Origin of the sequence: Kribbella alba, assembly GCF_039529635.1 — a bacterium.
Lineage (GTDB): Bacteria > Actinomycetota > Actinomycetes > Propionibacteriales > Kribbellaceae > Kribbella > Kribbella alba.
Window position 1 is genome coordinate 513,750 of the sequence record NZ_BAAANE010000007.1, and the last position, 113,087, is coordinate 626,836.

The window sequence follows — 113,087 nt, forward strand, 5'->3', positions numbered from 1 at the left end:
CGGCCGGCAAGTCCGTCAAGGACTTCGGGGAGTTCCAGTCGATCGAGAGCAAGCCGGCCGGCGCGTCCTGGCAGAACCTGTACTGCGACACCAAGAACATGGTCGCGACGGGGCAGAACACCGCCTACCCCATCCAGACGGGCTCGGCGATCCCGTCGCTCAACGCCGTGTCGGTGCCCGGCTTCCCGCTCTTCGACACCAGCGTCCCGGACATCTACAAGTCCGAGATCTGGAAGCGTGACTTCGAGAAGAACGGGCCGGCGAACCTGAACATGTTCTGGCTGTCCAACGACCACACCGGTGGCCCGCCGAGCGGCGCCGCCCAGGTCGCCGACAACGACCTCGCCACCGGCAAGATCGTGGACGAGATCTCGCACAGCAAGTACTGGAAGGACTCGGCGATCTTCATCGTCGAGGACGACTCCCAGGCGGGTCTCGACCACGTCGACGGCCACCGGGCCCCGATTCAGATCATCAGCCCGTGGGCTCAGCACGGTGCCGTCGACAGCCGCTACTACACGCAGATCACGATGATCCGGACGATCGAGCAGATCCTCGGGATGAAGCCGATGAACCAGAAGGACACCGCGGCCACCCCGATGGCGACCGCGTTCACGACCAAGCCCGACTACACGCCGTTCACGTCGGTGCCGAACCGGACCTCGCTGACCGCGGGCCTGAGCACGCTGCCGTCCTGTGGCGCGGATGTTCCCGCGGCGCAGAACCCGACCGCCGCGCCCGCGCCGAAGGCGACGGTTCCGGCGGACCAGCAGGCGGTCGCGGCGAAGTGGGATGCCTGGAAGTCGCAGCAGCGGCTCACCGGTCCCAACGCCAAGGCGGACTTCGCGAACCCCGCGCAGATGAACCACTTCGACTGGTACCAGGCGCACGACTGGTCCACGCCGTACCCGGGGGAGAGCAAGATCTTCGCTCCGGCGGACGTGCCGGGTGCCGTCATCCCGTCAGCGGAGAACGACGGCTGACGTAGATCGATCACAGAGGAGGGCCCCTGGCCGGCTTCGCCGCCGGCCAGGGGCCCTGCCGTGGCTGCGGGCTACGGGTTCGTGGGGGCCGTTCCGGCGTCCGGCTGGGCGACGTGACAGGCCGCGTCGTGCCCGTCGCCGAGCCGGCGGAGGGTGGGCGTGACGTGGTGGCACTCGTCGACGACGAGCGGGCAACGCCAGCGGAACCGGCATCCGGGTGTCGGGTCGATGACCTTCGGAGGCTCTCCGGTATCGCCTTCGTTGCCGACGGTGAGCGGCGCGCGGGGATCGGGCACTGCTCCGAGCAACAGGTCGGTGTAGGGGTGCTTGGGGTTGGCCAGTACCGCCTCTGTCGGGCCGGACTCGACGATGTGACCGGCGTACATGATGAGCAGCCGGTCGGCGACGTAGCGCGCGCTTGCGATGTCGTGCGTGATGTAGAGGAACGACACGCCGGCGGATCTGCGCAGCTCCGCCATCAGATTGAGCAGGCCGATGCGGATCGACACGTCCAGCATCGAGACCGGCTCGTCGGCCAGGATCAGTTTGGGCTTGTGCGCCAAAGCCTGGGCGAAGCCGATGCGTTGCCGTTGACCGCCGCTGAGCTCGTAGGGGTAGCGGTGCATGATGTCGGCGGCTGGGGCCAGTCCGACCGCCTCGATGACTCGCTCGGCTTCGTCGTACCGCTGGGCACGCGTGAGGTCGCGGCGGTGCAGCTTCAGGCTGCGCAGGATGCCGTGAGAGACGCGGAAGGCGGGGTTGAGGGAGCTGAACGGGTCCTGGAACACCATCGGTACATCGCCGCGATAGACCAGCTGGTCCCGTCGCGATCGCATGCTCGACAGGGCACGGCCCTGGTAGTGGATCTCGCCGCTCGTCGGTCTGTAGACACCCGCGAGCAGGCGGGCGATGGTGCTCTTGCCGCTGCCGCTCTCTCCCGCGAGCGCCACGATCTCCTGCCGATCGACGGTGAGGTTGACGTCGTCGACGGCGTGCAGCATCTTGCCGGAGAACCCGCGGCCGACCCGGAAATGGCGGGTCAGGTCCTTCGTCTCGATCAGCGGTGCCGTCGGTGCGGCCGCCTCCGGGCCGGTCGAGGAGATCTTCTCGACGCTCAGATCGGTCACGACGTCGCCTCCCGTACGGCTTCCGCCGCTGGCGTGTAGCCGGGAGCGTGCAGCAGGCACCGTGCCTGCACTGGCCCGACTCGATAGAGCTCGGGCTCGACCCGGGGACAGTCGTCGAACGCCACTGGGCACCGCGGATGGAACCGGCAGCCGCTCGGTGGGTTGGCGAGGTCGGGCGGGCTCCCGGGAATCCCGATCAGCGGGAGCTTCGGTCCACGGATCGACGGGAACGCGTCGAGCAGGCCTTTGCTGTAAGGATGGGCCGGATCATCGAAGACCGCACGAGTGGCTCCCAGCTCAACCACCTGGCCGGCGTACATCACCATCAGCTGGTCGGAGAAGTGGCTGATCAGCGACATGTCATGAGTGACGAAGACGACCGCGAAGCCGAGCCGCTCCTGCAGTTCCTTGATCTGCAGCATCAGGGACCGTTGGGCGACGACGTCAAGGGCCGACGTCGGCTCGTCCATGATGATGAGGTCGGGCGTGAACAGCAGTGCCATCGCGATCATGGCCCGTTGCCGCATCCCGCCGCTGAGCTGGTGCGGGTAGCTGTTGAGGTGGATCGGATCGATGCCGACCAGTCGCAGGACCTCGGCCGGGCGATCGTCGGCCACCGGCTCGTCGTGCGCCACGATCGCGTCCCTGAACTGAGTGCCGATGCTGGTCACGGGGTTGAGGGCGTTCATCGCGCTCTGCATGACGACGGAGAAGTCACGCCAGCGCAACGCGGCGAGCTTCTTCTCGCTCATCGCGACCAGGTTCTGGCCCTGGAACCGCACGCTTCCGCTGGTGATGGCGGCTGGTGGGCTGAGCAGTTGGGCGATGGCGAACAACAGCGTCGACTTGCCGCAGCCGGACTCGCCGACCACACCGACGAACTCACCAGGATGGACGTCGAGATCCACCCCGTCGACCGCGACGACAGCACGTTCTCCTGTCTCGTACTCGACCGTGAGATCTCGGACCTCAAGAATGGGCTGACTTGGCACGTCGCCTCCGAACCGGCCGCAGCGCGGGGTTGCTGATCTCGTCGAACGCGTAGTTGAGCAAGGCAAAGGAAACACCGAGCAGCGCGACCGCCAGGCCCGGCGACAGCGCCCACGCGGGCAGGCCGTTCACCAGCGCCCCCTGGTTCTGCGCCCAGTACAGCATCGTGCCCCAGCTCAGCGAGTTGGGGTCGCCGAGCCCGAGGAACTGCAGGCCGGCGGCGGTCAGCACGGAGTACAGCGCGGCGCCGAGGAAGTTCGCGACGATCAGGGAGATCATCGTCGGCAGCACCTCGACCACGATGATGTACGACCGGCGTTCACCTCGCACGCGGGCCGACTCGAGGAAATCTCGGTTCCGCAGGGAGAGTGCCTGCGCGCGCATCTGCCGGGCGCCGTAGGCCCAGCCGGTGAGGATCAGCACGATGATGATCACGGTGAGGTTGCCCTTGCCGGCGTACGTCGCCAGCACGATGATCAGCGGGAATGTCGGCAGCACCAGGAACACATCGGTGAACATCGACAGCACGTCGTCGGCGACACCGCCGAGGTAGGCGGCCGAGACACCGATGACGACGGACAGGATCGTCGCGCCCAGACCGGCGACGACCGCGATGACCAGTGACTCCCGCGTGCTGTAGACGAGCTCGGCGTAGACGTCCTGGCCGAGGCCGGTGGTTCCGAGCCAATGCTTGGCCGAGGGATGCTGCAGAGGCAGGTCGCCGATCGTCCGTGGATCACCGTGAAGCCACGGGACGAAGAGGTGCGGGAAGGCGGCAAGCAGGCAGAACAGGGCAAGCAGAACCGCACCCAGCATGGCCTTGCGGTTGTGCAGGATGGCACGCCACAGGCCGCCCCGCGGGCGGCGGGCCGCGCTCGGTGCGGGTGCGGCGGTGCCGGCGACGATCGCGCTCATCGATCTACCCCTTCGTCCGGGCTCGCGGGTCGAGCAGGAACACCGCGAAGTCGCACAGCAGGACACAGATCAGCACGGCCAGCGTCACGAGCAGGAACAAGGCCTGCAGCAGTGGGTAGTCCGTGCTGACCGTGGCGTTGTAGAACATGTAACCCAGGCCGGGGTAGTTGAAGACGTATTCGACCAGGATGGTGCCGGAGATGACGAAGCCGAGCGACATCGCGAACCCGGAGAGATTGGGCAGGAACGCGTTCCGGCCCGCGTACCCGAACATGATCTTCCGGTCCGGGATGCCCTTGGCCCGGGCCATCCGGACGTAGTCCTCGGCCAGCGTCGTGAGCATGTTGTTGCGCATGGTCAGGATCCAGCCGCCGACCGCGGTGATCAGGATGGTGCTGGCCGGCAGGATGCCGTGCTTCAGGACGCTGAGGATGAACTCGGTGTTGAAGCCCGGCGTCAGCCCCTGCTCGTAGTTGAAGTCGTTGGGCAGGATCGGATTGTTGCCGATCGCAAAGAACGAGATCAGCAGCAGCGCCACCCAGAAGTAGGGGAGCGCCGAGGTGACGATGAAGACCGGCGGCACGATCCCGTCGATCAGCCCACCGCGCCGCCAGCCGGCGATCGTGCCGATCAAGGTACCCAGCACGAACGCCAGCACCGTGGCGATGCCGACCAGGCCGAGTGTCCAGGGCAACGCGTCGCCGATCAGCGTGGTCACCGGGACACCGAGGCTGCTGCCGATCGACACGCCCCAGTGCCCGGTCACCATCGCGTTCAGATACTCGAAGTACTGGAGCACGATGTTCTTGCCCGGGTCGAAGCCGAACTCGGCCAGGACGGTCCGCAACTGCTCCGGCGAGACCACCGAACCACCCTTGCTGAACCGCTCCCGCAGCGCCTCCTCGGGGCTGCCGGGCATCAGCCGCGGGATGAAGAAGTTCAGCGTCATCGCCGCCCAGAGAGTGACCACGAAGAACCCGAGACGACGTATCAGGTACCGCACGACCACCAGCTCCTCGTGCTCACTCTCACGGACGGCTCTCCTTTGTGACGGACTACTACTGCGCCGACTTCTACTGGGCCGATCTCTACTGGGCCGACTTCGAGTACAGGTTCGTCAGCACCTGCCCGACGTCGGGGATGTTGTACGGCGCCGGCTGGGCGTACGGGTTGTCCTGCGTCGGCCAGCCCTGGATGTCCTTGGTGTTGTACTGGTACCAGTCGACCGACTCGGTGGTCGGGATGACCGGCACGTCCTTGATCATGTACGACGAGATCTGCTTGATCAGCTTGACCTGCGTGTCCGGGTCGGCGCTCGCGTACTGGTCGAACAGCTTGTCCACCTCGGGTTTGAGGTAGCGCTCGTAGTTGCTGCTGGCCTGCTTGCCGATCGGCGCGGAGTTCTTCGAGTACAGCAGTTGCCGCAGCTCGTAGTACGGCGTGGGTCCGCCGGCCTGGCTTGAGTACGCCAGGTCGTAGTCGCCGTTGAAGAGCTTCTGGTTGTATGACTGCTGCTGCAGGTCGGAGATGGTCAGCTCGATCCCGACCGCGGCGAGCTGCTGCTTGACGACCGCGAGCGAGGCGTCCCAGTCGGTGTAGCCGGTGACCGTGATGATGCTGAGCTTGAGCGGGTTGGACGACGAGTACCCGGCGCTCTGGAGCAGTTGCTTGGCCTTGTCCGGGTTCGGCTTGTCGTAGCCGGCGGCCGTCAGCGCGTCCTTGTCGAAGTACTTGTCGAAGGTCGGCGTGACGACGCCGGTCTGGTTCGCGGCCGGCTGGTAGCCGCTCTCACCGATCTTCGAGATCTGCTCCCGGTCGAGCGCGTAGGCGATCGCCTGCCGGACGGCCAGGTTGCTGGTCGCCTTGTGCGCCGGATCGAGGTTCGGGATGATCGCGACGTTCGCGGTCGGCGGGAACCAGTAGTTGTTCTCAGGCGACTTGGACTTGTAGAAGTTGTCGATGTTCGGGATGTACTGACCACCCCACTGCGCCTTGCCGCTGGCCAGGTCGAGGTTGGCCGGATTGTTGTCCAGGTACGCCGGGTACTGGACCTTCTCCACGTACGGCTTGCCCGGCTGCCAGTAGCTGCCATTGGCAACGTACGAGATGTTGTTGCTGGTGCAGGTGGCGACCGTGAACGCCCCGGTGCCGACCGGTTTCGGATTCGCCCAGGTGGCCGGCTTGGACGCCGGCTCACCGGTGGACCAGATGTGCTTGGGGACGATGCCGACCTGGTTCGCGAAGTTGAAGAAGTACGGCTCGGCGGGCGCCTTGAACGCCAGCGTGACCTTGTCACCGCTCGCGGTGACGCTGGTCAGGCCCGCACCCGTCCACAGCGAGTACAGGTCGAGGGCCGGCTGTTGTTTCATCAGGTTGAAGGTGTAGACGACGTCGTCGGCCGTGAAGGGCTGCCCGTCGCTCCACTTGACGCCCGAGCGGATGGTGAAGACGATCGAGTCCTTCTTCGGCGACCAGCTGTAGGCCGTCGCCAGCATCGGCGTGGTGGCACCGTTCTTGAGCACGTTGACGAAGGTCAGCGGCTCGTAGACGAAGCCGAGCGCCTGCTGGTTGACCGCCGGGTTGAACGGGTTGAACTGGCACGGCCAGGTCTGCCCGCCCACGTTCGCGATCGTGACGGTGCCGCCCTTCTTGAAGGCTCCCGAGCCCTGACCGCTGCCGTTGCTCGTCGACGCGGCGGGATTGCCCGACGTCGGGTTGCCGATAGGTTTGTCGCCGCCGCCACAACCCGCTGCCAGTACGCCGACCGCTACTGCGAGGACGGCGACACGCTTGATGGCCCTCATCGTCTCTGCCTTTCGCTACTCGAAATCCAGGCCTTCGCCGTACGGCGGGTTGCCTGCGCGACTGGTTGCCAGGCCCGTGATCGTGACGAGCCGGTCATGCAAACGCCTCCTCACCAAGGACGGCGCCGGCGGCCTCGACACCAAGGGCGAGCGCCCCGACAAGCGGCGCGTCCGAAGGAAATCGGGCCACGATCAGTTCTGGCGGGAAGGGGACGGCCGTGTCGAGTGCCCGGCGCAGCTCAGGTGCGATCCGGGCCCACGAACGGACAAGCCCGCCGCCGACGACAATCCGGACCGGGTCGATGGCTATCGCCAGGTTGACGACATGCATCGCCAGTTCGCGGTTGAACTCGTCGGTGAGCAACGCGGCGTCCGGTTGGGTCTCCGCCAACGCGAAGACGTCGGCCGCGGTCACGGGCTGTCCCATCCGCGCGCTGCCGGTTGCCTGGAGAGCCTGACCACTCACGACGTCCTCCAGGATCGTGCGCTCCGCTGGTTCGATCCACACGTCCGCGGCGGTCCGCAGGTTGTAGCCGATCTCACCGGACGCCCCGCGTGCGCCGGAGATCACCCTGCCTCCGGCAACGATCGCCGCCGCCAAACCCGTGCCGAGATTGAGGTAGATGCCCGGATCGCAGCCGGCGAGCGCACCCCACCGCAGTTCGGCAGCGGCGGCAGCCTTCACATCGGTACCGAGCCGGACGGGCACGCCGGGGAAGGCGTCCCGTATCAACTGTCCGAAGGCGAGCTCGCCCCAGCCTGGAAAGGTCGGCGCGAGCTCGACCCGGTCGTCGTACGGTATGCCGAGGGTGGCGGCGCCCACCGCCGCGAGCTCCCGCTCGGGGGCGACGCCGGCCAGCAGGTCGCGCGCCGCGGCCAGGCCACGGGCCATTGCCGCTTCGGCTCCGGCATCGGCCAGGCTGTCGACGGTCGTGACGCCGAGACGTCGACCGGACAGATCGCCCACCGCAACGGCGATCTTCGTCCCGCCGAAGTCGAGTCCGAGGACGACCGGCGAACGAGTCATGGGCTGGCACCTCCTCGTGCCTACCGAATAGAATTAATCGGAAACTACGTTAACAATCACCGTCGGCACAAGGGCCACCGGTGACGGCGGTGTTAAGAGTTGGCAACTTGAGGAGATCGAGGTGACCGTTGTCGCCGGAGGTGCCTCCGCGGCCCGCCCGCGACTGATCCGTGCGATCAACGAGCAGGTCCTGCTTGATCACATCCGGCGGTCCGGACCGGTGTCCAGGACAGAACTCGCCAATCTCTCCGGCCTGTCGAAACCTACGGTCTCCTCGGCGCTGGGCAGCATCGAGCGGGCCGGGCTCGTCCACGCGTCCGGGCAGCGTACTGGCAGTCCCGGTCCAGCCGCGTTCCTGTACGAGGTACGGCCGGAAGCAGGATTCGTCCTCGGGCTGGACGTCGGCCGCGAGTTCCTGCGCGGTGCGGTTGCCGATCTGGCCGGCACGGTTCGCAGCCGGCTGAGCGTGCGTACGAAGGCCGTCGACGCGATGGCTCGCGTCCAGGAGTTGGCCGGCCTCGCGACGACGCTGTTGGGTGACGCCGGGATCAGAGCCTCGCAGCTCACCCAGACCGTGATCGGAAGTCCCGGTGTCTATGACCCGAAGCTCGACACCCTGACGTTGACCGGGCGGCTGTCCGGCTGGGACTCCCCAGCCGTGCTGCCGGCGCTGCGTGACGAGTTCGGGTCGACGTTGATGATCGAGAACGACGTCGATGCGGCCGCCTTGGCCGAACGGGTGCACGGTCACGGACGCGGCGTCGACAGCTTCGCGTTCGTGTCCGTCGGCACCGGTATCGGCATGGGCCTGGTACTCGACGGCAAGCTGCGGCACGGCTCCCACGGTGTGGCCGGCGAGATCAGCTACTTGCCTTTCGCCGAAGGCAGTGGCAGCGACGTCCGGGATGCCCGGAAGCGGGGCAGCTTCGACGCATCGGCCTCGGCCGCGGCCGTGGTGAGAGCCGCCAGACGAGCAGGCGTACGGGGTGCGTCCTCGGCCGAGAAGGTGTTCGCGGCCGCGGCGCGCGGCGATTCGGTCGCAGCCGGAATCGTCACCGAAGAGGCGCTGCTGGTGGCCAAGGCAGTGTGCACCGTCATCACGGTTGTCGACCCCGAGTTGATCGTGCTGGGTGGTGGCATCGGGCAGGCGCCGGGCTTCCTTGACGCTGTCGTCGACCAGTTGCGCCGGTTGGCGCCGGTCCTGCCGGAAGTGAAGGCGAGTGTGCTCGGCATCGACACCGTCGTGGCGGGTTGCATTGCCGCCGGCCTCGACCAGGCCTGGCAATACCTCGTAGGACAGATATCGCCCGGCGTGACCAGCTGAGGCGAGATCACTCGAGAGATGGAGCGGGACGTACGCCGCCATCGGCGGCCGCTGATTATTCGGTGGCGGCACGGCGGGGCTGCTGGTAGCGTCCTCGGTCTGCCTTTTCGGGTGGTTTCACTGCACTGCGTGAAGGATCGAATCGAACCGGATGGTTCTCCGGGGCGGGACCCTGTAGATCGCCGCAAGTCCGTCGTTTCGCATCCCTGCCAACACGAGTCGAGGCTCCTTCCCATGGTCGAATCCGCACTCCTCCCTGCACCGGAACTCGAGGCCGAACGGGCCTTCCTGGCCGAGGCCCACGCGGCGCTGGCCCGCATGCATGGCGATGTGCTGGTGCGAGAAGTCCCGGTGATCGGTGGCGAGGACAACGACGAACGCTTCACCAACGAGGCCAACACCCGCGCCCACCAGCAACGCGTGCTGGCCCTGGTCGACCTGCCTGATGTGCCGCTGTTCTTCGGGCTGCTCGACTACGAGCCCGGCACCATCGAGGGGATCGACCGGATTCACATCGGCCGTCGGCATGTTCACGACGGCAGCGGTGTACCGCTCGTCGTCGACTGGCGCGCGCGGGTGTCGGTTCCGTTCTATCGAGCGACCGCCGGCGATCGACAGCACGTCGTACTGCGGCGTCGCTACGGATTCTCCGATGCGGCCGAGCTGACCGGCTTCGAGGACGAGCCGCTGGTCGGAGCCGGCCCATCCGATCAGGCCGACGCGTTCCTGCGCGCCGAGATCGAACGCCCACGCACCGGGCCGATGCGCGACATCGTGGCCACGATCCAGCCGGAGCAGGACGACCTGGTCCGGGCGCCGCTGCACCCGAGCGTTTGCGTGCAAGGCGCGCCCGGTACCGGTAAGACGGCCGTCGGTCTGCACCGCGTGGCGTACCTGCTCTACACCGAACGGGAACGGCTCAGTCGTGGCGGTGTCGTGATCGTGGGGCCGAACCGGTCGTTCCTTTCGTACATCCGCAAAGTCCTGCCCGCGCTCGGTGAGGTCGACGTACGGCAGATCACCATTGACGAGCTGATCACCGAGCCGGCTACGGCGTCGGACGAACCGGACGTCGCGCGGCTCAAAAGTGATGCCCGGATGGCAGTCGTACTGCGACGTGCTCTGTGGTCATACGTGGGTACACCGACCGACGGAATCCTGTACAGCAAGGGTTCCCAGCGTTTCCGGGTGCATGACTACGAGGTCGGGGACATCGTGGCCGCGCTCCGCGAGTCGACCAGGTACGCGCCGGGGCGGAACGCCCTCGCACAGCGGATCGCGCACGCCGTACTGGTCCTGATGGAGCAGCGCGGCGATTCGCCGGACGACCGCGTGCAGAATGCCGTGGCCCGCTCGAAGCCCGTCAAGGCGATGCTCGACGCTGTGTGGCCGCGGGTCGTCGCCGAACAGGTGCTGCACCGGCTGTTCTCCGATGCCGACTTCCTGGCGCAGTCCGCGGGCGACGAGTTCACCGCGGACGAACGTACTGCGCTGTTGTGGTGCAAGCCCGCGCGTTCCTGGAAGTCGGCGAAGTGGTCCGCCGCCGACACCGTGTTGCTCGACGAGCTCGACGATCTGATCGAACGACGCACCGGCTCACTCGGCCATCTCGTACTGGACGAGGCGCAAGATCTGTCGGCCATGCAGTTGCGCGCCCTGGGCCGGCGTTGTCGCACCGGCTCGGTAACGGTCCTCGGCGACCTCGCCCAGGCAACGACACCGTGGGCAGCGGGCTCATGGGATCGGGTACTCGGTCACCTCGAGAAGGCGGACGCCGTCGTGGCCGAGCTCGATCGCGGCTTCCGCGTACCGGACCAGATCATCGACTTCGCGGCGAAATTGCTGCCACAGATCGCGCCCACGCTCGGCGTACCGCGCGGTGTTCGGACGGTCGCCGATGCGCTGACCATCGTCCAGACCGACGAGCGCTCCTTCACGGACACGCTCGTCGCTTCCTGCAGGGCCGCCCTCGCCGGCGAAGGTTCGGTCGCACTCGTCGCGGCCGACGATCAGATCTCACCCCTGCGCGACGCCCTTGTCGCCGCCGGTCTTCAGCCGGCGCTCCTCGGCGCCGCCGAGGACGCGATGGACACGGCGCGACTGGTCTGCGTTCCGGCGACGCTCGCGAAGGGCCTGGAGTTCGACGCAGTGGTGGTGGCTGAACCAGCACAGATCGTGGCGGCCGAACCACGTGGGCTGCAGCGGCTGTACGTAGTCCTCACCCGCGCCGTCAGCTGGCTCCAGATCGTCCACGCGGCACCCCTGCCCACCGCCCTCAACTCACCTGACACCATCACGCGGTCAGTCGATGCTCAGTAGCGGATCGCTGTCACCGGCAACCGGTCACCCCGGACGAACCCCCACAACTACGCGCTAACTAACCGGCTCCCCCCACAGAGCCCCGGTGCCGACCCACTTCCCGGCTCCCGATGCGCAGGGGGTCGGTGTCGGCCTACTTCCCGGCTCGACTCGCCGTGCCGCGGCCCTCTACCGGGCTCGACTCGCCTTGCCCCGGCCCACCTCCTGGGCTCCCCATGCGCAGGGGTCGGTGCCGACCCACTTCCCGGCTCGACCCGCCGTGCCCGGGCCCTCTTCCCGGCTTGACTCGCCGTGTCCCGGCCCGCGACTCGGCTCTCGATGCGCACGGGGTCGGTGTCGGCCTACTTCCCGGCTCGACCCGCCGTGTCCCGGCCCGCGACTCGGCTTCCGATGCGCAGGGGGTCGGTGCCGGCTCACTTCCCGGCTTGACTCGCCGTGCCCCGGCCCACTTCCCGGCTTGACCCGCCGCGCAGGACCGACTACCCGGCTCGACCCGCCCACCGCCGGGGGTGAATTCGGCGAGTCGATCCGGTAAGTCGGAGATTCACGGCGGGTCGATCCGGTAAGTGGGGCGGGGCACGGCGAGTCAAGCCGGGAAGTGGGCGCCGCGCGGCGGGTCGAGCCGGGGAGAGGAGAGACGTGGCGACGGCCTCCTGGTGAGGGCAGATGTCGGGACACTCCTAGCCTCGACGAACCAGTGTTGGCCCGCTGTCGACGAATCGGTGTTGGCCCGCTGTCGACCAAGCGTGAACAGGCGCCCGGTGACCGGTCAGGTGGTCAGCCGGGCGCCTGTTCGCGGGTCGCCTCAGCTCAGGGAAGCCAGCGCTTCGTTCCAGGTCTTCGACGGGCGCATCACGGCGGCGGCCTTGGCCGGGTCGGGTTGGTAGTAGCCGCCGAGGTCGACCGGGTTGCCCTGGACGGCGATCAGTTCCTCGACGATGGTCTGCTCGTTGGTGGCGAGGACCTCGGCCAGCGACGTGAAGGCCTTGGCCAGGTCGGTGTCGTCGGTCTGCTTGGCCAGCTCCTGCGCCCAGTAAAGGGACAGGTAGAAGTGGCTGCCGCGGTTGTCGATGCCGCCCACGCGACGGGTGGGGGACTTGTCCTCGTTGAGGAACGTCGCGGTCGCGCGGTCCAGGGTGTCGGCGAGGATCTGGGCGCGTGCGTTCCCGGCCGTCTGGGCCAGGTGTTCGAAGCTGGCGGCCAGGGCGAAGAACTCGCCGAGGCTGTCCCAGCGCAGGTAGTTCTCCTTCACCAGCTGCTGGACGTGCTTCGGCGCCGAGCCGCCCGCTCCGGTCTCGAACAGCCCGCCACCGGCCATCAGCGGGACGACCGACAGCATCTTCGCGCTGGTGCCCAGCTCCAGGATCGGGAACAGGTCGGTCAGGTAGTCACGCAGGACGTTGCCGGTGACGGAGATGGTGTTCTCACCCCGCCGGATCCGCTCCAGCGAGAATTTGATCGCATCCACCGGCGCCAGGATCTTCAGCTCCAGGCCCTCGGTGTCATGCTCGGTCAGGTACTCGTTGACCTTCGCGATCAGGTTCGCGTCGTGGGCGCGGGTCTCGTCCAGCCAGAACACCGCCGGGTCGCCGGTAGCCCGGGCGCGGGTGACGGCCAGCTTGACCCAGTCGCGGATCGGGGCGTCCTTGGTCTGGCAGGCGCGGAAGATGTCGCCCGCCGCGACCTCCTGCTCCAGTACTACGTTGCCGTCCGCGTCGACCAGCCGGACCGTGCCGGCTCCGGCCAGCTCGAACGTCTTGTCGTGGCTGCCGTACTCCTCGGCCTTCTGCGCCATCAGGCCGACGTTCGGGACGGAACCCATCGTCGCGGGGTCGAACGCGCCGTTCGCCCGGCAGTCGTCGATGACGACCTGGTAGATCCCGGCGTAGCTGCTGTCCGGCAGCACCGCGAGGGTGTCGTGCTCCTGGCCGTCCGGTCCCCACATGTGCCCGGAGGTACGGATCATCGCCGGCATCGAGGCGTCGACGATCACGTCGGACGGCACGTGCAGGTTGGTGATGCCCTTGTCGGAGTCGACCATCGCGAGCGCCGGGCCTGCGGCCAGCTCCGCGTCGAACGACGCCCTGATCGCATCGCCGTCAGGCAGCGCGGCCAGCCCGGTGAAGATCCCGCCGAGCCCGTCGTTCGGGGTCAGCCCGGCCGCGGCCAGGGTCTCGCCGTACTGGGCGAAGGTGTTCGGGAAGAACGCACGCACCGCGTGCCCGAACACGATCGGGTCGGACACCTTCATCATGGTGGCCTTCAGGTGGACCGAGAACAGCACGTCCTCGGCCTTCGCCCGAGCCACCTGGGCGGTGAGGAACTCGCGCAGCGCGGCGACGTGCATCACCGACGTGTCGACGACTTCGGCGGCCTGCACCGGGATCGACTCACGCAGTACCGTGGTCTCGCCGTCCGCGCCGACGAACTCGATCCGGAGCGTTCCGTCGGACTCGATCACGGCCGACTTCTCGGTGGAGCGGAAGTCGTTCTCGCCCATGGTGGCGACGTTCGTCTTCGACTCCGGCTTCCAGGCGCCCATCCGGTGCGGGTGGGTCTTGGCGTAGTTCTTCACCGAGGCGGGCGCGCGGCGGTCGGAGTTGCCCTCGCGCAGGACCGGGTTCACGGCGGAACCCTTGATCTTGTCGTACCGGGCGCGGATCTCCCGCTCGGAGTCGGTCTTCGGCTCGTCCGGGTACTCCGGCAGCGCGTAGCCCTGGCTGCGCAGCTCCGCGATCGCGGTCTTGAGTTGCGGGATCGAGGCGGAGACGTTCGGCAGCTTGATGATGTTCGCGGCGGGCGTCTTGGCCAGCTCCCCGAGCTCGGCGAGCGCGTCCGGGATCCGCTGGTCCTCGGTCAGGTGGTCGCCGAAGACGGCGATGATGCGCCCGGCCAGCGAGATGTCCCGGGTCTCCACGCCGACCCCGGCCTGCGCGGCGTACGCCTGGATCACCGGCAGGAACGAGTAGGTGGCCAGGGCCGGGGCCTCGTCCGTGTGCGTGTAGATGATGGTTGACTCAGTCACCGCGTACTCCGCTTCCTCTACTCCGTCGATGTCGCTCCCGGGCCATGCCGTGGAGGCATCCCCACCCTAAACGGCAGACCTGCCGCAGCAGGAACTGGTCCAGAGGCTTGGGACGAACTGGACAAGTGGTACTCCTCACGCGCGCAGATCTGCAGACCAGACGTGGAGGGCCGTGGCCAGGCGCCCTTAGGGTGGCAGAGTGGACAACGAGCCGAGTTGGCGTGAGAAGCGACGAGAGGCATCCGCCGTCCATGCTGCAGCCCTCGAACACCGTAAGGCCGCGGAGACCGCGCGAGCCCGCGCGCTGCTGGCCGAATTCGTCCGGAAGATGGAGGCAGCGGGCATCGCGCCTCGGCCGTTGCGGGCACCGGTCGTGGGATCGGGAGCGAGCTATCGGACCGACATCAGTGGCTGGTATCTCCGCCGCAACCAGTCACTCGGTGCGGACATCGACGGCAACTACTACATCCTTGGCACACCCGCCAGCCTGAAGGCCAGGCTGTTCGGCCTACGGATATCGCCGTCCGACCCGCCGCTCACGGTCGGCCTCGGCGCGCGCGATGGCGAATCCATCCCCCTCGAGCAGTTGCTCCGCCGCCGTCTCGAGGAGGCGACAACGACTGGACCTGACGAGAGCAAGAGGTAACCCGGACCGGCACCTCGTTCGGGTCTCGTCCGCTGCCCGGGACGCCGTGAACATGCTGCCGGTCACTGCGGCGATCTCGGCGCCGTCGTACTGGAGGTGCTCGACCGTGTCCTGGAGGCGGCGCAGATTCGCAAGGCCCATCTGGTCGAAATGTTGCCACCGCCGAGCGCCATTGCTGTCGCGGTATCCCGGCCACTGTCCGGGCGAGGTTCGGGAGGCCGGTGAACATGCCGTCCCGCACCGGGACACCGTCGCGTCCGACCGGCACCAGAGCGCCCGCACCGTCCTATTCCATCGACAGTCCGCGTTTCGCGACCGCATCCTCGGCGAGGCGCACGAGTCGGATCGCCTGGGTCATCGTCAGCGGCGTCAACACCGGATGTGGCCGATTCCCATCCGTCTCATTGCCCCGTCCGTAGCCTCCATAGCCACGTCCGCGGCCGTTCTTGTCATTCAGCACTCATCGAGCACCTCCTTGCCCAGAAACATATGGGCCTTCCGACGGACGGAACGGACGACTTCGCAACCTGTGGAAAACTCCTCGCAGCCCGCGGGGTGGTGACCTCGGTGACGGTTTCCGTGATGAAGGCGGCCCCGACGGCGCGGTAGTGGGCGTAGCCTCAACGTGCCCTCGACCTGCCACGGCGGCAACACGTGCGCAGCCGTCGTACTACACCGCTCACAAGCTTCGAAGTGCCACCCGGTCGGGATCTCCGTGAGCGGCTGCCTTCTGATCCGCAGGTGCCGCGTTCGAGACCATTACCATCCGTTGCCCCAGGCAACTGTCTTGCATAATGGCGGCCCGCCCGTCCATGCGGCGTCGCCTACTCAGAGGATCCCGAGCCCCACTGAACACCGAACGCGCGAAAGCCCCTCAGCTGACCACTCCGTCGGTGCGGGTTTCCCGGACAGTTCTGTCGCCCAGCTGTCCGGCCGCCTACTTCGCCACCCCCAGCGATCTGTTTGGCGCTGGAGGCCCGCCGCGGGGCAGTGGAGACCCGGGACGGGAATAGATGCGCGGTCATGTTGTTGATATGCATGCGCAGTCATGCAGTTCGCGGGCGCGCCGGACAGGAGGACGAGATGCAGTTCGGGGTTTTCACGGTCGGCGATATCGCGCCGGACCCGACGAACGGGTACACCTACAGTGAGGCGGAGCGGATCGACAACATGATCCGGGTCGCCCAGCGAGCCGATGAGGTCGGCCTCGACGTGTTCGCGCTGGGGGAGCACCACAACCCGCCGTTCGTGCCGTCGTCCCCGACCACGCTGCTCGGGTTCATCGCGGCGCAGACCAGGCGGATCATGCTTAGTACGTCGGTCACGCTGATGACCACCAACGACCCGGTGAAGATCGCCGAGGACTACGCGATGCTCCAGCACGTGGCCAAGGGCCGTCTGGACCTGATGGTCGGCCGCGGCAACACGGTGCCGGTCTACCCGTGGTTCGGCAAGGACATCCGCGAGGGCGTCGCGCTGGCGCTGGAGAACTACAACCTGTTGCACCGGTTGTGGCGTGAGGACGTGGTCGACTGGGAGGGGCGCTTCCGCACCCCGCTTCAGGGCTTCACCTCGACGCCCCGCCCGCTGGACGACGTACCGCCGTTCGTCTGGCACGGCTCGATCCGTACGCCGGAGATCGCCGAGCAGGCGGCCTACTACGGCAACGGCTTCTTCGCCAACCACATCCTGGCGCCGAACTTCCACTTCAAGCCACTGGTGGACCTCTACCGGCAGCGGTTCGAGCACTACGGTCACGGAACCGCGGCTCAGGCGATCGTGGGGCTGGGTGGCATGTCGTTCATCGCCAAGCGCTCCCAGGACGCGGTGAAGGCGTTCCGGCCGTACTTCGAGAACTACCCGGTGTTCCGCGGTTCGCGGCTCGAGGACCACATGTCCGCCACCCCGCTGACGGTCGGCAGTCCCGAGGAGGTCATCGACAAGGTGCTCACCTTCCAGGAAGGCTTCGGCGACTACCAGCGGCAACTGTTCGCGGTCGACGGCCTTGCCCTGCCGGTCGACGTGGCACTCGAGCAGGTTGAGCTGCTCGGCACCGAGGTGGTACCCGTGTTGCGGAAGGAGATGGAGTCGCGTCGCGCGCCTGGCGTCCCCGACGCTCCGACCCACGAGTCTCTGGTGTTGGCGAAGTACGGCGACACCCAGCCGCGTCAGCCCCGGCCCAACCCGAACCGAGGCGACAACCTGTCTGGCACCTCGCCGTACCAGGACAGTGCCCCGGACGTCGAGGCGCACTTCCCGGCGGGGTTCTGATGGAGAGCACGACCCGGCTCGCGAACGTGGCCTGGGAGGCGATGTTCCGCGCCCAGGCCACCCTGGCCCGCGAGTTCGAGCGCGACGGCGAGTGGGGTGACCTGCTGCCCCGCGAGTACGGCGTCCTGTACGCGCTCTCCAGGGCGCCGGAGGGTCTGCGGATCATCGACCTCTGTGACGATGCCCTGCTGACCCAGGCCGGCGTGTCCCGGTTGGTCATCCGGCTCGAACGGCGCGGGCTGGTGGAACGAAGCGATGACCCGCATGACGGCCGGGCGTCCCGCATCCGCCTCAGCGCCGAGGGTGCCGACGTACAGCGCCGCGTGGGTCGGGCCCACGCGCGACAAGTCGCGAGCGCGATGACGCGTGCTCTCGATACCAGCGAACTCCAGACCTTGCGAGACCTCTGTCTAGCCCTGACCGAGGCTGCCTCCGATCCGGCGGCCATGCTGCCCGAAAGGAACTCGAAATGAACGACATCGCAGCCGGCTTGGCAACGCCCGGCCTCACCGTCGCCGTCATCAGCGCCGGTGTCAGCGACCCGTCCTCGACCCGTCTGCTCGCGGACCGGATCGCCCAGAAGACCGTGGACACTCTGCTCGCGTCGGGCGCACACGCCACCATCGCGGTCATCGACCTCGCGCCCATCGCCGTGGAGATCGCCCGGTCCATCGTCTCCGGGTTCCCGCACGAGAAGGTCCAGGCCGCGATCGACCGGCTCGCCTCGGCCGACGCGATCATCGCCAGTACGCCGGTGTACAAAGCCGCGGTCAGCGGACTCTTCAAGTCGTTCGTCGACCTCATCGACAACGACCTGCTGGTGGCCAAACCCGTCGTCCTCGCCGCGACCGGTGGCACGGCCCGGCACGCCATGGTCGTCGACGACCAACTCCGGCCGCTCTTCGCCTTCCTCCGGGCCATCCCCATGCCGACGTCGCTGTACGCCGCGCCGGAAGACTGGGGCTCGACGGAGCTCGGCAAGCGGATCACCCGCGCCGCGAACGAACTGACAATGCTCGTGCTCAGCGGTGCGCCTCGCCAGATCGCCGACAACAACTGGTCCGGCTATCAGCACCAGTTCGCCGGCAACGCTACCCGCGCCGAGCGATCCGCCGCCGACATCGACTTCACCACCGACCTCATGCGCCTCGCCACCGGAGGCCGCCTCGACTGACACATCAGAGGCGGTGGCGACGTGCTTGTGGCTCGTCGATCTCCCCAGCCCGTGATGCATCGTTCAGAGGGGGAGTACGCCAACTTCTCGGTGTTCGACGTCGACACCGTGGACGAGTGGCACGACCTGCTCGCGAACCGTCCGTTGTTTCCCTATCTCAAAGGTGAAGGTCACGCCATTGGCGACTCAACCGAGCGTCTCTTATGAACTGAGGGTGCGGGAGATGCCGATGCCGCTGCGGGCGTCGCGGCCGTACTTGGCGATCTCGGCGGCCAGGTCCAGGCGTGCGACGCCTGCCTTCTGACGGTCCTCGTCGGTGAGCAGATCCGCCGGGATGATCCAGACGATCTCGAACTCCAGCCCGCTGGGATCCTTGCCGTACAGCGACTTGGTCGTGCCGTGGTCCGAGGCTCCGGCCAGCGCACCCGCGTCGCTCAAGGTCTTCGACAGATCCTCGAGGTCGCCGAGGGTGTCCACTTCCCAGGCGAGGTGGTAGAGCCCGACGGTTGTCCGTCCAGCGCCAGACGGCCCGGCCTGAGTCCCGATCTCGAACAACCCCAGGTCGTGGTCGTTGGTCGACCCCGGCGCCCGCAGGAACGCCGCCCCGTGGAACGAGTCCCCGCCCTCGATGTACCCGAACCCGAGCACGTCCTGGTAGAAGGCCACACTCTCGGCCAGATCGCGCACATACAGCACAGCATGGTTCAACCGGAAGATCGCCATGACCCAACTCCTAATCCTCGCTCCACAACACAATAGTTGAAGAGTCAACTGAACGATAGGGCGAAGATCCCAATCAGCGGTGGCTGCTGGGCGGGACTGCCATCGGCGCGGCGATCAGCGGATCACCCTCGAGGCAGCCGGCCAAGTCGTGCAACGAGACCGGCGCAGGCGCCGGGGTCCTCCGCGCATTCGGTTAATTAACCGCGTCAAGAATCTCGCGCTCGGATCTTGACATCTTCTTCGGGAGGTATCAGGGTTCCAATATCCTATCCGATCTGCGGTTGTTGCCCGGGGGCCTCATGGCAAAGACCGCGGCCCGTCGGTGATGGATCGGGCTCGGCGGTCACTTGCGTTGTGACGCGCCGCCTCATCATGCGATCAGCTGTTTTTGAACCACAAAGAGAGGTCACCGCTCATGACCAGGTTCCTTCGACACAAGGCGATGCGAGGCATACTCGCGGGGGTCGTCGCTGTCGCCGTCCTACCGATCGGCTTGTCTGCCTCCGCTGCACGGGATCCGCGCGGAACAACCACCGCGCCGAGCGCAGCTAGCGCTAAGACCACGACGAACACTTCGGCCGCGAGCATCTCCACGCCTGCGAACGTCACCACGGCGGCGAGCCCCTCGCTCGGACCGGCGGGGGCGGCGGCCCAGAAGCCCTACATGGGCTGGAGCAGTTACAGCATGCAGGTGTATTCGAATGACGGCGGCAACTGGATCTCAGCGGCCCAGATCATCGCCCAGTCGGATGCGATGCACAAGAAGCTCCAGCCGTACGGGTACAAGTACATCAACATCGACGCGGCGTGGAACGGCGGCACCGACGAGTACGGCCGGCCCGTGCCGAGTAAGAAGTTGTTCCCGAACGGTCTGCCGGCGGTGATCAACCACATCCACGCGAACGGCCAGAAGGTCGGGCTCTACAGCATCCCGGGAATCTCGAAGGCGATGCTGGACGCCAACCTTCCCGTTTACGGCCACCCGGAGTGTACGACGGGGGACCTGGCCAAGCAGCCGTTGCAGCAAGGGGACTACTGGGGCTTCGGGTACCGCGTCGACATGACGAAGCCGTGCGCCCAGGCGTACATCGACTCGATCGCCGATCTCTTTGCCTCCTGGGGCGTCGACTTCCTGAAGTTCGACAGTGTCACGCCAGGCTCGGGGCACAACGATCTGTCCATGGACGCCCGCGACGAGGTCAAGGGTTGGTCGCAGGCTCTCGCCCGCCACAACATCTGGCTCGAACTGTCCTGGGCGCTCGACATCAACTACGCGGACTACTGGAAGCAGTGGGCGAACGGATGGCGGGTCGAATGGGACGTCGAGTGCTATTGCCCGGGTGAGGCGCTCACGGCCTGGCCGAACATCGCGCGGCTCTTCCCCAAGGCGGCCGACTGGTGGCGTCACGCTGGGCCCGGTGGCTGGAACGACTTCGACTCCCTTGATGTCGGCAACGGAACGATGGATGGGATGACCAAGGACGAGCGGCGTACGGCGGCGACGCTGTGGGCGGTCTCCGCAGCTCCGTTCTACATCGGCAACGACATGACCAAGCTCGATTCGTACGGCGTGGAACTGCTCACGAACCCCGAGGTGATCGCGGTCAACCAGGCGGGGCGTCCCGCGCAACCGGTGTCGACCAAGACCAACCGGCAGGTGTGGTACTCGCTCAACGCGGACAGCTCGTACACCGTCGCGCTGTTCAACCTCGGGACCACCGAGGCCAACATGACGGCGAACTGGGCGGATCTCGGACTGGACGGCTCCGCGACGGTGCGCGACCTGTGGGCGAAGAAGGACCTGGGGCAGTTCGCGTCCGGCTACACCGCGGCGACTGTGCCCCCGCATGGTGTCCGCCTGTTCAAGGTCACGCCGCAGAAGAACTCGGCGATCCGCGTCAACGACGACGACCTGCGGGTCTCCTACGAGGGTGCCTGGCAGCGCAACGGCAACTACGAGGTACCGGCGGTCTCGGAGCCGCTGACGGTCACGGTGACGGACTCGGGGACCCCCGCGGCTCCGAAGGCGGCTGCTACCTCCGGCACACGGACGGTTGAGCTGAACAATGACGACCCAGGGATTGTCTACACGGGTTCGTGGAGCCGGAGTACGGGCCGTGGGCTCGGTGACTATCAGGACGACGTGCAGTACACGGAGAACAACGGCGACGCCTTCTCATACAGCTTCGTCGGCAACGGCGTCGACTACGTGACGGAGAAGGACCCCTCGCAGGGCGAGGTCGACATCTACGTCGATGGTGCCTTCAAGGCGACCGTCGACACCCACGCCGACACGCGCTCCGCGCAGCAGTTGGTGTACAGCATCTCGGACCTGCCGAACGGGAGCCACACGATCCGTGGTGTGAAGAAGTCGGGTCAGTTCATGCTGGTCGACAAGCTGGTAGTGCGGCAGGAGAGTCTGCTGAACCCCGGTACTGCGGCCTTCGACAAGTCCGCGCAAGCCGACGTGACGACCGAGATCGGGCGCGACCCCGGCGAGCTGGTCTCGATCGCGAACGGCGGCAAGGCTCTCGTCAAGGGCACCGACTACACCGTCGCCGGCAGGGTCGTGACGATCAACAAGGCGTACCTCGCGGCCCAGCCGACTGGCAGCACGAAGCTGGACTTCAGCTTCCATGGTGATTACCGCGACGATGTGCACGCCTCGACAGCGGACGGCGCGGCGATCAACTTCACCTTCCGGGGTACCGGCGTCGACTGGGTCACGGCACTAGCGCCGGATCAGGGCGAAGCCGACGTCTACATCGACGGCAAGCTCGTGACCCGGGTGAACCTCCACAACGATGCGCGGCTCACGACGCGGCAGGTGTTCACCCGCACGGGCCTGCAGGATGGGCAGCACACCCTGCGCATCGTGAAGGTCTCGGGCCAGGTACTGCGGAACGACATGATCCGCTACACGATCGCAAAATAGCCCTGACGTAGAAGGGGCTGGGTGATCTGGGACCTGTCGAAGGGTCCCAGATCACCCAACGCGAAGGGCATTTATCGCGCGTCGAGGCACTCGAGCGGGAGCAAGGTCCAAGGAGCTGGTGCCGAAGGTCGGCTTGGTGCGGTTCCCGGTTGTCTCGTGCGGCATCGCCGTGTCGGCGGCATTGAGTACTGGTGAACTCCTGCCGTGCCCTGGTCTGTCGGAGCGTGAGCAGGGACTGCTGAGGCACCTGCAGCGTCGGCTGGCCCGCTGCCGTCGTGGCTCCTGTCATTCGTGCATCGGGCGGGTTTCGGTCCAGTCGACGAGGAGTTTACGTTCGGCGAAGTGCCAGGCGCCTTCTTGTTTGGCGTACTGGTCCAGGTAGCGGATGGAGGCGACCATGAGCGTGCGCCGGCCGTCGTCGCCGATGGTCACATGGTGGGCGATGGTGTAGCTCTCGCCGTGAGCTTGGTTGCCGTTGACAACGACTGTGCTCTGTCCGTTGAAGTGGGTGGTGGCGGCGTACTGATTGAGGTTGTCGAAGACGGGCGCGAGGGCGTCGCGCCCGTGCAGGTCCTGGGTCGGCTCGGCGGACCTGGCGTCCATGTAGACGACGAAGTGGGTGTCTTCGGTGAACAAGGCCAGCTGGCCTTTGGCGTCCCGGCGGTCCGCGCAGTGCGCGTAGGCGTCGAACAGTTCGCGGATCGCGAGGCGGTCGGCGACTTCGTCGGGGGAGACAGTGGTGTGTGGCGTCATAGCTGCTATTTTACACCTGTAAATAACAGCTGGGTGGGGAGCAGATCGATGAGCAACCGACCGGACCCGCGGACGGCGCGGACCGATCGCGCCCTGGCGGACGCCGTACTGCGGCTTGCGGCCGAGCGGCCCGTGTCGCGGATCAGTGTCGCGGAGCTGACCGAGGCGGCCGGAGTGACGCGGCCGACGTTCTACCATCGGTATCGCAGTCCGCTGGAGCTGTTGCTCAGGGTCCTGGACACAGACCTGGCCGAGGTGTATCAGCGCGAGGAGCGGTGGCGCGCAGAGGAAGATCCGTCCAGCGACGAAGCCCTGCGCCGGGCGACCGGCGAGCTGGTCGATCACGTCGCCCGGTTCGCCGACGTCTACCGGCAGACGCTCGAGGACCCGGCGGATCGCGGGGTCTACGAGGCGCTGGTCCGGCACTTCAGTGACTACAGCCTGGCCTTCATGGCGCGCTCGACGAACCCGGAGCTGCCCGCCGGCGATCGGGAGCTGATGGCGCAGTTCGTCGCCTATGGATTCGCCGGGGCGATCAAGGCATGGTTGGCCGATGGGGGATTGAGCAGAGACGATCTGGTGAACGCCGTGGTCGCCTGTGCGCCGGTGTGGTGGCGTTGAAGGGAGCTGGATCGATGAGCGGGGCCGGCCAAGGTCGGGATCATCGGCACCGGCCGCTGGCGGGTCGTGATCCGGAGGAGGCCCATCGGGCTGCGACGCCGCTGGAGCTCCTGTACGACCTGACGTTCGTCGTGTCGTTCGGCACGGCCGCGGACGAGCTCGCGCACTACCTGGCCGAAGGGCATGTCGGTGCGGCGCTCGGCGGGTTCTGTCTCGCGGTCTTCGCCGTCGTGTGGTGCTGGATGAACTATGCGTGGTTCGCGTCGGCGTACGACAACGACGACTGGGTGTTCCGGGTCGCCACCATGGTGCAGATGGTCGGCGTGATCGTGCTGGCGCTCGGGCTCGCGGACATGTTCGCCTCCGTCGACCACGGCGAGACGATCGACCTCCGCGTGATGGTTCTCGGGTACGTCGTGATGCGGTTGTCAATGCTGTTCCTCTGGGTTCTTGCCGCGCGCAACGATCCCGACCGTGCCCCGGCGGCGCGCAAGTACATCCGGACCATCGGCGTCGCGCAGGTCGGCTGGGTCCTGCTCGCGTTCCTGCAGCTGCCGGTCTGGGTGTTCTTCGTGGCCGGGTTCCCGTTCTTCGTCCTGGAGTTGGCCGGTCCGGTGCTGGCCGAGCGGCGCAGTCCGACGCCTTGGCACGCGCACCACATCGCGGAGCGGCACGGGCTGTTGTTGCTGATCACCCTCGGCGAAGGGGTCCTGGGCACGGTCACGGCCCTCAACGCCCTCGTGCACGGCGAACACGGCTGGACCTTCGAGGCCGCCCTGCTGGCGGTCGCGGGCATCGGCCTGACCTTCGGCCTGTGGTGGATGTACTTCGCCGTGCCTTGGGGAGATGTACTCCGGCGGCATCGGGACCGGTCGAGGCCGTGGGAACTCGGTCATTTCCTCCTGTTCGGCTCGGTCGCCGCGACGGGCGCCGGCCTGCACGTGGCGGCGTACTTCCTCGAAGGAAGCGCCACGCTCAGCCCGACCGAGACAGTCCTGACTGTTGCGATCCCGGTGGCGATCTATGTCGTGACGCTGTACGCCGTCTACTGGGCCTTCCTCCGTCAACACGACGCATTCCACCTGCTTCTCCTCGCGGGAACGGCAGGCGTCGTTCTGCTCGCGGTGATCTGTGCCGAACTCGGCGCGAGCACACCGTGGTGCCTGGTGGTCGTCATGCTCGCCCCAGCCGTCACAGTCATCGGTTTCGAAACGGTGGGTCACCGTCAGCTCACCGTGGCCCTGCTGCAGTGACTCGCTGGCCAAGGTCGCGGTCAGATGAACGCCGAGTGGCCGGTGATGGATTTGCCGACGATGAGGAGAGCCCACAAGAGCCGGATAGGCGGCCGGGGCTACGTGCGCTTCTCAGGCGCGGCCGGCTGACAGGAGGCGCAGGTCGCGGGCGCGCTGTACGGCCGCGGATCGGTCGGTGGCAGCGAGCTTGGCGTAGATACGACGGATGTGGGTGTTGACGGTGTTCAGGGAGACCGACAGCTCGGCGGCGATCTCGGGCCGGGTGAGGTTGGTCGGCAGGTAGCGGAGCACGCGCAGTTCGCTGGGGCTGAGGTCTTCGGACGGTCCGGGTACGGCGGCGTGGCTGAGGCTGTTGCCGTGGACGGTGTCGAGGATGTCGGCGACGAGCGCGGTGTGCGACGTACCCTGCGGCGGCAGGGCTGTGAGCAGTTCCCAGGCACCGGTCATCGCGAACGGCAGGATCAGTCGGTCTGGTTCGGCCAGGTGCAGTGCCCGCTCGACGGCTGCTCGCGCCGCGCGCTCGTCGTCCAGGTCCCGGCAGGCGAGTGCGTCCAGTAGGTGGGCCTCGATCAGGGTGAGGTATGAGTTGACGGGGACACCGCCGCCGAGGACGGGCCGGAGTTCGCGGCGGGCGCCGGCGGGGTCATGCTCGGCGAGGTGGATCACCGCGGCCGCGTTGCGGATTTCGCCGGCGGTGACCAGCTCGTCGTCGACGGTGGCGAGGGTGGCGCGTGCCTGGTCGACGTTCCCGAGCCGGACCTGGGTGGCGATCGTCCATCCGGTGACCTGGGATGTCAATGCGTGCTTCCCGGCCATCTGGGCGCGCACCTGCCCGGCGGCGAGGAGTTCGGTCAGTGCCTCGCGGTGCCGGCCGCGTGCCGCCGGGGGGATCGCGGCGATCAGGTGGATGAGTAGGCGGATGCCCGGCTCTCCGCCGGCCTGGGTGGCGCGCCTGGCGCGCTCCAGCCATTCCTCGCCGTGGTCGAACTCGCCCGTCAAGATGAGAATTTCGGCGAGCGCCGCGTGCGCGGGTGCGATCACTGCTTCGGTGTCCCAGCCGTGCCGGGCCGCCTGCGCTATGGCGTCCTCGCAATGCTGCCGGGCGAGGGCGAAGGAGTGGCCGGTGGCGGCAAACCCTAGGTGGGCTAGGCAGGCCACCTCCAGGTACGGCCGCCCGATGGCGCGGGCGAGGGCGGCGCCCTCCAGCAGGTGTTTCTCGCTCTCCGCCAGCCGCAACGACCACGCCTCGGTGACGCCAAGGTTCAGCAGCACGATGGCACGCAGGTCGTCGCCCAGGGCCACATCGGCGTTGGACTGGCCGGCGGCGGGGGAGGGCAGCGCGTCCACCTGCTCGAAGACGCTGTCGAAGTGACCGCGCAACCGCGCCGACAGCAGGTCCAGAGTCGCGATGGCCGTCCGGAGCCGGTACTGCCGGTCGGACGGTGTCGTCTCGGCGTACGCCCTGACCACGTCGAGGTGCGCGTCGGCTTGGTCGAGGTGGACCTGGTCGAGGTCGGCGATCGCGTGCACCAGGGCCAGCCCGGGAAAGTCCTCGCCGATCCGGGCCGGGAAGGTGTGCAGCAGCACCGCCACGGTCGCGGCCCGGCCGTCGAGGGTGAGGCTGAGGGCGTGGTCGGTGAGCAGCCGCGCTGCCTCGGTCCAGTCACCGGCGGCCTGCAGGTGGCGGATGGCCTCGGCGGTGTCGGCGTGGTCGGCGAACCACCGCGCGGCGATCCGGTGCAGTTCCGGGACGTGTCCGGGGACGGTGCGGCGTAGCTCCAGCCGGAGCAGGCCGCTGAACATGTGGTGGTAGCGAAACCAGGTGCGAGTGGGGTCGAGTGATACGACGAACGCGTTGGCGTCCTCCAGGTCCAGCAGGATCCGCTCCGATCCTGCTGCTCCGGTGAGCAGGTCGGCCAGCTCGCCGTTGACCTTGTCCAGCAGGGAGGTGCGCAGGAGCAGGCGTTGCACCTCTGGTGGCTGCCGGTCCAGCATCTCGGCCATCAGGTATTCGGCGACCGTGCGGTCGCTGCCGGAGAACTCGGCGACGAACCGTTCCGGTTGCGGGTGGCCGACCAGGGACAGGACGGCCAGCCGCAGCCCGGCCGCCCAGCCTTCGGTCCGCTGGTACAGCGTGGCCACCACGGGGTCGGGCAGCGTGATTCCGGCGGCAGTGAGCAGCTTGCGAGTCTCGTCCTCGGTGAAGCGCAGCTGCGGGGCGCGGATCTCGGCCAGCTCTTCCGCCAGCCGGAGCCGGTGCAGGCGCAGCGGCGGGTCGCGGCGGGTGGCCACGATCGCGTGGACATCCGCGGGGAGGTTCGTCAACAGGGCCGTGAGCTGCTCATTGGCCTCGGCGGAGGTCAGCTCGTGCAGGTCGTCGATGATGAGCACGAAGGGCCCGCCGTACGCCGCGAGCTCGGACAGCACCTTGTCCACCATGGCCTGCCCGTTGAATCCGGGCGCCGGGGGTGGGGGCTCGGCGCCGCCGGTGACGGCGCGGACCGCGCCCAGGAGGGCAAGCCAGAACAGTTGCGCGTCGTGCTGGACCGGCTTGACGGACAGGAAGGCGATCCGGCGGTCCTGGCGCCGTCGATCGGCCCACGCGTGCAGCAGCGACGTCTTCCCACTGCCGGCGGGCGCCGAGATGACCGTCACGCGCTTCTCCACTGCGTGGTCCAGCGCGGCGACCAGGTCGCGACGGTCGATCAGCCCATGCCGCGTCGCGCCATCTTCTCCAGGCACCTGGTCAGCGTACCCGGGAGATCACTGGAATCAGGTGACGACCTTTCACCGGCCGAGCAGCGAATCTGAACTCACCTTGATCACTGCGGAACGAAACAGAGGGTGAGCATGACTTCGTCGAGTCCAAGCGAGAACGACCTGCCGGACTACGTTCCGGTACCCGAGGCCGCCTTCGGCCCGGCCCTCAACGAGCAGGGGTACTTCGTCGGCCGCGTCGAACGCAACCTGTTCTGGGTCACCGACGGCACCTACCAGTCAGCGTTCCTCGCGACGCCCGACGGGGTGGTCCTGTTCGACGCCCCGCCGACCATCGGCCACAACCTGCGGCGAGCCGTGGACGAGGTCGCGGCGGCCGAGGGCATCGGTAACACCGTGACCCATCTGGTCTACTCCCACCACCACGCCGACCACGCCGGCGCGGCGAACCTGTTCGGCGACGACATCGTGCGCATCGGGCATACGGAGACCCGGCGGCTCCTGCTGCGGGACAACGACGCGACCCGGCCCGCCCCGGAGGTCACCTTCGAGGACCGCTACACGCTGCAGGTCGGCGGCGAACGGGTCGAGCTGGCTTACCACGGGCCCAACCACTCGCCGGACAACATCTACCTCCATTTCCCGGACCATGACGCGCTCATGCTGATCGACGTCGTCAACGCGGGCTGGGTGCCCATCTACAACCTGAACCTGAGCGAGGACGTGCCCGGGTACATCGGCGCCCCGGACCAGGCGATGGACTACCCGTGGAAGCACTTCATCGGCGGTCATCTCGGCCGGCTGGGCACTCGCGACGACCTGGTCCTGCACCAGCAGTACATCGCCGACATCGTTGACAGCGCGCACGCTGCGCTCGCCTCGGTCGACCCGACCCCCTACTTCAGCAAGTACGGCGCGAACGCCTGGGCCGGCGTGGGCGGCTACCTCGACGCCGTCACCGCAGAGGCCGCCGCGCCGGTCATCGCCAAGTACACCGGCGTCCTGGCAGCCGCCGACGTCCCAGCGTTCACCACGAGCACGACCTTCAGCATCCTCCAGTCGATCCGCCTCGACCTCGGCACCGGTTCGCAGGTGCACCCATGAGCGCGCGGGTGGCAATCGTGGTCGGCGCGGGAGGCGAGCTCGGCCGTACGACGGCGCAGAAGCTGGCCGCCGCCGGGTTCACGGTGGTCGGCATCGACCGCAACAAGGAGGCGGTGAAGGAGTTGCCGGACGGCATCCGCTCCGAGGTGGGTGACGCAACCGACCCGGCCGTCGCAAAGGATCTTGTCGACCGGATTGCCGCCGAGGTCGGTCCGCCCGAAGTGCTGGTCAACGCGCTCGGCACGTATCACCTGGGTGATGCACTCGACGCGACGCCGGCGGATCTGCGGCTCATGATCGACGTCAACGCTGGCGCCGCGCTGTGGCTGACCCAGGCGGTGGCGCCGTACATGCGAGACCGAGGCACGGGCGTCATCGTGCATGTGGCTGCCCGCCCCGGGCTGGAGCCGACCGCCGGGATGGCGACGTACGGCGTGAGCAAGGCGGCCCTTGTGCACCTCACCCGCGTGCTCGACCTGGAGCTGCGCCCGCTCGGGATCCGGGTCAACGCCGTCGCGCCACAGATCCTCGACACGGCCAAGAACCGGCCGTACCTCACTCCCGATCAGTTGGCGCAGGCGGTTCCGCCGGAGGCGGTCGCCGACATCATCGCGTTCCTCGTCAGTGACGCCGCGACGCCGATCAGCGGTGCCGTCGTGCCGACCTACGGCGCCTGACCGTCTACCCGTCATACCTCTGGAAAGGTCTGTCATGTCATCCACCCCAAGCACGAACCGCCGCTCGTTCCTCGCCCGTGGCGCGGCGATCGCGGCCGTTCCGGCGCTCGCCACGGTAGCCGGGGGAGTCCTTGCCGAACCGGCCGCCGCCGACACGTTGCCCGATTACGCGCCGATACCGCCGTCCGCGCTCGGCCCGGCCCTCAACGCGCAGGGCTACCACGTCGGGCGGGTGGAGAAGAACCTGTACTGGGTCACAGACGGCACCTACCAAGCGGCGTTCCTGACCACCAAGGACGGGGTGGTGCTGTTCGACGCGCCCCCAACCATCGGACGCAACCTGCAGCGCGCCATCGACCAGATCGCGTCCGAGAACGGCGTGTCCAACAAGGTGACCCACATCGTCTACTCGCACCACCACGCCGACCACCTCGGCGCGTCGTCCCTCTTCGGTCGTGACGTGGTGCGGGTCGGCCACGCCGAGACGAAGCGGTTGCTTGCCCGGGACAACGACCGGGCCAGGCCCGCACCCGACGTGACCTTCGAGACCCGCCGCACGCTGCACGTCGGCGGCGAGCGGATCGACCTGGCATGGCACGGCACGAACCACACGCCCGACAACATCTACATCCACCTCCCGGCCCACGAAACGCTCATGCTGGTCGACATCAACCTGCCCGGCTGGGTGCCGTTCCACAGCTTCAACCTCAACGAGGACGTCCCGGGCTCCATCGCGGCCCCGGCGAAAGCCATGGCCTACCCGTGGAAGCACTACATCGGCGGTCACATGGGCCGGCTCGGCAACCGCCAGGACATGGTCGTCTATCAGCAGTACGTCGACGACCTCGTCGAAAACGTGAAGAAGGCGCTGGTGACGGTCGACCCGACGCCGTTCTTCGTCAAGTACGGCAACAACACCTGGGCCGCGGTGAAGTCGTACCAGGACGCACAGGCCGACTACGCGGCCGCGCCGGTCATCAAGAAGTACACCGGCGTACTCGCCGCGGCCGACGTCTACACGACCAGCACCGCGTTCATCATCCTCGAGTCGATCCGCCTCGACCTCGGCGTGGACTCGCAGGTCCACCCGTGACGGGAGCCGGCGGTCCGCAGCTCGGGGCCTCGTTCGCGCTCGGCCGGTGGCGCGTACGGCGGGTCGGATACGGCGCGATGCAGCTCGCCGGCGACGGGGCCTTCGGGCCGCCGCGCGACCTTGACGAGGCGCTGCTGGTACTGCGCGCAGCCGTCGCGGCCGGGGTCGACCACATCGACACCGCGCAGTACTACGGCGCGGGCACAGTGAACGAGCTCATCCGCGAGGCGCTGTACCCGTACCCGGAGAGCTTGGCGATCGTCAGCAAGGTGGCGGCTCGGCGCGACGCCGACGGCGCCCTGCTGCGGTTCGACGAGCCACACGAGCTGCGCCAGGGGATCGAGGACAACCTGGCCACACTCGGTGTCGACCGGCTGGCGGCCGTGAACCTGCGAATGATGGATCCTTCCGAGCCTCCAGGTGCACGGTTCGACGCCCAGCTCGCGGCACTGGTACAGGCCCGCGACGAAGGACTGGTCGACGGTGTCGGCCTCAGCAACATCACCCGGCGGCACCTCCTGCGAGCGATTGCCCAGACCGAGATCGTCTGTGTGCAAAACCTCTTCAACCTCGCCGACCAACGATCCCTGGATGTCCTCACCGAGTGCGAGTCGCGGGGCATCGCGTTTGTACCGTTCTGCCCGCTCGGCTGGCCCGGCGAGACACGGCGTCGGCTGCTGTCCGACCCGGTTCTCGCCGCGCAGGCCACGCGACTCGACGCGACGCCCGCGCAGCTCGCCCTCGCCTGGCTACTGGAGTTCGCCCCGAACGTCCTGCTCATCGCAGGCACTCGGACCCGGACCCATCTAGCCGAGAACATCGCTGCCGTCGACCTCCAACTGGACGCCGCCGCCCGCACCGAGTTGACCCGGCACTTCCGGCCGCCGGATGTCTCCCGCCACTGGTGACACCGCCGAACGTTGTGGCCGCACACATCGACAGTTGCCCGGACCACCGGGATGCTGGCATAGCCGCCCTGCCCTCCCACAGGAATCGGATCACGATCAGTTGCGAAGGATGTACATCTTGAAGTCAGACCTCGTGGGGCGCGCGGCCGAACTGGAGCGGATCGACTCACTGCTCGAGAGGTACACCTCGCCCCGCCCCGCCCTGCTGCTGCGCGGCGATCGGGGGATCGGCAAGACTGCACTGCTGGACGCGGCAGCAGCACGGGCGACAGCCCGCGGAATGCAGGTACTGCGCGCGTTCGGCGCGGAGTTCGAGGCTGGGTTGAGCTTCTCGGCACTGCATCAACTCCTCTACCCACTGCGCGACCGAGTGGACCGGCTCGCCGGCAGGCAACGCGATGCCCTCCAGCAGGTCCTGGACCTCGCACCGGGACTGGCACCGGATCCGCTGGTTGCCACCGCGGTTCTCGCCCTCCTCAGCGGGGTCGCCGCCGAACGGCCACTCCTGCTGATCGTCGACGACATTCCCTGGATAGACCCCGCCAGCGCGGCCACGCTGGGGTTCGCAGCCCGCCGCTTCGGCCACGACCCGATCGCATTCCTGGCGACCGCGCGGACTGGTGCCCATGGTCTACTCGACCAGCTCCAGGTGCCCGAACGCGTCATCCGGCCGCTCGGCGCGCGGTCGGCAGGCATTCTGTTGGACATCCAATGGCCTGGACTGGCTCCTCCAGTACGGCGGCGAACGCTGTCCGAGGCCGCCGGCAACCCGCTTGCACTGCGGGAGTTGCCGACGTTGCTGGACGACCGACAGCGTTCCGGCCAGGACCCACTGCCGGACTTCCTGCCGCTGTCCGGGCGGTTGAAGGCCGCCTTCGCCGAGGAGATCCGAACGCTGCCCGCAGTAACTCGAGAAGTGCTGCTGCATCTGGCCCTGGAGCCGGACGTCAGCCTGGCTGCGATCAGGGGACCGGCGGCGGCCTCGGCGGACGTCGACTATCTCGCCCCCGCAGTGCAGGCGGACCTGGTGCATGCCGATGCCGGTGGCCGCGGCACCTGGTTTCGGCATCCGCTGATCCGCTCGGCGATCCTGCACCAGACACCGCCAGGTGAACGCCGGGACGCGCACCAGGCCCTTGCCACGGCCATGGCCGGTTCCCCCGAGCGCCGCGCCTGGCATCTGGCCGAGGCCGCCACCGGACCGGACGAAGCAGTGGCTCGGGCCCTGGATGAGGCGGCAATGTCCGCCTGGCGGCGCAGCGAACCCTCCGCCGCTGCGAGCCGAGATCTGGACCAGGCGGCGATCAAGTATCAGCGGCGGGCAGGGGCATCCACGGCCGTGACCGCGCTCATCCGGGCCGCTGAGCTCAGCCCGCACGCGGCCGAGCGGTCCCGGCGATTGACCGAGGCGGCCTATCTCGCCAACATCACCGGTCAGCTCGACGAAGTACCCCGGTTGCTGGCTGACGCCGGCCAGGCACCGGACACGCCGACCGGGCTGGTCTTCGCCACCACCGCCCATCTCCTCACCAACCAAGACGGCGATGTCGACGCCGCCTACCGGCTGTTGACGCAAGCGCTCGACCACGTCGACTGCACGGCGAACCACGACCGCCGGTGGGACTTGGACGGGATTCTGTACGCGCTGCTGCTCGTCAGCCTCTACTCGCTCCGGCCGGAGCCGTGGGAGCTCCTCAACAAGGCCATGGCTCGGTTCGAGCCGGAAGAGGTCGTCCCGTTCCGCCTGTGCCACGACGCGTACGTCGATCCGTCAGGCACCGCTGACGCGGTGCGGGACGGCCTCGCTCTGGCATTCGCGGCACTGCCCACCGACGCGGCGCCCTGGCAGCTCATGCCGCTGGCCTTCGCGGCCGCTGCGATGGACGTCCTGTCCGACTACCGGTACCTGGTCAGGCGCATGATCGATCGGGAGCGCGACGGCGGCGCGATCGCCATGGTCATCCCCGGGCTGATGCTGCTCGGCCACGACTCCTACGTTCACGGGCGGTGGGACGAGGCCGAGCGCCTGGCATGGGAGGGACTGGACCTGGCCGCGGTCTACGGCTACCACTTCTGGGCGGGCCAGATCCGGGCCTTGTTGGCATCGGGCGCGGCGCTGCGTGGCAACGTGGACCTCGCCCGAACCCGGCGGACCGAGACCACGAGCTGGGCAGCGCCCCGCGGGATGGGGGTGACAGTGGCCTACGCCCGGTCGGCAGGCAACCTCGCGGCCATGGGGCAGGGCGACTTCGACGAGGCCCTGGTCCAGATCGCGAGGATCGACCCGCCCGGCGCCCCGAGCGCCGACATACCAGGTCGATGGGTTGTGCTCGACCTGGTCGAGGCAGCAGTCCGCTCGGGTCGCATCGACCAAGCCCGCGCCCACGTCGTCGCCGCCCAACAGGCAGGCCTGGATCGGATCGGCCCTCGCATCGCTCTGATCGTCGCCGGCGCGGCAGCCTTGGCAGCCGACGACGACGATCAGGCCGGAGCGTTGTTCGAAGCGGCCCTGTCGCTACCTGACGCCGCCCGGTGGCCTTGGGAGCATGCGCGCATCCAGTTCGCCTACGGACAATGGCTTCGCCGCACTCATGACACGACCCTTGCTCGAGTCCACCTGCGCGCCGCCCTGGAGATCTTCGACCGGATCGGCGCCGAAGGCTTCGCACAGCGGGTCCGCCAGGAACTCCGTGCGGCCGGCGTCGCGTACGCAGTACAGCCCGATCTCCCCGCATCTCCCCTGACGGCACAGGAACGGCAGATCGCCGATCTGGCCGCGAGCGGGCTGACCAACAAACAGATCGCCGAACGGCTGTTCCTGTCCCACCGCACGGTGGGCTCCCATCTTCACCGGCTGTACCCCAAGCTCGGCGTCGCTTCGCGCACGGCCCTGCGTACCGCGCTGGAGGCTCTCACGCGCGGCGAAGACGCGCCCCGATTTCCTTCGTGATTTCCGCAACCGATCAGCGGTGACTCCGATGCGCGGTGGGTTCGGCCGACCGAGGATCGAAGGCACAGATGACACCGACGAAAGGAAACTGAGATGAGCTGGGACAGCGATCTGGTCGACAACGTCAGCGACGAACTGTTCTGGGATCCCAAGGTCGACAACGTGGCGATCGCGGTGTCGGCGAAGGCCGGCACGATCACGCTGCGAGGCACCGTGGGAAGCCTGCGCGAGAAGCGGGAGGCGAAGAAGGCGGCGCAGCGCGTCACCGGCGTGCTCGAGGTCGACAACCAACTGAAGGTGCGACTGATGGACGACGCGGGGCGCGTCGACGCCGACATCCGCGGCGACGTCCTGCAGGCGCTGATGCTCGACAGTCTGGTACCGAGGACGGTCGACGCCAAGGTGCTGGACGGCTGGGTGACACTCACCGGCAGGGTGGACTGGCAGTATCAACGCGACGAAGCGGAGTTCGTCGCCTCGAACATCGTCGGGGCCCTCGATGTGTTCAACGAGATCGAGATCAAGAACCCGAAGCCGAACGCAGGGGACCTGCAGGAGTCGATCAAGAGCGCGTTCAAGCGCAACGCCTCCCTCGACGCCGAGGGTCTGCACGTCTCGACCGACAACGGCATGGTCACCGTCAAGGGAACCGTGGGCTCGTGGGCCGAGCGCGACGAAGCGATCGACGCCGCATGGTCGGCGCCAGGAGTCACGGCGGTGCGCGACGACCTGACCGTCACGTACTGAGAAGCACGGCACCGGTGGCGCGGGCGGCACCGCCCGCGCCACCGGTGCCGTGGTCATTGCCATCAGCAACCGTGTGCACACCGGCCTCCGTGACCTCGCGGCGGAAGACGCCGGTGCGGGCTCGGACAGGTCGCGGGGACCTTGAACAAGGTATTTGTTGTCCGAGGCCCCGATTTGGTGTTCAAGCGAGCCACCCGGGCGGCCGCCAGGGGGCCAGCTTTCAGTTGCCGCTGACAGATGGCTGTCTTCCGTGAGGGCCGTCTGCCACTTCGCATCGCCGGCGGTCCGGGACGTATGGCAGAAGTCCCGGACGGCGACGGTCACGATCAGCGATGTCCGTGGTGGTGCTCGTGTCCTTGGTGGTGCTTGTTCCGCCGTTGGCGATAGTGCATGACGACAGCCCTTCCGAGGAGCAGTGCCGGGACGCCGTTCGACATGATCCACCCGGCGAAGTGCTTTCCATTGCTCTTACGTCGCGCGTCCGGCCGGGTCCGGTCCTTCGCTTGGACCGCTTCGATGATCTCCTCGGCCCGCTTCGCGCCTTCGGACAGGGTGCTGAGCCGCTCGGAAAACCGCTTCATGGCGGCCTCCTTTCTCCGTGTGAGGGTCGTGCCCATCGGTTTGTACGTGCTGGGAACGTTATGACTGGTCCGCTGGGCGTGGTCTGCGGAAGATGCTCAACCTCTCGGCTTTTTGCGCATTCCGCGAGTTCGGCCGGATACGCCGGCCGCCCGACCAGAGGCGGCCACGCCGACCGTGGTCAGCGGGTGAACCAGCACATTGGCCACGCCAGCGAGTCGCTGCACGAAAAGCCGAGAGGTTGAGCATCATCCGCAGACCACGCTCGGCTGCGCGCTCGTAGCGTCGTACGCAGTCCTGTTGGCCAGGAACGACCACAACCCCGACGACTGAGGAAGGCACCTAACGTGAAGAAGCTCTCGGAGCAGCTCAGCGACCTATCCGACCGTGCGAAGAGGACCGAGGACGTCGTCGACGCTGCGAAGGCGAAGAACCGAGACCGGTTGCAGGCGCACCAGGCGCAGCTGCAGACTGCCGTCAGCGCCGAGCAGACCCGGATCGACGAGCGGACGACCAAGGCGCAGGCCGACGTCCGGTCGAAGTGGCAGGACCTCCGAACTGCCATGGACAGCCACTTCACCGAGCTTCGCACCAAGGGCGAGCAGCACAAGGCCGAACGCGACGTCAGGCACGCCGAGCGGCGCGCCGATGACGCCGAGCTGGATGCATCCGAAGCGATTGATTTCGCGATCTACGCCCTTGACTGCGCGGAGTACGCCATCGTCGACGCCACCATCGCCCGTGCCGATGCCGACGACATGACGCCGAAGAGCTGACGGTCGAGCGTGTCGACCTGGAGATCACATGAATCCCACGGACACAAGCGCCCAGCAGCACCATCCTGTCGTACTCGCGGGCATGGCGAAACGATCGCAGGACCTTCAGGTGCGGGTCGCCGACGCGATCACCTCCTTCGCCGGCTCGATGAACTTTGTCTACATCCACGCCGTTCTGTTCGCCATCTGGATGCTCTTCTTCGAGTCCAGTCCCTGGCCCACTCTCACTCTGTTCGTCTCCCTCGAGGCGATCTTCCTGTCCACGTTCGTCATGATCGGACAGAACCGACAGGCCGCATTCCAGGAAGCCAAGGCCGATCATGACTTCACCGAGCAAGAGCTGGAACTCAAGGACAATACGGAGCTCACCCGGGCGATCCACACGCTGACCACCGAGCTGCACGATCATCTGATCCGCGAGTCGAGCAGCGGGCAGATGCCCCATCCGTAGCCGACTGTGACCACCCACGATGTCGGCGATCATGCGTACCTGAGCGATAGGCGAGACCGAGCCGCCGTTGCCGGCCGGAACGAACGGCCGCGGATCGACCAGACACGACCGACTGGAGATGCCTGGCAATGGCCGCCGATGACCGAGATGACCGTAGCGACGCCGAGTCCAGCACGCGCGTAGCGACGCCACCGACCATGAAGGCCGCACGCGTATCGTCCGCTGCGGTGTTCCGGTGGGCGACCCTGGGCACTGTCGGCGTGCTGACGGTGCTGCTCTCTGCCTACAGTCTCTACACCGTACGCAGCGTTCTCGTGCTGGTCCTCCTAGCGTTGTTCCTCGCGGTAAGCCTCGATCCGGCGGTGCAATGGCTGTTGCGGCGGGGACTGCGCCGCGCGACCGCCGTCACCATTGTCTCCCTGGTTGTCGTTTTGATGGTGGCGGGCTTCACGTGGTCGGTCGTGCCTGCGATCGTCGACCAGGCCGGCAAGCTCCTCGCCAACCTGCCCGACTACCTCCGCACGCTGTCCGACGAGTCGAAGGTGGTCCGCGAAGTCACCGATCGGTACGACCTCACTGACCGGTTGAGTGCCCTGGTAGCTGGGGCTCCAGCCAAGCTCGCCGGTGGCGCGGTCGGCTTCATCCGCGGGTTCATCGGAACGGCCGCGTCCACCATCACCGTGCTGGTCCTGACGATGTACTTCATGGCGGACCTCCCTCGCATACGGCAGGGACTGCTCAGGTTGTTTCCCAGCCGCCGCCATCGGGTCGCGGAGATCACGGATGTCGTCGTCGACAAGGTCGGCGGATACATGATCGGCAACCTCACCATCTCGCTGATCGCGGGCACGGCGGCATATGTATGCCTGATGCTGGTGCGGGTTCCGTTCGCCCTGCCACTCGCGGCTGCGGTCGCGATCGCGGACCTGATCCCCATGATCGGAGCGACGCTCGGCGCGGTGATATGTCTCGTCGTCTCGCTCTTCACCGTCGGCATCTGGCCGAGGACCGTCATAGTGCTGCTCTTCTTCATCCTTTACCAGCAGGCCGAGAACTACTTGATCGCACCGCGTGTGCTGCGCAACACCGTCAACATGCCCTCTGTCGCGGTGTTGCTGGTCGCCCTGATCGGCGGCAGCCTGTTCGGCCTGGTCGGCGCGATCATGGCAATACCCGTCGCGGCCGCGGTCAAGGTGCTCATGTTTCCCGAGGTCACGGCTCCCGAACAAGCGACCTCAGACGCCGCGGCCGTCTCGGACTCCTGAACCCGCCGGGAACCTCTCGGCCCTACCATCGGCAGGTGGACACCGTGTACGAGGATGCGGAGCTCGATCGCCAGATCGCCCGGTTGGCCACGGCTCTGCTGAGCCGGCTCGACGAGTTGGCCGAGACGATGGCGGAGTGGATCCAGGGAGAAGTCACGGCGTACGTGGACAGCGAGCTTGTCCCGTACGCCGATCTCCGCGAGGACTGTCGTGCGCAGCTGCGCTCGATCCTGCCCACGCTCTGCGGGCCCGAGGCCGCGGACATCTCCTATGCGCGGCACAGCGGCCGGCAACGTGCCGCTCTGGGCGTACCGCTGGCCAAGGTGATGGAGGCCTACCGGGTCGGGGGCAGGTTCATCTGGGAGGCCCTTGTCGCCGAGGCGCAGAACACCCGCTTGCTCGGCAGTGAGGCACTGGTTCGCGCCGCCTCCAGGATCTGGCTGATCCTCGACGACTTCACGGACGCGATGGCGGGCGCGTACCGGGACGCGGTGGCCGAACGGATCGTCGCCCAGGAGCACGAACGCTCTGCCCTGGTGGCGGCGCTTCTGGAGGCGCGGATCACCGAGCACGAGACCCTCTGGGAAGCCGCCGAGATCCTGCGCATCTCCCATCGAGGACCGTTCGTCGTGGTCGCCGCGGAGGTGCCGGAGGTCGGCCGGCGAGCCTTCCCCGATATGGAAGTGCGGCTGCGGTCGGTTGGCATGTCGTCAGCCTGGCGACTGCTGGCGGACCTCCAGGTGGGCATCGTCGTGCTGCCCGAGAGCGGCCGGATGGACCAGCTCGTCGCCGCGCTCACCGTGCACGCCGAGCACCGGGTCGGCGTCAGCCCGCGGTACTCGAGGCTCGACGGGACCCGCGAGGCCCTGCGCTTCGCGAAGTTCGCGATTCTCGGCACCGCGGCCGGCACCAAGGTCACGCTCTTCGACAGCTCGCCGCTCGCAGTGACCGCGGCCAGTACGCCCGAGGTCATGGCTCGAATCGTCAACTCGACCCTGGGCCCGCTGGACACAACGCCCGCCGCCGACCGGGAGGTCCTGCTGGACACTCTGGAGGCTTGGCGCGACTGCGGCGGATCGACCGAGCGGGCAGCCAAGCAGCTCTTCGTCCACCCCAACACGGTCCGCCAACGCCTGCGTCGGATCGCGGAGCTGACCGGCTGCACGCTGACCGCACCTCGCGACGTCGCCCGACTCTGCCTGGCCCTGGAGGCCGTACGGCAGCAAGCACTCTGAGCCCGCAGCGTCATCGTATCGACACGCCGAGGTGACTGCGTCGGTTCATTTGGGTCATTCGTGCGTCGGATTGCCGATGCCGGAGCCGTACCCGGCCTCTTAGCGTCGTCTTAGCGGCCCACCTGAAGGGCGCGATGATCGACAGGAGGCTGCCATGGCTCACGACTGCGAACCGTTGCCACACGACCGGAACAGCTCGTTGCCGGAGTTGTTCGACACCGCGACAATGCCGCCGGACGACCGCCTCCGTCTCCTGCGGGACGGGATCGGCAGCGCCGCGGTGCCGGTCGAGATCGAGCATCATGTCGGTCCGGACGAGGTGTCCGCGAGAGGTGCCGGTCGCAAGCTGGGCCGGTTGTCGATCCTGACGGTCACGACGACGCCGTTGACCCTGCGGCGCACGGTACGACTGGCCCGAGCCGATCCGGAGCCGAGCATCGTCGTCGAGCTGCAGTTGGCCGGCCGGCGATCCGTCCTCCAGGACAACCGGCGAACGATGCTGAGCCCGGGCGATCTCATCCTGCTCGACAGTCGCCGGCCGTACCTGTCGACCAGCCTGGACCAAACCAGCCAGCAGTCCGTCCGCATCCCGACGGCGGATCTGGCGCTGACCGACCAGGCCCTCGCCCGCGTTGCCGGGTTGCGCCTCGGTCCACAGAACCCGGTCGCGAACCTCGCGGCGACGTACCTGACCCAGCTGATCGGTGATCACCGGCTGGCCGCAGAGGCGGACCTGGACATGTTCGAGGCTCCGACGATCGAGCTGGTCCGGGCTGTTGTGGCCACCCAGCTCGACGACGGCGTACCGGCCACAGAACCGATGGAGAACACGCTCGCCCTGCGGATCATGGAGTTCGCCCGGCAGCATCTCACCGATCCCGACCTGACCGCCGCGAAGATCGCCAGCGCCAACAACATCTCGGTCCGGCACCTTTACACAACACTGTCGCGGTCCGGCGTCGTACTGGGTGAATGGATCCGGGTACGCCGGCTGGAGGGAAGCCGGCGCGAGCTCGCGAGCAGCGCGGCGACCCGGAGGACGATCTCGTCCATCGCGCAGGCCTGGGGCTTCGGCGACGCGACCCACTTCAGTCGCACCTTCCGCGACGCGTTCGGCATGTCACCCCGTGAATGGCGCGCACTGCACCAGGACAAGCACCGCGCACACCTGACCAAGAACTACGCACACACAACAAACCAGACCGCCGCACACGCGGATAGCGTCGCATCGTGACCAACCACGAGGCCGCCTTCGTCGCCGGCAACGTGCCGGGCGTCACCGGCGTACGGAACGACCTGTCGCCGGCCAGCGGTGCGCTGCCGACCGGCGATGTGCGGCATTGGATCAGGAGGGCCTTGCGGCACTCGAAACTCGATGCCGAGAGCATCGGCGTGCGGGCTGTCAACGGCACGGTCATCCTCACCGGATTCGTCGCGTCCTGGGCCGAGCGCAGCTCGGCGGTCGCGGCCGCCTGGGCGGCGCCCGGCGTCATCGACGTCGACGACCGCCTCGAACTCTTCTACTACTGAGCAAGACCGAACAAGGAGGCTGTTGATGTTGTCGTCAATGTCGAAATCGCTGTTGTGGCGTGGACTGCTGGCCGTCGTTATCGGCGTGGTGTCCGTCGCCTGGCCGAACGTCACCGTCGGCGCGCTCGTGATCCTCTTCGCGGTGTACGCCTTCATCGCGGGCGCCGCGTCCGCGGCGCGCGCGTTCGCCAGCCGCAGCGCCGGCCCGGTGGTCGGCTACCTCCTACTCGCGCTGCTCGACGTCGTCGCCGGCATCGCCGCGCTGGCGTGGCCGAACATCACCGCGCTAGTGCTGACGATCTGGATCGCTGCGTGGGCGTTCGTCTCCGGCATCATCGAGGTGGCGATGGCCTTCCGGCACGGCGAGGACGCCGGGGAGCGGGCGATGTGGGCCCTCACCGGGCTCGTCTCGATCGCACTCGGCGTCGTGCTGGCGATCCGGCCCGACATCGGTGCGGTCAGCCTGGCCACTGTCTTCGGTCTGTTCAGCATCGTCTACGGCATCTCCACGGTGGTGCTGTCGGCGCAGCTTCGGAAGGCTGGATCGACCGCACAACCGCTGGCCAACCCCGTCAGCTGACAGGCGATGACAGACGATGAGCGCCGGCGGCTCGCAGAGCCGTCCGGCGCCACTTCCGAGTGGGACCTGTGGGGTCCGTACCTCAGCGAGCGTCAGTGGGGTACGGTCCGCGAGGACTACAGCGCGGACGGCTCCGCGTGGACATACCTGCCGCACGACCACGCCAGGTCGCGGGCGTACCGGTGGGGCGAGGACGGTCTGGCGGGTTTCAGCGACCGCGAGCAGCGACTGTGCCTGGGGATCGCGTTGTGGAACGGGCGCGACCCGATCCTCAAGGAGCGCCCGTTCGGCCTGACCGGACCGCAGGGCAACCACGGCGAGGACGTCAAGGACTACTGGTGGTACCTCGACGCGGTCCCCAGCCACGCGTGGAACCGGTGGCGCTACCACTACCCACACGCCGAGTTCCCGTACGCCGACCTGGTGGCCGAGAACGGCCGGCGTGGTCGCGACGAGCCGGAGTACGAGCTACTCGACACGGGCGTGTTCGACCAGGACAGATTCTGGATCGTCGACGTGACCTACGCCAAGGCGAGTCCGACGGACCTGCTGATGTCCGTACAAGTCACGAACGCCGGACCGGAGCGCGAGGTGGTGCACGTCCTGCCGACGGCCTGGTTCCGCAACACCTGGACCTGGACTCCGGACGCGCCGCGACCGAAGCTCGCCGCGAGCGGGAACGCCGCCGTCGACATCACCCATCCCGTGCTCGGCGAGCTGGAACTGCTCACCGCGCCGGGATCGGACGGGACCCTGCCGTCGTTGCTCTTCTGCGAGAACGAGACCAACGCCAACCGGCTGTACGGCGTGACGCCCGGGACGCGATACCCGAAGGACGGCATCAACGACCATGTCGTCTCAGGCGCTCCCTCGATCAACCCGGCGCGAGCAGGTACCAAGTCCGCCGCCTGGTACTGCCTTTCCATCGCCCCCGGCTCCACCGTCGAGCTCCGGCTACGGCTGCGGCCCGCGGCGTCGAGCTCCGACCCGCAGACGGCGCTCGGGACGGACTTCGACCGCGTCATGGCGGACCGCCAAGCCGAGGCCGACGACTTCTACGCCGAGCTGACCCCGCCGGCCGCGACACCTGACGAGGCGATGGTGATGCGCCAGGCGTTCGCCGGTCTGTTGTGGAGCAAGCAGCTGTACGCCTTCACTGTGGCCCGCTGGCTCGACGGCGACCCCGGACTTCCACCACCTCCTGGGGCCCGGCGTACCGGCCGTAACGACCGGTGGCGCACCTTCGATGCCTTCGACATCATGTCCATGCCGGACAAGTGGGAATACCCATGGTTCGCGGCCTGGGACCTGGCGTTTCACTGTGTTGCCTTGGCCCACGTGGATCCCGGGTTCGCGAAGAGTCAACTGCTGCTGATCTGCCGCGAGTGGTTCCAGCACCCGAACGGCGCCCTGCCGGCGTACGAGTGGGACTTCGGTGATGTCAACCCACCGGTACAGGCCTGGGCCGCTCTGGAGGTCTTCGCGATCGACGGTGGCCGCGACCTCGACTTCCTCAGCCGGGTGTTCGACAAGCTCATGGTGAACTTCACCTGGTGGATCAACCGCGAGGACTCCGACGGCTCCAACGTGTTCGAGGGCGGGTTCCTGGGACTGGACAACATCGGCCCGCTGGATCGTTCGCACCTGCCGGTCGGCGGCCGGCTGGAGCAGGCGGACGCGACCGGGTGGATGGCCGGCTACGCGCTGTCGATGGCGACGATCGCGGCCATCCTGTACCGCACCGGCCAGCGCCCAGGACTCGATCTGACGGTCAAGTTCCTCGAGCACTTCGCCGGCATCCGCAACGCCCTGGACCGGCAGGGGCTGTGGGATGCCGCCGACGGGCTCTTCTACGACCGCCTCGTCACGCCGAGCGGCGTCGCGGTACCGGTGAAGGCGCAGTCGATGGTGGGCATCATCCCGATGCTCGCGGCGGCAGTCGTCGACGAGCCGACGCTCGACCACGCCGTTGCTGTGGGCAAGCAGTTCGCCGGCTTGCTCGACCGGCATCTGCCGACGGATCCCGGGCCCCTCGAGACGGCGGGGTTGTTACGAGGAGACCCGGGCGAGCGGCGGCTGCTGGTGGGGGCGGTCGGCGTGGACCGGGTCACCCAGCTGTTCCGCCGGCTGTTCGACCCCGAGGAGTTCTTGTCGCCGTACGGTCTGCGGTCGTTGTCGGCGTACCACCGCGATCACCCTTACACGGTTGACGTCGAGGGAGTACGGGCGACCATCGACTACGAACCCGCTGAGTCCACCACGGCGATGTTCGGCGGCAACTCGAACTGGCGCGGGCCGGTGTGGTTTCCGTTGAACTACCTCGCAACCAGTGCGCTTCAGCGCTATGCCAGGTTCTTCGGCAAGGACTTCAGCGTCGAGTATCCGACCGGCTCTGGGGAGCTGGTGACCCTCGATGCCGTGGTCGCCGACCTGTGGGCCAGATCGGCGTCGATCTTCGTCGTCGGTCCAGACCAGCGGCGGCCGTGCTTCGGCTGGGTCGACCGCCTCCAGCACGACCCGAACTGGCGGGAGAATCTCATGTTCCACGAGTATTTCCATGGCGACAACGGGGCCGGACTGGGCGCCTCGCACCAGACCGGGTGGACCGGACTGGTTGCCGATGTCATCCGTCGCCGGCACGGGGTCGTGCCATCGATCGACGACGTCATCCTTCGCCTGGGCGCCGAGGGCGAGCAGCAATGAGCGTCCCGACCGTCCTCCCTGGATCGCCGTCCCCGCTGGGAGCCACCCTCCAGTCCGGCGGTACGAACTTCGCGGTCGTCTCAGCCGCCGACGGCGTACTGCTCTGCCTGTTCGACCGGGACGGAAACGAGACGAGGATCCCGCTGCCGGAGCGGGACGGTGAGGTCTGGCACGGGTTCGTCCCGGGGATCGGAGCCGGCCAGGCCTACGGATACCGGGCCACCGGGCCGTACGAACCGCGCCGAGGACTGCGCTGCAACCCGGCAAAGCTGCTGCTCGACCCGTATGCGCGGGCCATCGACGGGCAGGTGCGGTTCGGACCGGAGGTCCTGGGGCACTCCGTGCCGGACGAGGACACCGCGAGCCCGCTCGACTCGGCGGCCTTTGTTCCGCGCAGCCTGGTCGTGGACACATCCTTCACCTCGGCCGACCGGCCGCGCCCCCACCACTCGTACGCCGACACGGTCATCTACGAGGCTCATGTCAAAGGCTTCACCGCGACGCATCCCGCTGTTCCGCCGGAGCTTCGCGGCACGTACGCCGGGCTGGCGCACGAGGCCGCGGTAGGACATCTGGTCGACCTCGGGGTCACCACGGTGGAACTGCTCCCGATCCACCAGAACGTACCGGAGGCCTTCCTGGTGGAACGCGGCCTGACGAACTACTGGGGTTACAACACCATCGGGTACTTCGCTCCGCACGCCGGCTACTCCGCCGCGGTTCGGGCCGGGCGGCCAGGCGGGCAGGTCGCCGAGTTCCGGAGCATGGTGGACACTCTGCACGGCGCGGGGCTCGAGGTCATTCTCGATGTCGTCTTCAACCACACCGCCGAAGGCAACCACCTGGGGCCGACGCTGTCGCACCGCGGGCTGCACAACCCTGCCTACTACCGGCTCGATCCGACGGACCTGCGCCACTACGTCGACACGACCGGGACCGGCAACTCGCTCAACGCCGCGAACCCGGTGAGTCTGCAGTTGATCATGGACTCCCTGCGCTACTGGTTGCGGGAGATGGACGTCGACGGGTTCCGGTTCGACCTGGCCCCGACCCTGGCCCGCCAGGAGGGCGGGTTTGACCGGCTGTCGGCGTTCTTCGACCTGGTGGCCCAGGACCCGATCGTGTCGCGCGCCAAGCTCATCGCCGAGCCGTGGGACGTCGGCCAGCTGGACAGTTACGACCTGGGCCGGTTCCCGGCCCGGTGGAGTGAGTGGAACGGCCGGTACCGGGACGTGATGCGCGATTTCTGGCGCAGCCACGACGGGTTGATCCCAGAGTTCGCCGCCCGCTTCAGCGGCTCGTCGGACCTGTACGGCGCAGCCGGCCGGCGCCCGACCGCTTCGATCAACTTCATCACCGTCCATGACGGATTCACCATGGCAGACCTCGTTTCGTACGACGCCAAGCACAACGACGCCAACGGTGACGACAACCGCGACGGTACGGACGACAACCGCTCTTGGAACTGTGGCGTCGAGGGCCCGGCGACTGATCCGGCGGTCGTCGAGCTCCGCGCCAGACAGCGACGAGCGCTGCTCACCACGGTGATGCTCTCGCTCGGTGTGCCGATGCTGCTGGGCGGTGACGAGGTCGGCCGCACGCAACGCGGCAACAACAACGGCTACTGCCAGGACAGCGCGATCAGCTGGTTCGACTGGTCCGCGCCGGACGAGGACCTGCTCGGGTTCACCAGGAAGCTGGTCCGGCTCCGCAGAGCACACCCGGTGTTCCGGCGCCGCCGCTTCCTCACCGGTGTCGAGGCCGACGAGCTCAGCTGGTACACCCCGGCCGGGACGCGGATGACTCCGGACAACTGGCGCGACCCCAACGCCCGATCCATCGCGCTGTACCTCGACGGCGCCGACGATCCCGACACCGCAGATGACGGTACGCCGCTCATCGACGACGACTTCCTGCTCCTCGTCAATGCCTGGTGGGAACCGCTGGAGTTCGTCGTACCGTCCACCCGTGCCGACCAGGCTTGGGAACCGGTGGTGGACACGTACGAGACGTGCGCTCTCGCCGCAACCAAACGCTACGCCGCCGGGGATGGCATCACGGTCCGCCCGCGGTCGATTGTCGTCCTGCAGGGACGAGCGCCCGCCTGAAGGCCTTGTTCTACGTGCTTTCCGCAGCCGGTCAGCGGTAACGCCGATGTGGTGGAGCGATCCGACACAGAGGATCGAAGAGTCCGATGAACCGATGCGAAGGAGGACACAAATGTCCTGGGACGACGATGTGGTGGCCAATGTGAGTGACGAGCTCTTCTGGGACCCGAAGGTGGACAGCGCTGCGATCGCCGTGTCCGCGAAGGATGGCGCGGTGACGCTTCGTGGCACTGTCGGCAGTCTGCGGGAGAAGCGGGAGGCACGGAAGGCGGCGCAGCGAGTCTTCGGGGTGAACTGGGTCGACGACGAGTTGAAGGTGCGGTTGATGGACGGCCAAGGGCGCGCCGACTCCGAACTGCGCGGCTTCGTCCTGCAAGCGCTGACACTGGACAGCCTCGTACCGGCGACGGTCGACGCCAAGGTGGCGGATGGCTTCGTCACGCTGACAGGCACGGTGGACTGGCAGTACCAGCGCGACGAGGCGGACCTGGTCGCCTCGAGCATCGCCGGCGCACTCGACGTCTTCAACGAGATCGAGATCACGCAGCCGACGCCGAACGCCGCGGACACGGAGGAGTCGATCAAGAAGGCGTTCAAGCGCAATGCCGCCCTGGATGCCGACGCGCTTCGGATCTCGACCCTTGACGGGGCCGTGACCGTCAAGGGAAAGGTCAGCTCGTGGTCCGAGCACGACGAGGCGATCGCGGCGGCTTGGGCGGCGCCGGGTGTCACGTCCGTCCGTGATGACCTGACGATCAAGTACTGACCACCTCACCGGGGCACGGGCGGCGCCACGACGCCGCCCGTGCCCGGGCTGCCGGCAGCACGCGTCACCTGCGGCCGTGGCTCTGCGTCCGTGCTCTCTTCCGGGTGGTGTTCATGACCTCGATCCCAGGCCGTCCGGTTCCGCGTCGCTTCGGGCGGCGAAAGCCGGCATTCAACCAGCGGCTGCCGGCCCAGCCCCACTCCATCCTGGTGTCTCTCGCCGGTCTGGTCGGACGCTCGGTCTATGACCGCAGAGGCAATCGCGTCGGCCGGGTGCATGACCTGATCGTTGCCTTAGGCAATGACGGTGAGTACCCGCCGCTGCATGGCATCCTCGTCCGTACCCGCCGCGACGTCGTCTTCATCCCCTACACGGCCATCGCGGGCATCTGCCGGTGGGAGGTGTATCTCACCTCCTTCGGTCTCCAGCCGCACCCGCTCCCCAACCAGGACAGAGTGGTCGCCTTGGCCGGCGACCTGCTCGATCGCCGGATTCTGGCCGCCGATGGAGTCACGACCGTGCGGGTGTCCGATCTTGTCCTGGAGTGCAGGATCGACGAGATCCGCCTGGTCGGCGCCGACGTCAGCATCCGCACCCTCCTCCGCCGCGTCGGGACTTCCTGGATGAGGCGGAGGGTCGCCGCTGGACGGGTCTACGAGTGGGGTGCCCTCGGCGCGAGTCATCAACCCCTGGAGACGAAGAGTCGACCGAGTATCTGACGGGGATGGGCTCCGCGGAATCGGCAGGCAGACAAGAGGCCAGTCAACTCGGCACGGGCAGCAAGGGGCAGTGCACGGAGAACACAGTCCTCCGCGGGACCCGCGGTTAGCGTGGTGATCATCAGCGCCTGCCAGGCCGAAGCGTCTGGCCAAGGTCCCCATCCTGAGGAGTAGACATGACCGACGAGGCATTGGCCCTGAGCGTCAAGGACGAACTGTTCTGGGACCCGAAGGTGGACAGCGAGGAGATCGCGGTGTCCGCGGACGACGGAACGATCATGCTCCGCGGGACCGTCGGCAGCTTCCGGCAGAAGCGGGACGCCAAGAAGGCCGCGGAACGTGTCCACGGCGTCGTGTACGTCGAGAACGACCTGACGGTACGGATCCTCACCAATGGCCGGCGCGCCGATGCCGACCTGCGCGGCGATGTCCTGCAGGCGTTGCTGCTCGACTCTCTGATCCCGACCACGGTCGACGCCACGGTCGAGGACGGGTACGTCACCTTGTCCGGCACGGTCGACTGGCAGTACCAGCGTGACGAGGCGACGTTCGTCGCCGGCAACATTCTCGGCGTGACCGGCGTCGGCAACGAGATCCTGGTGGGCGGTGCCGGCCGCACGATCAGCGGGGTCTCGGACGCCATCCAGAAGGCGTTCAAGCGTGACGCCAAGATCGATGCTGACGATCTCACCGTGGCAGCCTCGGACGGAACGGTGACCCTCAGCGGCAGTGTGCGGTCTTGGTCGGAGCACGACGCGGCCCTCGCGGCTGCCTGGGCTGCCCCCGGCGTAACCAACGTCAACGACCGGCTGGCCGTCTCGTACTGACATGATCGACAGGGAACCGACCACGACACTCGATCAACATTGCCCCTTGCAGAGACTCCCACTGGGGGCCGTCACCACGGCCCGGCGTCCATGCGCCACCGCCGAGCGTCTGGCGGAGCACGCTGTCCGGCTTGCCCGGACGACCGAGGCACTCGAGGATCATGCGGCCCTGGTTGCGCACGAGGTCAAGTCGTCGCTCCTCTCCGCCCTCCACAGCGATGACCTGCGCCTGGGTGTGAACCATGCGATCGAGCTGGTCGACTCCATCCTGGAGGCGGTGCACGCCGAAGGGGATCCCGGCCACAGCACCGCACTGACGGTGGACTGCGTACGGCAAGCCGTCGCCGACAGCAGACACCGGATCGAGGTCATCATGGGGCCGGTCGATGACCTGCCGATCCCGGCAGGCGTTCTCCGGCTTGTGCTCAGGAATCTCGTGGCCAATGCCGCGGCAGCCGGTGCACGCCGCCTTCATGTCTGGTCCCGAGTGCAGCGCGACCGCAGTATCCTCGTCGTCGAGGACGACGGGGTAGGGCCGGGCGCGAGCAGGGGCTACGCGACCGGCACGCGGCTCGGTCTCACCTTGTGCCGTCGGTTGGTCGCCCGATTCGACGGCGTCATCGAGCTCGAACCCCGGACTGTCGGAGGAGCTCGCGCCATGGTCAGCATCGGGCGCAGCGGATGATCAGGATCTTGCTCGTCGACGATCATGGGCTGATCCGTTCGTCGCTGCGGACCCGACTCGATCGCGAGCCCGACCTGACGCCTGTCGGCGAGGCGGGAACTGTCCGGCAGGCCATCCAAGCGGCACGCACACTGCAACCCGATGTCGTCCTGCTGGACCTGGTGCTGCCGCGGCGGAGCGGGTCCGACGCCATACCGGACCTCCTCAAGGAAGCTCCGTCGACGAGGATCCTTGTCGTCTCGTCATTGGCTCAGCCGACGTCCGTACGGCGGGCCCTGGCCGCCGGCGCCCACGGCTATGTACCCAAACGAGCGTCCGACACCGAGTTGATCGAGGCGATTCACCGCATCGCGGCCGGTGAGCGCTACGTCGATCCCGATCTCGGCGCCCAACTGGTGGTCGCCGACGGCATACCGGCACTCGAGCCGATCTCTGACCGCGAGCGCGACGTGCTCTACCTGCTCGCCCTCGGCCATACGAATCAGGAGATCGGCAGGAAGCTCCACATCTCGGTGCGCACAGTCGACACACACCGAGCCCACCTGATGCGAAAACTCGAGTTGGAGACCAGAGCCGAACTTGTTCTGTTCGCACTCGCACACGGCCTGATCGGAGCAAGCTGACCTATCCCGACAAGTCAGCAAGATCTCTTGGACTGCGCGATTCGGCCTCCACTGGCTATACCCTCATGTTGGGATTCGCCGCTGTCGCGATGTTCCTCTCCATCGGCGGGTCCAGCTATGACTTCCACGACGGCTTGGGGTTGTCGGCCATTCGGCACGGGCTCGTGTTCGCTTCGAACGCCGCTCAGTGGTGGCACTCTGAACGTCATGGCCGTGTGCTTGCTCGCTGCCCAGGGGGCCGCTGTCTCGCCGATCTGGGCGCGTCCGTGGCGACCACTCGTCGAAAGGACACTGACGTGAACTTCACCATGCGGGTCATCACCGCCCTCGCCGCGCTGCGCGGTCAGCCGATCCGCCTGTCCAGCATCGCGGCCCCCGACAACGACCCGGACAGCGTCGTCATCGAACCGGATCCCCGCGCGCAGATCAGCCCCAGCCGCGGTAGCCGCTCCCACAAGCGCATTGCGTACGCCGATCACTCCCGCAAGCTGCGGATGGACGTCCTCACACCGCAAGGACGGGGTCCGCACCCGCTGGTGCTCTACCTGCCCGGTGGTGGATTCGTGTCTGCGCGTCGAGGGATGGCGGCCAAGCCGCGCCGCTATGTCGCGGACGCCGGATTCGTTGTCGCCAGCATCGACTACCGCACCACCAGCGTCGGCGCCACCTACCGCGACGGGCTCATCGATGTCGCTGCCGCGCTGCAGTTCCTGCGCGAACACGCTGCCGAGTACGGCATCGACCCTGGCCGGGTCGCGGTCTGGGGTGAATCAGCCGGCGGCTATATGGCTGCCATGGCCGCGACCGAACCGGACAACAGGATCAACGCTGTGGTCGACCTCTTCGGCGCGTCAAACCTCGCCGAAGTCGCCGCAGGATTCGACCCGGCGACCGTAGCCGCTTACACGGGTCCCACATCCGCCGTTCCGGCGTACATTCTGGGGCCGGGCCGCTCGCCGGCGGATCATCCCGAAGAGATCCGCCGAGCCGACCCGGCCAGCCGCGTCACCGCCCGAACCCCGCCCTTCCTGATCCTGCACGGCGATGACGACCGCATCATCGCGCCAACCCAGACGGCTCGCCTTCACCAGGCACTGCGAGCGGCCGGAGTCGACAGCACCCGCTATGTCCTCGAGGGCGGCGGGCACGGCGAGCTGTCAGACAATCCGGAGATGTGGAACAGCACCGAGCTGATGGATCGCGTAGTTGATTTCCTTCGCACCCGCCTCACCCAGACGGTTCGCTGAGCCGCCGCGCTCGCCGCCGGGCGTGGGATCTCCGTCATTCCGTTGTCAGTAGCAACGCTCTTCCGTGACCGAGCGTTGGCATCAGTTGTGCGATGTCGGTGGCCATCGGTCCCTTCGAGTACGTCGTCACCTTCGACGCGTTCCGCGCGGTCGACCTGATCGCGCCGCGGCCGCTGTTGATGATCGTCGGACGGGAGGCCGTCACCTCCTGGATGAGCGTCGAGGCCTTCCAGAAGGCAGGCGGCCCGAAGGAGCTGGTCTGGATCGACGGCGCCACACACAACGACACGTACGACAAGGACGAGTACGTCGCACCCGCGGTGGCCAAGCTGACCGACTTCTCCACGAACCATCTCGGCAAGTCCCTCTAACCGCGAGACGCCCCCACCGAGTCACTGGTGGGACTGGAGGTCTGCGATCTGGGCGCGGCACGAGTTGGCCGTCGCCCCGAGGTACGGTCGTCTTCCGGTTCCGCTGATCGGAGGAGTGGGCGTGGCTGGTGATATCAGGCTGATCGTTCAAGGTGACGACTTCGGCATGTGTCATGCCGTCAATGTCGGCACCATGCAGGCGTTTCGGGAGGGGATCCTGACGCAGGCGTCCACCATGGCCGCGTGCCCCTGGTTCACCGAGGCCGCGGCACTGGCGCGAGAGTCCGGAATTCCGCTCGGGGTACATCAGACCCTGACCTGCGAGTGGGATTTTCTGCGTTGGCGGCCGCTGACCGACGGACGCTCGCTGGTGGGTGATGATGGAACGTTCTTCCGGACGGTCGCTGAGGCCCGGGCCTCAGTCACACGGGTCGACGCCGTCCGCGAATTGTCGGCTCAGGCGGCGAAATTCGCCGCGGAGGGGCTCACTATCGACTACCTGGACGTCCATATGGGCGAGAGCGCCCCGGAGGCGTACGCCGAGATCTCGAACGCCGTCGGCAAGCCATACATCTACGGCCCCGTGGAGTCGCGACGGTTCGCCTCGATCGAGACTCTGAGCGACCGGGAAGGGTCTGCCAAGAAGCCCTGGATGCTCGCCTACATCGCCGGCCTGACGCCAGGCGTACACCTGTTGGTCACGCACTGCGCCGTCGCGGGACCGGAACTCGCTGCGCTGACCGCGCCCGGCACCGAGACCTACCGATGGGCCGAGGAATACCGGCTCGGGGACCAGGACATCGTGACCGACTCCGAGATCCGCAAGACGATCGAGGAGCGAGGCATCGACCTGGTAGCGATGCGCGACGCGTTCACCGACTGAGCCGTAGATGCAGAGGAGGAGTCAGCTGTGAAGGTCTTCTTGTCGACTGACATGGAGGGAACCGCCGGGGTCGTCGACTGGAGTCAGTGCCGCGGTCCGGGCCAGGAGTACGAGTACTACCGGGGTCAGCTGCAGGCGGAGGTCAACGCCGCGATCGACGGCGCACTTGCTGCGGGCGCGACCGAGTTCCTGGTCAACGACTCACATTCGACGATGCAGAATCTTCGCCCGGACGAGCTCCATGGCCGCGCGAGCTACCTGTCCGGCCGGCACAAGCCTCTGTACATGATGGAAGGCCTCGATGATTCCTTCGACGCGGCCTTCTTCGTCTCCTACCACGGGTCGGCGAACTCCACGTCGTCGGTCCTCTACCACACGTACAACCCCCGGGCCATCGCCGAAGTCCGCCTCAACGGCGCGATCGCCGGCGAGGCAGGGGTCAACGCGCTGGTGGCTCTCGCCCACGGGGTTCCGGTGGTACTCATTTCGGGCGACCGGTTGACGATCGACGAGGCGCAGCCGTTCTGTCCCGATGTCGAGGCGGTCGTCGTCAAGGAATCGGTCTCGCACAATGCCGCCCTGTCCCTGCATCCAGACGTGGCACGTGAGCTGATCCGGGAGGGCGCGCAACGCGCACTGAACCGGGTGACCGACTTCCAGCTGCCGGACATTACGCTGCCGGCCGAGCTGACCGTCCGGTTCCACAACCGTGCGCTAGCGGAACTGGCGTGCGCACTGCGGGGCGTCGAGCGACAAGACGAGAAGGTCGTTGCCATGCGCAATGACGACCCACTTCAACTGTTCCGCACGTTCATCGCTGCCGTGATGCTGAGCAGAGGCGTGAGCGAATGATCCAGGCCGGCTTGGTCGCCACGCCCGCACCGAGGTAACCACCTCGACGCCCGAGCAGTTCGTTGCCGGGCTCACGGACTTCGGGCCTGGTCGCTCGGAGCTCTTCGCCAACAGCCACGACGACTACCTCAAGGGTGCACGCCCAGGGACCCGGCTACGCGGCGGGCGGACGGCGCGACCGAGATCGACGTCGTGATTGTGCGCGACGGCAAGAACCTCAAGGGCCGCTTGCTCGCGTTCGTCTTCGCCTTCTTCGGCAAGCGCGTCTTGGGCTCGGCCTTCCACAACACCGTCCGGGTGATCGAAGCTCGCGGCATCGCCGCTGCCACGACAATCCGGAAGTAATCGGGGTCCTCGCTCTTGAACACCAGCACCTGGATGGTGTCGTCGCTCCATGCTGCGCGATCAGAACCCTGGTCGCTGCCGTGGAATCCCCTGACCCGACCACTGGCTCAGGGCACTTTGGGGGACGGTGCAACGAAGTGCCGTTCCCGGGATACCCGCGGGAACGGCACTTGTCGGATCAGCCCAGCGTCTTCAGCAGTGCCTGGACCGCCTTCTTCTCGGCGGCCGGATCCTTGGTGCCCCGGACCGAGGTGAAGAGCGCGTCGTTCTGGCTGTCGATGAAGCCCCAGGCCTTCCCATCGAGCTTCTCGAGTTTCGGCTGGTCGTCGTCCCACGCCTTCTCGTATGCGTCGACGGCGCTGCTCAGCCCGGCCTGGTCGCCCTTGACGAGGTCGGCGTCCATGCCGCGGATCAAGGTGCGGAACCGAGCTACGTCAGGCTTGGGGAACTTCGCTGTCGCCTGCGCCGAGGTCATATGGACGTTCGCCTCCGCCGGGTTCGGGCCCTCGCCCTCGGCCGCCGCGTTCGCGTGCGGCTGTGCGGACGCCCAGCTCAGCAGGATGCCGGCCGCGATGGCGGCGGCTGTCATGACGCCGACCAGTGGCCATTCGCGGCGCGGCTGGTGGTACTTCGCCGTCCGTTCGCGGTGCTGGTGCCCCTCGATGACGTCGGTCTTCGTCAGGGTCAGGTAGACGACCGTCGCCAGGATCGCGCTCAGGAAGATGATGCTGGTGACCAGCGTCCCGAGGCCGAGGCCCTGGTCGGGGACCTTGGGAGCGGCCAGCCAGTCGCCCAGGTTCGCGCCCAGCGGACGGGTGAGGATGTACACCAGCCAGAAGGCCAGGACGGGATTCGCGCCCAGTCGCCAGCAGCCGACGATGATCGCGATCAGCGCGAGCGGAAGGAGAACCGACACGCCAGGGCTCCAGCCGGTCAGCTCGAGGGTCCAGTCGCCGCTCGCGGTACCGAGCGCGAACGTGACCAGGACGGCCAGCCAGTAGAAGCTCTCGCGGGGCCGGCTGACGATGCTGTGGATGGAGAGAGTCCGTTCGCGGGCCCACCAGATGCCGAACACGACAGCAAGTGCCAGGGCGAACACAGTGGTACTGATCCATAGAGGCACGCCGAGCTGGTCGGTGAGGATGTCGGTGTAGAGCGTGCCGGTGACGCTGACGACCACGACGGTGAGCCAGTAGGCGGCCGGCTTGTACCGGGATGTGCTCAGCTGCCAGCCCAGGACTATGGCGAAGACCACGGTGAAGATGATCGCGGTAGCGATCAGTCCGACGCCTAGCTGCATGTTGATCCAGTCGGCGAAGCTCTCCCCGACGGTTGTGCAGAGGATCTTGATGAGCCAGAACCAGATAGTGACCTCAGGCACCTTGTTCAGCAGCACCCGGGGTGCGGCTGTACGGGATGCGGTATTGGTTGTCATGCCGGTCACCCTTGCGCGGAGCACCTGCACGCAACCTGACTGCCGCCGTCAGGCCCGTGGGAACCGGACTTCGACGTGTCCGCTACCGTCGGCCACCGCCCGTACGCCGAGGCCGGTCGCGGTCGCGATCCGGCGGACCACGGCGAGGCCGAGCCCGTGCCCGTCCGTGCCGCTGTGACCGGGCGCGAAGACGCGTTCGAGATCGTCCGGGCCGAAGCCCGGCCCGTCGTCAAGGACATGGACGAGGACACTGTCGCCGGCTTCCTCTGCCTGGAGGGACACAGTCGTTCTCGCGTGCCGGGTCGCGTTGTCCAGCAGGGGGGCCAAGACGGCTGCGACCACGTCAGCGCGGACGGCCACCTCGATGTCGGGTGGGGTGTCGATCTGCACCTCGCGGCCCTCGGAAACCTGTCGCAGCACAGCCGCCAGCCGGCAGGACGCCTCTCCGCGCATGCGCGACCGGGCGGCATCGAGGATCGTACTCACCGCGGTGCTGAGCCGGTCCGTCTCGGCGAGGACGAGCTGCGGGTCGACCTGGGTTCCCGAGAGCTCGGCCAGTTGAGCCTCACCGCGCAGTACGGACATCGGCGTACGCAGCTCGTGGGCGATCTCGTCGGTCAGCCGCCGCTCGTCGGCGATGGTGTCCGAGACCCGGTCAAGGAGCCGATCGAAGGTCTTGGCCAGCTCGCCGAGCTCGTCGCGGGCGGGTCCCAGACCGAAGCGGCGGCCCGGGTCGTGGTTCCCCCACTCGTCGGCGAGGGCGGACATCAGGTGGACGACGCGCAAGGCTCGGCTGACACCAAGGTAGGCGACGAAGCCTGCGAGCGCGACGGCGAGAGCGCCGAGCACGAGTGACATCATCATGCTGCGCTGCTCCGAGTGTTCGTACGGCGCGAGGTCCACGGTCACGACGATGGTGACGCGGTGCCCCTGCACCGGCAGCGGTACGGCGTACAGCAGGTAGCGACTCGTCGTCCGGAACTCGTCCCGGCCGGCTGTGCCCAGCTGGTCGACGACCTCGGCCACGGTGGAGTGACGAACTCCGTCGATGAGATGACCGTCGGCAAAGACCCAGGCGACAGCGTCGAAGGCATCGCCGGTGCCCTCGACGAGCCTCACTGTCCCGTTGTCAAGCTGGACCGTCGCTGCGACAGCCTCGGCCCGTGTGCGCGCCAGCGTTCGGGTGTCCGTTTCCGTCGCCCGGGTGAGCAGCACATGGCTGAGCACCACGAGTACGGCGACGACCAATGTCGCGGTCAGGACCGCGAGCGAGACGATCCGACCCCGGAGACCGGTCAGTCCCATCGGTAGCCGACCCCACGCACGGTCGCGACCCGGTCGGCGATCCCCAGCCGGTCGAGCTTCACGCGAAGTCGCCGCAGGTAGGAATCCAGTGTGTTCTCGCTGACATAAGCTCCGTGCGGCCAGCCCGCAGCCAGCAGAGCATGACGGCGTACGACCTCCCCGGGGACGGAGATCAGTCGGCCAAGCAGCCGGAACTCGGTCGGCGTCAGCGCCGCAGCGGCCCCGCCCCGGCGGACTTCGTGGCTGGTCGGGTCGAGCACCACCTCGTCGACGGTGACAGCGACCGTGGTCCGGCGCAGCAGAGCGCGAATCCGCACCAGCAACTCCGGGATGTCGAACGGTTTGGTGAGATAGTCGTCGGCCCCGGCTTCGAAGCCGCTGACCTTGTGGTGCATGCCGCCCAGCGCGGTGAGCATGAGCACCGGAGCGTCCACCCCATGCGCGCGTAATGCCAGGCAGACGTCCCGGCCGTCGGCGTCGGGCAGACCGATGTCGAGAATCACGACATGGGGGGTCGGGTCAAGCCGGGCGAGAAGATCGGAGCCTTTCGCCGTGGCAACGACCGAGTGGCCGTCGCTCTCCAGGGCTCGCCGCAGCAACCCGCGCAACGCGCGGTCATCCTCACAGACTGCGACCCTGGCCATACCGAGAACCGTACTGGCCCACCGGCCTCGCCCCCCGGACCGACCGGCATCGAGGCGTCACGCAACGCACACAACGGACGCCGCCGGGCGCGCTGGATAGATCATTTCGACCAGAATCGGGATCGGCAGCTGGTCCTTCAGGCGAGCGCAACCGTCCACATTTGCTGGTTGTGGGCTCAGGCAGGGCGCAAGGGTCAGTCGACCACCGCGGGCGGCGCGCCTTCGTCGACGAGGCGTGTCTCCTCGTGTTTGCGGGGGAGCATCAGGGCCGGTACCAGGGTGAGAACCACCAGCACCCAGGCGACCCAGTAGGTGTGTGAAAACGCCGTGGCGGCGTCGACCAGCCCGCGAGCGATGGCGGCGGGGTCGATGTGGAGCGGGGCAAGGCTCTCCGGCCGGGTGTTGGACAGGATGGCCGCTTGGGTCTCGCGGAGCCCGTTGCCCAGCCCGGGGACGCGCTGCGTACCAGGGATGATCGGCGAGTTGTTGAGCTGATTGGTGAGGATGACCGCCATCGTCGCGACCCCGCAGGACGAGGCGATCTGCTGGCTGATGTTGAGCAGGGTCGAGCCGCGCGCGACCTGAGCGCCGGAGAGGGTCCTGAGCGCCGAGGTGAACAGCGGCATCATCGTGGCCCCCATCCCGAAGCCCATCACGACCAGCATCCCGATGATCAGGAGGTACGGCGTGGTCGAGGTGATCTGGGTCAGTCCGAACATGCCGACGACGATCAGCGCGATCCCGACGGGCACGATCCGGCCCACCGGCACCTTGTCGACCAGCCTCCCGGCGATCGGCATGGTCACCATGGCGCCGAGCCCCTGCGGCGCCACCAGCAGGCCCGCGTGCAGTGTGGACTCACCGCGGATCTGCTGGAAGTAGGTCGGCACGAGGAGTAGCCCACCGAAGAACGCGGCGGCGAACAAGAACATCGTGACGATCGAGACGGTGAGGTTGCGGTTGCGGAACAGCCGGAGGTCGAGCAGCGGGTGCTCCGGCCGGAAGGAGTGCCAGACGAAGGTCGCCATCAGCAGCGCCCCGGCCAGCATCGAGACCCAGACCCGCGGCGCACCGAAGTCACCGTTCTCAACCGGCAGCGAGGAGACGCCGAAGAGGAACAACGCGAGTCCGGGGGACATCAGCGCCACTCCGAGGAGGTCGAGCGACTCCGACCGCTGCGGGTTGTCCTTGGCCAGGGCGGACCAGGCGTAGACCAGCGCGATCGCGCCAAGCGGCACGTTGATGAGGAAGATCCAGTGCCAGCTGGCCACCTGGATCAGCCAACCGCCCAGGATCGGTCCCAGGATCGGGCCGAGCAGCATGGGTACGCCGAGGATGGCCATCAGCCGGCCCATCCGGTGTGGTCCGGCGGCTCGGGTCATGATGGTCATGCCCAGCGGCATCAGCATGCCGCCGCCCAGCCCCTGCAGGACGCGGAAACCGATGAGTGTGTCGATGCTCGACGCGGTAGCACACAGGGCGGACCCGGCGGTGAAGAGAAAGATCGCGGTCATGTAGAGCCGCTTGGTGCCGAAGCGGTCGGCTGCCCATCCGGTCAGCGGAATCACGGTCGCGAGCGCGAGCGTGTACGCCGTGACCGTCCAGGCGACGGTGGAGTAGGCGACCGGGCTCTCGGGCGAGCCGAACTCGTCCTGGAAGGTCGGCAGAGCGACGTTGACCACGGTGATGTCGAGGATCGACATGATCGCCCCCAACACCACGACACCGGCGATCTTCAGAACGGCGGCATCGATGTGGTCGGGGTAGTCGGATTGGGTGGCTGGCTGGCTCACGGTCGGTCCCCCCTCGGAACGAATCGCGTCCCTGCAGACACTACGCGCCAATCGTCGGCGGACACGAGCACAAATCTCTCATCAGCCTGGAAGTGTGTCCTGCCCCTCGGCCGGCGGCGCGACCACGGGATTTATGAGTTGGGTGCACCAAAGTCGAGGCGGCTTCGAATGAGGTGCGCGTGAGCTCAGCGGCCGAGCAGGTCGGCGGCCAGGAGTTGTTGCCAGATCTCGGACTGGTCGACGACGGCGACGCCGAGCTTTTCGGCCTTGGTCAGTTTGGCGGCGCCGACGTCGGCGCCGGTGATGAGGAGGTCAGTGCTTGCTGAGACCGACGAGGCGATGGTCGCTCCTGCCTTCTCGCAGAGTCGTTGGAAGGCTGGGCGTGCGACCTTCTCGCCGGAGCGTGGGTCGCTGATCGCGCCGGTGACCACCACCGTTTTGCCTGCCAACGGTGCACCGGCCGCGACGACCGGCGGGAGGTCTTCCTCGCGCACGTCCAGCGAGACGCCCGCCGCGCGGAGCCGCTCGAGCTCGGGCCGCAGCCTGGTCAGATGCTCGATCAGCGAGGCGGCAACCTTCGGCCCGATGTCCTCCACGGCGACGAGGCCATCGACGCCTGCGTCGGCGACCTCCTCCAGTGAGCCGAATCCCGCTCGGCACACTCTGGCCGCGGTGCCCTCGGAGGCCATCGGGATCGCGAGCCCGATCAGCGCCCGGCGGAGGCCGACCTGACGGCTCGCATCGATCGAGTCGATCATGCGGGCAGCCGAGACCTCGCCGATGCGGTCGAACTCCAGCAGCCCTTCTTTGGTCAGCCGGTAGAAGTCCGACGGGTGTTCGAGGATCCCCGCCTCGGCCAGCCGCTCGATCCAGACGCCGCCGATGGCGTCGATGTCGGCGGCCGCCCGGGACGCCCAGTGGATCAGCCGCCGTACGGTCTGGGCGGGGCAGGCAACGTTGGTGCAGAACAGTTCGCGGCTGTTGCCCTGCTCGGTGAGTGGCTGCTCGCACGACGGGCACACCGTCGGCGGCACGATGTCTCGCTCCGCGCCCGTGCGCTTGGAGGCGTCCAGTACGCCGGCGACGAACGGGATCACGTCGCCGGCGCGGCGTACCAGGACTGTGTCGCCGATCTTGATGCCGCGGGCGCGGATCACTTCCTGATTGGCCAGCGTCGCGCGGGTGACCGTCGTACCGCCGACGAAGACGGGCTCCAGCCAGGCAACCGGCGCGATCTTGCCGGTTTTGCCGACATCCCAGACCACGTCGGCCAGCACGGTCGTCTTCTCCTCGGCGGCGAACTTGAACGCCAGCGCGCCGCGCGGCGAGCTGGACCGGGTGCCGGCGGCGGCGAAGGCGTCGCGATCGGCCAGTCGCAGTACGGCGCCGTCCAGGTCGTAGTCCAGGTCATTGCGCTGCTGCTCGATGGTCGTGATGACCTCCTGCGCCGCGGCGGCGTCGTCGCAGTGCCGCATGTCGGCGACGGTGAATCCGAGCGTCCGCAGCGCGCGGTCCAGATCGGCGTCCGTGTTGTCGGGGTCGCTGAGCAGGTCGAAGGCGAGGAACTGCAGGCGCCGTTCGGCGACGGTGGCCGGGTCCTTGGCGCGCAGGGTGCCGGCCGCTGCGTTCCTCGGGTTGATCAGGGGCTTGTCCGGGTGGGCGGTGTTGTAGGTGACGAAGGTGGAGCGCAACATGACTGCCTCGCCGCGGACCTCGATGCGGCCCGGTACGTCGAGCCGGTCCGGCACGCCGTCGGCGAGTGCACGCACCAGCGGGGTCACGTCATCGCCGGTCGTCCCGTCGCCGCGAGTGATCGCTCGTGCCAGTTTCCCGTTCTCGTAGACCAGGGCCAGTGACAGTCCGTCCAGCTTCGGCATGACTACCACCGACTGGCCGGGAAAGCGGCTGAAGAAGGCCTCCACCTGTTCTGGGCGGGTCGCCTTCTCCAGTGAGAGCATCGGCCGCGAGTGCCGGATCGGCGCGTGCAGCACTGCGGGCGCACCGACCTGTTCCAGCGGATTCGGGTCGGGCGTCAGCTCCGGATTGGCGTCGATCAGTGTCCGCAGTTCGTCCTCGATCGCGTCGTACTCCGCGTCGGCCACTACCGGCGAACCTCGGTAGTAGGCATCGCGCAGTACCACGATCTGATCAGCAAGCTCCTGAATGCGCTCCCCAACGTCCACGGCCCAGGACACTACCCGCGAGCCCCGACAAACTGCCCTGGCTGGGGGACCCTGTGCTCGGGCGGGCTTCTGTGGCTGACGTTAGAATCGCATTCGCATCGTGAAAAGCGATTGGCTTCGGTCGAGTCGATCGCTTTCACCTATACTTTGGGTTCATGGTCGATGTGGAACTGCGGCACCTGGCGACGATGGCTGCCATCGTCGAGGAGGGCACGTTCGGGCGCGCGGGCGCGCGGCTCGGCTACACGCAATCGACGATCAGTCAGCAGATCGCCGCGTTGGAGAAGTCCGTCGGCGGCGCGCTGTTCGAGCGGCCGGGCGGTCCGAGGCCGGTACGGATCACGCCGCTCGGCGCCGTAGTACTCGAACAGGGACGCGACCTGCTGGCGAGGGCCGATGCACTCGCCGATGCCGTTGAGCGTTTCAAGGCCGGCGATGGCCGGATCGACATCGGCACGTTCCAGAGCGTGTCCAGCGTGATCCTGCCATCGGTGGTACGGCGACTGCGTGACGAGCACCCCGCCTGCGAGATCAGGCTTTCCGAGGTGCCGGCGGATCCGCCGATCGGCGACCTGGACCTGTTGTTCTACGACCGACCAGTCGACGGTGACCTCGAGCACGTCAAGCTGATCGACGATCCCTACCTGCTGGTGGCCAGACCCGGCGACTTTCCTGACGGCCCGGTACGACTGAAGTACCTCGATGACCGACCGATGGTGGGCTGCCATCCAACCTGCGACCAGGTGTGGATGGACCGGGCCCTCGCCGATGCTGGTGCGCGACCGCGGATCGTCTTCCGCTCCCCAGGCAACGAAACGATCCTGTCGATGGTGCGAGCCGGACTGGGGTGGGCGGTGCTGCCGCGGCTCGCCCTCCACGGAGCCGAGGCCCGGTCCGACGACCGGCTCGCGATCCACGAACTACGCCCGGTGCCGACCCGCGGGATCTACCTCCACTGGCCGGCCGCATCTTCCCAGTCCCCACTGGCCGTGCGAGCGATCGAGATCGCCACCGAGATCGCCACCGAGATCGCCGCCGAGGTTTCAGCCGACCTCACGAGCAGCTGAGGCTTCTCCTGGCGGGCCCGACAAGTGTTCACCGTCGCCTACGAGATGCTCGGATCGGCGGTCGCCGTCGATTCGTTGATGCAGGCACCTGTCACCCATGGCTCGGGTGTGGGAGATGTCAGCCGAGGCCGGATCGGGCGATGACGTTGGTGATGCTGATGCGAACTGCGGTGAAGCCTTCCTGTACGAATGATTCAGCGAATTCCTCTGCGGGTTGAGCGGGGTAGTAGCGGTCGGCGATGCCCGCGGCGACGTGTTTGATCTGGTCTGGCTCCGCAGAGGTTCGTGCATGTCCTTCGATGGCGACGAAGCTGTAGGGTTGCCGCTCGTCGCTGACGCAGACTGCGATGCGCCTGTCGTGCGCCAGGCTGTTGCCTTTGACGCTCCCGGGCGATAGGGCGAAGGCGAGTTCATCGCCGTCGAGGATGAAGCAGACCGGGGTGACATGGGGTCGCCCGTCAGCACGGGTGAGGGCTATGTGGGCAAGCCTTGTTCCCGCTGTGACGAAGGATCGCCACTCTGCGGCGGTCATTGTTGCCATTGGCGTGTTTCCTTTCGTTCGATCTTGCGATTTCCACGTGGGCGGCACCTGCAGGCACCCGCGCTGCCCCTGCCCTCGCTCCGCGCGGGCCCACCACAGCTGGACGCACCACAACCCGGAGCGCCACCAACATGCTCAGCTCGCGACAGTCACGATCGTTCTGCCGCGGGCCTGCACGCGGACCACCAGTCGTCGGCAGCTAGGGGGTGCTAGGCCAAGTGCGGTCGGAGCATCTAGAAGCGCCAGCGGGTACCGCTGAACCCGTTCTCCTTACCGAAGGCGAACACCTGTGCCGGCTCGACCGTGTAGACGTGCCGAGGATCATTGAGGGCGGTGTCGGCTGGATCGTAGAACTCGCCGTCTCTGACGAACGGATGCCACCACGGATACTTGGCCGAAAACAGGTCCGCAACTTTCTGTAGTCGGGCTGCGTTCCGAATGAGATGGGCGGCGCCTTCGATAACCAAGTCGACCTCATGACCTGGCACCGTGACCGCGCAGCCGTTGTTCCGCGCGAGGTTGCGGGCCTTGCGGGCCTGCCGGAAGGTGACGAAACAGACCGCTCCTTCGAGCCATACACCCAGCACCGGCACCACGTGCGGCCGCCCATCCGGGTCGGTAGTTGCGAGCAGGAAGTCGCCCGCCTTGGCCACGCGCGTCTGCACGTCCGCCCAGTTGAGCGCTGTCAGAGGTGTGCCGAGAGGGGTGGACAGTTGCTCGGGAGTCGGCTCCAACTCCGCCATGTACACCTCCTTGGTGAGTAGCCGCCGCTAAGGCCCAAGACCAGGATTTGAGAGTCCCAAGCGCCGGCCGGGACGGTCTGCCGCGGGTAGCCAACCGACTGTGCAGTACGTCGTCATACCAATGACACTATGTTCGGTGGCACATTGAGAAAAGCGATGGTTTGCGATCGAATTGATCGCTAAGGGCGATGCTATGGCTCGTGGCTGACATCGAGCTGCGCCACCTTAGGACCATGGCTCCTATCGCCGAGGAAGGAACGTTCGAGCGAGCAGCGGCTCTCCGAGCACGCTGCAGGCATCAGCGACACATCAGCAGACTCCGCGCATTGTGCTCTGTGAGCCTGCGAGATCACCTGGGTGTTCCCACGGCTGTTCCCGCGCGCATATACGAGCGCGAGTTGGGGTCGTGATCCGTGCTCTGTCCTAGAAGTACAGCCGGACTTTGTGATGTTGCGGGGACGGGCCCGGACTGCCAGCGGTCCCGAAGCGGCGACCTTGAACACCAACCAGGGACCGCGGACACGAAATAACGTGTTCAAGGCCCCGACTACCTGTCCCAGGTCCCCACTCTTGGTCGGGGCCGCTGATCAGTCCGGGCGACCCTTCAGCCGGCGGCTGACCGCACGCTCGGCCTCCCGGCTCGCCTCGCGCTCGGCGAGCGCGTACCGCTTGTCCCAGGTCTTCTTACCGCGGGCCAGGGCGATCTCCACCTTCGCGCGACCGTCCTTGAAGTAGAGGGTCACCGGGACGATCGTCAGCCCGCTCTCGTTGACCTTGCGCTCGATCTTGTCGATCTGGGCACGATGCAGCAGCAGCTTCCGCTTGCGGCGTGAGCCGTCGTTGAACCAGCGGGCCTGGGAGTACTGCGGGATGTGCACGGCGTGCAGCCAGATCTCCCGGTCCTCGACAGCGGCGAAGCCGCCGACCAGGGACGCCCGCCCGGCACGGAGCGCCTTCACCTCCGCACCCTGCAGCACGATCCCCGCCTCCCAGGACTCGCCCAGATGGTAGTCGTGGGCAGCCTTGCGGTTGCGCGCGATCACGGGGTCGGTCTCGGGCTTCTTCACACGGTGATTCTGCCCCGACAGCCCGACAGCCCGGCAGCCCGACAGCCCGACAGCCCGACCTGCGTGCCAACTGAGGCGAGCCGGCTGCCCTGGCCGAGCGGCTGTGAGACGCCGACGCAATCTTCGAGGGCTTCTGCCCGGACACGCACCCGCTCGAGGTCTGCGGCCACGTCCACCATCCGGCCGATCAGCGTCGGGTCGACCGAGTAGTCATTGGTGTCGAGGCGGACGTAGTAGTCGCGTCCTCGATGTTGGGGTCGGCCCATTGTCCGACCGTGTGGACAAGTACCTCGTCCGACGAGGGACACGCACCTTAGTGACACACGTCAGTCTCAACGGCTGAGCGAAGGAACCCGCGCAGCTTGCGGTCCGCTCCTCGGACACGTGCAGCTGGTCAGTGCTCTGGTTCGACTCGGCGGAGCGCCTCCAGCACCGTGAGAATGGCCGGCCGGGGTGGGGCGCCTCGGCGTACGACGGCGGTGATCGCGCGGGGGACCGGTACGACGAGGGGCCGGGTGGCGACCCTGTAGCGGGGATCCACTGCAAGGCTGGGGAGCATCGCGACCGACAGGCCGGCCTCGACGTGCCGCAGCAGCGTCGAGTAGTTGCTGAACCGGCCGACCACCCTGGGCTCGAATCCGGCCTGGCGGCAGAGCCGGGTGGTCAGGTTGGCCATGTAGGACTGGGGTCTGTCGAACGCCCACGGCTCGTCGGCGAAGGCCGCGAGGTCGGCCGGTCCCCGGCCCGCGGTCGGATGCTCGGGTGGGACGACGAGCACGATCAGGTCGGTGGTCAGCGGGACGAGATCGAGGTCGGGTCCGAGTGGCTCCTCGACGAAGTCCGTGGTGGTGATGATCAGATCGGCGTCGCCGCTCCGTAACGCGGCCAGACTCTCGTGCGGCTCCAGTTCCAGCACCTGGATCTCGAGGTGTGGGTACGACCGGGCCAGCCGGATCACCGCGGGTGTGACCAGGGTGTGGATCGAGCTCTGGAACGCACCGAGCCGGACCTGCCCGGCCGGCTCCGTCCCGAAAGTCCGCAGTTCGTCCTCGACCGCGTCCATGTGATCGAGGATCGCCTGCGCCCGGCGGGCCAGGATCAGCCCGGCCGGGGTGAGCCGGACCCGCCGCCCGGCGCGCTCCAGCAACTTGGTCCGGGTCTCCGCTTCGAGCAACGCGAGCTGCTGGGACACGCTCGAGGCGCTCAGATCGAGAGCCGCGGCGACAGCGCGGATCGTGCCGTGGGCCGCCAGCTGGTTCAGCAGCCCGAGCCGCCAGGGGTTGAGCGTCATACCGGCATTCTTGTACGGATCTCCCGAACAGCAAGTGCGGAAATGTGTGCTGGACGTGATGTTCGAACGGACTCTAGCGTCGAGTGCATGACGATCTGGACAGACATCGACCGGCACCTGGTTCGCTATGCGGGACCCGGAGAGTTCAGCCCCGACATCATCGACCGCGCGGCCGGCAGCTTCCTGTTCACCGAGGACGGTCGCCGGATCCTCGACTTCACCTCTGGCCAGATGAGCGCGATCCTCGGGCACTCACATCCCGAGATCGTTGCTACGGTCCAGCGCCAGATCGGCATCCTCGACCACTTGTTCAGCGGGATGCTGAGCCGCCCGGTCGTCGATCTGGCCCGTCGGCTCGCCGACACTCTTCCCGAGCCGCTGGAGAAGGTGCTGCTGCTGACGACCGGCGCGGAGTCGAACGAGGCCGCGATCCGGATGGCCAAGCTGGTCACCGGGAAACACGAGATCGTCTCGTTCGCCCGGTCCTGGCACGGCATGACCCAGGCGGCGGCCAACGCCACGTACAGTGCCGGCCGGAAGGGCTACGGGCCCGCCGGGCCGGGCAACTTCGCCATCCCGGCGCCCAACACATACCGGCCCGATTTCACCGACGCCGACGGCGAACTCGACTGGCAACGGCAACTGGACTTCGGCTTCGACCTGATCGACGCCCAGTCCGTCGGCAGCCTCGCCGCGTGCATCGTGGAGCCGATCCTGAGCTCCGGTGGGATCCTTGAACCACCCGCCGGCTACCTCTCCGCGCTGCAGCAGAAGTGCCGCGAGCGGGAGATGCTGCTGATCATCGACGAGGCGCAGACCGGGCTCTGCCGAACCGGAAGCTGGTATGCCTTCGAGCGAGACGGCGTCGTACCGGACATCCTTACGCTGTCCAAGACGCTCGGGGCAGGTCTCCCGATCGCCGCCGTGATCACCAGCGCCGAGATCGAGGCGGCCGCCCACGACCGCGACTACCTCTTCTTCACAACCCACGTCTCGGATCCGCTGGTCGCGGCCGTCGGCAACACCGTCCTCGACGTCCTGATCCGGCACCGGCTCGACGAACGGTCCGCAAAACTGGGGGTGTTCCTCCGGCAGGGACTCGACACGCTGGCCGACCGGCATCCCATCGTCGGTGACATCCGCGGCCGGGGTCTGTTGGTCGGCCTGGAGTTGGTCGCGAACGGCGCCGACCAGCTGGGAGCCCGCGTGACCCGGCGCTGCCTCGAACTGGGGCTGCACATGAACATCGTCCAGCTTCCCGGCATGGGCGGAGTGTTCCGGATCGCACCGCCCCTGACCGCCACCGAAGATGAGCTGTCCCTCGGGCTGGAGATCCTGGACCGGGCCCTGGCCGACATCGCCTGACTCTGACCGAGGGGGTGTCTCGCGGCCCGTGGCCGGATTCACTGATACGCAACGCGTTCACCGACTGACGTGGTAGAAGGGAGTGCATGACTGCGAACAGCTCTCAGTTGACCCGAACGCTCTCGAATGGTGCGGAGATCCCGATGCTGGGCCTGGGGGTCTGGCAGGTGGAGGACGGCCCGGAATGTGAGCGGGCGGTCGCCTGGGCGCTCGAGAGGGGCTACCGGCTGATAGACACGGCGCAGGCGTACCGGAATGAGTCCAGTGTGGGGCGAGCGATCCGGAGCAGCGGCATCCCCCGAGAGGAAATCTTCCTCACCACGAAGTTCTACCCGGGAAGCCAGGACCCGCTGGCCGAGGCAGAGAAGAGCGTGGAGCGGCTCGGCACCGAGTACGTCGACCTCTACCTCATCCACTGGCCGCAGGGAGGGCCGACGTGGGCCTGGCCCGGGATGGAGAGGGCGAGTGAGGCCGGCCTGGCGAGGGGCATCGGAGTTTCGAACTTCAGCGCCGCAGAGCTCCATGAGGTCTTGAAGACGAGCCAGATCCAGCCGGCGGTCAATCAGATCCAGTTCAGCCCGTTCGAGTATCGCCGGGCCCTGGTCGACGCGTGTGAGGACGCGGGCGTGGTCGCACAGGCATACAGCCCACTGGGAACCGGGCGGCACCTCAGGGATCCAGTCGTCGAGCGGATCGCGTCTGCCACTGGACGTACACCGGCTCAGGTCCTGATCAGGTGGGCGATCCAGAAGGGACTCTCGGTCGTCCCCAAGTCAACCCACCGCGAACGCATCGACGAGAACTTCAACGTCTTGGACTTCGAACTCGACGCAGCGTCCGTCTCCGCCCTGGACGCCCTCGACACCACCGGCCAGACTCCCGACGCGCTCTCCCGGCGCGGTAAGTGGTGGTGATGGTTGGCGGGTCCGCCTCACCGGGAATCCGCACGAGAAGTCAGCGATGAAGGTGGTTCTTGTCAACTGAGCTGGAGGGAACCGCCGGGGGCGTCGACTGGACTCAGCGCAGTGGTCCGAGTCAGGAGTACGACCGAGGGCAACCGCAGGCGGAGGTGAACGCCGCGATCGACGGCGTACTTGGCGTCCAGCAACGAGACGAGAAGCTCGTTGCCATTCGCGCTGACGACCCACTCCGACTTCCGCAAGTTGATAGCCGCCGTGATGCTGAGCAAGGAGGAGGGGTTGCCGCTGCGCGAGCTCGCTAGGCTGTCAGTCGTGATCGGTGATTTCGAAGGGTGGCCGCGGGCCGCCTTCGATGTGCTGCTCCAGCTTGACGGTGATCCTTCCGCTGATGTCAGGCGACGATGCAGGAGAGACCGGGAGGAGCTGGTTCGCCGTCCGATGATCGAGCTGCTCAATGCGGTGGCTGACGCGGATTCCGAGTACGAGGACTTCTCAGTCTGGGGCTACGGTGACGTGTTGGTGGAGGCATGGCAGCGGCAGCACGCGATTGTTCGGCTGGCTCGGAACGTCGAACTGGGTATCCGGTTCGATCTCGACGGTCTGGAGATCGGCGTGGCGTGGTGGTACGCGCCGGCGGTGCAGATCGAGCGGTACCGGGCAGCGGTGGCGGCTTCCGGTTCCGGGCGGCGGCTGACCGGCATCGTCCGGAAGCTCGAGCGGGAGGGGTTCGAGATCTCGGGTGACCTGCTGAAGCGGCCGCTGCGAGGGTATCCGGCTGATCACCCGCGGGCGCAGCTGCTGAGGCATCGGTCAGTCATCGCAACCCGGCCACTCGGCTGTGACGACTGGATTCACACACCTGCCGCGGCCGACCGAGTGGTCTCCGCATTTTCCCAGGTGCGCCCGCTGGCTCGATGGCTGGTTGAGAACCTGTCACCGACCCGACCCTGACGCCGTTTCCCACCCCGCCGGTGGCTGACCGCCTGAGTGCAGGTGAGTCCATTTCTTGCAAAAATCAATCCAGATATTGCATGGATGTGTCTGCCAGGTTACGGTCTGGCCACCACCGTCCCTACCGCTCCGCGATTGAGCACCGCACCCCATCACCACCTGGTTCCACCGCGCCGCGGTCCATCAGGACTGTGCGATCGACTGTCCGCCCCCTGTCGAGAGAGAGCAGCGCATGTTCCGGTCAATCAAATCCTGGAGTGGGAGTGCCCGCGTCGGCGCGCTCGCCGCCTGTGGCGCGCTGGTCGCCGCCAGTCTTGCCGTCGTGGCGGCCGTACCGGCGTGGGCCGCTGCGTCCGGCGGTGTCGGCGCCACCCTGCCGTACGTTGAGGTGCAGGCCGAGAACTCGTCCACCAATGGGACGGTCATCGGCCCGAGCGCCGACTACAACACGCTTGCCGCCGAGTCGTCCTATCGCAAGGCAGTGACCTTGCAGGGCACCGGCAAGTTCGTCGAGTTCACGACGCCCTCGGCGACGAACTCCATCGTCTTCCGCTACAGCATTCCGGACACCGGGTCCGGGTCCGTCTACACGCCGCAGCTGTCGCTCTACATCAACGGGACCAAGGCACCCAACTTCACCCTTACCAACGCGTACAGCTGGTACTACGGCGGCTACCCGTTCACGAACTCGCCGGGGAGCAACCCGCACCACTTCTACGATGAGGTCCACCGGCTGTTCCCGACCACCTACCCGGCCGGCACGAAGTTCCGGCTGCAGGTCGACGCCGAGGACACCGCTTCGTCGTACACGATCGACTTCGCCGACTTCGAGAACGTCGCGGGCGCTCTGACCCAGCCGGCCGGCTCGGTCTCGGTGACCAGCAAGGGCGCCGACCCGACGGGCGCCGCGGACTCCACGGCGGCGTTCAACTCGGCGATGACCGCGGCCGGCGCCGGAGGCACCGTGTGGATTCCAGAGGGGACGTTCAAGATCCCGGGTCACCTGATCCTGAACAACATCACCTTCAAGGGCGCGGGCATGTGGCGCTCGACAGTCGTAGGCGCGGCGCCCGGGTTCTACGGCAACTATGCTCCCAACGGCAGCAGCGGCGTACACCTGTCGGACTTCGCCATCTTCGGCGACGTCCAGGAGCGAAACGACGGCGCCCAGGTGAACGGCATCGGTGGCGCGCTGAACAACTCCACCGTGGACCGGCTGTGGATCGAGCACGAGAAGGTCGGCGCCTGGATGGACGGCCCGTTCACCAACCTCGTCTTCAACGGCATGCGGATCCGCAACGTGACGGCCGACGGTGTGAACTTCCACAACGGCGTCACCAACTCCAAGGTCACGAACAGCGATCTGCGCAACCTCGGTGATGACGGCCTGGCGACCTGGTCGGAGCAGAACGCCGACGCAGGAGACTCGTTCGACCACAACACGGTGCAGTACCCGATCCTTGCCAACGGCATCGCCATCTACGGCGGCCACGACAACTTCGTCACCGACAACCGGGTGATCGACGCCGGCCTCACACAGGGCGGTGGAATCCACGTCGCGCAGCGGTTCAACTCGACGGCGCTGGGGCGCACGGACGTTCTGCGCAACACGATCATCCGGTCGGGGGGCCTGGACCCCAACTGGCAGTTCGGGGTCGGGGCACTGTGGTTCGACGCGCGGGACGGTGCGATGTCCGGCCTGACCAACGTCGACAACATCCTCATCCAGCAGAGTCCCTTCGAGGCCATCCAATTCGTGTCGGGCTCCAACATCAGCAATGTCAAAATCAACAACGCCACGATCCAGAACACCGGAACCTGGGTGGTCCAGGAGCAGGTCGGCGGCTCGGCGACCATCACCAACAGCACCGCCACCGGTACCCAGGCGCCCGGACCGATCTACAGCTGTGGCGTCGGCTTCACGCTCACCGACGGCGGCGGCAACTCGGGCATCTTCGGTCCTGGGGTGTGTCAGAACATCACTGCGCCGGCGTTCCCGCCGTACCTACCGGACAACGGATCGCAGATCTCGATCAGCCCGACCGCGCTCAGCTTCGGCTCCGTCGCGACCGGTTCGTCGAGCGCGCCGCAGGCCGTCACCGTCACGAACAGCGGCACCGCGGCGGCACCGGTCAGCTCCGTCGCGATCAGCGGTGACTACGGTCAGACCAACAACTGCGGCACCAGCATCGCGGCCGGCGCCTCGTGCACGGCCAACGTCACCTTCAGTCCCACAGCGGCGGGCAGTCGCACCGGAAACCTGACCGTCACCGCCGCCGGTGTCACCAGCACCGTCCCGCTCTCGGGCACGGGCGTCGCACCCGGGCCGATTCTCACCCCGAACCCAGGCAGCCTCTCCTTCCCGGACACCCAGGCAGGAGGTTCCTCGCCGACTCAGGCCGTCACGGTGACCAACTCGGGTACGACGTCGGCGACCGTGTCCGGTGTGTCCGCCTCGGGCGACTTCAGTCAGACGAACAACTGCGCGACGATCGCGGTCGGCGCGTCCTGCACGGTCACGGTCACGTTCAGGCCGACTGCGTCGGGAGCGCGTACCGGCGGCGTGACGGTGACCAGCAACGCCACCAACAGCCCGACCTCGATCTCCCTGACGGGCAACGGCATCGGGACCGACACCAACCTCGCCCGTGGGAAGCCGGCCTCGGCGAGCAGCCAGGTCAACGGCACGCAGACCCCTGCGCTGGCAACGGACGGCGACGCGAACACCTATTGGGAAAGTGTCAACAACACCTTCCCGCAGTGGCTGCAGGTGGACCTCGGAGCAGTACGCAGCGTCGGCAAGGTGACGCTGAAGCTGCCGCCGACTACGGCGTGGGGCACGCGCACGCAGACGTTGTCGGTCCAGACGAGCACCGATGGATCCACCTTCAGCACAGCAGTCGCGTCCGCGACGTACACGTTCACGTCGCCCACCAATGTCGTGAACATCACCGTTCCGGCAACCAACGCCCGCTATGTGCGGGTCAACATCACCGCGAACAGTGGTTGGCCTGCCGGGCAGGTGTCGGAGTTCGAGGTGTACCCGAGCGGTGGCACCCCGATCAACGCTCCGATATTGAGTACCAGCCCGTCCTCGCTCACCTTCGGGTCGCAGACGCTGAACACGACAAGTGCCGCCCGGGCGATCACCGTGACCAACACAGGCAGCCTGGCCGCCTCGGTCTCGAGCGTCACGGCCTCGGGTGACTACACGCAGACCAACAACTGCACCAGCATCGCGGTCAACGCCTCCTGCACGGTCAACGTCAGCTTCCGGCCGACCGCGTCCGGGACCCGCACGGGTACGTTGGCGATCAACAGCAATGCGACCAACAGCCCGACCACCGTCGCCCTGTCCGGCACCGGCGCCGGCGCCACGAGTACCAACCTCGCCGCGGGCAAGCCCACCAGCGAGTCCAGCCACGTGGACGTCTACCAGTCGAGCAACGTGACCGACGGCAACCAGGCGACGTACTGGGAGAGCGCGAACAACGCCTTCCCGCAATGGGTACAGGTCGACCTCGGCTCTGCCAACAGCGCCAGCCGGATCGTCTTGCAACTGCCCGCCTCCTGGGGCGCGCGCACCGAGACGCTGTCTGTCCTCGGCAGCACCGACGGCACGACCTTCAGCACGATCGTCGGTTCCGCGGGCTATTCCTTCGCCCCTGGCAGCAACAACACGGTAACCATCACCTTCGCCACGACGACCACGCGCTACGTTCGGCTGAACATCACGGCGAACACGGGTTGGGCGGCGGGCCAGCTCTCCGAGTTCCAGGTCTGGAACTCATAGTCAAGAACAGGCGGCCGGTACGACGAACTAGTCGTACCGGCCGGCGAGGTTTCAGTCGCAGGTGTCGCAGATCCCGTTGGCTGGGGTCTGCAGGTTGCAGATCGGGCACTTGTTGATCGGACGCTCGGCGATCGCGGCCTTGCGGGCTCGCGCCCGGGCGGCGCCGAGCTTCGGCGGGATCATCACGCTGCCACCACCGGCCGGCAGGCCGGCCGCCTCGAAGTGACGGTAGCTGGCGAGGCGCTCGTGGGAGGCATGTACATCCGCGTCCGGGGGAGTGGTACCTGTTGCTGCACCCACGATTGCGGCGTACCCGTCGAAGACGCTCTCGTCGGGGTTGACGCAGAGCGCCGACAACATCGGCTCACCCCGCCGCAGGCTCTCCGCGGACACCTCGGCGAGCACGCCACCGATCCACTGCCGGGCCGGCTGCTTGGTGCGGATGCCGGTCAGCTCCTGTACGCCGGTGGCGATGTCCTTGTGCTGCACGAGCGCCTGATACTTCTTGGCTGCGGCGAGCAGTATCTCCCGCGCGGCGCCCGCCCACTCGATCCGCGCGGTGGCGACGCCGACATCGGACACATCGCGCCAAGCGCGTTCCTCTACATCCGGCAGTTCGTGGTCTGGTGCGGCGACATCGAAAGTGGACATTGTGGAGACCCTAACCGGGCAACCTCCGATCGGCGAAAACCGCCCCCTCAGGAGCAGTACGCGAAGCTCAACACCGCGATCACCGCGGTCAGGGGATTTGGAGTGATGGGCGATGTTTCGTCACGACCCTGAGCTCTAGGCCAGCCGTAAAATGGCTGGCAGGCACGGTGGCCGGGTTGGTACCGTGCCGTGGTCCGTGACATCACGCTTGGAGGTGAGACCCCATGAACGCTGTAGCGCAGTGGGTGCTCCCTTCCCCGTGGTCACGGGCGGGCGATTGACGTAGGTGTCGCCGGGAGCGCCTCGAGAAGTTCGGCACTCCCGAAAGGAACACACCTATGAACTCTTTGCCTTTCACTCCGGGCCTTGGCGCCCACGCAGTGACGATCTCGCGCGTCGCGGACAACCAGTGGCACGCGGTGGAGAACGACCTGGTGGTCGGCCGCGGTCACGCTTCGCGCCGGCTCGACGGCCGCACCTTCCTCAGTATCGACACCTGGCGCGGCGCGGTCTTCGACCTGCTCGCCGGCGCGATGGTGGCCGACCGGCCGGAACCGCTGTACACGGTGGTCGACGAGACCGATCAAGACCTGGCGGCCAGCTGGGAACGGGCCGGATTCGCGAGTTGGCGCCGCGAGTGGGAGTTCGTCGTACCGACAGATCTGCGGGTCGGTCCGGCGCCTCTGCCGCCAGGGGTGGTGATCGCGACCGCCGGTGAGGTTGCCGAGGATCCGCTTCGCGAGCTGGACCAGGCGATTCGCGCCGAGGTCGAGGCCAGTGTCGGTTGGCAGACGATGCCGGCGGAGGTGCTGCCCTGGCAAGGCGGGACGAGGCCGATGGACCCTTCGAAGTACACAGTCGCGGTACTGCGCGATCAGTACGTCGGCCTGGTCCGGCTGGCGACGATGACCCGCCGGCCGCGAATCGGGCTGGTCGCGGTCCTGGCCAACGAGCAGCGTCGCGGTATCGCCCGGGCTCTGCTGAGTCAGGTGCTTGGTGGGCTGCACCGCTCGGGGGTCGAAACGGCTTCGGCCGAGGTCAATGAGGCCAACGTGGCCGCGATGGCGCTGTTCGAGGGGCTCGGCGCTCGTCGTACTGGGAGCAACCTGGAACTGGTCCGCCGTCAGGGAAAGGCATAACGATGGCCAGGACAGCAGGCGGCATCGAGGTCGAAGGCATCGTCGTCGAGTGCCTTCGCAACGCCAACTTCCGGGTCGAGCTCACCAACGGCCACAAGGTCCTCGCCCACATCAGTGGAAAGGTCCGGAAGAACTACATCAAGATCCTCCCCGAGGACCGCGTTCTGGTGGAGCTCAGCCCCTACGACCTCACCAGGGGCCGGATCATCTTCCGCTACCGAACCTGACCCACCGCCACCGCACTCGGCAGTGCTCCCCGCTGCCGAGCGCGCGAGGTCGGTCACTGGGCGGGTGGCGGTGCGGCGGACACAAGTGCGACGGCTATGCGGGCCGCGACCGCGGCGTTGTTTCGGGCTAGGGCGAGGTTTGCTGGGACGCTCTGGCCCTCTGTTTCCTTCTCGATTCGTTCGAGGATGTACGGCGTGACGGCGGGGCCGGTGACTCCCGCACGAGCGCTCGAGTCCAGGGCGGCGGTGAGTACGGCGTCGATGCGGGACTCTGGGATCTCGTCTTCGACGGGGATCGGGACAGTTAGCAGAACACCGGTGGCCGGCCGGGCTCGGAGGCGGAGTACGTCGCAGACGACTTGTTCGTCGTCGACCCGGTGAGGAACCGGCAAACCGCTCGATCGCGTGTAGAAGGCCGGGAACCAGTCGTGGTGCCAGCCCAGAACCGGTACGCCGACAGTCTCGAGGTACTCCAGAGTTCGCGGTAGGTCGAGGAATGCCTTGGCGCCGGCGCAGACGGTGATGACCGGGTGGTTGGCGATGGCGTCGAGGTCGGCCGAGATGTCACCGCTGAGTTCTGATCCGCGGTGGACCCCTCCAATGCCACCTGTGGCAAATACCGAGATCCCCACCGCGTGGGCCAGAGCGACCGTGGCCGAGACCGTGGTGACGCCGACGTCCCATCCTTGTGCTTGTGCCACCGCGAGATCCCGCTCGGCGACCTTCCGCGTGCCCTGCAGCACTCTCCGCTCATCGTCCTGCGAGAGGCCGACATGTGGCCGGCCGTCGAGTATCGCGACCACGGCCGCGGTGGCGCCCTGGTCGTGGACTGCTTGCTTGCAGAGTTCGAGTGCCTCGGCGTTCGCGGGGGCGGGCAGCCCGAGATTCGAGAAGATGGTCGACTCGAGCGCGACGACCGCTCCACCTCCGGCCAGAGCTTGAGCCACGTCATCAGACAAGATCGGCCGGACAGCCTTGGCATCGTCAGTCACGAACAACTCCCATTTCGTCAGTGGTCAGGGTGGCGCCAGCTTCGGTGAGGACTCTTCTGGCGAGATCGTGGCCGGCTTCGACTGCCTCGAGGTCCTCGGCGTTGTCGAGGATGGCGGAGAGGAAGCCCGCCGCAAAGGCGTCGCCGGCGCCGGTCGTATCACGCACGTCCTCGACCGGGGGCACCCGCACGGTTGCCGACCTGTTGTCGGTGAAATGAACCTCGGTGGGTTCCATGCCGTTCTTGACCACAACCGTCGTGCAAGGACTGGCGAGCTCTCGGAGGGAACCAGTGTCAGCTTCGGTTCCGTTCGCGAAGACGTACCTGGGCTGCAGTGTTCTGATCAAGGCACAGAAGGTCGCGGGTCCGACAGAGTCGATGAGATCGACCGAAGAAGCATCGAGGATGACGATGGTGCCAGTTCGTCCCTGTCTCTGGACCCTGGTGTCGACCCCTGCCATGGCTAGGTCCCGCACAAGGCTCTCGCCGACAGGGTCGTCTCCGACCCGGCCGACGAACCGGGTCGAAGTACCGAGGCTGCTCGCAAATGCGGCAACGTTGGAGGCTGCGCCGCCACGGGCGCGGTGGATTCGCGCCGGGTTGTCCGTTCCGGACCGCGGCGGACCGTCCGACCAGACGACGATGTCTTCAACCAGGTCGCCGATGCACACAAGCGCGCGGTGATTCGGTGCTGACTCGGCAGTCACGGTCACCCTCCGGTTCGGGCCTGCTGGATGTGCTCGACAAACCAGCTTGGTCCAGCCTCGCACGGTGCGATCTGTGGTCGCGGCGACTGCCTGAGAACCGCCCCGGCCAGTCAGATCGACGACGACGTCATGTCTGTGTCCGAGGAGCAGACCTCCAGTTTGTGGCGTCCTCAAAGCGGTTTGTCGTAGGCGCGTGTGACGATGCCGTCATGGTGATCTCCGAGTATGTACTGCGGGCGGCGACGGCTGATGAGCATGATCGGTTTGTGGGTCTCTTCGCCGCGGCGATGATGTTCGAGAGCACGCCGACCGACCTGGACCGGGAGCTGTTCGAGCCAGAGCGGGCGCTGGTGGCTGTGGATGGTGACCAGTTCGTCGGTACCGCTAAGGCGATGAGTCGCGATCTGTCGGTCCCCGGAGCGGTGATTCCTGCGGCGCACGTCACCGCGGTCGGCGTCCGTGCGACTCACCGGCGACAGGGGATCCTGTCCAGGCTGATGAGCCGGCAGTTGCGCGAAGTACCGGAAGCTCTGGCGGTGCTTTGGGCGAGCGAGCCCGGCATCTACGGTCGGTTCGGTTACGCCCCGGCGGCCTGGGGCGTCTCGTACGAGGTCGACCTGCGGAGAGTCATGCCGCATCCCGTGTACGGCGGTGCCGGCCGCATCGAGGAGGTGCTCGCCGACGACGCACCGGCTCAGCTGGCACCCATGCTTCGGGAGTTGCAGGCGAAGCGTCCGGGCGTGTCGGGTCGATCCGAGCAGGTCTGGCGCAGGCAGCTCCAGGACAAGCCCGAGAATCGCGGCGGTAGGACCGCACGGCAGATCCTGGTGCATCGCGATGAAGCCGGCGCGCTGAACGGGTACGCGCTGTGGCGCGGCAAGCTGAGCTGGGGACCCGCCGGTCCGGCCAACGAGGTGACTGTGGAGGAAGTGGTCGCTCTCGAGCCGACGGCGTACCACGCGCTATGGCATCACCTGCTGACTCTCGATCTGGCCGCCAAACTGGAGTACGGCAACGCCGCGGTGGACGAACCGCTGCAGCAGCTGGTGAGCAACCCGGTCGCGCTCAACCGGCGGCTGACCGAGTCGCTGTGGGTTCGGCTCACCGACGTCCCCCGCGCCCTCGCCCAGCGTCGCTATGCCATCGGTACGGACGTGGTGATCGAGGTGACCGATGACCTCATCAAGGCCAACAACGGCCGATTCCGGCTGACCGGCGACACCGAGCACGCCACTTGCGAACCCACCGAGTCCACCTCCGATCTCTCGCTGTCGGTGAACGAGCTCTCCGCGGCTTACCTGGGAGGTCGCTCGCTGGCCGAGTTCGCCGCCACCGGCCGAGTCACCGAAAACACTCCCGGTGCCCTGTCCGCGACCACAGTCGCCTTCAGCTGGCCCGTCGCGTCCGTCAGCCTCGAGATCTTCTAGCCGCCGGGCCGATCGGACTCTGCCTCATCACCCGACCCGCCGGACAGGCCCGCTAGAGCATGTTGAGTGCCTGCATCGCATCGCGTTCGATACGCGAGAGCTCGTGGAGGATGGAGCCGGCCTGTATGAACGCCTAGCGCCGTCGTCTCACAGTGCTGCAACCCGCGGACATCGAGGTCTTTCACCATGGTCATGCCGCTCATTCTTCCTACCTCGCCAGTGCTGAGCACCGGCGGAGCCACTGCGGCGTGCCTTGCGCGATCGCTTCGGTCTGGGCATCACGCAGTCGAGCCGAGCTTCGTGGCCTGAACGGGGCAAGAGAGGGCGTTACGGGGGAACGTGCGACGTTAAGCTTTCTGATCACCACGGCATCCGGGTCAGCCATCGCTCAAGAGCCGAGCAGCTTCCACGGCACGCTGCGACCGCCATACTGGCTGAGGACTACTGGGGAGGTCGAGTGGCGGCGAACTGGCCGAGAGCGCGTTTGGTGCGCAAGTCGAACATCGTCCGGGCCGTTCTTCATCTCGCCGGTGCCAGCAGGATCGCCGACGCCGCCAAGGAACTCTCCGACGGAACGCCGGGGGCGTCCGGTGACTTCTCCGGGGTTCCCGCCGAGCTGGCCGCGAATGTCCTGAGCCAGGCCGGTTACGAGTTCCGGCACGCGGCAGACGGGGATCTGAGTTCCGCGGAGGCTGCACTCGAGGAACTGCTCGCGTCCGCGCCAGAGCGCGAAACGCTGAGCCACGCGCTGCGCAGCGGCGAGGCGCTGCGCACTTACCTGCTCGACGACCGAGGCGGGCGAAAGCGCCGGACCGGCCTCTTGTCCGACGACGCACAGAGGTACTTCGATCGCCTCCTCGACCTCACCTGCGGATTCGTCTCGCTGACGGTCCACCGAACAAATCGGTCCGGACAGGCTGAGCGGGCCGGAATCGCGGAGATGCTGATCAGCATAGATCTGCTGCAGAGGGCCATAGCCGAGGTGCTCGAGCTGCAGAGGGCAGATCAGCAGCCGAATAGTGTGGCGGCGACCAGCGACACCATGGCCACAGTCCGGTCGGCAGGTGCGAGTGCGCGGCAGAGCGCGCAGCCGGAGATCCTGCCAAGCATGGACCGGCTCGCCGCCCTCGAGCGCGCGGTGGGACCGGTAGCCGCGCACTCGAAGGCCCTCATGATCATCGGCGAAGGGGGACTCGGCAAGAGCGTGCTTGCCGGTCAGATCTTCGGGCGGTTCGAGTCGGAGGGTGACACGGCGGCGGTCTTCGTTCCGTGCACCCGGATCCCGGCCTCTGCCGAACTCGTCAGCGCGGCCACGGTGGACCTCGCCTTCGGACAGGCCGCCTCCGGAGTTCGGGAGGCGGCTCCGCTGACCGCGATCCTGGCCGCGGCGCCGGTCACTTCGCAGGTGATCGTCATCGTGGACACCCTCGATCTCATCCTGACCGAGGACAACGCGGACGACATCTCCTACGTACTGCGCCAGGTCGCGCGGAGAGCCCTGCTGCTGATGACCTGTCGGGACCAGGAGTGGCACAGCTATCTGGAGCCGGAGCGCGACCTGGTGGGTGCGCTTTATCGCCTACCGAACCTGACGCCGGACGAGATCCGCGAATGGGCTGATGCCTATGTGCAGGCCAGTGACATCCCCCAGTCTCTTCGCGAGACGTTCGCGAAGAGTTTGAATCTGCGCGTCTCCGGGACGGCCGTCAGAGACGTCTTCTCCTCGCCACTGCGCCTCGCGATGGCTTGTGATATCTATGCCGCAGCCGGGGTTGTTCCTGAAGGCCTCACGGTCACCCGCCTGTACGACTCCTACTGGGAGCGCCGGATCGCCCGAGACCGGCGCGCTCGGCGAGCAGACCGGGCCGCACACCAGGTCCGCACCGCCGAGGCACTGGCAGCCTCGGTCTGGGAGGCGAGCGGCAGCCGGTTGGCCGAGTTCGTCCCCGAGAACGACTCGATGACCTCCGCCGGTCTCAACAACCTGCTCAGCGAAGGAATCGTCCAATCGACCGGTGGGCGGTACGCCTTCTTCCACCAGACCTATACCGAGTTCGCAGTCGGACGCCACCTCGCCATCCGTGGTACCAAGGCTGACCTCGTGCGGCTGGAAGGCGGGCTGCGGGCCGCAGTACCCGGCTACTGGGGGATCGCCAAGCACCTGCTCATGCTGGAGATCGACCGGGTTCGGCTCCAGGAGTTGTCTGCGCACGTGCCGAAGGACTCGGTGGAGGGGATCCGGATCCACTTCCAGAGCGCGATCGCTCAAGACGACGGGCCGTTGGTCGAGCGCTTGGCCGCCGATCTGAAAGAACGTCATCCTGCCCTCCTCATCGCAAGTGTCGACGTCTTGGAGTTGGCGACCGGCAGCTGCGTCGGCCCTGCGCTAGAGGTCGCCGTGTGGTGCCTGAAGCGCGCGGAAGGCGCGAGCTTCTCGAGGGTCGCGATGACAGTCGGGTCGCTGATCAACGCAGCCGAACCTGTTCACCAGACGGTGGCCTTCGAAGTTGCCCTGAGGCTCTGTCTCAAGCGCCTGGGCATCGACGGCAGGAGAGACATGGGTCCTGTCGTCCGGCGGTTGCTGGAGCAGACCGTGATGTCCGGGACGACCGAGGTCGACGTACGGGTGCTTGTCGATCGGTACAGCAGACTGCCAGAGACTGCCCGGGCAGCTGTATTGACCTTTGCGCGGCGCGCAGGAACCGATCCGCGACTAAAGGCCGACGTGATCGCACGAGCTCTGCGGCACCGCTGCCCTGCTGGAGCTGTGGATGACGCCGTGGCGGTGCTGGCCGACGTCTGGCAAGACCCTGGCGTTCAAACTGCGGGTGGCTGGTCAGACTGGCAGTCGATGCTGAGTGCTTCACTGCCGGATCGATGGGTCTCCTGCCAGCTGAAGCTCATGCGCCGGCTCTGCGCAAATCGCGAGATTGCCCGGGAACTGCTGGCGGTGGCGTTCGATCCGGACCTCTCGATCGAGCGGACCTCGTACACGAACGCTGTCATCTGGCTCGCCGTCGACGCCCCCAACCTTGTCGCGCAGGCTGTCCTCCAAACATCAGACACAACCTCCAACCCGGTGCTGGGCACCTTGGCCACTGTCGCGAGCCACCTTGCCGGCCACTTGGACGCTGCTACCCGGTTGGAGCTCGCCGACGCTTTGGAAAGCCGTCTGTCCGACCACCCGCACAGGATCTGGCCGGTCGTCATCAAGCTCGCCGGCCAGAACCCTGCCCGCTTGCAGGAGTACCTCGACCGGCTGACCCGCTTCTCCGCTGGCAACGCGGACGAGCTGATGCATGGACGGACAACGGTGCGGCGGGGTTTTGACGCGATCCTGTCCTCGGCGAGCCCGGCCGTCGTCCGCGAACTCGAAGTGGAGCTCAGCGCGCTCTGCTCGTCCCCGGATCCAGCCGATGCCGAGCGGATGGCTCGTCTGCAGGGTCGGTTGACCCCTGTCTCGGCCTCGGCTCGGGACTGGATCTCGGCGGAACTACTCGAACGCACCCGGATGAAAGTAGGGAGAGCCGCGACCAAGGCAGTAGCCGACTCGCTGGACGACTGGGAGTCCGAAGAGTTCGATCAGGTCGGTCTGCCGTGGGTGCTTGGGCTGCTCGAGTCGGAACATCCGTACGCCGTCACCGTCTTGGCGGCCTTGGTCGAGAAGCGGAGCAGGACTCTGCCGCTGCCTGGGACGTGGGCGCCAATCCTCGTCGACAGGCTGGTGCGCTCGGTCGTTGCCGGCGAGGACACCCAGGTCCAGACCGCCGTGATCCGGCTGATCGCGGCGATCGACCGCGCGACCGGAATCAGCACCGGAGACGTGGCGACGATTCTCGAGACGTATCTCGAGGCTGTCCGGCGTGCCCTCGTCTCGTCGTCCGAAGCGGAGGCCCGGGCGGGTTCGGCCGGTTACGCCCGGCTGCTGGACGCCATCACGATGCTGGGGATGCATCACCTCACGGCGGAGGAGTTGGGCGACCTCGTGGTCAGTGTGCTGACCACGATCGACTCGGCCGCCGTGGTCTGGCGCAGGAAACCCGATACCGACATGGCAGGCAAGCCCCGGGTGAGCCTGGGGATCATGCTGATTGGTGTCGTGACCGAGCAGCCTCTCGTGCTGCCTCGGCTGGAGGATGCGTGGGAGCGTTCCTCGGCTTCCAACAAGGCAGCGATAGCGGAATGCGTGTCAGTGGTCGAGGCCGGTACCCGTGGCGTTGTCAGCCTCAGGTTGGCGCGCCGGGATGACTGCCCGCCCGAGATCTCGAACCTGCTCCACGCGCGCTTGGGCGGATAGGCGCGCTCGGCGAGGCTTGGAAGCCTGGCGAAACGTGGGGATCGTGCCGGTCAGTTGCCGCCGGTCAGCCGTTGGCGGAGGCCGGTGGCGCGTAGTGCTCTGCGGCTGAGGGCTAGGCGGACGGCGGTTTCAGTGCCTACGACGCGTACTCGGTCTTGGGCGCGGGTGACGGCTGTGTAGAAGAGTTCGCGAGTGAGGAGGCGGGACTCTTCGCCTGGCATCAGGACGGTGACTTCGGTGGCCTGGCTGCCTTGGGCTTTGTGGATGGTCATGGCGTGGAGGGTTTCGATGTTGCCGAGTCGGCTGGGGGCGAAGTCGAGGCGGCCGCGAGAGCTGTCGATGCAGACGCGCAAGGAGCCGTCCGGGCGTCGGATCGTGACGCCGACGTCTCCGTTGTAGATGCCGAGGGCGTAGTCGTTGGCGGTCACCAGGACCGGTCGGCCGACGTACCAGGTGTCCCAGAGTGGGTCTTCGGTTTCTTCGGTGATCCAGCGCTCGACGGTTCGGTTCCAGTGGTTGACGCCCCAGGGACCTTCCCGGTGGGCGCAGAGCAGGCGGTGCCGGTCGAGTGCTGCCAGGGCGGCATCGGCATCTCCCGCTTCGGCGGCTCTCCGGATTGCGAGCACGTCGGGAAGTAGCGCGGACCGAAGGGTCTCGCGGGGGTCGTCGTCCTCGACGAACTGCACCCGGTCACCACCGCCGCGCAGTACGGCGAGGACGTCTTCGGGGCGGTCTTCCCGGACGCCCAGCGCCAGGTCGCCGATCTCGCTTCCGAACCGATGGGAGGTGCGCAGTTCGGCTGCTTCGATGTGCCCGCCGGCGACCAGTCCGTCGACCAGGTCGGCGAGTACCGCCCCTGCCTCGATGGAGGCCAGTTGGTCGGGGTCGCCAACCAGGATCAACCGCGCCTCTGGCCGGACTGCCTCCAACAGCCGCGCCATCATCGTCAGCGACACCATCGACGTCTCGTCGACGACGATGATGTCGTGCGGCAGGCGGTTGTTCCGGTCGTGGCGGAACCGGGTCGACGAGTCAGGACGCCCGCCGAGCAACATGTGCAGGGTTCTGGCGTGGAAGTCGCCGAGCCGTTCCCTGTCCTTCGCCTCGAGGCGGTCCTTCATTTCGCGCCGTACTGCTTCTTCGAGGCGGCCGGCGGCCTTGCCGGTGGGAGCGGTCAGTGCGATCCACGGACGGCGATCCCCGGCGATCTCCGCCTGTTCCGCGAGGAGGGCCAGCAGGCCTGCGACGGTGGTGGTCTTGCCGGTACCAGGCCCACCCGTCAGAACCGTCGTCAGTTGGCGAGCCGCAGTCTCTGCCGCCGTCCGCTGCTCGATGTACGGAGTACCGGGAAAGAGCCGGTCAAGCCCTGCCAGCAGGGCTGCTTCGTCAGCGATTTCCGGGGCGGGTCGGCCGGTCCGGCGGCGAAGGTCCAGCTCGACCTGCTCCTCTTCTCGCCAGTAGCGATCGAAGTACAGGCGAGTGTCCTCGAGGTGGAGTGGGTGCGGCGCAGCGAGCAGGGGACTGGCCGCCAGCGCCGCGAGCCAGCCGTCCAAGTCCGGCCAGGCCAGCTCAGCGCCGTCGTCGCCGACCTCGTCACGGACCTCGGTGAGGTCGAGGCAGATGGATCCAGCGCGGACGGCCCGCGCCACCAGTGCACAGGCAAGCGCCACCGATTCGTTGCTTTCAGCAAGCAACGTGGTGAGCCGGGAGGCCACATGGACGTCGGCGGCCAGGATCACGCCGGCTCTGTTGAAGTCGCGCAGGATCCCGGTCGCGGAAAGCGCCAGGGTCGAGTCGAACTCGTCGACGGTCGCGGTCATGGCGTGCTCCCGTCGAGCAGGTCGGACAGGGCCAGTACGAGCGACGTCGGCATCGGCCAGCTGAACACCCCTGCCGGGTGCCCGTCCACGAGAGGCGTTCCCGGTCCGCACATCCCGCGCAGATAGAGGTAGATCACCCCACCGAGCTGTACCTCGGGGTCGTAGCCCGGCAGCCGCCAGCGGAGGTACCGGTGCAGCACCACCGAGTAGAGCATCGCCTGCAACGGATAGTCGGAGTGCAGCATGGCGACACCTAGCTGCTCAGGACCGTACTCCGCGGAGGTCGCGGGTTGCTCGGGATCGCCGAGCCGGTTGGTCTTGTAGTCGACCACGACGAAGCGATGGCCCGAGCCGTGCGGGACACGCAGTACGACGTCGATCGAACCGGTGAGGTAGCCCCGCAGGCTCTGCCGGCCGAGCAGCGGCTGCTCGAGCCGGTCGGCGTACGGAAGAAGCGGATCGTCGGCTGACAGGTGGGTGCGCAACAGTGGCGCCAACTGGGCGAGCTGTACGTCGGTCGCAACCGTCTCGTCGCCGCCGGCCAACGGGATCTCGAAGTCGAGTTCGCGGAGCCGGTCGGCGCGGCCCAGATCGCCGAGGGTCAGCCCGGGAATCAGTGGACCGAGCGGCGTGGTGTGCAGCGGCAGCATCGCCGTGGCCAGGGCATCGGCGGTCACGTCGACTCGCCAGAATCGCAACTGCTCGCGGACCTTTCCGGCCAACTCTGCGTGCAGGTCGGGCGCCTGCGGATCCGCCTCTTCGAGCACTGCGTGCACCAGCGACCCGAACGTGGCTCCCGCCGGCAGCCCGTCCATCGGAGACGGCACCGCATCGGTCGGAGCCGCCTCAGGCGTCGGTACCGGATCTACGGACTCGTCCTCCAGTTGACTCTCTTCGTGTTCGCTGGCGACACCGCCCACCTGCTGGTCGGCAGCACGGATCAGACCCGAGTACGACGTACGGCGCCAGGCGAGGTCCACCTCGCGGGAGAAGATCCCGGCCGCGAGCCCACCGGGGAGTTCCTCGGGGACGGGCTCGACCTGCTCGGCGATGACCGAGTCCTCGACCACCGGGCCGCCGGCCTGCTGCCAGCGCCGCAGCCAGATCAGTACTTCGTCGTCGGACGATGGTCTGTCCAGTGTGTCGGGCACGATCGGTTCGCCTTGTTTGCGACCGCGCAGCAGCCGCGAGATCCCTCCGTTGATCTCGTCCCAGGACGGCGCCCACCAGGCCACGACCTGTGACTGAGCCCGGGTCAACGCGACGTAGGTGAGGCGGATGTCGTCACCGGCCTCCTCGGCGCGCCAGAGTTTCTGGTTGGCACGGTGGCCGCGGTGCCTCTTGCCGCCGAGGTCGAGGCGCCGCTCTCCGTCCTGGTGGAAGACCAGCAGTTCGGTCTCCTCGACCACGTGGCGGGTGAAACCGAACGGCAGGTACACGACGGGGTACTGCAGGCCTTTGCTGACCCAGACCGTCATGATCTGTACGGCCGCCGCGTCGCTGTCGAGCCGACGAGTCCGCTCGGCCGTGCGTCCGCTGCCGTGGCACTCCTCGCGCAGCCAGTCGAGCAGGGCGGGCAGCCCGAAGCCCTCGCGGTGCGCGGTCTCGTGGAGCAACTCGGCCAGATGCGCGAGGTCGGTCATGTCGCGCTCGCCGCCGCGCCAGCCCAGTACTCGCTGGGTCATCCCGTGAGCCTGCGCGGCCTCGAAGACCGCCGCGACGCCGCTGGTTCGCAGCCGGTCCGCCCAGGCGCGCAGCGTCTGCCCGGTCCGGTCGGTGAGCCCCTCGCCACCGGCCCGCAGGCTCGCCGCCGTCTCGCCGAAGAACATCGTGGTCGCGGCGGCGCGGACCAGGCCGGAGCGGTGCGGTTGCTCGAACGCCTCGAGCAGGCAGAGCCAGTCCTGGGCGGCCTGCGACGCGAAGATGTCGAGGTCACCGGAGTAGACGGCGGGGATGCCGGCCCGGGCAAGTTCCTCCCGGCAGACGCGCGCGTCCTTGTGCGTCTCGACGATCACCGCGACATCGCCGGCGCGGAGCGGTTGACCGGCGTACGTCGCGCCGGCGGCCAGCAGGCGGCCGATGTCGGCCGCCAGATCGCGAGCGATGTGGTCGCGGAGCTCGTCCATCGGGATGCTCTTGCGCCTGACCGAGCCGAACTGCTCTTTCCGTGCGACCCGGAGCCGGAAAGGCGCGTCGGATGGTGCTCCGGCGAGCCTGCTGCCCTGGTGATGGGCGGCCACCGGGTGAACGACGATGTCCTGGTGACCGAGTTGGGCTCCGCCCAGGACGACCTGGAGGCAGTCGACCAGCGGCTGGTCGCTACGCCAGTTGGTATCGAGGGTGCGCCGCTGTCCGGCGGTGGCCGCGGCCGCGAGGTAGGTCGCGATGTCTCCGCCGCGGAAGGCGTAGATGGCTTGTTTGGGGTCGCCGATCAGTACCAGGGTGCTGGGCCCGTTGAAGGCGGCGTCGATCACCTTCCACTGCACCGGATCGGTGTCCTGGAACTCGTCGACCATCACCACCGACCACCGACGCTGCATCTGCTTGCGGGCCGGAGCGTCGGGATCCTCCAGCGCGGCCGCGAGGCGGGTGAGCAGATCGTCGTAGCCAAGGATGCCGAGGCGGCGTTTGCGACGCTCCATCTCGGCCAGTACGGCGCGCGCGAACTCGATCCGGACGCCCTCCGGCGAGGCCTCGGCGTACTTGTCCGGAACCAGACGGGTGTGCGGGTTGCCGACTGCTTTCAGCGCGATCTCGAGTGCGGCACCACGGGTGATGGGCGGCTGGTCCGCCGAATTCCCGAAGAGGTTGAGGTAGAGGTCGTCGACCACCTCGGTGACGAGTTCTCCCAGGTCGTCGACCAGGGTGACGCCGGCGTCGGTGTCACCCGCGACGCCGAGCGAGCGCAGTACGAGCTGGCAGAACTGATGCGTGGTGGCGATGGTGGCGGCGTCGAAGTTGGCCAGCGCGTCGCGAAGACGCAGGTGCCGCACCGCGATTTCGTCGGAGCTGCCCTTGACGAGGTGACCGAGAAGGCCTTCGTCGTCACGCCAAGCGGTCGGGTCGGCCAGTGCGAGTTCGGCTTCAAGTAGCTGGGTGCGTACGCGCTCGCGGAGTTCCTGGCTGGCCGCGCGGCCGAAGGTGATCAGCAGCATCTCGTCGAGCCTGGCGCGGCCCTCGCCCACGAAGCGGGTCACCAGCCCGGCCAGCGCATAGGTCTTGCCCGTGCCGGCACTCGCCTCCAGCACGACGGTTCCGGTGGGGAGTTCACCGAGAAGATCGAAGGGTTCCATCACGTCGCTCCTTGCTCGAAGCGAAGCATCGGCTCCCAGAGCCGGGCGGCGTACGCCCCGAGCCGAGTCGGCTCGCCCGGGCGTTCCTCATCGGGTCGGGTCGGGTCCAGCAGGTCGTCGAGCCGGCTGTAGGGGCCCCAGACACGGACGTGCGCGGGGTCGGCGTTCTCCCCGTCGTAGGCGGCCGGGCGCCAGCGTCGCCCGGCCGCGGTGGCCGGATCGTCGCCGGTACGGCGTGCCTCGTACCAGGCGAACGAGGTCTTGAGCGGAAGCGGAAGTGGCTCGCGTCGACCGGCGTCGTAGATCGCGGCCAGGTCGGCCAGCAAGGCGCGGGCTTCCGACCCGACCGGGCCGAAGAGCCGGCTCGCCGGGCTGTTCCGGCCCCGGCCGATGGCCAGCGCTGTCCAGTTGTGGTCGTCGTCGTTGGCGGACAGGGCGAGCAGCTGAATCCAGCAGGACAACAACTGTTTGGCGTCGAGACGGGAGAAGCCGACCGAGACCAGCCGGTAGCCGTGCACACTTGGCACGGTGCCGGTGAGCCGCCGGCCGCCGCCGAGATCGATATCCAGATCGAAGGCCCTGGGACTCGCCTGCCGGTGCGGATGCGCACTGATCGCGAGCTGTTTGGCTTCATCGCGTACGTCGGTCGCGGTCCGCCAGCCGAGTCGCCCCGGTGGCAGCGTGCCTCGTCGCCACTCTGCTTGCAGGGCGTCGTTCGGATTGACCCCCGCCAGCATGTCGCGGAGCAGCCGGTCGCCGACCGACCACTTCTGCAGGTTGTCGATCTCCACCGGCATCACGTCCGAGACGCCGTCGACCTCCCACGGCAGGGTCAGGTCGAGCGCCCGGAAGTATCCCCTCACGGGGTGCCGGAAGAACGCCAGGAGGTCAGCCAGGGCGATGTCCTCGTCGCCCGCCACGGCCAGCTGTCCGGCCAGGAACTCCGGCCGTGCCGGCCGGGATCCTGCGGCGGCTCGTGCCGCGACCAGCGCGGCCGGGTCGAACGTGAAAGGTCCCGGAGTACCGAGACGGCCGGCTTCGAGGTTCTTACGGTCGAAGGGCTGGAGCGGGTGCTTGATCAGGACAGCATCCCGGACGTTCCTCTCGGTGGTGCGATCAAGGACATCGAGGAGCTCACCCAGCGGTACCGCGGGCGGCCGCCGTTGCCCGGAGTACTCGTTGGCACCGGTGTAGGTGATCACCAGGGATTCGGTCGCGGCAAGAATCGCATCCAGCAGGAGTTGGCGATCCTCGCTGCGGACATCGCGCTCGCCCGTGATCGGGGTCCTGGCCAGCAGGTCGTCCCCGTCGGCCAGGCCGAACCGCGGGAACACGCCGTCGTCGAGTCCCAGCAGACAGACCACGCGGTGCGGGACCGATCGCATCGGCACCATCGTGCACACGGTCAGTGTGCCGGTCCGGAAGCTGGCGCGGCTCGGCCGGCCGGCCAGATGGGTGGACAGGAGGGCCCGGACATCGGGGAGCTTCAACGGTGTTTCGGCCAATGGGCCGGCGTCGGCGGCGACCTCGGCGAACTCGCGGTGGACCTGGCTGAGCTGCCAGCTGTCGTCGGGGACGACCCGGGTCAGCTGATCGATCCCCGCGCGCAACGCGTCGAGCCAGTCCGTCAGCGGACGCGTGCCGTCCAGTCGTTTGGTTGCCGCCTGCAACCGATCGACGTACTCCGCGAACCGGCCGGCCAGCTCGATCCGGGTGCTTCCGACATCGTCGAGTGGCAGCGTCGTGTTGATCCAGGCGTGAGCGTCGGCCGACATCGTCACGCCGGCGAGGATCCGGTCGAGGCCGAAGCGCCAGGTGTTCTGTGGATAGTCGGCCAGCCCGTACGGTGCGCGGTGGTCCTGGTCGAACGCCCACCGCACGCCCGACTCGCGGACCCAGTCGGTGATGGTGTCCAGGTCGTCATCGGTGAACCGGAAGCGGCGGCGGACCGGCTCGGTCTGGGCGAGGTCGAGCAGTTGGCTGGCGGTGGCTCTGCTGCCCGCCACGCCGAGCAGTTGGGATGCGACCCCGAGCAGGGGATTGGTCTGGGTGAGTGACCGGTCGGCCAGCTGGACCCGCAACCGATGCGCCGGGTGGCCATCGGCGCGGAGGTCTCCGAGGCCGAAGCGAGCGCTGATCAAGGGCGCGTACGTCTCGATGTCGGGGCACATCACAAGAATGTCGCGGGGTTCCAGCGTGGCGTCGGCTTGCAACATCCCCAGCAGTACCTCCCGCAGTACGTCGACCTGTCGGGCCGTGCCATGGCACGCATGCACTTGCACGCTGCGGTCGTCGGTGGCCAGGTGGCGGCCTTCGGGCTCGACGGTGTTGCTGCGCAGGTCGTGCTGTAGCCAGCCGAGGAGAGTGTCGGGCATCGCAGGCGAAGGAAGGTGGCGATCAGTTGCCGGCGCAACGGCGAGGGACAACTGCAGCTCACGACTGTCCCGCCCGAGCGTGGCCAGGAGTGGGTGGTCGGCCGCTTGGTGGCTCGTGTCGCAGGCCCGGTCGCCGGCGGTGGTGACCGCTGCGTCCAGGCGAGCCCAGAGCACATTGCTGGGGTGGGGGAGCCATAGGTGTACGTCGCGGTGCTTGGCCAGCCCGGACAGCAACTCGATCTCGGTGACCGGGAGCCGGGTGTGCCCGAACAGCGAGAGTCGCGCCGGCAGGTCAAGAGAATCTGGTTGATCGCGAAGCCGGGCAAGTGTCTCGACGTGGCGAACGTTCGGAGGCGGTGCGTCGATTCGGTCGACGAGACGCCGCCAGAGTTCGGGTTGCCAGCTCAGATCGTCATCCACCGGAGCCCCGCGGCCGTCGGTGTCGTGACCTCGGCTCCAGTCCGCCAGAACAGTAGGCCGCTGTACGGCGTACGCGGCGAAGAGCCGGGACAGCCTCGCCGCGACAGCGTACCGGCGTCCCTGGCGCAGCTCCGCCTCGGCGCCGGTATCGAAATGACCGAGGTGTCGCGCGACAGGCTCGCACCAGCCCTCGTCGAGCGAAGCGTCGAGCACAGCGAGCAGCGGCCACACCATCGCATCGGCGGCCCAGGGGTCGTCATCCGCGAGCCCCAGAACCGTGGCGACCAACGAGCGCGGCGTCGTGAACCGTACTCCGGCACACACCCCGTCGCCGCGGCCCGGCGCGGCGCCCAACCGGTGCGCAAGGCGCTGGGAGAGCCAGCGCTCAACACCCTTCGCAGGCACCACGACGAGCTCTTCGGTGAACGGGTCGGCGAGCGGTACGGCGAGCACGTCACCCAACGCGTCGGCGAGCAGGTCGGTTCGCTCGGCGCGGTGTAGATACAGGGCCACCGACGCAGCATGCCACGTGACGCCGACACCTCGTGGCGAGGCAGTGTCTGCAATGGCAGTAGCCCACCCGAGATCCTGTCGGGCCAGGGGGCAGCCGCTTCGTGCTCTACTGTCGAGATGATCTGGCACGGAGGCAATTGAGGGGAGCGGGCATGCCGAGTCCGCTGGTCTGGACCAAGCTGCACGTTCCCCGAGCACGACATGTCGTGGTGCCGCGGCCGCGGTTGGCTGATCGGCTCGGTGGGAGTGCGAAACCGCGGCTGACACTGATCTCCGGCCCGGCGGGGTTCGGAAAGACGACCCTGCTGGCGGCGTGGGCTGGGCAAGCGGGGTGCCGGGTTGCGTGGGTATCGCTCGAGGAGACAGAGCAGGAGCCCGCGTCCTTCTGGACCCACGTCGTCACCGCCCTCGACGCTGCGGCGCCGGGTGTGGGCACCGGCGTACTGCCCCTCTTGCGGGCTCCGCATCCGCCGATGGAGTCGGTTCTCGCCACCCTGCTCAATGAGCTCGGTGCCCTGGCCGACGGCGTCGACCTGGTCCTGGACGACTACCACCTCGCCGACGGCCCCGAGATCGCCGGCGAGGTCGCGTTCCTGCTGGAGCACCTTCCCCTTCAGGTGCGCCTGGTGATCAGCACGCGTGCCGACCCTGCCCTTCCGCTGGCTCGGCTACGGGCGCGGGGTGAGCTGGTCGAGATCCGTGCCGCTGACCTGCGCTTCACGGTGGACGAGGTGACGGCATACCTGAACGGGGTCTTCGGGCTCCACCTCGAGCCCTCTGAGATCGTCACCCTGGAGGAGCGGACCGAGGGCTGGATCGCGGCGCTGCAGTTGGCTGCCCTCTCACTCCAAGGACGTGAGGACGCAGCGGGCTTCATCGCCGGCTTCGCCGGGGACGACCGGTACGTCGTGGACTACCTCGTCGAGGAGGTCCTCGGCCGTCAGCCCGACGCTGTACGGACTTTCCTGCTCGAGACCTCGGTCCTCGACCGGCTCAGCGGCTCGCTCTGCGATGCCGTCACCGGTGGCATGGACGGCAAGGCCATGCTCGAGTCGTTGGAGCGCTCGAACCTGTTTGTCGTGAGCCTCGACGACAGTCGCCAGTGGTATCGCTACCACCACCTTTTCGCCGACGTCCTGCGTGCGCACCTGCTCGACGAGAGATCGGACGAGATCGCCGACCTGCACCGGCGCGCCGCCGAGTGGTACGGCGTCGCGGGCGAGCCGGTGACCGCCGTCCGGCATGCGCTCGCGGCCGGGGACATCGGGCAGGCGGCCGACCTCATGGAGCGCTCGTCCATCGAACTGCTGCGCCAGCGGCAGGAGGCGACGGTCCGAGGCTGGCTCGACGACATCCCGCACGACGTGGTGCGACGCCGCCCTGTTCTCGCCGTGGGGTTCATCGGGGCGCTGATGTCGCGGGGGGACTTCGAGACGGTCGGAGACCGGCTGGACGATCTCGAGCGGCTGCTGGCCGGCCCACGGGCGGACATGGTGGTGCTCGACGAGTCTGAGCTGGCGCGCGTGCCAGGGGCGACGGAGACCTATCGAGCAGCCCTCGCGCTCGTCGCCGGCGATCCGGCCGACACCGTCGCCCACGCCCACCTGGCGATCGCCAAAGCCGCGCCTGGCGACGACCTCACCGTCTCGGCCGCGTCGGCCCTGGCCGGGCTCGCCTCGTGGGGGAGCGGAGATCTGGAGGCGGCCCACCACGGCTACTCCGTTGCTGTGAAAGGGCTGGAACGAGCCGGGAACATCGCCGACGTGCTCGGTTGCTCGATCACTCTGGGGGACATCCGGGTCACCCAAGGCCGGCTCGGTGACGCCCTGCGCACCTACGAGGACGCTCTCCGGCTCGCCGCAGCCCACGACACCGACGGACCCCTGCGCGGGACCGCTGACATGGTGGTCGGTCTGAGCCAGATCACCTTCGAGCGCAACGATCTGGCTGCGACGGCCGAGCACCTGAAGCGCGTGGAAGCGCTGGGCGAACGTCTCGGTCTGCCCCAGCTCCCCTACCGATGGCGGGTCGCCCGCGCGCGGCTGCGCGAAGCCGAGCGAGATCTGAGCGGGTCGGTGGCTCTGCTCGAAGAGGCTGAGCAGGTCTATGTCGGTGACTACTCCCCGAACGTGCAGCCCGTCGCAGCCCAGCGTGCGCGGGTGCTGGTAGCGCAGGGCCGCATCGCCGAGGCCCTCGTATGGGCTCGCGCACAGCACCTCGACCCGGACGACGACCTGGCGTACATCCGCGAGTACGAGCACCTGACCCTCGCCCGGATCCTGATCCACCAGCAACGCACCCGGCCTGCCGCGCACCGCCTGCTCGAGCGCCTTCAGACCGCCGCAGAGGGGGGCGGACGGATCGGCACACTGATCGAGATCCTGACCCTGCAGGCGCTCGCGCACCACGGCGAGCACGGCCGACACGACGTACCGGGTGCGGTCGCTCCGCTTGAGCAGGCACTGCGATTGGCGGAACCGGAAGGCTACGTGCGGGTCTTCGTCGGTGAAGGTGGGCCGATGGCGACACTGCTGGAGGCTCTCGTCCGGCGGGACCCCTCTTGGGCTTACCCGCGGGGTCTGCGAGCGGCGTTCGATCGTGCACCAGCCCGACCGGTCGAACAGGGTCTCGTCGACCCGTTGAGTGAGCGCGAGCTCGACGTGCTCCGGCTCCTTGCCACCGACCTCGGCGGGCCCGAGATCTCGCGTCGGCTCCACGTCTCGCTCAACACCGTGCGGACGCACACGAAGAAGATCTACGCCAAGCTCGGCGTCAACAGTCGGAGGACCGCGGTCACGCGCGCCGGCGAGCTCGGGCTGCTCTGAGGGACCAAACGGTGCAGATCACCATCCCGCTCACCACATGATGTGATCCCCGGTCACCACTTCGGCTCCTAGCGTGCGGGACATGAACACCGCAGCCACCAAACCGGACGGGTCCGGTTGGTACGAGATCCGCCTCCAGGGGCGCCTCGACCCCCGATGGTCCGCTCGCTTCGAGGGCATGAACCTGACCACCGGCGACGGCTTCACCGTGCTCGCCGGACCAGTCGTCGACCAGGCCGCTCTGTACGGCGTCCTGCACCAGCTGCGCGATATCGGCCTGCCACTGGTCTCGGTCCGGCAAGTCGAGACCCATGGCGCATCGCGCCCACCTCACCACCCGGCCACAGGAGCCTGACATGACCACCACCGCATCCGCCGCCACAATCCCCGCCGTACGCCGCGATCCCACCCGCAGCCACGCCCGCGCCGCCGGCATCTTCTACCTACTCACCTTCGCGTCCTCGATCCCGGCACTCATCCTGATCGGACCGGTGCTGAACGACGCCGCGTACGTCACCGGCGCCGGCCAGGACACTCGCGTGCTGTGGGGCTGCCTGCTGGACAGTGTGAACGCCCTGACAGCGGTCGGATCCGCGGTCGCGGCGTACTCGGTGGTGAAGCGGCAGAACGGATCGATGGCCCTCGGCTTCGTGACCTCCCGCCTCGTCGAGGCAGCGGTGATCATGATCGGAGTTGTCAGCCTGCTCGCGGTCGTCACGATGCGCCAGGACTTCGCCGGCTCGGGCGCCGACGCCGCGTCGCTGACGGTGACGGCCGATGCCCTCGTCGACGTCCGGAACTGGACCTTCCTGTTCGGCCCCGGCCTGATGCCTGTCTTCAACGCGCTGCTCTTCGGCACCCTGCTCTACAAGTCCCGCCTGGTTCCCCGCGTCATCCCAACCATCGGGCTGATCGGCGCGCCCCTGCTGTTCGCCGCCTTCATCGCTGTCCTCTTTGGTGCAATTCACCAGACCTCAACGGCTTCGTTCTTCCTGACCCTGCCCATCGCGGCCTGGGAGCTCAGTGTCGGGATCTGGATGACGTTCAAGGGCTTCCGCCCCGAGGCCGTCGCCGCCCTCAACCTGCGAAACAACGCTTGAGCACTGAACCCGACCTCTAACACCACGAACGCGGCCCCGCTCCGGCGACGCCGCGTTCCTCCCCCCCCCCAAAGCCAAGCCCCGACCCACCGCCGCTCCCCAGAGCTGCCAAACGCGGCATCCCGCTCCGAGCCGTCGTCCACCGCCCCGGTCGGGTTAGGGAGCGACAACAGAGGAGCTGCGACCACGGGTAAGTGGGAGCGCCAACGGGGGAATGGCGGTCGGAAGAAGCCCCGCGTGTGAATACTTTTGGACCGTACGTACTACGACCATGGTCCGATAGCCGCTGTCCGCCTCGCTGGGTCAGCATCGAACCATGAAACCTGACGAGCAGAACAAAGACTCGAACCAGCAGCCGATCGTGTCGCGGCGCAGGCCGCGCCGGTACTTCGCCTGGGCAGGCATCGGCGTGATCGCCGTCGCTGCCGCGACCGGCGTCGTGGCCGGCGGCGCGACCGCTTGGTCTGCTGTCAACACCGGTGACGACAAGGGTGGCCAACGCAACCCCACCACCCACAAGACCACCGAACCCGGTGACGACAAGGGCGGCCTACGGACACCGTCCCCTCGTACCGCCGAGCCTGGCGACGACAAGGGCGGCCTCCGAAGCCCCACCGCGCGCAAGACCGCCGAGCCTGGCGACGACAAGGGCGGGCTACGGACGCCGTCCTCTGGTAGGACCGAGCCTGGCGACGACAAGGGCGGTCAGCGCACCTCAACATCGCGCAAGACCGCGGAGCCCGGCGACGACAAGGGCGGCCACGGTGAATCCGGCTCGGGCAAGTCGGGCTCAGGCAAGTCCTCGGACGATGGCCCCGGTCACCACTAGTCAGACAAGTTCACGCCACGGAAAGGCCAGCCGGCGAATGATCTGAGTCGTGAGTTCTTCCCCGTTTGAGGAGGCCAGTCGGACAGCCGACTGGCCTCCTCTGGCGTGAGCATCCCGTTCGGGTCAATCCGGTTGCTCGAATGCCAACTGGCGGATGCGACTAGGACCGCCTGAGTTCGAGTACGGGGATTGTGCGGATGCCGGCGGTCTGGCGTTCGTACTCGGCGAAGCCGGGATAGCGGCGGGCTTGTTCGCTGTAGATGCTGTCTCGGTCGGGGCCGGTTACCTCGCGGACGGTGACGTCGTATGTCTCGGTGCCACGCTCGATCGTGGCGTCGCCGGCGGCCACGAGGTTGACGTACCACTCCGGGTTGGTGGGGGCGCCGCCCTTGGTGGCGAAGATGTAAATGGTCACCGGGTCTGTCTCGTGCGCGAGGTACATCGTCGGAGTCACGTACTCCCGCCCGCTCTTGCGCCCGCGGTGATGCACCAGGACCATCGGAGCGCCTTCGAAGGGGCCGCCGACCTTGCCTTCATTGGCTCGGAACTCCGTGATGGTCTGGTTGTTCCAATCACTCATGTCAGGCTCCTTTCGTCTATTGAGCGGCAACTCCCGCAGCCGCTGCCGCTGTTCGTCGACCCCGACGCCGGCGGGGAAGACCGACTGCCGCTCACTGGGAGTCTTGCCGCAGTCGGGGCGAGGTGGCATCACCGGATTCTGGTGATTCACCGATCGGCGCGGAGGGAGCTCAGCCTGAAAGCTGCCGTCAGCAAGGGTCTGACGCGGCTACCACAACCACCGGCACCAGCTGGCCCGTACCCTGCTATGCAGCCACCAGCAGACACGCCGCCGGCGCACACGCTTGAATCAGCAGGCCACCACGGCCAGCTGCGGATTGAGTCGGTAAGGAGGAGGGCCTTGATGAGTGAAACGTTCTACTCACACGCGAGGCTGTACGACCTGATGTTCCCGGGCGGCGGGCCCGCAGTCGACTTCTACCGGGCCGACGTCAATCGGCAAGGCGGGCGCGTATTGGAACTCGGGTGCGGCACCGGGCACAAGCTGATCCCCATCGCGTCCGACGGGCATCCGTGCGTCGGCATGGACTTCTCGTCAGAAATGCTGGCTGAGGCTCAGCGTAAGGCGAACGAGCGCGGTGTAGCGGTGGAATGGTTGCAGGGCGACATGCGGGCCTTCGATTTGGGCCGCACATTCGACTTCGTGTTCATCACAGCCAATTCCCTACTGCATCTGCAGGAGGCTGAGGATCTGGTGAGCTGCTTCCGGTCGGTCCGAAGACACCTGGCACCTGGAGCACGGTTCGTCTTCGATGTATTCAACCCGAGCGTGCGCCTCCTTGCCGAAGCCGACGGCGTGCGGCGCACCCGGGAGTCGTTGTCGTTCATGGATCCTGACCGTGGCAACGTCAGCGTCGATGTCGCAGAGATCTACGATGCGCCCGCGCAAGTTACCCGCGGGACGTGGTACCTCTCGACTGACTCCGAGCCCGACTTCGTCGTCGCACCGCTCGAGATCAGGAGCATCTTCCCGCAGGAGCTGCCACTGCTCGTCTCGCTCGGCGGCCTTCGGCTCGTCGAGCGCTTCGGCGACTGGTCCGGTCGACCATTTGCCGTGGATACGCCGCTTCAACTCTGCATCTGCGAGTCCACCTGATTGGGCAAGTCCCGCGGCGTGGTGTACGACGGTTGATCCTTCGTCGTGTGCTGGTTTAGGCGCTGGCCGGCGGTGTCGCTGGTGATGACCTCCTGCGGATAGCCGCTTGGAGTAGACCGAGATCACTGACGAGCCTGGCGACATTTTGATCACTGTCTGTAGCTCTGCGTCGAGCAGCCAATGGAGAAGCCAGGTACGGACACTACGACGAGTCGCGGATCACCACACGTGTGCGATCGACGGCGTGATTCGGCCGTCGTGGTCGTGGAGTGGAAGTTCGGTCAGGGCGACCACGAGGTCCCAGTCTTGTCGGCGAGCATGGTCCTGCAGCCGGCCCACCGCTGCGTCGACGTCCTCGGAACTGGTGGTGAACGGCTCCCTGACAACGGTGATGTTCCAGGCGTCCCGGCCATCGAGCGGGCCCCGGCGGTCATCTGTTTCGGGAATCTCGGTCGGCGCGGGCATCGCCGGATCGGTTTCGCCGGTACCTCAGGGGGTACTCACACGCCTCCTCAGTAGGCGGGGACCACGGCCGATCGTGAGCGTTCGATCTGCCCGGAGCGTCATCCGCCGCTGATTCCGCGGCTGTGGGAGGAGTTGCCATGCGGGTCGATCCGCCGGTCGCCGAGATGATCGAGATTGCTGCCTTCAGCTCCTCCTTGCCCGAACGAGCACGAGGCCTCCTGCAGGGGCTCGACCGTGTGGTGCCGTTCGACGCCGCATGGCTGGCGGTGTCCGATCCGCGGTCGAACGTCTATGCGGCGGTCGGCAGTACGGGGCTGGATCGGTCCGTCACCGAGTACCTGGACCGGCCGCGGGTCGCCCAGGAGATCGAGCTGACCGGGCTCAATCGCGACCAGCCGCCGGTCAGCCTGGCCGAGCTGCCGATCGCCGTCGACGAGCTGCCGACCTGGGTGGAGTGCCTCACTCCGGCCGGCTTCCGGGAGTGCCTGGGCGTGGCACTGTTCGAGCCAGGTGGTGTTCACGTCGGGCTCCTTGGCCTGCTGTACTCCAGCGGGGAGCCACCGTCTCCAGCGATCCGCGACCGCGTCGGCCGGCTCGCGCCACTGATCGCCCGGGCGCTGTCCCCGATGCGTTCGCTCCTCGCCACCGCGCGCATTGTGCAAGGTGCCACGGCGGGTGCCGTCCTGCTCCAGGACGGCACGACTTGCCCGCTTCCAGGACTCGAGGACCATGCTCTGCTGGTGGCGGAGTCCTCCGTCATGGAGATCGCGCGGGGAACGCTGCTGGCCGGCCAGATCTATCGGTCGTTCCTGTGGCCGGTGGGTGACGGCCCCGGAGCCGGTGACCACGTCCGGATGACCGTGCTGGCTTCGACCGAGCCGCCGGCCTTCGTGCTGGGCGTACTCCTGTTGGCGCCCGCAGCCGAGTCCCGAGGCCTCACCCCACGTGAACTCCAAGTACTGGGACTTCTGGTGGAGGGCCGCTCGAACCAGCAGATCGCGAGGACACTGGCCGTGGCCCCTCGGACCGTCGCCGCCCACGTCGAGCACCTACTGGCGAAGCTGGAGGCGCCGACGAGGACGGTGGCCGCCGTACGGGCTGAGCGGGAAGGTTGCTACATCCCTTCCGCTCCCGGGTGCACGCCGCTACGGCGGCGGTGACGACCCGAACAAGGGGTGCCGTTGCCGTCGGTGACGACCTGCTCGTCGCCACCTCCGTCCCGGCGTTGCGCAGATCGGTGCGTACGCTCGGCCATGAGGTCAGCCGGCGGCCTCGCACGACATCGGCCGCGACGAGGCTCCACGGCCCGTGACAGATCGAAGCGACCGGCTTGCCCGAACGGACGAAATTCCGGACGAACTCCACCGCGGCGGGTTCCATCCGCAGCTTGTCGGGGTTGACCGTCCCACTCTGTGGCCAGGTCAGGCCCCCGCCATCGTGGGATGCAGCACGACCTTCGTCCAGCCGTCGTCCCGCTTGTCGAAGTGGTCGTAGGCCTCTGGCGCCCGGTCCAGGGGCAACTCGTGGCTCACGATGAACGACGGCTCGGCTTTCCCGCCGGCGATCAGGTCTCGCAGCTGCCTGTTGTACTTCTTCACCGGTGCCTGGCCGCTGCCGATGTGCTGGCCCTTGAACCAGAACATGCCGTAGTCGAAGGCGAGTTTGCCCTGCTTGGCAAGCTCGTCGCGGGCCCCGGGGTCCTCGGGCACGAAGACGCCGACGCATCCGATCTTGCCGGTGAAGCGCACCGAGCCGACCAACCGGTTCATCGTCAGGTTGGGCTGCTCCTCGCCGTTGGGGTCGTGTGCCTGGTAACCGACGCACTCGCAGCCGTTGTCCGCGCCCAGTCCCATCGTCTCGTCGAGAACGGCCTGCACCGGATCAACCTTCGAGTCGTCGATCGCGATCGCGCCGATCGACTCTGCCAGTCGTAACCGGTCGGGATGCCGGTCTACTACCATCACCTTGCCCGCGCCCCGGATGGTCGCCGAGAGTGCGGCCATCAGTCCGACCGGCCCGGCGCCGTAAATGACCGTCTGGTCGCCGGGCACCACGCCGGCCATCTCGGTGGCGTGGTAGCCGGTCGGGAAGATGTCGGCGAGCATCACGTAGTCGGTCTGACGCTCTTCGGCGTCCTCACCGAGGCGCAGGCAGTTGAAGTCACCCCAAGGCACGCGCAGCAGCTCGGCCTGGCCCCCGCCGTACGGGCCCATGTCGGCGAAACCGTACGCCGCGCCGGCCAGCTTGGGTTCAGGCTGAGCCGTGAGGCAGTAGTTCGTGAACTGACGCTCGCAGTTCTTGCAGTGTCCGCAAGCGATGTTGAACGGCAGAACGACCCACTCGCCCACCCGGACCTTGTCGACCCCATCGCCGACCTCCACCACCTGGCCCATATTCTCGTGCCCGAACCAGCGGCCGGGCTCGAAATCGGTTCGGCCCTCGTACATGTGCAGGTCAGAGCCACAGATGTTCGCCGAGGTGATCCGCACCAGGACATCGGTCGGCCGCTCGATCCGCGCGTCCGACACGTCCTTGACGCTGACCTGCCTCGGTCCCTCGTACACAACTGCCTTCATGCTTCCTCCTCGTCGCATGCGTCTACGCCCTCGAGCTTGTGTCTCCATTACAGCCAGCGAGGCAGGAGACCGGTATCGGCAGAAATACCGATACCGGTCGGGCAAGGAGGTGCTGAGCGTCCGGCCCGATGCGCCGATGATTGCCCGTGGCAACTGTTGTAGGAGCGCGTGGTCGACCCGAACGCCCACCCGAAGCGCTACAACGCCGAGTTCAAGGAGCTGGGGTCTGCAGCTGACCGTCGTCGCCGTCGCGGTTAGCCCGCCGTTCGTCGGCACAATGGTGAGCTTCAGTGGTCGGAACGATCACGACATGAACCACCTCCACAGCGTGCCCGCCGGCGAGGACTGCGCGCCGACGCTCAACGCCTCCGACTCTGGCTGCCAGGAGGGTATCGAGCTACCGAAGAAACTACGACGGCGTAACCGAGATCCAGTTTGGCCGCGCCGCCAAGCCCGGCGAGATGTACTTCCACACATCGGAAACGGCCACCGCGAAGGGCGAGGTGCTGGCCGGCCTGACCGTCAAGAACAAGGCGATCGACCAGGTCAGCGCCTCACACTTGTCCGTCCATGGCTGGCGGTTGGCGCGTGCCACCTCAGCCAACCCCCAGGCGCGCGCACTTCGAGGCAGGTCGATGAACAGTCAGCTGATTGGCATGTTCTGCTTCAGAGGTCGAGGCGAGTGGGTACAGGCTGTCGAAGGTTGCCGCGGCTGGCTGAGGCGTTGCCGGCGGCGAGTGCTGTGAAAAGGATGGTGAGTTTCTCTGGACCTGCGGCGGCGAGGACGTTCCGTGCGGTTTCTTGCCGGAGCACGAGCGCGAGTGAGACTGTCTTGCCTGTTCCTTCGGCCCAGGCGGCCAGGTTCTCCGCCAGTCGGGGGATGGTTCCGCGGATGTCCACTATCGAGGGATCGGCGGTGGTGATTGAGGTGATGCGGAGGTCGTGGTCGAAGTCCAGGAGCAGGGATGTCCATAGTTTGCCGTCAGCCTCCACTCCGAGGATCGCGGTCGACCCTGGGATCACGTACGCGCTCACTGCGGCGTGGATCTCGTCGTACGTTGCACCGAGTTTCCATTGGAGACCGAGTCTCGAACGGGCAGGGCCGGGGTGGGTGACGATCCCGTCGGCGAAAGCGTCCAGAGTCGCATAGGTCTCGCGGACGTACGCATCAAGGTCGGCGTCGATCGTCCAGCCGTCTTGAACGGTTGCGAAGTACCGGTCGACGGCTGTGCGTTCCATGACGACGACGAAGTCGACCAGGTGCTGGTTGGCGTCGTACAGCTCACGTGCGAGCACGTGCGGATCGGCTACGACGTCGACGCGCCCGCTGACCTCTGTCCCGGCCGTGTGCCTGAACTTCACGACCATTCCGTTGTCGTGGATGACGACCAGTCGTCGGGACGCCTTGGCAGATCGGAGCAGCAGGTTTTGGGCGTTGCGCCACTGGTCGACGTCGATGTCGGCCATCAGGACGTTCTCGTGCAGCATGGGAAGCTCCTCAGGCGTTGAAGACGCACCGGTAAATGTGAATGGAGTACGGCGGTAGCCGGTCGGCGATGGTCGGTCCGGTGGTGCCGAGGTCGCGGCCGGCCCAGATTTCGCGGACGGTGTGGAGCTCGGCGCCGATCTCGATCGCGGCGTCGATCGGCTCGGCGGTCGGGTTGGCCACGAACACGACCTTGGTCTTGGGGTCACCGATCGTGTCGTGAACGGTGACGTCGAGCCGGGGGTCGTTGGCGGTCATGATCCGCAGACCCGACTGCCGGCATACCTCGGCCACCACTCCGGGTACAGCGTCCAGCGTCGGCACCAGCACGATTCGTCCCGAGCCGACCCGCGTCGCCCCGTTCTCCAGCGGTACGCCGGCCGCCACGGCGTCCCCTAGTAGGGTGCACGGCCGCATTGTGCTGTCCAGTGTTGGCGTCTTGGGCCCGATCACCAAGGTCCCGCCGGCTTCGGCATACTGGACCAGTGCCGCCTGGAGCCCAGAGTCGAGGTAGTCGAGAGTCGTGAGCACAAGCACCTTGTGCTCGCGCCACCGCTCGGGTGCCAGTGCGGTGTCGGACAGCAGGTAGCCGGCGCCCGTACTGGTCCAGGCGTCGGCGAACGCCGTGAACCAGGTGGACTTGATCAGCTGAATCGGCTCGTCGAACCCCAGCAGGTCCTCGCTGATGGTCAACGGACCGGCGTACTCGGAGAAGCCAGACGGAGTCTCCAGGAAGTCGCCTGGGAACGAGACCAGGACCGAGGCGGCCTCGAGCCGGTCGTATTCGCGGTTGGCCAGCAGCAGCACGTCCTCGCGCCGGCGGAGGTTCACGAAGTCGCCGGCGTCGAGCATGGCGTTGACGTTGCGGAACATCGCGACCTTCTCCGGTCGTTCGCGGCCGTCTCGCCGGATCGGTGAGTCCAGCCAGCGGTCCCGCTCCACGAGCATATAGCGGGAGAAGCCGCGGATACCGTGCATCAACGCCGCTTTGGTGACGAATTCCTCGTCGCGGAGGTCGCCAGGATCGAGGTACCAGGGCCAGACGCCGGCGATGAATTCGGGGATGTAGGGGAACCGGCTGGTGCCGACGACGTACGACGCGATCGTCTTGACGTGTGCGTACAGTTCTTTGCGCGAGTAGATGTCGAACCCGACGAAGTCGAGCTCCTTCTCGAGTGCGGCCAGGTTGTACGGTGCGGTGAATCCGGAGACGGCGCCGCCCGGCCCGAGCGGGTGCGGATAGTTGTGGAACAAGGCGATCCCGCCGAGCCCGCGTTCGCGCATCATGCCGGCCAGCCGCGCCATCGAGTCGACGAGGTAGCGCTCCCGGTAGTCCGCCCAGTCCGCGTACCACGGGATCTCCTGCCTGCTGGTGGCGTCGAACCGGCGCGGCGGCTCGACGGCGTCCAGGTTGGCGTGCGCGGTGGAGTACGCCGCGTCGATGCCGGCGAGGTCGCCGTACTTGCCGAGCAGGAAGCGGCGGTAGCCCTGCACGGATGCGTCGGAGTAGTCGGCGGCGTAGGCGTTGACGCCGAAGAAGTACGCCATCTCGTTGTCCACCTGCGCGGCGACGATCCCGCCGTGCGGGTAGGCGTGCTTGGTCAGGATGGCGCAGATGGCGTCGTACCAGAGTGCGGTCTCGGCGAAGAACTCCTCGGCGGCGTAGTTGAGCGCTGGAATCGGCTTCGGCACCTGGGTGAGCACGACCTTCGATCCCATCGCGCTGCGCGCGTGCAGTCGCTCGTCGGCGAGGATGCGTCGCGGGTAACCGAAGTAGGTGAGCTCGGAGTTGATCTGCGGACCGGGGCGGACCACGATGCGGAATCCCTTGGCCTCGCACAGGCTGAGGAAGGCATCGATGTCGTTGGCGGGGTTCACCTGTCCGAAGTCGAACCGGCCTCGCTCGATCTCGTGCACCTCCCAAGGAATGTAGATCGAGATCATGGTGAACCCCATCCGGCGGACCGCGTCGAGCACGGAGTCCCACCGGTCCCGATCGAGCCGCCAGTAGTGGACGGCGCCGCCGTACAGCGCTGCCCTCTCGCCGTGCAGGGTCAGGGCGCCGTCGGTCAGTGCGACGGGGCGGTATGTGTCAGCAGAAGCAGACAAGGCTGCTCCTCTCTTTGCGCAGGGTCGGATGGGTCGCTACTTCTTCCGGGCCAGAGCGACCGCGGCGATGATGATCACGCCGCGGATGACTTGCTGCTGGCTCGAGTCGAGCCCGGCCAGGATCAGGCCGTTGTTGACGATGCCGATCAGCAGAGCGCCGAAGAGGGTGCCCACCACGGTGCCGCGGCCGCCGAACAGGCTGGTGCCGCCGAGGATCACCGCGGCGATGGCGGACAGCTCGTCGCCGGCACCCCACTGGAACCGGCCCGACTGCAGCCGTCCGGCGTACAGCATTCCGGCGATGGACGCGACGGTCGCCGAGATGAGCAGCACCTGGAACTTGATCCGCCGGGTGTTGATCCCGGTGAACTCCGCAGCCGTCCGGCTGCCACCGGTGGCGAGCACCTGCCGGCCGAATCTGGTGCGGCTCAGCGTCACGGCGCCGATCAGGACGAACACCGCCATCCAGAGCAGCAGACCGGGAACGGGTCCGAGATCGCCACCGCCGAAGGTGAGGTTGAACGTGTCGTTCAAGATCGGCTGCGGAGCTGACGCCGTGATCCATTGAGCGACTCCGGCGGCAATACCGAGCATCCCGAGGGTCACCAGGAACGAGGGGATGCCGAGCCGGCTGACCAGGCCGCCGTTCACCGTGCCGACCACGAGCCCGACGGCCAGGCCGGCAGCGATCCCCGCGACCAGGCCGTAGTGGGTGATGGCCATCGCCGAGCAGACGCTGGCGAGCCCGGCGACCGAGCCGACGCTGAGGTCGATCTCGGCACAGGCGATCACGTATGTCATCCCGACGGCGATAACGGTGATCGTGGCCGTCTGCCGGAAGATGTTGAGCAGGTTGTTGCTGCTGAGGAAGCCGTCATGGCGCAGCAGTACGGCGAAGAGCACGAAGATGGCCACAAAGGCGATGTAGATGACGTACCGTCGCCAGTCGAGACCGGCCGGCCTGCGGGCGAGGTCCGCCGTACTGCGAACCGGCATCGCTGGGCCGGTTGCGTCCGGATGGCTTGTCCGAGACTTCATGGGCGGAGTCCTTGGACGGAGAGTTGGAGGAAGTCCTCGTCGGGGATGGCGGCGCGGTCGAGCTGCTCGGCGACCGCGCCGTCGCGGAGCACCAGCACGCGGTCACTGACCGCGAGCAGCTCCGGGAACTCCGACGAGATGACGATGACCGCGCCGCCCGTGCCGGCGAGGTGCCGGATGATGGCGACGATCTCGGCCTTGGTGCCGACATCCACGCCAGCGGTGGGTTCGTCCATGATCAGCACCTCGGGCTGGGTGCCGAGCCACTTCGCGATGACGACCTTCTGCTGGTTTCCACCGGACAGTCGCCGGACCGGCTGGTCGGGGTCGGTCGTCTTGATCGCGAATCGGTCGATCAGCGTCTGGCTGAGGCGGCGCGCGGCCCGGCGGTCCAGCAGGGGACCGCGGCGGATCGTGGCGAGCTGCGGCAGCAGCAGGTTGTCGGCCACCGAGTGCTCCAGCACGAGGCCCTGCTCGCGGCGGTCCTCCGGGATCAGCGCGATCCCCGCGGACTGGGCATCGCGTGGACTGCGCAGCTCAATGCGGCGGCCACGGATCCGCACCTCCCCGGCATCGAGCCGGTCGATGCCGAACAGGCACCGGGCCAGCTCGGAGCGACCGCTGCCCATCAGCCCGGCTATGCCGAGGATCTCACCGGCTCGCAGCTGGAACGAGACTCCGCATACCCGCGGTCCGGCCGACAGATTGATTGCCTCCAGCAACACTTCGCCGCCGTTAGACTCGCGCGGCCGGTTGCTGAGTACTCCGTTGTCTGGACGGCCGACAATGCCATGGACGATCTCCGCCGGCGTCACGTCGTCAAGCCGCCGGGTGAACAGGCTGCGCCCGTCTCGCAGGACCGTGATTCGGTCTGCGATACGGTAGATCTCGTCCATCCGGTGCGAGATGTAGATGATCGAGATCCCGCGGGTCCGGAGCCGGCGGATCAGCGCGAAAAGTGCGTCGACCTCGGCTCGTGCCAGGCTGGCCGTCGGTTCGTCGAGGATCAGGACCCGGGCGTCCTGGGCGACCGCCTTGGCGATCTCGGCCAGCTGCCAGTACGCGGTCGGCAGGTCGGCGACCGTGGCGTCGACGTCAACGTCGACCTCCAGTTCGGCGAAGACCCGGCGGGCCCGTTCCCGCGAATCGCGGTCGTTGATCAGGCCGATCCGGCTCGTGGCCTCCGTGGTGAGGTACAGGTTCTGGGCGACGGTGAGGCTGGGCACCAGGCTGAACTCCTGGAAGACCATGCCGATGCCCGCGGCCTTCGCGTCCTGGACAGAGGCGAGGACGACCGGCCTACCGGCGACCAGAATCTCACCGGCGTCCTTGGCGTACACGCCCTGGAGGATCTTCATCAGTGTCGACTTGCCGGCTCCGTTGCCTCCGGCAAGGGCATGGACCTCGCCCGGGACGACCTCGAGATCCGCGCCGAGGAGGACCGGCACGCCGTCGAAACTCTTGCAGATGCCCCGCAGCTCAACGACCGGAGTCACTGTTTGTACGCCTTCCGCAGGTCGTCGGGCGCGGGGGAGTGGTACACCTGCTGCCATGCTTCGAGGACGTTGGCGTGTGTCACGGGCAGGGCGCTGAGGGCGACGTACGGCGGAGCCGTCTTGCCGAGCAAGGAACCGGCCGCGAGCTTCGCCTCGGTCACGCCCTGGTCGAACGGGCGCTGGGCGCCGAGCCCCACGACCAACTGGTCCTTCGCCAGCGCGATGGCGACGTTCTTGCCCAAGTCCTGGGTCGCGATCTTCAGGTCGGTACGGCCCGCGGCCCGGGCAGCCGCCATGATGCCCTCAGCGGGCACGTCCCAGACGCCCCAGATGCCGGCCAGGTCAGCGTGCTTGCTGAGCATCGCGTTCGCGGCCGCCTGGGCGTCACCCGCGAAGTCAGGTCCGGCGATCCCCTTCGAGTCCACGATCTGTACGTCGGGATAGTCCTGCTGGATCGTGGTGCGGAAGCCGTCGTACCGCTGCTTGGTGACGAAGAAGTCGGCCTCGTGGAAGACGACCCCGATCTTTCCCTTGCCGCCGAGCGCCTTGGCCAGCAGGTGCGCCGAGACGACGCCGTTGCCGTAGTTGTCCGCCGAGACGACGCTGACGTAGTCCTTGCCCGCTGTCATCCCCTGCGGGACGTTGTCCATGAAGACGAGCTTCGCGCCGGCGGCCGCGGCCTTCCGGTACGCACCGGCGGTGGCGACTGGGTCGGTCGGGATCGAGACGATGATGTCCGGCTTCTTGGTCAGCACGGTCTCGAGGTCGGAGACCTGCTTGTCCGGTTTGAAGTTGGCGTCGGTGGTCGCGACCACCTCGATGCCGAGCTTGCCGAACTCGTCCTTGAGGCCGGAGAGCTGGGCGTTCGCCCAGTCGTTGCCGCCGTAATGCATGACGATCGCCGCGGTCGCCCCCAGCGCCTTGACCTTCGTCACGTCCGCGTCGGACAGGTCCGCTTTGCTGGCGGCGGCGGGTTCCTCGGCGTGCGGCCCCTTGCTGAGGACCTTGCCCTCGAGTGCGGCCAGGGCCTGATCTGCCTTCGAGGAGACCCCCGGATCCGCGGCGGCCGAGCCACTGGAGCTCGGCGAGCAGGCTGCCAGCACGAGTGTGGCCGCTAATCCCGCGGCCGCGACGATGCCGGATATCGGTCGGTGGGACATCACCAACTCCTTCGGTCGGTGCGACGGACGCCTTGCACGACTGACAGGCGTTCAAGTGCCGTCGTCTGACGAGAGTGTGAACGTTCGCCCTAGGCCGGTCAAGACCTCAGGCGAACGTTCGCCTAACTTCGTCGTTCAGCTGCCAAAGCCCGACCGGGCGCGGTTATCCAGCGTGATCCAGCGTGATCCAGCGTGATCCAGCGTGATTCAGCGTGGTGCGGCGGTGGACTGGCGGACGACCAGCTGCGGGACCGCCGGCGTGACATCGACCGGGGTACCGCGGACCAGACCGAGCAGGATCTCCATGCACCGTTCCCCGACCACGGCGAAGGACTGGCGGACCGTGGTCAGCGGCGGGAAGGTCTGGGGCGCGAACTCGTTGTCGTCGAAGCCCACGATCGAGATGTCGCGAGGCACCGAGATGCCGGCTTCGTAGAGCGCTCGCATGAACCCGAGCGCCATCAGGTCCGAGGCGACGAAGACGGCCGACGGCAGCCCTTCGCTGAGCAGCTTGCGACCGATGGCATATGCGCTGTCACCGGTCCATCCGCCGTACTGCACCGCGGGGGCGGGAAGGCTGGCCGTTGCCAGCTCGGACTGCCAGCCCCGGAGTCGGACCTGCCCGTCCAGCCAGTCCTGGCTGCCGGCCAGGTGGACGATCTCGCGATGCCCGAGATCGATCAGGTGCCTGGTGGCCAGCCGCGCGCCGAGTTCCTGGTCCTCGAAGAACACCGTGAACTTGTCGTGACTGGTTTCCCCAGGTGCCAGCAGCACCACCGGGACGGTCACCGGCACCACGCGGACCACGTCGGCGATCGGCATCCGGGGGGCGATGACGACGATTCCCTCGACTGCCCGTTTGGAGAACTCGTGGAAGGCCTGGATCGCGTCGTCCGGACTGGGGTTGCTCATCGTCGTGACGATGGCGTTGTAACCGGCGTCGCGGGCGGCCTTCTCGACCGCGGCGAGCGTGCTGACCGGACCGTACCGCGGCGAGCCGTCGGCGATCACGCCGATCGTCATCGACCGCTGCATCACCAATGCACGCGCGTTGTCGTTGCGCCGGTACCCGAGCTCCGCCGCGACCTCGAGCACCCGCTGTCGCGTCGACTCCGCCACCCGGGAACCGCCGTTCAGCACCCGAGACACCGTCTGAAACGAAACCCCGGCCTCCCGCGCCACATCCTTCACCGACGGTCGCCGTACCCCACTGTCACTCATCCTCGGCTCCCTGGACGGTCCACACTGACGCTCTGCCCGTATCCGGGGGCGTTGCTGACGTTACCTGTTCCGCGCTCCCGCCTCCTGCTGCCATGCGCACCTTCCAATTGCGTCAAGAGCCTGGTTCGGTCGACTCCGAGTCGGCGGCTTGGGTGAATCCGCTTGCGGGTGGGTGAGGGGTTCTGCGGTGGCGGTCGGTTAGCGTCGGGGTGTGTTACTGCCTGAGTCGTCGGTGCCTGGGGCGGATCTGCCTGTCCGGGCGGTCTTGCCGGCCACGGTCGATGCGGTGCGTTCGCGCGGTACGGCGGTGTTGGTTGCGCCGCCTGGATCGGGGAAGACCTCGCTGTTGCCGCTTGCGCTGGGCGACGCGCTCGGGGGCACGATCATCGTCGCCGAGCCGCGAAGGATGGCAACCCGCGCGGCTGCGATCCGGCTGGCGATGCTGGTCGGCGAACCGCTCGGGCAGCGGATCGGCTACGCGATGCGCGGTGAACGCAGCGGCGGCCAGGGACTCCGTGTCGAGGTGGTGACGACAGGGCTCCTCGTACGGCGTCTGCAGCAGAACCCGGAGTTGCCGGGTGTCGCCGCGATTGTGATCGACGAGTGCCACGAGCGGCACCTCGATGCAGATCTACTGCTCGCGCTCTGCATCGACATCCGGGCGAATCTTCGGGAAGACCTGGCGATCGTTGCGACCTCGGCCACGGCGGACACCATCAGACTGAGTCGCGCATTGGGCTCGGACGTTCCGGCGCCCGTGATCACCGCGTCTGCGGCGCTGTTCGATGTGGCGATCGAGTGGGCCCCGCCGCCGGTCCCCGTGCCGCTGCTTCCCGGCGGGCGGGTCGACCCGCGCTTGCTGGATCACGTCGCGGCCGTCGTCCAGCGTGCACTGACCGAGAACGACGGCGACATCCTCGTGTTCGTCCCGGGGGAGGCCGAGATCAACGGTGTGACTCGCCGGTTGGCCGGTCATAATGTCCTGCCGTTGTTCGGTCGCCAGTCAAGGGCTGAACAGGACCGCGCGTTGGCGCCGGCCGCCACTCGCCGGATAGTGGTCACGACGTCGGTCGCGGAGAGTTCGCTGACTGTGCCCGGGGTCCGGGTTGTGGTCGACTCGGGTCTTGCCCGGGAGCCGCGGACCGATCAATCCCGTGGCCTCGGTGCGTTGGTGACCTGCCGGGTTTCGAGATCCTCGGCCGACCAGCGAGCGGGGCGCGCCGGGCGGGAGGCGCCTGGCCGGGTCTATCGGTGCTGGTCTGCCACCGACCACTCACATCTCGACGATCACGCGGCGCCGGAGATCGCGATCGCCGATCTGGCAGCCTTCGCCCTCGACCTCGCGGCGTGGGGTGCGCCTGCTGGTGACGGTCTGACCTTGCTCGAGGCGCCGCCGGTGGTGGCGATGACAGCGGCCACCGAATTGCTGCGCCGCCTCGATGCCCTTGACGACGGCGGCCGGATTACCGAGCGGGGACGGCGGATGGCGGCTATCGGGGCGCATCCTCGATTGGCTCGTGCGTTGCTGGACGGGACACCGTGGGTCGGCGCCGACCGGGCACGCGAGGTCGTCGCGATGCTCTCGGACGACTCCGGCCGCGACTTCGGCGATGATCTACCGGCCCGCTGGCGAGCCCTCCGCCGCGGCGAGGACCGCGGAGCCACGGCCCGCTGGCGAGAAGAAACAAAGCGCCTCGGCCGAGGGACGACGACCGGCGACCCGTTGGGTGGAGGTGGAGCGCGGCGGGCGGTTGGTGGGCCGGCTGGTCGGGGGACGCGCGTAGTACCGGATGATCTTGCGGTGGGGGTTGTGGTGGGGCTGGCGTATCCGGATCGGATTGCGCGGGTCCGGGGGGTCGACTCGGCGACGTACCAGATGTCTGGTGGTACGGGTGCTGCGCTGGATCCGCAATCGCCGTTGCGGACCACGACCTGGCTGGCGATCGCGGTTGCTGACCGGGCACCCGGTCGCGCCGACGCCAGGATCCGTTCCGCGGCACCGATCGATGAGCCGACCGCGCGAGATATCGCAGGCGACCTCGTCTCGACCACCGACCAGATCCGCTGGGACGACGGCCGGATCGTGACGCGGCGCGTCGAGGCGCTCGGCGCGATCGTGCTCAACGACGTCCCGCTGGCAAGGCCCGACCGGCTGCTCGTCCAAGCGGCCGTCCGCGACGGTATCCGGCGCAGCGGTCTGTCCGTACTGAGCTGGTCGGAGGCTGCACTCGCCTTGCGAGAGCGGCTCGCGTTCTGCCATGCCCACCTCGGAGCCCCGTGGCCTGCGGTCGACGACGAGACGCTCCTGGCCGATCTCGACGAATGGCTGGGTACCGAGCTCGCCTCGGTGCGAGGCTCGCGCGATCTTGCCCACATCGACGTGGCTTCGGCGCTCCGGCGACTACTGCCATGGCCCGCAGCAACCCGGTTCGGCGAACTCGCACCGGAACGGCTCCAGGTCCCGTCGGGCTCCGAGGTGCGACTCGCGTACGACGGTGTCGAGCCACCGGTCCTCGCAGTGAAGCTGCAGGAAGTATTCGGTTGGACTGCCACTCCAGCCGTCGCGGACGGTCGAGTTCCAGTCGTTCTGCACCTACTGTCGCCGGCACGGCGCCCGGTTGCGATCACGAGCGATCTCTCCTCTTTCTGGAGACAGGGCTATCCCCAGGTCCGAGCCGACCTGCGAGCGCGCTACCCCCGCCATCCGTGGCCGGAAGATCCACTCACTGCCATCCCGACCAAGCGAGTAAAACCTCGCCAGTGAACCGAGCTGGGACCGCCTGTTGACAGGCGCACGCGACGGAGGAGCGTGCAAGGGAAATGCAAAGGCTCCAGGAGTTGGCGTATTCCCGGAGCCTTGTGAATATCTCTGGTGTCCGAGGGGGGACTTGAACCCCCACGCCCCGTAAAGGGCACTAGCACCTCAAGCTAGCGCGTCTGCCTATTCCGCCACCCGGACGAGTGGTCTCACCACTCCAAACCTCGGAGTGGCGCCGACCGGAGAACCTTAGCAAACCCCACGGGTGAAATTCACATCGGCCCGGGAGAGGATGGGGGCATGACTTCACCGACCACCAGTGACAGCCCGTCGTACGCTCCTGACGCGGAGGTCGTCGACCTGTGCAGCGACCTGATCCGGTTCGATACGACCAACTACGGCAATGGTAGGAGCAACGGCGAGCGGGGCGCCGCGGAGTACGTGGCGGCCAAGCTCGACGAGGTCGGGATCGAGTCGACGATCTACGAGTCGGAGCCCGGGCGAGCCAGCCTGGTCGCGCACTGGGAGGGGGAGGATCCTTCCGCGGACCCCCTGCTCGTGCACGGCCACCTGGACGTCGTACCGGCCGATCCGAAGGACTGGAAGGTCGACCCGTTCGCCGGCGAGATCTTCGACGGGTGCGTGTGGGGACGCGGCGCGGTCGACATGAAGGACTTCGACGCGATGGTGCTGTCGGTGGTCCGGGCGCGGAAGCGGGCCGGGGTGAAGCCGCGGCGGCCGGTGCGGCTGGTGTTCACGGCGGACGAGGAAGCCGGCGGCCTGTACGGCGCGCAGTGGCTGATCAAGAACCACCCGGAAACCGTTGCCGACTGCACCGAGGGGATCGGCGAGGTCGGCGGGTTCTCGCTCACGATCAAGGATGACCTGCGGCTCTACCTGATCGAGACGGCCGAGAAGGGCATGAACTGGATGCGCCTGAAGGCTCGCGGTACTGCGGGTCACGGCTCGATGGTGAACACCGACAACGCGGTCACGAACCTGGTCGAGGCGGTCGCCCGGATCGGGAGCCACGAGTGGCCGCTGCGGGTCACGCCGACGGTCCGCGAGTTCCTGAAGACGCTGGAGGATGTACTCGGTACCGAGCTCGACCCCGACGACATGACCGCGACGTTGGCCAAGCTCGGCAGCTTCAGTCGGATGTTCGGGGCAACGATCCGCAACACCGCGAACCCGACGATGCTGAACGCCGGCTACAAGGTGAACGTGATCCCGGGCGATGCCGAGGCGCACATCGACGGGCGGTTCCTGCCCGGCTACGAGGACGAGTTCTTCGCAACGATCGACGAGTTGCTCGGCGACAAGGTCAGCCGCGAAACGGTGATCGAGGACATCGCGCTCGAGACCGAGTTCAGCGGCGGCCTGGTCGAGGCGATGAAGGCGTGCCTGGCGGCGGAGGACCCGCAGAGCCGCACCGCGCCGCTGCTGATGTCGGGCGGCACCGACGCCAAGTCCTGGAGCCGCCTGGGCGTCCGCTGCTTCGGCTTCGTCCCCCTCCAACTCCCGCCGGACCTCGACTTCATGGGGATGTTCCACGGCATCGACGAACGAGTCCCCACCGCCTCCCTCGAATTCGGCTCCCGAGTCCTGGACCGCTTCTTCACCCAGGCCTGACCCGTACGACCGACTTCCCGGCTCGACCCGCCGAACCCACCCGACTTCCCGGCTCGACCCGCCGAACCGACCCGACTTCCCGGCTCGACCCGCCGAACCGTCGTCCAAGTTTCGGCGGGTCGATCCG

89 protein-coding genes, 1 tRNA gene and 3 pseudogenes (1 of these 93 only partly in view) are annotated in these 113,087 nt (G+C 67.5%); 53 read left to right on the top strand and 40 right to left on the bottom strand.

What is annotated here, in order from left to right; all coding sequences use genetic code 11:
- A protein-coding gene (locus ABD210_RS20350) for a phosphoesterase (RefSeq protein ID WP_344113380.1) crosses the window boundary here: on the top strand, positions 1-983 show its end. The gene continues 1,762 nt to the left of window position 1, outside the view; only the last 983 of its 2,745 coding nucleotides appear in the window; its start codon lies off the left edge, out of view; its stop codon occupies positions 981-983.
- Positions 984-1,054: 71 nt separating this feature from the next.
- Here ABD210_RS20350 and ABD210_RS20355 read toward each other — a convergent pair whose 3' ends face one another.
- The 6 genes from ABD210_RS20355 to ABD210_RS20380 all read right to left on the bottom strand — a co-directional run bounded on the left by ABD210_RS20355 (position 1,055) and on the right by ABD210_RS20380 (position 7,846).
- Positions 1,055-2,110 carry an ABC transporter ATP-binding protein gene (locus ABD210_RS20355; RefSeq protein ID WP_344113381.1) on the bottom strand — a complete coding sequence of 352 codons (1,056 nt, stop codon included), beginning with the start codon at positions 2,108-2,110 and terminating at the stop codon, positions 1,055-1,057.
- Positions 2,107-3,102, bottom strand: a complete 996-nt coding sequence (locus tag ABD210_RS20360; protein ID WP_344113382.1) for an ABC transporter ATP-binding protein — start codon at positions 3,100-3,102, stop codon at positions 2,107-2,109. The genes ABD210_RS20355 and ABD210_RS20360 overlap by 4 nt, the downstream gene beginning before the upstream one ends.
- A complete protein-coding gene (locus tag ABD210_RS20365; RefSeq protein WP_344113383.1) occupies positions 3,080-4,015 on the bottom strand; it encodes an ABC transporter permease in 936 nt (311 codons plus the stop codon). The genes ABD210_RS20360 and ABD210_RS20365 overlap by 23 nt, the downstream gene beginning before the upstream one ends.
- Before the next feature lie 4 nt (positions 4,016-4,019).
- The gene (locus ABD210_RS20370) at positions 4,020-5,018 is read right to left on the bottom strand and encodes an ABC transporter permease (protein ID WP_344113384.1); all 999 of its coding nucleotides are present in this window, start codon (positions 5,016-5,018) and stop codon (positions 4,020-4,022) included.
- 85 nt (positions 5,019-5,103) lie between these two features.
- Positions 5,104-6,819, bottom strand: a complete 1,716-nt coding sequence (locus tag ABD210_RS20375; protein WP_344113386.1) for an ABC transporter substrate-binding protein — start codon at positions 6,817-6,819, stop codon at positions 5,104-5,106.
- 94 nt (positions 6,820-6,913) lie between these two features.
- Positions 6,914-7,846, bottom strand: coding sequence for an ROK family protein (locus ABD210_RS20380; RefSeq protein WP_344113387.1), 933 nt, complete (start codon positions 7,844-7,846; stop codon positions 6,914-6,916).
- Positions 7,847-7,967: 121 nt separating this feature from the next.
- Here ABD210_RS20380 and ABD210_RS20385 point away from each other — a divergent pair, with 121 nt between their 5' ends.
- Both ABD210_RS20385 and ABD210_RS20390 read left to right on the top strand, forming a co-directional pair.
- Positions 7,968-9,170 carry an ROK family transcriptional regulator gene (locus ABD210_RS20385; protein WP_344113389.1) on the top strand — a complete coding sequence of 401 codons (1,203 nt, stop codon included), beginning with the start codon at positions 7,968-7,970 and terminating at the stop codon, positions 9,168-9,170.
- A 234-nt stretch (positions 9,171-9,404) separates the two neighbouring features.
- Positions 9,405-11,489: a HelD family protein gene (locus tag ABD210_RS20390; protein ID WP_344113391.1), complete on the top strand. Its 2,085-nt coding sequence runs from the start codon at positions 9,405-9,407 to the stop codon at positions 11,487-11,489.
- 805 nt (positions 11,490-12,294) lie between these two features.
- Here ABD210_RS20390 and ABD210_RS20395 read toward each other — a convergent pair.
- Positions 12,295-14,514 (bottom strand): NADP-dependent isocitrate dehydrogenase, encoded by a 2,220-nt coding sequence (locus ABD210_RS20395; protein WP_344113392.1) that lies wholly within the window; start codon positions 14,512-14,514, stop codon positions 12,295-12,297.
- Between the two features lie 199 nt (positions 14,515-14,713).
- Here ABD210_RS20395 and ABD210_RS20400 point away from each other — a divergent pair, with 199 nt between their 5' ends.
- Complete coding sequence (locus ABD210_RS20400) at positions 14,714-15,160, top strand: hypothetical protein (protein WP_344113393.1); 447 nt, start codon at positions 14,714-14,716, stop codon at positions 15,158-15,160.
- Positions 15,161-15,446: 286 nt separating this feature from the next.
- Here ABD210_RS20400 and ABD210_RS20405 read toward each other — a convergent pair whose 3' ends face one another.
- A complete protein-coding gene (locus ABD210_RS20405; RefSeq protein WP_344113394.1) occupies positions 15,447-15,620 on the bottom strand; it encodes a hypothetical protein in 174 nt (57 codons plus the stop codon).
- 623 nt (positions 15,621-16,243) lie between these two features.
- Here ABD210_RS20405 and ABD210_RS20410 point away from each other — a divergent pair.
- From ABD210_RS20410 to ABD210_RS20425, 4 genes are read left to right on the top strand one after another with little or no spacing between them, the layout of a single operon-like run.
- Positions 16,244-17,431 carry a CE1758 family FMN-dependent luciferase-like monooxygenase gene (locus ABD210_RS20410; RefSeq protein WP_344113395.1) on the top strand — a complete coding sequence of 396 codons (1,188 nt, stop codon included), beginning with the start codon at positions 16,244-16,246 and terminating at the stop codon, positions 17,429-17,431.
- A complete protein-coding gene (locus ABD210_RS20415) occupies positions 17,431-17,904 on the top strand; it encodes a MarR family winged helix-turn-helix transcriptional regulator (protein WP_344113396.1) in 474 nt (157 codons plus the stop codon). Before ABD210_RS20410 ends, ABD210_RS20415 begins: the two co-directional genes overlap by 1 nt.
- Positions 17,901-18,605, top strand: coding sequence for a CE1759 family FMN reductase (locus tag ABD210_RS20420; RefSeq protein ID WP_344113397.1), 705 nt, complete (start codon positions 17,901-17,903; stop codon positions 18,603-18,605). Before ABD210_RS20415 ends, ABD210_RS20420 begins: the two co-directional genes overlap by 4 nt.
- 54 nt (positions 18,606-18,659) lie before the next feature.
- Entirely contained in the window at positions 18,660-18,812 is a 153-nt protein-coding gene (locus tag ABD210_RS20425) for a muconolactone Delta-isomerase family protein (protein ID WP_344113398.1), read from the top strand.
- On the opposite strand, the gene ABD210_RS20430 is transcribed toward ABD210_RS20425, so the two are convergent.
- Entirely contained in the window at positions 18,807-19,328 is a 522-nt protein-coding gene (locus ABD210_RS20430; RefSeq protein ID WP_344113399.1) for a VOC family protein, read from the bottom strand. The genes ABD210_RS20425 and ABD210_RS20430 overlap by 6 nt on opposite strands.
- Before the next feature lie 415 nt (positions 19,329-19,743).
- Here ABD210_RS20430 and ABD210_RS20435 point away from each other — a divergent pair, with 415 nt between their 5' ends.
- Positions 19,744-22,263: a X2-like carbohydrate binding domain-containing protein gene (locus ABD210_RS20435; protein ID WP_344113400.1), complete on the top strand. Its 2,520-nt coding sequence runs from the start codon at positions 19,744-19,746 to the stop codon at positions 22,261-22,263.
- A 285-nt stretch (positions 22,264-22,548) separates the two neighbouring features.
- Here the strand turns inward: ABD210_RS20435 and ABD210_RS20440 are convergent, their stop codons facing one another.
- On the bottom strand, positions 22,549-23,016 hold the full coding sequence (locus tag ABD210_RS20440; RefSeq protein WP_344113401.1) for a nuclear transport factor 2 family protein: 468 nt from the start codon (positions 23,014-23,016) through the stop codon (positions 22,549-22,551).
- A gap of 48 nt (positions 23,017-23,064) precedes the next feature.
- On the opposite strand from ABD210_RS20440, the gene ABD210_RS20445 reads away from it, so the two are divergent.
- Both ABD210_RS20445 and ABD210_RS20450 read left to right on the top strand, forming a co-directional pair.
- A complete protein-coding gene (locus ABD210_RS20445; protein ID WP_344113402.1) occupies positions 23,065-23,637 on the top strand; it encodes a TetR/AcrR family transcriptional regulator in 573 nt (190 codons plus the stop codon).
- A gap of 14 nt (positions 23,638-23,651) precedes the next feature.
- On the top strand, positions 23,652-24,890 hold the full coding sequence (locus tag ABD210_RS20450) for a low temperature requirement protein A (RefSeq protein WP_344113403.1): 1,239 nt from the start codon (positions 23,652-23,654) through the stop codon (positions 24,888-24,890).
- 111 nt (positions 24,891-25,001) lie between these two features.
- Here the strand turns inward: ABD210_RS20450 and ABD210_RS20455 are convergent, their stop codons facing one another.
- The gene (locus ABD210_RS20455; protein ID WP_344113404.1) at positions 25,002-27,632 is read right to left on the bottom strand and encodes a winged helix-turn-helix domain-containing protein; all 2,631 of its coding nucleotides are present in this window, start codon (positions 27,630-27,632) and stop codon (positions 25,002-25,004) included.
- A 108-nt stretch (positions 27,633-27,740) separates the two neighbouring features.
- Between ABD210_RS20455 and ABD210_RS20460 the strand changes: the two genes are divergently transcribed.
- The 6 genes from ABD210_RS20460 (at position 27,741) to ABD210_RS20485 (ending at position 35,087) form a co-directional block, all read left to right on the top strand.
- Complete coding sequence (locus tag ABD210_RS20460; protein ID WP_344113406.1) at positions 27,741-28,712, top strand: MBL fold metallo-hydrolase; 972 nt, start codon at positions 27,741-27,743, stop codon at positions 28,710-28,712.
- Positions 28,709-29,389, top strand: coding sequence for an SDR family NAD(P)-dependent oxidoreductase (locus ABD210_RS20465; protein ID WP_344113407.1), 681 nt, complete (start codon positions 28,709-28,711; stop codon positions 29,387-29,389). The genes ABD210_RS20460 and ABD210_RS20465 overlap by 4 nt, the downstream gene beginning before the upstream one ends.
- Before the next feature lie 34 nt (positions 29,390-29,423).
- Positions 29,424-30,482, top strand: a complete 1,059-nt coding sequence (locus ABD210_RS20470) for an MBL fold metallo-hydrolase (RefSeq protein WP_344113408.1) — start codon at positions 29,424-29,426, stop codon at positions 30,480-30,482.
- Positions 30,479-31,390, top strand: a complete 912-nt coding sequence (locus tag ABD210_RS20475) for an oxidoreductase (RefSeq protein ID WP_344113410.1) — start codon at positions 30,479-30,481, stop codon at positions 31,388-31,390. Before ABD210_RS20470 ends, ABD210_RS20475 begins: the two co-directional genes overlap by 4 nt.
- A gap of 118 nt (positions 31,391-31,508) precedes the next feature.
- Positions 31,509-34,340: an AAA family ATPase gene (locus ABD210_RS20480; RefSeq protein WP_344113411.1), complete on the top strand. Its 2,832-nt coding sequence runs from the start codon at positions 31,509-31,511 to the stop codon at positions 34,338-34,340.
- Between the two features lie 93 nt (positions 34,341-34,433).
- Entirely contained in the window at positions 34,434-35,087 is a 654-nt protein-coding gene (locus ABD210_RS20485; RefSeq protein WP_344113413.1) for a BON domain-containing protein, read from the top strand.
- 326 nt (positions 35,088-35,413) lie between these two features.
- Here ABD210_RS20485 and ABD210_RS20490 read toward each other — a convergent pair whose 3' ends face one another.
- A complete protein-coding gene (locus ABD210_RS20490; RefSeq protein ID WP_344113415.1) occupies positions 35,414-35,668 on the bottom strand; it encodes a hypothetical protein in 255 nt (84 codons plus the stop codon).
- A gap of 345 nt (positions 35,669-36,013) precedes the next feature.
- Here ABD210_RS20490 and ABD210_RS20495 point away from each other — a divergent pair, with 345 nt between their 5' ends.
- The 19 genes from ABD210_RS20495 to ABD210_RS20585 all read left to right on the top strand — a co-directional run bounded on the left by ABD210_RS20495 (position 36,014) and on the right by ABD210_RS20585 (position 53,632).
- Positions 36,014-36,442 carry a hypothetical protein gene (locus ABD210_RS20495; RefSeq protein ID WP_344113417.1) on the top strand — a complete coding sequence of 143 codons (429 nt, stop codon included), beginning with the start codon at positions 36,014-36,016 and terminating at the stop codon, positions 36,440-36,442.
- A gap of 28 nt (positions 36,443-36,470) precedes the next feature.
- Positions 36,471-36,893 carry a DUF1003 domain-containing protein gene (locus ABD210_RS20500; RefSeq protein WP_344113418.1) on the top strand — a complete coding sequence of 141 codons (423 nt, stop codon included), beginning with the start codon at positions 36,471-36,473 and terminating at the stop codon, positions 36,891-36,893.
- Positions 36,894-37,090: 197 nt separating this feature from the next.
- Positions 37,091-38,158, top strand: a complete 1,068-nt coding sequence (locus tag ABD210_RS20505) for an AI-2E family transporter (RefSeq protein WP_344113419.1) — start codon at positions 37,091-37,093, stop codon at positions 38,156-38,158.
- Positions 38,159-38,193: 35 nt separating this feature from the next.
- Positions 38,194-39,393 (top strand): PucR family transcriptional regulator, encoded by a 1,200-nt coding sequence (locus ABD210_RS20510; RefSeq protein WP_344113420.1) that lies wholly within the window; start codon positions 38,194-38,196, stop codon positions 39,391-39,393.
- 154 nt (positions 39,394-39,547) lie between these two features.
- Complete coding sequence (locus ABD210_RS20515) at positions 39,548-40,627, top strand: helix-turn-helix domain-containing protein (RefSeq protein WP_344113422.1); 1,080 nt, start codon at positions 39,548-39,550, stop codon at positions 40,625-40,627.
- The gene (locus ABD210_RS20520) at positions 40,624-40,923 is read left to right on the top strand and encodes a BON domain-containing protein (RefSeq protein ID WP_344113423.1); all 300 of its coding nucleotides are present in this window, start codon (positions 40,624-40,626) and stop codon (positions 40,921-40,923) included. The genes ABD210_RS20515 and ABD210_RS20520 overlap by 4 nt, the downstream gene beginning before the upstream one ends.
- 37 nt (positions 40,924-40,960) lie before the next feature.
- Positions 40,961-41,503: an HdeD family acid-resistance protein gene (locus ABD210_RS20525; protein WP_344113425.1), complete on the top strand. Its 543-nt coding sequence runs from the start codon at positions 40,961-40,963 to the stop codon at positions 41,501-41,503.
- 6 nt (positions 41,504-41,509) lie between these two features.
- Positions 41,510-44,206 carry an MGH1-like glycoside hydrolase domain-containing protein gene (locus ABD210_RS20530; protein ID WP_344113427.1) on the top strand — a complete coding sequence of 899 codons (2,697 nt, stop codon included), beginning with the start codon at positions 41,510-41,512 and terminating at the stop codon, positions 44,204-44,206.
- Positions 44,203-46,314, top strand: coding sequence for a glycogen debranching protein GlgX (glgX, locus tag ABD210_RS20535; protein ID WP_344113428.1), 2,112 nt, complete (start codon positions 44,203-44,205; stop codon positions 46,312-46,314). The genes ABD210_RS20530 and glgX overlap by 4 nt, the downstream gene beginning before the upstream one ends.
- A gap of 112 nt (positions 46,315-46,426) precedes the next feature.
- Entirely contained in the window at positions 46,427-47,080 is a 654-nt protein-coding gene (locus ABD210_RS20540) for a BON domain-containing protein (RefSeq protein ID WP_344113430.1), read from the top strand.
- Positions 47,081-47,193: 113 nt separating this feature from the next.
- Positions 47,194-47,799: a PRC-barrel domain-containing protein gene (locus ABD210_RS20545; RefSeq protein ID WP_344113431.1), complete on the top strand. Its 606-nt coding sequence runs from the start codon at positions 47,194-47,196 to the stop codon at positions 47,797-47,799.
- Between the two features lie 176 nt (positions 47,800-47,975).
- Complete coding sequence (locus tag ABD210_RS20550; RefSeq protein ID WP_344113432.1) at positions 47,976-48,626, top strand: BON domain-containing protein; 651 nt, start codon at positions 47,976-47,978, stop codon at positions 48,624-48,626.
- Positions 48,627-48,672: 46 nt separating this feature from the next.
- On the top strand, positions 48,673-49,311 hold the full coding sequence (locus ABD210_RS20555; protein ID WP_344113433.1) for an ATP-binding protein: 639 nt from the start codon (positions 48,673-48,675) through the stop codon (positions 49,309-49,311).
- A complete protein-coding gene (locus tag ABD210_RS20560; protein WP_344113434.1) occupies positions 49,308-49,934 on the top strand; it encodes a response regulator in 627 nt (208 codons plus the stop codon). The genes ABD210_RS20555 and ABD210_RS20560 overlap by 4 nt, the downstream gene beginning before the upstream one ends.
- Positions 49,935-50,230: 296 nt before the next feature.
- Positions 50,231-51,181, top strand: a complete 951-nt coding sequence (locus ABD210_RS20565; protein ID WP_344113435.1) for an alpha/beta hydrolase — start codon at positions 50,231-50,233, stop codon at positions 51,179-51,181.
- A 92-nt stretch (positions 51,182-51,273) separates the two neighbouring features.
- Complete coding sequence (locus ABD210_RS20570; RefSeq protein ID WP_344113437.1) at positions 51,274-51,552, top strand: alpha/beta hydrolase; 279 nt, start codon at positions 51,274-51,276, stop codon at positions 51,550-51,552.
- A 121-nt stretch (positions 51,553-51,673) separates the two neighbouring features.
- Complete coding sequence (locus ABD210_RS20575; RefSeq protein ID WP_344113438.1) at positions 51,674-52,435, top strand: carbohydrate deacetylase; 762 nt, start codon at positions 51,674-51,676, stop codon at positions 52,433-52,435.
- A 27-nt stretch (positions 52,436-52,462) separates the two neighbouring features.
- Positions 52,463-53,287: a M55 family metallopeptidase gene (locus ABD210_RS20580; RefSeq protein ID WP_344113439.1), complete on the top strand. Its 825-nt coding sequence runs from the start codon at positions 52,463-52,465 to the stop codon at positions 53,285-53,287.
- Between the two features lie 192 nt (positions 53,288-53,479).
- Positions 53,480-53,632, top strand: coding sequence for a hypothetical protein (locus ABD210_RS20585; RefSeq protein ID WP_344113440.1), 153 nt, complete (start codon positions 53,480-53,482; stop codon positions 53,630-53,632).
- 178 nt (positions 53,633-53,810) lie between these two features.
- Here ABD210_RS20585 and ABD210_RS20590 read toward each other — a convergent pair whose 3' ends face one another.
- The 5 genes from ABD210_RS20590 to ligA form a co-directional block, all read right to left on the bottom strand.
- Positions 53,811-55,067, bottom strand: coding sequence for a COG4705 family protein (locus tag ABD210_RS20590; protein ID WP_344113441.1), 1,257 nt, complete (start codon positions 55,065-55,067; stop codon positions 53,811-53,813).
- 48 nt (positions 55,068-55,115) lie between these two features.
- Positions 55,116-56,372, bottom strand: a complete 1,257-nt coding sequence (locus ABD210_RS20595) for an ATP-binding protein (protein ID WP_344113442.1) — start codon at positions 56,370-56,372, stop codon at positions 55,116-55,118.
- Positions 56,363-57,016 (bottom strand): response regulator transcription factor, encoded by a 654-nt coding sequence (locus ABD210_RS20600; protein WP_344113443.1) that lies wholly within the window; start codon positions 57,014-57,016, stop codon positions 56,363-56,365. The genes ABD210_RS20595 and ABD210_RS20600 overlap by 10 nt, the downstream gene beginning before the upstream one ends.
- Before the next feature lie 194 nt (positions 57,017-57,210).
- The gene (locus tag ABD210_RS20605; RefSeq protein ID WP_344113444.1) at positions 57,211-58,809 is read right to left on the bottom strand and encodes a DHA2 family efflux MFS transporter permease subunit; all 1,599 of its coding nucleotides are present in this window, start codon (positions 58,807-58,809) and stop codon (positions 57,211-57,213) included.
- A gap of 185 nt (positions 58,810-58,994) precedes the next feature.
- Complete coding sequence (ligA, locus tag ABD210_RS20610) at positions 58,995-60,992, bottom strand: NAD-dependent DNA ligase LigA (RefSeq protein ID WP_344113446.1); 1,998 nt, start codon at positions 60,990-60,992, stop codon at positions 58,995-58,997.
- 155 nt (positions 60,993-61,147) lie between these two features.
- On the opposite strand from ligA, the gene ABD210_RS20615 reads away from it, so the two are divergent.
- Positions 61,148-62,059 (top strand): LysR family transcriptional regulator, encoded by a 912-nt coding sequence (locus ABD210_RS20615; protein ID WP_344113447.1) that lies wholly within the window; start codon positions 61,148-61,150, stop codon positions 62,057-62,059.
- Positions 62,060-62,177: 118 nt separating this feature from the next.
- Here ABD210_RS20615 and ABD210_RS20620 read toward each other — a convergent pair whose 3' ends face one another.
- The 5 genes and pseudogenes from ABD210_RS20620 to ABD210_RS20640 form a co-directional block, all read right to left on the bottom strand.
- On the bottom strand, positions 62,178-62,600 hold the full coding sequence (locus ABD210_RS20620; protein ID WP_344113449.1) for a PPOX class F420-dependent oxidoreductase: 423 nt from the start codon (positions 62,598-62,600) through the stop codon (positions 62,178-62,180).
- 233 nt (positions 62,601-62,833) lie between these two features.
- The gene (locus ABD210_RS20625; RefSeq protein ID WP_344113452.1) at positions 62,834-63,343 is read right to left on the bottom strand and encodes a pyridoxamine 5'-phosphate oxidase family protein; all 510 of its coding nucleotides are present in this window, start codon (positions 63,341-63,343) and stop codon (positions 62,834-62,836) included.
- Positions 63,344-63,930: 587 nt separating this feature from the next.
- Positions 63,931-64,410, bottom strand: a complete 480-nt coding sequence (gene smpB / locus ABD210_RS20630; RefSeq protein WP_344113454.1) for an SsrA-binding protein SmpB — start codon at positions 64,408-64,410, stop codon at positions 63,931-63,933.
- A gap of 131 nt (positions 64,411-64,541) precedes the next feature.
- Positions 64,542-64,652: pseudogene (locus ABD210_RS32505) on the bottom strand (Mu transposase domain-containing protein); the annotation flags it as partial.
- A 152-nt stretch (positions 64,653-64,804) separates the two neighbouring features.
- Positions 64,805-65,701 (bottom strand): LysR family transcriptional regulator, encoded by an 897-nt coding sequence (locus ABD210_RS20640; RefSeq protein ID WP_344113456.1) that lies wholly within the window; start codon positions 65,699-65,701, stop codon positions 64,805-64,807.
- Positions 65,702-65,788: 87 nt separating this feature from the next.
- Here ABD210_RS20640 and ABD210_RS20645 point away from each other — a divergent pair, with 87 nt between their 5' ends.
- The 4 genes from ABD210_RS20645 (at position 65,789) to ABD210_RS20660 (ending at position 72,730) form a co-directional block, all read left to right on the top strand.
- Positions 65,789-67,066, top strand: coding sequence for an aspartate aminotransferase family protein (locus ABD210_RS20645; protein ID WP_344113458.1), 1,278 nt, complete (start codon positions 65,789-65,791; stop codon positions 67,064-67,066).
- Positions 67,067-67,152: 86 nt separating this feature from the next.
- The gene (locus tag ABD210_RS20650) at positions 67,153-67,980 is read left to right on the top strand and encodes an aldo/keto reductase (RefSeq protein ID WP_344113460.1); all 828 of its coding nucleotides are present in this window, start codon (positions 67,153-67,155) and stop codon (positions 67,978-67,980) included.
- A 210-nt stretch (positions 67,981-68,190) separates the two neighbouring features.
- Positions 68,191-68,937, top strand: coding sequence for a DUF2461 family protein (locus ABD210_RS20655; RefSeq protein ID WP_344113461.1), 747 nt, complete (start codon positions 68,191-68,193; stop codon positions 68,935-68,937).
- 232 nt (positions 68,938-69,169) lie between these two features.
- Positions 69,170-72,730 carry a choice-of-anchor D domain-containing protein gene (locus ABD210_RS20660; RefSeq protein ID WP_344113462.1) on the top strand — a complete coding sequence of 1,187 codons (3,561 nt, stop codon included), beginning with the start codon at positions 69,170-69,172 and terminating at the stop codon, positions 72,728-72,730.
- A gap of 51 nt (positions 72,731-72,781) precedes the next feature.
- Here ABD210_RS20660 and ABD210_RS20665 read toward each other — a convergent pair whose 3' ends face one another.
- A complete protein-coding gene (locus ABD210_RS20665; RefSeq protein ID WP_344113463.1) occupies positions 72,782-73,381 on the bottom strand; it encodes a hypothetical protein in 600 nt (199 codons plus the stop codon).
- 338 nt (positions 73,382-73,719) lie between these two features.
- Here ABD210_RS20665 and ABD210_RS20670 point away from each other — a divergent pair, with 338 nt between their 5' ends.
- On the top strand, positions 73,720-74,520 hold the full coding sequence (locus ABD210_RS20670; RefSeq protein WP_344113464.1) for a GNAT family N-acetyltransferase: 801 nt from the start codon (positions 73,720-73,722) through the stop codon (positions 74,518-74,520).
- A gap of 2 nt (positions 74,521-74,522) precedes the next feature.
- Positions 74,523-74,747: a translation initiation factor IF-1 gene (infA, locus tag ABD210_RS20675; RefSeq protein WP_344113465.1), complete on the top strand. Its 225-nt coding sequence runs from the start codon at positions 74,523-74,525 to the stop codon at positions 74,745-74,747.
- Positions 74,748-74,800: 53 nt separating this feature from the next.
- On the opposite strand, the gene ABD210_RS20680 is transcribed toward infA, so the two are convergent.
- The 3 genes and pseudogenes from ABD210_RS20680 to ABD210_RS32510 all read right to left on the bottom strand — a co-directional run.
- The gene (locus ABD210_RS20680) at positions 74,801-75,739 is read right to left on the bottom strand and encodes a pseudouridine-5'-phosphate glycosidase (protein ID WP_344113467.1); all 939 of its coding nucleotides are present in this window, start codon (positions 75,737-75,739) and stop codon (positions 74,801-74,803) included.
- Positions 75,732-75,989: a PfkB family carbohydrate kinase gene (locus ABD210_RS20685; RefSeq protein WP_344113468.1), complete on the bottom strand. Its 258-nt coding sequence runs from the start codon at positions 75,987-75,989 to the stop codon at positions 75,732-75,734. Before ABD210_RS20685 ends, ABD210_RS20680 begins: the two co-directional genes overlap by 8 nt.
- Positions 75,990-76,154: 165 nt before the next feature.
- Positions 76,155-76,508, bottom strand: a pseudogene (locus tag ABD210_RS32510) (carbohydrate kinase family protein); the annotation flags it as partial.
- 146 nt (positions 76,509-76,654) lie between these two features.
- Here ABD210_RS32510 and ABD210_RS20690 point away from each other — a divergent pair.
- Both ABD210_RS20690 and ABD210_RS20695 read left to right on the top strand, forming a co-directional pair.
- Positions 76,655-77,872 (top strand): GNAT family N-acetyltransferase, encoded by a 1,218-nt coding sequence (locus ABD210_RS20690; protein ID WP_344113469.1) that lies wholly within the window; start codon positions 76,655-76,657, stop codon positions 77,870-77,872.
- Positions 77,873-78,359: 487 nt separating this feature from the next.
- Positions 78,360-82,169 carry an NACHT domain-containing protein gene (locus ABD210_RS20695; protein ID WP_344113470.1) on the top strand — a complete coding sequence of 1,270 codons (3,810 nt, stop codon included), beginning with the start codon at positions 78,360-78,362 and terminating at the stop codon, positions 82,167-82,169.
- Between the two features lie 50 nt (positions 82,170-82,219).
- Here ABD210_RS20695 and recD read toward each other — a convergent pair whose 3' ends face one another.
- Genes recD through recC form a run of 3 tightly spaced genes read right to left on the bottom strand, consistent with a single transcriptional unit; the run spans position 82,220 to position 90,590 of the window.
- Entirely contained in the window at positions 82,220-83,989 is a 1,770-nt protein-coding gene (gene recD / locus ABD210_RS20700) for an exodeoxyribonuclease V subunit alpha (RefSeq protein ID WP_344113471.1), read from the bottom strand.
- A complete protein-coding gene (locus ABD210_RS20705; RefSeq protein WP_344113472.1) occupies positions 83,986-87,282 on the bottom strand; it encodes a UvrD-helicase domain-containing protein in 3,297 nt (1,098 codons plus the stop codon). Before ABD210_RS20705 ends, recD begins: the two co-directional genes overlap by 4 nt.
- Positions 87,282-90,590 (bottom strand): exodeoxyribonuclease V subunit gamma, encoded by a 3,309-nt coding sequence (gene recC, locus ABD210_RS20710; protein WP_344113473.1) that lies wholly within the window; start codon positions 90,588-90,590, stop codon positions 87,282-87,284. Before recC ends, ABD210_RS20705 begins: the two co-directional genes overlap by 1 nt.
- A 152-nt stretch (positions 90,591-90,742) precedes the next feature.
- On the opposite strand from recC, the gene ABD210_RS20715 reads away from it, so the two are divergent.
- From ABD210_RS20715 to ABD210_RS20730, 4 genes are all read left to right on the top strand, one after another.
- Positions 90,743-93,415, top strand: coding sequence for a winged helix-turn-helix domain-containing protein (locus ABD210_RS20715; protein ID WP_344113474.1), 2,673 nt, complete (start codon positions 90,743-90,745; stop codon positions 93,413-93,415).
- Between the two features lie 82 nt (positions 93,416-93,497).
- Positions 93,498-93,770 carry a hypothetical protein gene (locus ABD210_RS20720; RefSeq protein ID WP_344113475.1) on the top strand — a complete coding sequence of 91 codons (273 nt, stop codon included), beginning with the start codon at positions 93,498-93,500 and terminating at the stop codon, positions 93,768-93,770.
- A 1-nt stretch (position 93,771) separates the two neighbouring features.
- Positions 93,772-94,515: a DUF4386 domain-containing protein gene (locus tag ABD210_RS20725; protein ID WP_344113476.1), complete on the top strand. Its 744-nt coding sequence runs from the start codon at positions 93,772-93,774 to the stop codon at positions 94,513-94,515.
- Positions 94,516-94,831: 316 nt separating this feature from the next.
- Positions 94,832-95,344 carry a hypothetical protein gene (locus tag ABD210_RS20730; protein ID WP_344113477.1) on the top strand — a complete coding sequence of 171 codons (513 nt, stop codon included), beginning with the start codon at positions 94,832-94,834 and terminating at the stop codon, positions 95,342-95,344.
- A gap of 160 nt (positions 95,345-95,504) precedes the next feature.
- Here ABD210_RS20730 and ABD210_RS20735 read toward each other — a convergent pair whose 3' ends face one another.
- Entirely contained in the window at positions 95,505-95,924 is a 420-nt protein-coding gene (locus ABD210_RS20735) for a nitroreductase family deazaflavin-dependent oxidoreductase (RefSeq protein ID WP_344113479.1), read from the bottom strand.
- A gap of 342 nt (positions 95,925-96,266) precedes the next feature.
- Here ABD210_RS20735 and ABD210_RS20740 point away from each other — a divergent pair, with 342 nt between their 5' ends.
- A complete protein-coding gene (locus tag ABD210_RS20740) occupies positions 96,267-97,019 on the top strand; it encodes a class I SAM-dependent methyltransferase (protein WP_344113480.1) in 753 nt (250 codons plus the stop codon).
- A 219-nt stretch (positions 97,020-97,238) separates the two neighbouring features.
- Here the strand turns inward: ABD210_RS20740 and ABD210_RS20745 are convergent, their stop codons facing one another.
- The gene (locus tag ABD210_RS20745; protein WP_344113481.1) at positions 97,239-97,484 is read right to left on the bottom strand and encodes a hypothetical protein; all 246 of its coding nucleotides are present in this window, start codon (positions 97,482-97,484) and stop codon (positions 97,239-97,241) included.
- Between the two features lie 137 nt (positions 97,485-97,621).
- Here ABD210_RS20745 and ABD210_RS20750 point away from each other — a divergent pair, with 137 nt between their 5' ends.
- Positions 97,622-98,644, top strand: coding sequence for a helix-turn-helix transcriptional regulator (locus ABD210_RS20750; RefSeq protein ID WP_344113482.1), 1,023 nt, complete (start codon positions 97,622-97,624; stop codon positions 98,642-98,644).
- Between the two features lie 100 nt (positions 98,645-98,744).
- Here the strand turns inward: ABD210_RS20750 and ABD210_RS20755 are convergent.
- The 8 genes and pseudogenes from ABD210_RS20755 to ABD210_RS20790 all read right to left on the bottom strand — a co-directional run.
- Positions 98,745-98,864: pseudogene (locus ABD210_RS20755) on the bottom strand (DJ-1/PfpI family protein); the annotation flags it as partial.
- Between the two features lie 41 nt (positions 98,865-98,905).
- Complete coding sequence (locus ABD210_RS20760) at positions 98,906-100,060, bottom strand: glutathione-independent formaldehyde dehydrogenase (RefSeq protein ID WP_344113483.1); 1,155 nt, start codon at positions 100,058-100,060, stop codon at positions 98,906-98,908.
- 666 nt (positions 100,061-100,726) lie between these two features.
- Complete coding sequence (locus tag ABD210_RS20765; RefSeq protein ID WP_344113484.1) at positions 100,727-101,548, bottom strand: hypothetical protein; 822 nt, start codon at positions 101,546-101,548, stop codon at positions 100,727-100,729.
- 10 nt (positions 101,549-101,558) lie between these two features.
- The gene (locus ABD210_RS20770; RefSeq protein ID WP_344113485.1) at positions 101,559-103,655 is read right to left on the bottom strand and encodes a beta-galactosidase; all 2,097 of its coding nucleotides are present in this window, start codon (positions 103,653-103,655) and stop codon (positions 101,559-101,561) included.
- 36 nt (positions 103,656-103,691) lie between these two features.
- The gene (locus ABD210_RS20775) at positions 103,692-104,693 is read right to left on the bottom strand and encodes an ABC transporter permease (protein ID WP_344113486.1); all 1,002 of its coding nucleotides are present in this window, start codon (positions 104,691-104,693) and stop codon (positions 103,692-103,694) included.
- Entirely contained in the window at positions 104,690-106,189 is a 1,500-nt protein-coding gene (locus tag ABD210_RS20780; RefSeq protein ID WP_344113488.1) for a sugar ABC transporter ATP-binding protein, read from the bottom strand. The genes ABD210_RS20775 and ABD210_RS20780 overlap by 4 nt, the downstream gene beginning before the upstream one ends.
- Positions 106,186-107,349, bottom strand: a complete 1,164-nt coding sequence (locus tag ABD210_RS20785) for a substrate-binding domain-containing protein (RefSeq protein WP_344113489.1) — start codon at positions 107,347-107,349, stop codon at positions 106,186-106,188. Before ABD210_RS20785 ends, ABD210_RS20780 begins: the two co-directional genes overlap by 4 nt.
- 207 nt (positions 107,350-107,556) lie before the next feature.
- On the bottom strand, positions 107,557-108,570 hold the full coding sequence (locus tag ABD210_RS20790) for a LacI family DNA-binding transcriptional regulator (protein ID WP_344113490.1): 1,014 nt from the start codon (positions 108,568-108,570) through the stop codon (positions 107,557-107,559).
- Between the two features lie 211 nt (positions 108,571-108,781).
- Between ABD210_RS20790 and hrpB the strand changes: the two genes are divergently transcribed.
- Positions 108,782-111,334 (top strand): ATP-dependent helicase HrpB, encoded by a 2,553-nt coding sequence (hrpB, locus tag ABD210_RS20795; RefSeq protein WP_344113491.1) that lies wholly within the window; start codon positions 108,782-108,784, stop codon positions 111,332-111,334.
- 106 nt (positions 111,335-111,440) lie between these two features.
- Here hrpB and ABD210_RS20800 read toward each other — a convergent pair.
- Positions 111,441-111,529: transfer RNA gene (locus tag ABD210_RS20800), tRNA-Leu, on the bottom strand.
- 99 nt (positions 111,530-111,628) lie between these two features.
- Here ABD210_RS20800 and ABD210_RS20805 point away from each other — a divergent pair.
- Complete coding sequence (locus ABD210_RS20805; protein WP_344113492.1) at positions 111,629-112,960, top strand: M20/M25/M40 family metallo-hydrolase; 1,332 nt, start codon at positions 111,629-111,631, stop codon at positions 112,958-112,960.
- The last annotated feature ends 127 nt before the right edge of the window (positions 112,961-113,087 follow it).

Coding starts and splice junctions, on each gene's coding strand:
- ABD210_RS20365 (WP_344113383.1), bottom strand. CDS start 4,015: ATGAGCGCGATCGTCGCCGGCACCGCCGCACCCGCACCGAGCGCGGCC.
- ABD210_RS20375 (WP_344113386.1), bottom strand. CDS start 6,819: ATGAGGGCCATCAAGCGTGTCGCCGTCCTCGCAGTAGCGGTCGGCGTA.
- ABD210_RS20380 (WP_344113387.1), bottom strand. CDS start 7,846: ATGACTCGTTCGCCGGTCGTCCTCGGACTCGACTTCGGCGGGACGAAG.
- ABD210_RS20390 (WP_344113391.1), top strand. CDS start 9,405: ATGGTCGAATCCGCACTCCTCCCTGCACCGGAACTCGAGGCCGAACGG.
- ABD210_RS20410 (WP_344113395.1), top strand. CDS start 16,244: ATGCAGTTCGGGGTTTTCACGGTCGGCGATATCGCGCCGGACCCGACG.
- ABD210_RS20415 (WP_344113396.1), top strand. CDS start 17,431: ATGGAGAGCACGACCCGGCTCGCGAACGTGGCCTGGGAGGCGATGTTC.
- ABD210_RS20420 (WP_344113397.1), top strand. CDS start 17,901: ATGAACGACATCGCAGCCGGCTTGGCAACGCCCGGCCTCACCGTCGCC.
- ABD210_RS20425 (WP_344113398.1), top strand. CDS start 18,660: ATGCATCGTTCAGAGGGGGAGTACGCCAACTTCTCGGTGTTCGACGTC.
- ABD210_RS20430 (WP_344113399.1), bottom strand. CDS start 19,328: ATGGCGATCTTCCGGTTGAACCATGCTGTGCTGTATGTGCGCGATCTG.
- ABD210_RS20435 (WP_344113400.1), top strand. CDS start 19,744: ATGACCAGGTTCCTTCGACACAAGGCGATGCGAGGCATACTCGCGGGG.
- ABD210_RS20440 (WP_344113401.1), bottom strand. CDS start 23,016: ATGACGCCACACACCACTGTCTCCCCCGACGAAGTCGCCGACCGCCTC.
- ABD210_RS20445 (WP_344113402.1), top strand. CDS start 23,065: ATGAGCAACCGACCGGACCCGCGGACGGCGCGGACCGATCGCGCCCTG.
- ABD210_RS20450 (WP_344113403.1), top strand. CDS start 23,652: ATGAGCGGGGCCGGCCAAGGTCGGGATCATCGGCACCGGCCGCTGGCG.
- ABD210_RS20460 (WP_344113406.1), top strand. CDS start 27,741: ATGACTTCGTCGAGTCCAAGCGAGAACGACCTGCCGGACTACGTTCCG.
- ABD210_RS20465 (WP_344113407.1), top strand. CDS start 28,709: ATGAGCGCGCGGGTGGCAATCGTGGTCGGCGCGGGAGGCGAGCTCGGC.
- ABD210_RS20470 (WP_344113408.1), top strand. CDS start 29,424: ATGTCATCCACCCCAAGCACGAACCGCCGCTCGTTCCTCGCCCGTGGC.
- ABD210_RS20485 (WP_344113413.1), top strand. CDS start 34,434: ATGAGCTGGGACAGCGATCTGGTCGACAACGTCAGCGACGAACTGTTC.
- ABD210_RS20490 (WP_344113415.1), bottom strand. CDS start 35,668: ATGAAGCGGTTTTCCGAGCGGCTCAGCACCCTGTCCGAAGGCGCGAAG.
- ABD210_RS20500 (WP_344113418.1), top strand. CDS start 36,471: ATGAATCCCACGGACACAAGCGCCCAGCAGCACCATCCTGTCGTACTC.
- ABD210_RS20505 (WP_344113419.1), top strand. CDS start 37,091: ATGAAGGCCGCACGCGTATCGTCCGCTGCGGTGTTCCGGTGGGCGACC.
- ABD210_RS20515 (WP_344113422.1), top strand. CDS start 39,548: ATGGCTCACGACTGCGAACCGTTGCCACACGACCGGAACAGCTCGTTG.
- ABD210_RS20525 (WP_344113425.1), top strand. CDS start 40,961: ATGTCGAAATCGCTGTTGTGGCGTGGACTGCTGGCCGTCGTTATCGGC.
- ABD210_RS20530 (WP_344113427.1), top strand. CDS start 41,510: ATGACAGACGATGAGCGCCGGCGGCTCGCAGAGCCGTCCGGCGCCACT.
- glgX (WP_344113428.1), top strand. CDS start 44,203: ATGAGCGTCCCGACCGTCCTCCCTGGATCGCCGTCCCCGCTGGGAGCC.
- ABD210_RS20540 (WP_344113430.1), top strand. CDS start 46,427: ATGTCCTGGGACGACGATGTGGTGGCCAATGTGAGTGACGAGCTCTTC.
- ABD210_RS20545 (WP_344113431.1), top strand. CDS start 47,194: ATGACCTCGATCCCAGGCCGTCCGGTTCCGCGTCGCTTCGGGCGGCGA.
- ABD210_RS20550 (WP_344113432.1), top strand. CDS start 47,976: ATGACCGACGAGGCATTGGCCCTGAGCGTCAAGGACGAACTGTTCTGG.
- ABD210_RS20560 (WP_344113434.1), top strand. CDS start 49,308: ATGATCAGGATCTTGCTCGTCGACGATCATGGGCTGATCCGTTCGTCG.
- ABD210_RS20570 (WP_344113437.1), top strand. CDS start 51,274: ATGTCGGTGGCCATCGGTCCCTTCGAGTACGTCGTCACCTTCGACGCG.
- ABD210_RS20590 (WP_344113441.1), bottom strand. CDS start 55,067: ATGACAACCAATACCGCATCCCGTACAGCCGCACCCCGGGTGCTGCTG.
- ABD210_RS20595 (WP_344113442.1), bottom strand. CDS start 56,372: ATGGGACTGACCGGTCTCCGGGGTCGGATCGTCTCGCTCGCGGTCCTG.
- ABD210_RS20600 (WP_344113443.1), bottom strand. CDS start 57,016: ATGGCCAGGGTCGCAGTCTGTGAGGATGACCGCGCGTTGCGCGGGTTG.
- ABD210_RS20615 (WP_344113447.1), top strand. CDS start 61,148: ATGGTCGATGTGGAACTGCGGCACCTGGCGACGATGGCTGCCATCGTC.
- ABD210_RS20620 (WP_344113449.1), bottom strand. CDS start 62,600: ATGGCAACAATGACCGCCGCAGAGTGGCGATCCTTCGTCACAGCGGGA.
- ABD210_RS20625 (WP_344113452.1), bottom strand. CDS start 63,343: ATGGCGGAGTTGGAGCCGACTCCCGAGCAACTGTCCACCCCTCTCGGC.
- ABD210_RS20640 (WP_344113456.1), bottom strand. CDS start 65,701: ATGACGCTCAACCCCTGGCGGCTCGGGCTGCTGAACCAGCTGGCGGCC.
- ABD210_RS20645 (WP_344113458.1), top strand. CDS start 65,789: ATGACGATCTGGACAGACATCGACCGGCACCTGGTTCGCTATGCGGGA.
- ABD210_RS20650 (WP_344113460.1), top strand. CDS start 67,153: ATGACTGCGAACAGCTCTCAGTTGACCCGAACGCTCTCGAATGGTGCG.
- ABD210_RS20660 (WP_344113462.1), top strand. CDS start 69,170: ATGTTCCGGTCAATCAAATCCTGGAGTGGGAGTGCCCGCGTCGGCGCG.
- ABD210_RS20665 (WP_344113463.1), bottom strand. CDS start 73,381: ATGTCCACTTTCGATGTCGCCGCACCAGACCACGAACTGCCGGATGTA.
- ABD210_RS20670 (WP_344113464.1), top strand. CDS start 73,720: ATGAACTCTTTGCCTTTCACTCCGGGCCTTGGCGCCCACGCAGTGACG.
- infA (WP_344113465.1), top strand. CDS start 74,523: ATGGCCAGGACAGCAGGCGGCATCGAGGTCGAAGGCATCGTCGTCGAG.
- ABD210_RS20690 (WP_344113469.1), top strand. CDS start 76,655: ATGGTGATCTCCGAGTATGTACTGCGGGCGGCGACGGCTGATGAGCAT.
- recD (WP_344113471.1), bottom strand. CDS start 83,989: ATGACCGCGACCGTCGACGAGTTCGACTCGACCCTGGCGCTTTCCGCG.
- ABD210_RS20705 (WP_344113472.1), bottom strand. CDS start 87,282: ATGGAACCCTTCGATCTTCTCGGTGAACTCCCCACCGGAACCGTCGTG.
- ABD210_RS20715 (WP_344113474.1), top strand. CDS start 90,743: ATGCCGAGTCCGCTGGTCTGGACCAAGCTGCACGTTCCCCGAGCACGA.
- ABD210_RS20720 (WP_344113475.1), top strand. CDS start 93,498: ATGAACACCGCAGCCACCAAACCGGACGGGTCCGGTTGGTACGAGATC.
- ABD210_RS20725 (WP_344113476.1), top strand. CDS start 93,772: ATGACCACCACCGCATCCGCCGCCACAATCCCCGCCGTACGCCGCGAT.
- ABD210_RS20730 (WP_344113477.1), top strand. CDS start 94,832: ATGAAACCTGACGAGCAGAACAAAGACTCGAACCAGCAGCCGATCGTG.
- ABD210_RS20735 (WP_344113479.1), bottom strand. CDS start 95,924: ATGAGTGATTGGAACAACCAGACCATCACGGAGTTCCGAGCCAATGAA.
- ABD210_RS20740 (WP_344113480.1), top strand. CDS start 96,267: ATGAGTGAAACGTTCTACTCACACGCGAGGCTGTACGACCTGATGTTC.
- ABD210_RS20745 (WP_344113481.1), bottom strand. CDS start 97,484: ATGCCCGCGCCGACCGAGATTCCCGAAACAGATGACCGCCGGGGCCCG.
- ABD210_RS20750 (WP_344113482.1), top strand. CDS start 97,622: ATGCGGGTCGATCCGCCGGTCGCCGAGATGATCGAGATTGCTGCCTTC.
- ABD210_RS20760 (WP_344113483.1), bottom strand. CDS start 100,060: ATGAAGGCAGTTGTGTACGAGGGACCGAGGCAGGTCAGCGTCAAGGAC.
- ABD210_RS20765 (WP_344113484.1), bottom strand. CDS start 101,548: ATGCTGCACGAGAACGTCCTGATGGCCGACATCGACGTCGACCAGTGG.
- ABD210_RS20775 (WP_344113486.1), bottom strand. CDS start 104,693: ATGAAGTCTCGGACAAGCCATCCGGACGCAACCGGCCCAGCGATGCCG.
- ABD210_RS20785 (WP_344113489.1), bottom strand. CDS start 107,349: ATGTCCCACCGACCGATATCCGGCATCGTCGCGGCCGCGGGATTAGCG.
- ABD210_RS20790 (WP_344113490.1), bottom strand. CDS start 108,570: ATGAGTGACAGTGGGGTACGGCGACCGTCGGTGAAGGATGTGGCGCGG.
- ABD210_RS20805 (WP_344113492.1), top strand. CDS start 111,629: ATGACTTCACCGACCACCAGTGACAGCCCGTCGTACGCTCCTGACGCG.